The sequence below is a fragment of the Streptomyces sp. CNZ301 genome (assembly GCF_004217425.1).
The window spans coordinates 2408035-2523377 of the sequence record NZ_SHLG01000001.1; the positions used below are offsets into that span (position 1 = coordinate 2408035).

The 115343-nt window shown below is 70.4% G+C and carries 101 protein-coding genes, 3 tRNA genes and 2 pseudogenes (2 of these 106 only partly in view); 26 read left to right on the top strand and 80 right to left on the bottom strand.

Going from position 1 to position 115343, the window contains the following annotated elements:
- From EV375_RS10315 to EV375_RS10330, 4 genes are all read left to right on the top strand, one after another.
- Positions 1–1120, top strand: the 3' portion of a protein-coding gene (locus EV375_RS10315; protein ID WP_130299184.1) for a thiamine pyrophosphate-binding protein. It extends 536 nt beyond the left edge of the window; the window shows 1120 of its 1656 coding nt (coding positions 537–1656); its start codon lies beyond the left edge, outside the window; its stop codon occupies positions 1118–1120.
- Positions 1121–1349: 229 nt separating this feature from the next.
- Positions 1350–2219 carry an ATP-binding cassette domain-containing protein gene (locus tag EV375_RS10320; protein WP_130299185.1) on the top strand — a complete coding sequence of 290 codons (870 nt, stop codon included), beginning with the start codon at positions 1350–1352 and terminating at the stop codon, positions 2217–2219.
- A complete protein-coding gene (locus EV375_RS10325) occupies positions 2201–3478 on the top strand; it encodes an ADOP family protein (protein ID WP_130299186.1) in 1278 nt (425 codons plus the stop codon). Before EV375_RS10320 ends, EV375_RS10325 begins: the two co-directional genes overlap by 19 nt.
- A gap of 90 nt (positions 3479–3568) precedes the next feature.
- Positions 3569–4660, top strand: coding sequence for an SLOG cluster 4 domain-containing protein (locus EV375_RS10330; RefSeq protein ID WP_130299187.1), 1092 nt, complete (start codon positions 3569–3571; stop codon positions 4658–4660).
- On the opposite strand, the gene EV375_RS10335 is transcribed toward EV375_RS10330, so the two are convergent.
- The 10 genes from EV375_RS10335 to rpsB all read right to left on the bottom strand — a co-directional run bounded on the left by EV375_RS10335 (position 4650) and on the right by rpsB (position 16484).
- The gene (locus tag EV375_RS10335; RefSeq protein ID WP_130299188.1) at positions 4650–5786 is read right to left on the bottom strand and encodes an ABC transporter ATP-binding protein; all 1137 of its coding nucleotides are present in this window, start codon (positions 5784–5786) and stop codon (positions 4650–4652) included. The genes EV375_RS10330 and EV375_RS10335 overlap by 11 nt on opposite strands.
- Positions 5786–7429 carry an ABC transporter permease gene (locus EV375_RS10340; protein ID WP_130301744.1) on the bottom strand — a complete coding sequence of 548 codons (1644 nt, stop codon included), beginning with the start codon at positions 7427–7429 and terminating at the stop codon, positions 5786–5788. Before EV375_RS10340 ends, EV375_RS10335 begins: the two co-directional genes overlap by 1 nt.
- Positions 7430–7536: 107 nt before the next feature.
- Complete coding sequence (locus EV375_RS10345) at positions 7537–8613, bottom strand: thiamine ABC transporter substrate-binding protein (protein WP_130299189.1); 1077 nt, start codon at positions 8611–8613, stop codon at positions 7537–7539.
- Positions 8614–8919: 306 nt separating this feature from the next.
- Positions 8920–10056, bottom strand: coding sequence for a dual-specificity RNA methyltransferase RlmN (gene rlmN, locus EV375_RS10350; RefSeq protein ID WP_130299190.1), 1137 nt, complete (start codon positions 10054–10056; stop codon positions 8920–8922).
- A 590-nt stretch (positions 10057–10646) separates the two neighbouring features.
- Positions 10647–11153, bottom strand: a complete 507-nt coding sequence (locus tag EV375_RS10355; protein ID WP_130299191.1) for a GNAT family N-acetyltransferase — start codon at positions 11151–11153, stop codon at positions 10647–10649.
- Positions 11154–11646: 493 nt separating this feature from the next.
- Positions 11647–12768 carry a phosphatidate cytidylyltransferase gene (locus EV375_RS10360; protein WP_486588397.1) on the bottom strand — a complete coding sequence of 374 codons (1122 nt, stop codon included), beginning with the start codon at positions 12766–12768 and terminating at the stop codon, positions 11647–11649.
- 61 nt (positions 12769–12829) lie between these two features.
- Positions 12830–13387, bottom strand: coding sequence for a ribosome recycling factor (gene frr / locus EV375_RS10365; RefSeq protein ID WP_130301745.1), 558 nt, complete (start codon positions 13385–13387; stop codon positions 12830–12832).
- Positions 13388–13547: 160 nt separating this feature from the next.
- On the bottom strand, positions 13548–14318 hold the full coding sequence (gene pyrH / locus EV375_RS10370; protein WP_055486333.1) for a UMP kinase: 771 nt from the start codon (positions 14316–14318) through the stop codon (positions 13548–13550).
- A gap of 163 nt (positions 14319–14481) precedes the next feature.
- The gene (tsf, locus tag EV375_RS10375) at positions 14482–15318 is read right to left on the bottom strand and encodes a translation elongation factor Ts (RefSeq protein ID WP_130299193.1); all 837 of its coding nucleotides are present in this window, start codon (positions 15316–15318) and stop codon (positions 14482–14484) included.
- Between the two features lie 236 nt (positions 15319–15554).
- Positions 15555–16484, bottom strand: a complete 930-nt coding sequence (gene rpsB, locus EV375_RS10380; RefSeq protein WP_130299194.1) for a 30S ribosomal protein S2 — start codon at positions 16482–16484, stop codon at positions 15555–15557.
- Between the two features lie 380 nt (positions 16485–16864).
- Here rpsB and EV375_RS10385 point away from each other — a divergent pair, with 380 nt between their 5' ends.
- Complete coding sequence (locus tag EV375_RS10385; protein ID WP_130299195.1) at positions 16865–17998, top strand: M23 family metallopeptidase; 1134 nt, start codon at positions 16865–16867, stop codon at positions 17996–17998.
- A gap of 66 nt (positions 17999–18064) precedes the next feature.
- Here the strand turns inward: EV375_RS10385 and EV375_RS10390 are convergent, their stop codons facing one another.
- The 16 genes from EV375_RS10390 to EV375_RS10465 all read right to left on the bottom strand — a co-directional run bounded on the left by EV375_RS10390 (position 18065) and on the right by EV375_RS10465 (position 31152).
- Entirely contained in the window at positions 18065–18604 is a 540-nt protein-coding gene (locus tag EV375_RS10390; RefSeq protein ID WP_055486474.1) for a TetR/AcrR family transcriptional regulator, read from the bottom strand.
- 71 nt (positions 18605–18675) lie between these two features.
- Positions 18676–19524, bottom strand: coding sequence for an RNA polymerase sigma factor WhiG (whiG, locus tag EV375_RS10395; protein ID WP_130299196.1), 849 nt, complete (start codon positions 19522–19524; stop codon positions 18676–18678).
- A gap of 276 nt (positions 19525–19800) precedes the next feature.
- Entirely contained in the window at positions 19801–21015 is a 1215-nt protein-coding gene (gene dprA, locus EV375_RS10400) for a DNA-processing protein DprA (protein WP_130299197.1), read from the bottom strand.
- Entirely contained in the window at positions 21012–22661 is a 1650-nt protein-coding gene (locus tag EV375_RS10405; protein ID WP_130299198.1) for a YifB family Mg chelatase-like AAA ATPase, read from the bottom strand. The genes dprA and EV375_RS10405 overlap by 4 nt, the downstream gene beginning before the upstream one ends.
- A complete protein-coding gene (locus EV375_RS10410) occupies positions 22661–23044 on the bottom strand; it encodes a YraN family protein (protein WP_130299199.1) in 384 nt (127 codons plus the stop codon). Before EV375_RS10410 ends, EV375_RS10405 begins: the two co-directional genes overlap by 1 nt.
- A gap of 216 nt (positions 23045–23260) precedes the next feature.
- Positions 23261–23584 (bottom strand): DUF2469 domain-containing protein, encoded by a 324-nt coding sequence (locus EV375_RS10415; protein WP_055486339.1) that lies wholly within the window; start codon positions 23582–23584, stop codon positions 23261–23263.
- Positions 23585–23623: 39 nt separating this feature from the next.
- Positions 23624–24352, bottom strand: coding sequence for a signal peptidase I (lepB, locus tag EV375_RS10420; protein ID WP_130299200.1), 729 nt, complete (start codon positions 24350–24352; stop codon positions 23624–23626).
- A gap of 79 nt (positions 24353–24431) precedes the next feature.
- Positions 24432–25445, bottom strand: coding sequence for a signal peptidase I (gene lepB / locus EV375_RS10425; RefSeq protein WP_130299201.1), 1014 nt, complete (start codon positions 25443–25445; stop codon positions 24432–24434).
- Complete coding sequence (gene lepB / locus EV375_RS10430; RefSeq protein WP_130299202.1) at positions 25366–26820, bottom strand: signal peptidase I; 1455 nt, start codon at positions 26818–26820, stop codon at positions 25366–25368. Before lepB (EV375_RS10430) ends, lepB (EV375_RS10425) begins: the two co-directional genes overlap by 80 nt.
- On the bottom strand, positions 26813–27532 hold the full coding sequence (gene lepB, locus EV375_RS10435; protein ID WP_130299203.1) for a signal peptidase I: 720 nt from the start codon (positions 27530–27532) through the stop codon (positions 26813–26815). Before lepB (EV375_RS10435) ends, lepB (EV375_RS10430) begins: the two co-directional genes overlap by 8 nt.
- Positions 27533–27575: 43 nt before the next feature.
- On the bottom strand, positions 27576–27926 hold the full coding sequence (gene rplS / locus EV375_RS10440) for a 50S ribosomal protein L19 (RefSeq protein ID WP_055486343.1): 351 nt from the start codon (positions 27924–27926) through the stop codon (positions 27576–27578).
- A 131-nt stretch (positions 27927–28057) separates the two neighbouring features.
- A complete protein-coding gene (gene trmD, locus EV375_RS10445; protein WP_130299204.1) occupies positions 28058–28867 on the bottom strand; it encodes a tRNA (guanosine(37)-N1)-methyltransferase TrmD in 810 nt (269 codons plus the stop codon).
- Entirely contained in the window at positions 28864–29424 is a 561-nt protein-coding gene (gene rimM, locus EV375_RS10450) for a ribosome maturation factor RimM (protein WP_130299205.1), read from the bottom strand. The genes trmD and rimM overlap by 4 nt, the downstream gene beginning before the upstream one ends.
- Positions 29425–29574: 150 nt before the next feature.
- Positions 29575–29814 (bottom strand): RNA-binding protein, encoded by a 240-nt coding sequence (locus tag EV375_RS10455; RefSeq protein WP_028435408.1) that lies wholly within the window; start codon positions 29812–29814, stop codon positions 29575–29577.
- Positions 29815–29816: 2 nt separating this feature from the next.
- Entirely contained in the window at positions 29817–30260 is a 444-nt protein-coding gene (rpsP, locus tag EV375_RS10460; protein WP_130299206.1) for a 30S ribosomal protein S16, read from the bottom strand.
- A gap of 247 nt (positions 30261–30507) precedes the next feature.
- The gene (locus tag EV375_RS10465) at positions 30508–31152 is read right to left on the bottom strand and encodes a hypothetical protein (RefSeq protein ID WP_486588398.1); all 645 of its coding nucleotides are present in this window, start codon (positions 31150–31152) and stop codon (positions 30508–30510) included.
- A gap of 314 nt (positions 31153–31466) precedes the next feature.
- Here EV375_RS10465 and yhfZ point away from each other — a divergent pair, with 314 nt between their 5' ends.
- The 8 genes from yhfZ (at position 31467) to EV375_RS10505 (ending at position 39568) form a co-directional block, all read left to right on the top strand.
- A complete protein-coding gene (yhfZ, locus tag EV375_RS10470; RefSeq protein ID WP_486588399.1) occupies positions 31467–32408 on the top strand; it encodes a helix-turn-helix transcriptional regulator in 942 nt (313 codons plus the stop codon).
- A 234-nt stretch (positions 32409–32642) separates the two neighbouring features.
- Entirely contained in the window at positions 32643–33080 is a 438-nt protein-coding gene (locus EV375_RS10475; protein ID WP_130301747.1) for a PRD domain-containing protein, read from the top strand.
- The gene (locus tag EV375_RS10480) at positions 33077–33436 is read left to right on the top strand and encodes a DUF2620 domain-containing protein (protein WP_130299207.1); all 360 of its coding nucleotides are present in this window, start codon (positions 33077–33079) and stop codon (positions 33434–33436) included. The genes EV375_RS10475 and EV375_RS10480 overlap by 4 nt, the downstream gene beginning before the upstream one ends.
- A gap of 36 nt (positions 33437–33472) precedes the next feature.
- Positions 33473–34870, top strand: coding sequence for a YhfT family protein (locus tag EV375_RS10485; RefSeq protein WP_130301748.1), 1398 nt, complete (start codon positions 33473–33475; stop codon positions 34868–34870).
- A gap of 47 nt (positions 34871–34917) precedes the next feature.
- Positions 34918–35880: a phosphotriesterase family protein gene (locus EV375_RS10490; RefSeq protein ID WP_130299208.1), complete on the top strand. Its 963-nt coding sequence runs from the start codon at positions 34918–34920 to the stop codon at positions 35878–35880.
- 1 nt (position 35881) lies between these two features.
- On the top strand, positions 35882–37015 hold the full coding sequence (locus EV375_RS10495; protein WP_130299209.1) for an aminotransferase class V-fold PLP-dependent enzyme: 1134 nt from the start codon (positions 35882–35884) through the stop codon (positions 37013–37015).
- 106 nt (positions 37016–37121) lie between these two features.
- Positions 37122–38288, top strand: coding sequence for an alanine racemase (locus tag EV375_RS10500; RefSeq protein WP_130299210.1), 1167 nt, complete (start codon positions 37122–37124; stop codon positions 38286–38288).
- Positions 38285–39568: a phosphopentomutase gene (locus EV375_RS10505; protein ID WP_486588400.1), complete on the top strand. Its 1284-nt coding sequence runs from the start codon at positions 38285–38287 to the stop codon at positions 39566–39568. Before EV375_RS10500 ends, EV375_RS10505 begins: the two co-directional genes overlap by 4 nt.
- Before the next feature lie 115 nt (positions 39569–39683).
- On the opposite strand, the gene EV375_RS10510 is transcribed toward EV375_RS10505, so the two are convergent.
- The 7 genes and pseudogenes from EV375_RS10510 to EV375_RS10540 all read right to left on the bottom strand — a co-directional run bounded on the left by EV375_RS10510 (position 39684) and on the right by EV375_RS10540 (position 50043).
- The gene (locus tag EV375_RS10510) at positions 39684–41006 is read right to left on the bottom strand and encodes an HAD family hydrolase (RefSeq protein WP_130299211.1); all 1323 of its coding nucleotides are present in this window, start codon (positions 41004–41006) and stop codon (positions 39684–39686) included.
- Positions 41007–41339: 333 nt separating this feature from the next.
- Positions 41340–41858: pseudogene (locus tag EV375_RS10515) on the bottom strand (GNAT family N-acetyltransferase); the annotation flags it as partial.
- A gap of 20 nt (positions 41859–41878) precedes the next feature.
- Positions 41879–43432, bottom strand: a complete 1554-nt coding sequence (gene ffh / locus EV375_RS10520; protein WP_130299212.1) for a signal recognition particle protein — start codon at positions 43430–43432, stop codon at positions 41879–41881.
- A 132-nt stretch (positions 43433–43564) separates the two neighbouring features.
- Positions 43565–46312: a [protein-PII] uridylyltransferase gene (locus EV375_RS10525; RefSeq protein WP_130299213.1), complete on the bottom strand. Its 2748-nt coding sequence runs from the start codon at positions 46310–46312 to the stop codon at positions 43565–43567.
- A gap of 11 nt (positions 46313–46323) precedes the next feature.
- Positions 46324–46662: a P-II family nitrogen regulator gene (locus EV375_RS10530; RefSeq protein ID WP_028435395.1), complete on the bottom strand. Its 339-nt coding sequence runs from the start codon at positions 46660–46662 to the stop codon at positions 46324–46326.
- Positions 46659–47978, bottom strand: coding sequence for an ammonium transporter (locus EV375_RS10535; protein WP_130299214.1), 1320 nt, complete (start codon positions 47976–47978; stop codon positions 46659–46661). The genes EV375_RS10530 and EV375_RS10535 overlap by 4 nt, the downstream gene beginning before the upstream one ends.
- 469 nt (positions 47979–48447) lie before the next feature.
- The gene (locus EV375_RS10540; RefSeq protein WP_130299215.1) at positions 48448–50043 is read right to left on the bottom strand and encodes an NsdA family TPR-like regulatory protein; all 1596 of its coding nucleotides are present in this window, start codon (positions 50041–50043) and stop codon (positions 48448–48450) included.
- Positions 50044–50323: 280 nt separating this feature from the next.
- Between EV375_RS10540 and EV375_RS10545 the strand changes: the two genes are divergently transcribed.
- Positions 50324–51019, top strand: coding sequence for a bifunctional DNA primase/polymerase (locus tag EV375_RS10545; protein ID WP_130299216.1), 696 nt, complete (start codon positions 50324–50326; stop codon positions 51017–51019).
- Between the two features lie 110 nt (positions 51020–51129).
- On the opposite strand, the gene ftsY is transcribed toward EV375_RS10545, so the two are convergent.
- From ftsY to EV375_RS10570, 5 genes are all read right to left on the bottom strand, one after another.
- The gene (gene ftsY / locus EV375_RS10550) at positions 51130–52335 is read right to left on the bottom strand and encodes a signal recognition particle-docking protein FtsY (protein ID WP_130299217.1); all 1206 of its coding nucleotides are present in this window, start codon (positions 52333–52335) and stop codon (positions 51130–51132) included.
- 115 nt (positions 52336–52450) lie between these two features.
- Entirely contained in the window at positions 52451–53875 is a 1425-nt protein-coding gene (locus tag EV375_RS10555; RefSeq protein WP_130299218.1) for a sugar porter family MFS transporter, read from the bottom strand.
- A 245-nt stretch (positions 53876–54120) separates the two neighbouring features.
- On the bottom strand, positions 54121–57699 hold the full coding sequence (gene smc / locus EV375_RS10560; RefSeq protein ID WP_130299219.1) for a chromosome segregation protein SMC: 3579 nt from the start codon (positions 57697–57699) through the stop codon (positions 54121–54123).
- Between the two features lie 255 nt (positions 57700–57954).
- Positions 57955–58167 (bottom strand): hypothetical protein, encoded by a 213-nt coding sequence (locus tag EV375_RS10565; RefSeq protein ID WP_028435389.1) that lies wholly within the window; start codon positions 58165–58167, stop codon positions 57955–57957.
- Between the two features lie 303 nt (positions 58168–58470).
- Positions 58471–58734 carry an acylphosphatase gene (locus EV375_RS10570; RefSeq protein ID WP_207228048.1) on the bottom strand — a complete coding sequence of 88 codons (264 nt, stop codon included), beginning with the start codon at positions 58732–58734 and terminating at the stop codon, positions 58471–58473.
- A gap of 343 nt (positions 58735–59077) precedes the next feature.
- Here EV375_RS10570 and EV375_RS10575 point away from each other — a divergent pair, with 343 nt between their 5' ends.
- Positions 59078–59893 carry a CAP domain-containing protein gene (locus EV375_RS10575; protein WP_486588401.1) on the top strand — a complete coding sequence of 272 codons (816 nt, stop codon included), beginning with the start codon at positions 59078–59080 and terminating at the stop codon, positions 59891–59893.
- A gap of 68 nt (positions 59894–59961) precedes the next feature.
- Here the strand turns inward: EV375_RS10575 and mutM are convergent, their stop codons facing one another.
- From mutM to EV375_RS10620, 9 genes are all read right to left on the bottom strand, one after another.
- On the bottom strand, positions 59962–60879 hold the full coding sequence (gene mutM / locus EV375_RS10580) for a bifunctional DNA-formamidopyrimidine glycosylase/DNA-(apurinic or apyrimidinic site) lyase (protein WP_130299221.1): 918 nt from the start codon (positions 60877–60879) through the stop codon (positions 59962–59964).
- 76 nt (positions 60880–60955) lie between these two features.
- The gene (gene rnc, locus EV375_RS10585; protein ID WP_130299222.1) at positions 60956–61789 is read right to left on the bottom strand and encodes a ribonuclease III; all 834 of its coding nucleotides are present in this window, start codon (positions 61787–61789) and stop codon (positions 60956–60958) included.
- Between the two features lie 19 nt (positions 61790–61808).
- Positions 61809–61982 (bottom strand): 50S ribosomal protein L32, encoded by a 174-nt coding sequence (gene rpmF / locus EV375_RS10590; RefSeq protein ID WP_028433405.1) that lies wholly within the window; start codon positions 61980–61982, stop codon positions 61809–61811.
- A 2-nt stretch (positions 61983–61984) separates the two neighbouring features.
- A complete protein-coding gene (locus tag EV375_RS10595; protein WP_207228050.1) occupies positions 61985–62578 on the bottom strand; it encodes a DUF177 domain-containing protein in 594 nt (197 codons plus the stop codon).
- Positions 62579–62742: 164 nt separating this feature from the next.
- Positions 62743–63879, bottom strand: coding sequence for a F0F1 ATP synthase subunit B (locus EV375_RS10600; RefSeq protein WP_130299224.1), 1137 nt, complete (start codon positions 63877–63879; stop codon positions 62743–62745).
- 70 nt (positions 63880–63949) lie between these two features.
- A complete protein-coding gene (coaD, locus tag EV375_RS10605; RefSeq protein WP_207228052.1) occupies positions 63950–64429 on the bottom strand; it encodes a pantetheine-phosphate adenylyltransferase in 480 nt (159 codons plus the stop codon).
- 53 nt (positions 64430–64482) lie between these two features.
- Positions 64483–65085, bottom strand: a complete 603-nt coding sequence (rsmD, locus tag EV375_RS10610; protein ID WP_130299226.1) for a 16S rRNA (guanine(966)-N(2))-methyltransferase RsmD — start codon at positions 65083–65085, stop codon at positions 64483–64485.
- A gap of 121 nt (positions 65086–65206) precedes the next feature.
- Positions 65207–68386: a helicase-related protein gene (locus tag EV375_RS10615; RefSeq protein ID WP_486588402.1), complete on the bottom strand. Its 3180-nt coding sequence runs from the start codon at positions 68384–68386 to the stop codon at positions 65207–65209.
- Between the two features lie 192 nt (positions 68387–68578).
- Entirely contained in the window at positions 68579–70414 is a 1836-nt protein-coding gene (locus EV375_RS10620; RefSeq protein WP_130299228.1) for a DAK2 domain-containing protein, read from the bottom strand.
- Positions 70415–70833: 419 nt separating this feature from the next.
- Here EV375_RS10620 and rpmB point away from each other — a divergent pair, with 419 nt between their 5' ends.
- A complete protein-coding gene (rpmB, locus tag EV375_RS10625) occupies positions 70834–71019 on the top strand; it encodes a 50S ribosomal protein L28 (RefSeq protein ID WP_028435377.1) in 186 nt (61 codons plus the stop codon).
- A gap of 296 nt (positions 71020–71315) precedes the next feature.
- Here the strand turns inward: rpmB and thiD are convergent, their stop codons facing one another.
- Entirely contained in the window at positions 71316–72152 is an 837-nt protein-coding gene (thiD, locus tag EV375_RS10630; RefSeq protein ID WP_130299229.1) for a bifunctional hydroxymethylpyrimidine kinase/phosphomethylpyrimidine kinase, read from the bottom strand.
- Positions 72153–72244: 92 nt separating this feature from the next.
- A complete protein-coding gene (locus tag EV375_RS10635; RefSeq protein ID WP_130299230.1) occupies positions 72245–73261 on the bottom strand; it encodes a thiamine-phosphate kinase in 1017 nt (338 codons plus the stop codon).
- A gap of 176 nt (positions 73262–73437) precedes the next feature.
- Here EV375_RS10635 and EV375_RS10640 point away from each other — a divergent pair, with 176 nt between their 5' ends.
- Positions 73438–73671: an Lrp/AsnC ligand binding domain-containing protein gene (locus tag EV375_RS10640; RefSeq protein ID WP_130299231.1), complete on the top strand. Its 234-nt coding sequence runs from the start codon at positions 73438–73440 to the stop codon at positions 73669–73671.
- Between the two features lie 20 nt (positions 73672–73691).
- A complete protein-coding gene (locus EV375_RS10645) occupies positions 73692–74180 on the top strand; it encodes a DUF3515 domain-containing protein (RefSeq protein WP_130299232.1) in 489 nt (162 codons plus the stop codon).
- A 37-nt stretch (positions 74181–74217) separates the two neighbouring features.
- Here EV375_RS10645 and EV375_RS10650 read toward each other — a convergent pair whose 3' ends face one another.
- The 3 genes from EV375_RS10650 to EV375_RS10660 all read right to left on the bottom strand — a co-directional run bounded on the left by EV375_RS10650 (position 74218) and on the right by EV375_RS10660 (position 77356).
- Entirely contained in the window at positions 74218–75354 is a 1137-nt protein-coding gene (locus EV375_RS10650; protein ID WP_130299233.1) for a D-alanine--D-alanine ligase family protein, read from the bottom strand.
- 200 nt (positions 75355–75554) lie between these two features.
- A complete protein-coding gene (locus EV375_RS10655) occupies positions 75555–76556 on the bottom strand; it encodes an NAD(P)H-dependent glycerol-3-phosphate dehydrogenase (RefSeq protein ID WP_130299234.1) in 1002 nt (333 codons plus the stop codon).
- A complete protein-coding gene (locus EV375_RS10660; RefSeq protein ID WP_130301752.1) occupies positions 76553–77356 on the bottom strand; it encodes a lysophospholipid acyltransferase family protein in 804 nt (267 codons plus the stop codon). The genes EV375_RS10655 and EV375_RS10660 overlap by 4 nt, the downstream gene beginning before the upstream one ends.
- A 268-nt stretch (positions 77357–77624) precedes the next feature.
- Here EV375_RS10660 and cofC point away from each other — a divergent pair, with 268 nt between their 5' ends.
- The gene (gene cofC / locus EV375_RS10665; RefSeq protein ID WP_486588403.1) at positions 77625–78314 is read left to right on the top strand and encodes a glycosyltransferase family protein; all 690 of its coding nucleotides are present in this window, start codon (positions 77625–77627) and stop codon (positions 78312–78314) included.
- A gap of 357 nt (positions 78315–78671) precedes the next feature.
- On the top strand, positions 78672–78875 hold the full coding sequence (locus EV375_RS10670) for a hypothetical protein (RefSeq protein ID WP_055486376.1): 204 nt from the start codon (positions 78672–78674) through the stop codon (positions 78873–78875).
- Positions 78876–79091: 216 nt separating this feature from the next.
- Here the strand turns inward: EV375_RS10670 and EV375_RS10675 are convergent, their stop codons facing one another.
- The 4 genes from EV375_RS10675 to leuC all read right to left on the bottom strand — a co-directional run bounded on the left by EV375_RS10675 (position 79092) and on the right by leuC (position 82295).
- Positions 79092–79748, bottom strand: coding sequence for an HU family DNA-binding protein (locus EV375_RS10675; RefSeq protein WP_130299235.1), 657 nt, complete (start codon positions 79746–79748; stop codon positions 79092–79094).
- 125 nt (positions 79749–79873) lie between these two features.
- Positions 79874–80128 carry an SCO5555 family protein gene (locus EV375_RS10680; protein ID WP_028435369.1) on the bottom strand — a complete coding sequence of 85 codons (255 nt, stop codon included), beginning with the start codon at positions 80126–80128 and terminating at the stop codon, positions 79874–79876.
- 135 nt (positions 80129–80263) lie between these two features.
- Positions 80264–80857 (bottom strand): 3-isopropylmalate dehydratase small subunit, encoded by a 594-nt coding sequence (gene leuD / locus EV375_RS10685; RefSeq protein ID WP_130299236.1) that lies wholly within the window; start codon positions 80855–80857, stop codon positions 80264–80266.
- A gap of 13 nt (positions 80858–80870) precedes the next feature.
- On the bottom strand, positions 80871–82295 hold the full coding sequence (leuC, locus tag EV375_RS10690) for a 3-isopropylmalate dehydratase large subunit (RefSeq protein ID WP_130299237.1): 1425 nt from the start codon (positions 82293–82295) through the stop codon (positions 80871–80873).
- Between the two features lie 167 nt (positions 82296–82462).
- On the opposite strand from leuC, the gene ndgR reads away from it, so the two are divergent.
- A complete protein-coding gene (gene ndgR / locus EV375_RS10695) occupies positions 82463–83182 on the top strand; it encodes an IclR family transcriptional regulator NdgR (RefSeq protein WP_028435366.1) in 720 nt (239 codons plus the stop codon).
- Positions 83183–83255: 73 nt separating this feature from the next.
- Here the strand turns inward: ndgR and EV375_RS10700 are convergent, their stop codons facing one another.
- Entirely contained in the window at positions 83256–83753 is a 498-nt protein-coding gene (locus EV375_RS10700) for a DUF4188 domain-containing protein (protein ID WP_130299238.1), read from the bottom strand.
- Between the two features lie 109 nt (positions 83754–83862).
- On the opposite strand from EV375_RS10700, the gene EV375_RS10705 reads away from it, so the two are divergent.
- A complete protein-coding gene (locus EV375_RS10705) occupies positions 83863–84510 on the top strand; it encodes a MerR family transcriptional regulator (RefSeq protein WP_130299239.1) in 648 nt (215 codons plus the stop codon).
- Between the two features lie 68 nt (positions 84511–84578).
- On the opposite strand, the gene EV375_RS10710 is transcribed toward EV375_RS10705, so the two are convergent.
- The 8 genes from EV375_RS10710 to EV375_RS10745 all read right to left on the bottom strand — a co-directional run bounded on the left by EV375_RS10710 (position 84579) and on the right by EV375_RS10745 (position 92441).
- Positions 84579–84651, bottom strand: a tRNA-Glu gene (locus EV375_RS10710).
- A gap of 30 nt (positions 84652–84681) precedes the next feature.
- A tRNA-Glu gene (locus EV375_RS10715) sits at positions 84682–84754 on the bottom strand.
- Positions 84755–84802: 48 nt separating this feature from the next.
- Positions 84803–84874, bottom strand: a tRNA-Gln gene (locus EV375_RS10720).
- A 134-nt stretch (positions 84875–85008) separates the two neighbouring features.
- A complete protein-coding gene (locus tag EV375_RS10725; RefSeq protein ID WP_207228054.1) occupies positions 85009–88506 on the bottom strand; it encodes a DEAD/DEAH box helicase family protein in 3498 nt (1165 codons plus the stop codon).
- Positions 88507–88610: 104 nt separating this feature from the next.
- Positions 88611–89843: a restriction endonuclease subunit S gene (locus EV375_RS10730; protein ID WP_130299240.1), complete on the bottom strand. Its 1233-nt coding sequence runs from the start codon at positions 89841–89843 to the stop codon at positions 88611–88613.
- Complete coding sequence (locus EV375_RS10735; protein WP_130299241.1) at positions 89840–91354, bottom strand: HsdM family class I SAM-dependent methyltransferase; 1515 nt, start codon at positions 91352–91354, stop codon at positions 89840–89842. The genes EV375_RS10730 and EV375_RS10735 overlap by 4 nt, the downstream gene beginning before the upstream one ends.
- Positions 91355–91428: 74 nt before the next feature.
- The gene (locus tag EV375_RS10740) at positions 91429–91629 is read right to left on the bottom strand and encodes a DUF397 domain-containing protein (RefSeq protein ID WP_130299242.1); all 201 of its coding nucleotides are present in this window, start codon (positions 91627–91629) and stop codon (positions 91429–91431) included.
- Positions 91626–92441: a Scr1 family TA system antitoxin-like transcriptional regulator gene (locus EV375_RS10745; RefSeq protein ID WP_130299243.1), complete on the bottom strand. Its 816-nt coding sequence runs from the start codon at positions 92439–92441 to the stop codon at positions 91626–91628. The genes EV375_RS10740 and EV375_RS10745 overlap by 4 nt, the downstream gene beginning before the upstream one ends.
- Before the next feature lie 124 nt (positions 92442–92565).
- Here EV375_RS10745 and EV375_RS10750 point away from each other — a divergent pair, with 124 nt between their 5' ends.
- Positions 92566–93156, top strand: coding sequence for an ATP-binding protein (locus EV375_RS10750; protein WP_130299244.1), 591 nt, complete (start codon positions 92566–92568; stop codon positions 93154–93156).
- Positions 93157–93274: 118 nt separating this feature from the next.
- The gene (locus EV375_RS10755; RefSeq protein ID WP_130299245.1) at positions 93275–94198 is read left to right on the top strand and encodes a DUF3800 domain-containing protein; all 924 of its coding nucleotides are present in this window, start codon (positions 93275–93277) and stop codon (positions 94196–94198) included.
- 72 nt (positions 94199–94270) lie between these two features.
- Here EV375_RS10755 and EV375_RS10760 read toward each other — a convergent pair whose 3' ends face one another.
- From EV375_RS10760 to EV375_RS10810, 11 genes are all read right to left on the bottom strand, one after another.
- Entirely contained in the window at positions 94271–95170 is a 900-nt protein-coding gene (locus EV375_RS10760; RefSeq protein WP_130299246.1) for a helix-turn-helix domain-containing GNAT family N-acetyltransferase, read from the bottom strand.
- Positions 95171–95243: 73 nt separating this feature from the next.
- Entirely contained in the window at positions 95244–96821 is a 1578-nt protein-coding gene (gltX, locus tag EV375_RS10765) for a glutamate--tRNA ligase (protein WP_130299247.1), read from the bottom strand.
- Positions 96814–97596 carry a fumarylacetoacetate hydrolase family protein gene (locus EV375_RS10770; protein ID WP_130299248.1) on the bottom strand — a complete coding sequence of 261 codons (783 nt, stop codon included), beginning with the start codon at positions 97594–97596 and terminating at the stop codon, positions 96814–96816. Before EV375_RS10770 ends, gltX begins: the two co-directional genes overlap by 8 nt.
- 264 nt (positions 97597–97860) lie before the next feature.
- Positions 97861–98445 carry a GTP-binding protein gene (locus EV375_RS10775; protein ID WP_028435360.1) on the bottom strand — a complete coding sequence of 195 codons (585 nt, stop codon included), beginning with the start codon at positions 98443–98445 and terminating at the stop codon, positions 97861–97863.
- Positions 98426–99091 (bottom strand): DUF742 domain-containing protein, encoded by a 666-nt coding sequence (locus EV375_RS10780; protein WP_130299249.1) that lies wholly within the window; start codon positions 99089–99091, stop codon positions 98426–98428. The genes EV375_RS10775 and EV375_RS10780 overlap by 20 nt, the downstream gene beginning before the upstream one ends.
- Positions 99092–99227: 136 nt before the next feature.
- Positions 99228–99641, bottom strand: a complete 414-nt coding sequence (locus tag EV375_RS10785; protein WP_037975732.1) for a roadblock/LC7 domain-containing protein — start codon at positions 99639–99641, stop codon at positions 99228–99230.
- A 10-nt stretch (positions 99642–99651) separates the two neighbouring features.
- Positions 99652–102798 (bottom strand): nitrate- and nitrite sensing domain-containing protein, encoded by a 3147-nt coding sequence (locus EV375_RS10790; RefSeq protein ID WP_130299250.1) that lies wholly within the window; start codon positions 102796–102798, stop codon positions 99652–99654.
- A gap of 373 nt (positions 102799–103171) precedes the next feature.
- Positions 103172–103792, bottom strand: a complete 621-nt coding sequence (locus tag EV375_RS10795; RefSeq protein ID WP_425508060.1) for a GTP-binding protein — start codon at positions 103790–103792, stop codon at positions 103172–103174.
- Positions 103773–104183 carry a DUF742 domain-containing protein gene (locus EV375_RS10800; RefSeq protein WP_028435355.1) on the bottom strand — a complete coding sequence of 137 codons (411 nt, stop codon included), beginning with the start codon at positions 104181–104183 and terminating at the stop codon, positions 103773–103775. The genes EV375_RS10795 and EV375_RS10800 overlap by 20 nt, the downstream gene beginning before the upstream one ends.
- A gap of 73 nt (positions 104184–104256) precedes the next feature.
- Positions 104257–104670, bottom strand: a complete 414-nt coding sequence (locus EV375_RS10805; protein WP_028435354.1) for a roadblock/LC7 domain-containing protein — start codon at positions 104668–104670, stop codon at positions 104257–104259.
- A 9-nt stretch (positions 104671–104679) separates the two neighbouring features.
- The gene (locus EV375_RS10810) at positions 104680–108249 is read right to left on the bottom strand and encodes a nitrate- and nitrite sensing domain-containing protein (protein ID WP_130299251.1); all 3570 of its coding nucleotides are present in this window, start codon (positions 108247–108249) and stop codon (positions 104680–104682) included.
- A gap of 548 nt (positions 108250–108797) precedes the next feature.
- On the opposite strand from EV375_RS10810, the gene EV375_RS10815 reads away from it, so the two are divergent.
- Positions 108798–108980, top strand: a complete 183-nt coding sequence (locus EV375_RS10815) for a hypothetical protein (RefSeq protein ID WP_130299252.1) — start codon at positions 108798–108800, stop codon at positions 108978–108980.
- 183 nt (positions 108981–109163) lie between these two features.
- Here the strand turns inward: EV375_RS10815 and EV375_RS10820 are convergent, their stop codons facing one another.
- The 3 genes from EV375_RS10820 to EV375_RS10830 all read right to left on the bottom strand — a co-directional run bounded on the left by EV375_RS10820 (position 109164) and on the right by EV375_RS10830 (position 113703).
- Positions 109164–109388 (bottom strand): acyl-CoA carboxylase epsilon subunit, encoded by a 225-nt coding sequence (locus EV375_RS10820; RefSeq protein WP_130299253.1) that lies wholly within the window; start codon positions 109386–109388, stop codon positions 109164–109166.
- 15 nt (positions 109389–109403) lie between these two features.
- Positions 109404–111038 carry an acyl-CoA carboxylase subunit beta gene (locus EV375_RS10825; protein ID WP_130299254.1) on the bottom strand — a complete coding sequence of 545 codons (1635 nt, stop codon included), beginning with the start codon at positions 111036–111038 and terminating at the stop codon, positions 109404–109406.
- Positions 111039–111258: 220 nt separating this feature from the next.
- Positions 111259–113703, bottom strand: a complete 2445-nt coding sequence (locus EV375_RS10830) for a polysaccharide lyase 8 family protein (protein WP_486588722.1) — start codon at positions 113701–113703, stop codon at positions 111259–111261.
- A 93-nt stretch (positions 113704–113796) separates the two neighbouring features.
- Between EV375_RS10830 and EV375_RS10835 the strand changes: the two are divergent.
- A pseudogene (locus EV375_RS10835) lies at positions 113797–114225 on the top strand (cytochrome P450); the annotation flags it as partial.
- Positions 114226–114294: 69 nt separating this feature from the next.
- On the opposite strand, the gene cimA reads toward EV375_RS10835, so the two are convergent.
- Positions 114295–115343 carry the 3' portion of a citramalate synthase gene (cimA, locus tag EV375_RS10840; protein WP_130299257.1) on the bottom strand. Its footprint extends 553 nt past the window's final position, so the window shows 1049 of its 1602 coding nt (coding positions 554–1602); its start codon lies off the right edge, out of view; it ends in the stop codon at positions 114295–114297.

Genomic DNA, 115343 nt, shown 5'->3' on the forward strand with positions numbered 1-115343 from the left:
GCCGCCCCCGGAGTCGCTCGCCGCCCCCGGCGGCCCGGCACACCCGCGGCCCCTGCCCGCCCGTCCCGAACTGACCGCCCGGGCGGCCGCGTTGCTCGACGCGGCGGAACGGCCGGCGGTCCTCGCCGGCGGCGGTGTCGTACGGTCGGGCGCCCAGGCGCAACTGCTCAGCCTCGCCGAACGGCTGGACGCCCCCGTCGCCACGACCTTCGGCGGGAAGGGCGCCTTCCCCTGTGAGCACCGGCTCTCTCTCGGCTCCTGGCTCGAGGACCGGCACACCACCGACTTCCTTGCCGCAGCCGACGTCCTGCTCGTCGTCGGGTCCGGACTCGGCGAACTCTCCTCGAACTACCACACGTTCGCGCCTCGCGGCCGCGTCATCCACATCGAGGCGGACGTCGGCAAGCTGGAGGCCAACCACCCCGCGCTCGGCATCCACGCCGACGCCCGGGCGGCTCTGGAAGCGCTCGCCGGGGCCGTCGCATCCCGGCCCGCGGGCCATGCGGAACGTGAGGTCGCCGCGCTGCTGGACCGCGTACGGGACAGGATCGCCGCCCAGGGCCTCGACCTCGAACAGCAAGTGCTCGGCGCGGTCCGCGAAGCCCTCCCCGACACCTCCCCCAGCTTCTGGGACATGACGATCCTCGCCTACTGGGCATGGTCCGCGTTCGACCCCCGCGAAGGTGCCATGCACTCCGCGCAGGGTGCCGGCGGCCTCGGTTACGGCTTCCCCGCCGCGCTCGGAGCCGCCGCGGCCGACCCGGAGCGCCGCACCCCTGTCCTCGCCGTCTCGGGTGACGGCGGAGCGATGTACTCCATCGCCGAACTCGCCACCGCCCGCCAGTACGGCCTCCCCGTCACATGGCTCATCGTCGACGACGGCGGCTACGGAATCCTCCGCAGCTACATGACGGAGGCCTTCGGCGAGGCGACAGGCACCGAACTCGCCCGCCCCGACTTCGTGGCGCTCGCCGAGTCGTTCGGCGTTCCGGCGGTGCGCAGCTCCCCGGAGCGGCTGCGCGAGGACCTGTCGGCCGCACTCGCCGCTCCCGGACCGTCGGTGGTCCTCCTCCCCGCCGAACTGCGGATGTTCGCGCCCACGCACCTCGACGCACACTGACCGCCTTTCGCAGCCCGCAGCCCGCGCACCCTCCCGTACCGCTGCATGAGCGGGGCCATCTGCGGGGCCCGTTCGGTGGAATCTGCGCCGCGCCCCGGCGGATGACGCCGGATGGACGGTTGGCTGTCCTTACGGTTCCTGTGACCGATGGCCCCGGGCCCGCTTCACCCCTTCGTGGGACGGGGCCCGGCAGGGACCAGCAGAGCAGAGGTGAGTGGAGGTGCCCTCAGTGGCAGCACCCCCGGACAACGACGTGCTCTGGGCACGCGGACTGCATTACTCGTACGGCGGTTCACCCGCCCTGCAAGGCGTCTCGATCGGCGTCCGCGCCGGCGAGATCGTCTGCGTCACCGGACCTCGCGGCAGCGGCAAGACCACCCTGCTGAGCTGCCTGTCCGGTCAACTCACCCCGCACGACGGGGAGATCTGGTTCAACAGCGTGCCGGTGCACACGCTCTCGCGCACATCGCGCGAACGGCTCCGCCGCGACCGCTTCGGCTGGGTCGGCAGCGAGCCGCAGCTCATCCCGGAACTCACGGCGTGGGAGAACGCGGCGCTCCCGCTCATGCTGTGCGGAGCCGGTTCCCGCGCCGCCCGCAAGGCGGCCGTCGAATGGCTGGAGAGGCTCGACGTCGGTGACTGCGCGCGCAAGCGTCCCTCGGCGCTGCGGCAGTCGCAGCGCCAGCGCGTGGCGATCGCCCGCGCCCTCGCCCCCGCGCCCGCGATCGTCTTCGCCGACGAACCGACAGCTCCCCTGCACCAGACGGAACGGGCCCAAGTACTGCGCACGTTGACGACCGCCGCGCGCACGCACGACATCACGGTGGTGCTCACCACACACGACCCGGCGGTGATGCTGCCGAAGGTGACACCGGGAGACCCGGAGGCCGCGGACGCGGCGGGACCGACACTCGCGGACCGCAACCTCACGCTCGTCGACGGACGCCTGGGCGGCGACCTGATCTCCACGGGCCCCGGCGGCACGAACAGCGGCGGGGACGACGAGAACGACGGAGCCGGTGGCAAGGGCATGGCCACGGGCGAAGGCGACTCGGACGGCGAAGACTCCAAGGGTGCCGCGTGCTCGCTCTCCGTCTAGCCCGCGGTGGTCACCCCCTCACGCTGCTGCGCCGCCTCCTGGTGGCATGCGCCACGGCAGTCGTGGGCTTTCTGCTGCTGGCGGCGCTCAGTCATGCCCTCGCCCACCCGCAGCAGCCCGGTACCTCTCTCGTCCAGCTGGTGTGGTGCCTCGCGCCGCTCGCGGCGGCCGTGCAGTTCGCCGCGGCGGTCGCCCGCACGGACCCCGGTTCGCGCTCGCCCTCGGCCCTGGACGCGGCGGGCGTGGGCCCGGCCCGCATCCCTCTTCTCGCGGCCGCCTCGACGGCGATGTCGTCGCTGCTGGGCAGCGCAGTCGCGCTCGTGATCTATCTGCATCTGCGCGGCCAGCTGGCGTCGGTGCCCTTCGACGGCGCGGCCGTGAAACTCCTCGCCGCCGACCACCCGTTGCCGGTCGCCGCCACGCTGGTGCTGCTGTGCGTTCCGCCTCTGGTGGCCGCCGGCGCCGCCGCGCTCGCCACCCGGCCCGGGGCCCTCCCGGCCATGGCGGGCGCCGCGGCCGGTACCGGCGGCGGCACCCACGCACGTACCGCGGAGTCCGGCGCGCACGGCGACACGGCGGAAGCACCCCGCGCCCACCCGGCGGGCGACCGGGAGGCGCAGTCCTTCCGGGTGCTGCCGGGCGCGCTGCCCGCGTCCGTCACCCTGCCCTGGGGTGCCGCGTTCATCGCCGCGGGTCTCGCGACGGAGACGTACGCGAGCCGGTCGCCGAAGCCGCTGTCCCTCTCGGCGGTCCTGTCGAACAGCGCCCCCGGTGTTCTGGGCGGCTGGCTGCTCACCGTCCTCGGTCTCGTGCTGGCCGGCCCGGGACTCACCCAGCTGTGCGGGCGGCTCCTGGCGGTCGGCAGACCGGGCGCCGTACGGCTGCTGGCGGGGCGGGTGCTCCAGCAGGAGGCGGCGCGCATCGGCCGGCCGCTGGGTGTGCTGTGCGCGGTGGCGGCCGGCGGGCTGGCGGCGAGCGAACTGTACGGCGCGTCACCGCAGGACGGTGCCCGCATGTTCGGGCCGCTGACCCTGCTGGGCGCAGCGCTGGTGGTGCTCTGCGTGACGGCGAGCGCGCTGACGGCCGCGGCCGAGTCGCGAGCCGCCCGCAGGCCCGCGAACGAGGCCCTGGCAAGGCTCGGTGCTCCGCGCCGGCTGCTGCGGGGAGCGGCGGCGGTCCGTGCGGTCGTCGTGTGCGTGGTGTTCGGCGCCCTCACCTGGGCGGTGGGCCAACTCGCCGCGCTGCCGCTGACGTCCTGACGCAGGCGGATATCCGCCCGCGCCCTGAAAGGGCGGCCCCCTTCCGGCAAGCGGGGCCGCCCTCGTGCTGCGGGCGCATACGCTGACGGGATGCTGGACCACGAGATAGAGAGCCTCGAGGAGTTCGACGACGTCGTCGACGCGACCGGATCGCTCAGCGGATGGCGCCTGCAGTCCCTGGACCTGCGCGGGCGTGCCGGGGCGCTGGCGTCCGCGGAGACCGACGGCGCGGTCTTCCTGGGCTGTGCGATGACCGCCGAGTCGGTCGTGCGGGTGCAGGAGAACGGCGGGCTGGTGTTCCCGCCCGTGCCGAAGCTGCCGTTCAACCCCTACCGCGGGCGGCTCTACACCCCGGACGAGCTGTTCTCCGGCCTGGCCGAGGGGTACGAGCACACGCCGGACGCCGGCTCGTACGCCTGGTTCCAGCGGACGAAGAGCGACGGCGACGTCTTCTCCTCGATGCTGCGCGCCGTGCACGACGACGCGATCTCCGACGCACTCGACGAACAGCTCGTCGGAGCCCGCGTCGTGGGGGTCATGGGCGGTCACAAGCTGGCGCGCGGCAGCGCCGCGTACGCCGGGGCGGCGCGCCTGGGCAGGGCGCTGACCCGGGAGGGCCACACCGTGGCGACGGGTGGTGGCCCGGGCGCCATGGAGGCCGCGAACCTCGGTGCGTACGCGGCGCCTTTCGAGGACGGAATGCTGGACAAGGCGCTGGAGATGCTCTCGACGGCGCCGTCCTTCGAGGAGTCCGTGGGTGAGTGGGCCCGGGCCGCGTTCGCGGTCCGGGACGGCTGGCCGGGCGGCGGCGTTTCCGTGGGCATCCCGACGTGGTTCTACGGGCACGAGCCGCCCAACGCCTTTGCGCAGCACATCGCGAAGTACTTCGTCAACGCGGTGCGCGAGGACGGGCTGCTGGCACGCTCGAACGCCGGTGTGGTCTTCCTTCCGGGCGCGGCGGGGACCGTACAGGAGATCTTCGACAACGCGACGCCCAACTACTACCAGTCGCGCGGCACTCCGACCCCGATGGTGCTCGTCGACGAGGAGCACTGGACGCGTACGCTGCCGTGCTGGCCCCTGCTCGAGGCGCTCGCCCGTGAGCGGCCGATGGCGTCGCGGATCGCGCTGGCCGGCTCCGTCGAGGAAGTCCCGGAGACGCTCGCGCGGCTCAGGGGCTGACCGGCCGGCCGCTGCGCGAGTCCGCTCGGCCCCGAACCTCCGGCCCGGGGGCGGGCGTTGGCGCTCCGCCGTCGGCGCCGTCGCCGTTGCCGCCACAGGTGCCGAGCCGCACCACGTCGCGGCCGTCGAAGGTGACGCCGACCTCGGCCCCGGCCTCCGGTGCCTCGCGCAGCGGGCACGAGACCTCCAGACGCGGGCCGGTCTCCGGCTGGAGCAGCAGCGTGACATCGGCGGCGTCGCCACCGCGGAAAGTGCGGGCCTCGACGGTGCAGCGCAGCCCGTTCCGTGGTGCCGTCAGCCGGACACCCGCCGGGCGTACGAGGAGCTGGCACGCGCCGGTGCCCGTACCCTCCTCCACCGGGAGTTCGCCCCAGGGGGTGCGGGCCGTACCGTCACGCACCGTCGCGTCGACGACGTTGTCGAAGCCGAGGAAACGGGCGACGAACTCCGAAGCGGGACGCTGCCACACCTCCAGTGGCGTGCCCGTCTGGGCGATGCGCCCCTCGTTCATCACCACGACGCGGTCGGCCAGTACGAACGCCTCCCCCTGGTCGTGGGTGACGGCGAGGACGGTGGTGCGCAACTCGCGGAACAGCGACCGCAGTTCGACGACGAGGCGCTCCCGCAGCCCCCGGTCGAGCTGCCCCAGCGGCTCGTCCAGCATCAGCAGACGCGGCTGCGGCGCGAGGGCGCGGGCGAGTGCGACGCGTTGCTGTTCACCGCCGGAGAGGGAGGTGACCGTGCGCCGTTCCGCGCCGGGAAGACCGACGAGACCGAGGAGTTGCGCGACCCGCTCGTGCGCGTCGCGCCGCGCGGTGCCGCGCATGCGCAGACCGAAGGCGACGTTTCCACCGACGTCGCGCTGCGGGAAGAGCTGGTGGTCCTGGAACATCAGCCCGACGCCGCGCCGGTGCGGCGGCACACCGCGCTGGTCCCGGCCGGAGAGTTCGACCCTGCCCGCGTCCGGGGTGTGCAGCCCCGCTATGACGCGCAGAAGCGTCGACTTGCCGCTCCCACTGGGTCCCAGCACACACACCGTCTCGTGGTCGGCGACCTCCAGGTCCACACCGTCCAGGACGCGCTGTCCGGGACCGAAGCCGGCTGTCACACCGGTGAGCCGCAGCATCAGAACTCTCCCGAGGGGTGGGTGCGTATGCGTTCCAGCACGAGGAGCGTCGCCGCGCAAACGACCATCAGAACGGTGCTCATGGCCATCGCCTGCCCGTAGTTGAGCTCGCCGGCCCGGCCGAGGAAGCGGGCGACGGCGACGGGAAGCGTCGGGGCGTCGGGGCGGGCGATGAAGACCGTCGCGCCGAACTCGCCGAGCGAGACGGCGAAGGCGAATCCCGCCGCGACGAGCAGCGCGCGGCTCACCAGCGGCAGATCGACTTCGCGCCAGGCGCGCAGCGGCGAGGCACCGAGCACGGCCGCGGCCTCGCGCAGCCGGGCATCGATCGCGCGCAGCACCGGCAGCATCGTCCGGATGACGAACGGAACGCCGACGAGCGCCTGCGCGACGGGCACGATCATCCACGACGAGCGCAGATCCAGGGGCGGTTCGTCCAGTGCGACGAGGAAGCCGAAGCCGACGGTGACCGCGGAGGTGCCCAGCGGCAGCATCAGCATCGAGTCGAAGCCCCGCACCAGCCGGTCGACGGCCCCGCCGCTCCGGCCGCCGCCTCCGGTGCGTGCCGTCAGCGCCGCCGCTGCCGGCACACCGACCGCGAGGGCGATGAGCGTGGCCACGGCCGCGTACGCGAGGGAGTTGCCGATGGCGTCGACGGGCGGGACGGTGAACGTGGCGGTGCCCGAAACCTCGCCGAGCGCACGGTAGTTGGCCAGTCCGTAGCCGCCGGGTCCGTCGAAGGACCGGGCCGCCAGTACGGCGAGAGGCACGAGGATCAGCAGGCCCGTCACCGCCAGGACGGAGCCCAGCAGCGCCCACTGGGCGCGGCCGCGGGGACGGCGCGCGGACTCGGCGGCCGGGACCATGCTCAGCGCCGAGTGCCGCTTCCGCACGGTGCGGGCGTGCACGGCGAGCAGAGCGGTGACGGCCGCGAACTGGAGCAGCGTGAGCACGGCGGCGGTCGGCAGGTCGAGCAGCGCGGCGGTCTGCCGGTAGATCTCGACCTCCAGGGTGGCGTACCGCGGGCCGCCCAGCACCTGGATCACGCCGAACGAGGTGAAGGTGAAGAGGAAGACGATCAGCGCGGCCGCACCGACGGACGGCGCGAGCGCGGGCAGTGTCACGCGCCGCCACGCGGCGAAGCGGCTCGCGCCGAGCACGCGTGCCGCCTCCTCCTGGCGCGGGTCGAGTTGGGACCACAGCCCGCCCACCGTCCGTACGACGACCGCGTAGTTGATGAACACGTGCGCGAGCAGGATCGCCCAGACACTCGTGTCCAGACGCAGCCCCGCCCACTCGTCCAGGAGGCCGCCGCGCCCCAGCAGCGCCAGGAACGCCGAGCCCACAACCACCGTCGGCAGGACGAAGGGGACGGTGACGACGGCACGCAGCACCTGCTTCCCGGGGAAGTCGAACCGGGCGAAGACGTATGCGCACGGCAATGCGAGTGCCAGCGTGCACGCCGTCGACGCAGCGGCCTGCCACACCGTGAACCACAGCACCTGCAGCGTGTCCGGGTCCCCCAACACCTGTGCGAGCCGACCGAGTTGCCACGAGCCGGCCTCGGTGCGCAGTCCACGGCCGACGATCGCGGCAACGGGCCAGGCGAAGAAGAGCGCGAAGAAGGCGACGGGCAGCGCCATCAGCGCGAGGCGCGGCGCGGCACGGGCACCGGGCCCATGCCTGAGCAGAGCACGTGCGTGCGGTGCCGGTTGCGCGAACTCCTGCACCGGGCGGGCCCGTTCGCGCGTCACTTCACGACGAGCGACGTCCACGACTTGATCCAGCGCTCGCGGTGTTCGTCGATCCTCGCCGGGTCCATGGTGGCCGCGTCCCCGGTGCTCCGGCCGTACTTGGTGAACACCTCGGGCAACTCGGCGTCCTCACGGGCCGGGTTGACGAACATCTGCAGCGGCAGGTCCTCCTGGAAGGTCCTGCTGAGCATGTAGTCGAGCAGCGCCCTGCCGCCCTTGGCGTTGCGGGCGCCCTCCAGGAGCCCGGCGAACTCCGTCTGCTGGAAGCACGTCCGCTTCGCGATGCCCGTGGGGGCCTTCGCCGGGAGCGGCTTCTTGCCCAGCACCTCGGCGGGCGGGCTGGAGGCGTAGGAGACGACGAGGGGCCGGTCGCCCTTGCCCTTGCCGCCGGCCGAGCCGCTGAACCGCTCGTTGTACGCCTGCTCCCAGCCGTCGACGACTTCGACGCCGTTGGCGCGCAGCTTCTTCCAGTAGTCCTCCCAGCCGCTGTCCCCGTACTTGCCGACGGTGGCAAGCAAGAAGCCCAGCCCGGGCGAGGAGGTCGCGGCGTTCGGGGTGACGAGGAGGTTCTTGTACTCGGGGTCGGCGAGGTCGTCCAGCGACTCGGGCGGCGTCTGGTCCCGTTTCTCGAACCAGCTGCGGTCGTAGTTCACGCATATCTCACCGAAGTCGACGGGCGTGACGCGGTTCCGCTCCTTGTCGAGCTGCAGCTCCGCGGGTACGTGGCCGAGGCCGTCGGCCTTGTACGGCTCGAAGACCCCCTTGCCGAGGGCCCGGGAGAGAAGGGTGTTGTCGACGCCGAAGAAGACATCGCCCTGCGGATTGCCCTTGTTGAGGACCGCCTGGTTCACGGCGGCGCCGGCGTCACCGCCGCGCAGCACCTTCACCTTGTAGCCGGTCCGCTCCGTGAACTTCTTCAGCACCGGCTTGGAGACGGCGAAGGAGTCGTGCGTGACGAGGGTGACGGTCTTGTCGTCGCCGCCCTGTCCTGAACCGCCGCACGCGGTGAGCGCACCCGTGAGGACGAGGACGGACGCGGCGGCCGCGGCTGCGCGCAGCACATGCTTGTTCATAGGGATCATCGACTTCCTACCCGGCATGACCCGGGCGAGGTTCGAGGGTCTGCGGGCCGTACGCGCACCTGGCCGCGGGCGCCGCCCGGCGCCCCGCGGGGTGTACGTGCAACCGCACTCTCAGCGCTGTGTGCGCTCCCCTGTCGGTCTGTTGTCTGTTGTGCGGCCCCTCGTCGCTTGATGTGCCTGCGACAAGGCGCCCCGACGAAGATTACCAGCCACTCCCGCGTCGGCCCCGGCCCGCTCGCTCCGGTACGAAGAGCCCGGTACGGCCGGGCCGGCCCAAGTGCGCCGGGCGGCGCCGAGTCAGCGTTCCGTCGCCGCCAACTGCCCGCAGGCGCCGTCGATCTCCTGCCCGCGAGTGTCCCGCACGGTCACCGGCACGCCGTGTGCCTCCAGCGCCTGCACGAACGCGGCCTCGTCCTCGGGGCGGGACGCCGTCCACTTCGAACCCGGAGTCGGATTGAGCGGAATCAGATTGACGTGCACGGGCCTGCCCTTGAGCAGCCGCCCCAGCAGATCCGCCCGCCATGCCTGGTCGTTGATGTCCTTGATCAGCGCGTACTCGATGGAGACGCGGCGCGAGGACTTCGCCGCGTACTCCCATGCGGCGTCCAGCACCTCGCGCACCTTCCAGCGGGTGTTGACCGGGACGAGGGTGTCGCGCAGTTCGTCGTCCGGCGCGTGCAGCGACACGGCCAGACGGCACTTGAACCCCTCGTCGGCGAACCGGAGCATCGCCGGGACGAGCCCCACCGTCGAGACCGTGATCCCGCGCTGCGAGAGCCCCAGTCCGTCGGGCTCCGGGTCGGTCAGCCGCCGGATCGCACCCACGACGCGCTTGTAGTTGGCGAGCGGCTCGCCCATGCCCATGAAGACGATGTTCGACAGCCGCGCCGCACTTCCCACCGCGCCTTCGGCCTGGCCTCCGGCTCCCGGAACCTCGCCGTCGCGCAGGGCCCGTACACCGTCGACGATCTGGTGGACGATCTCGGCGGTCGACAGATTCCGGTCGAGCCCCGCCTGACCCGTCGCGCAGAACGGGCAGTTCATGCCACAGCCCGCCTGCGAACTGATGCACATCGTGACCCTGTCCGGGTAGCGCATCAGGACCGACTCCACGAGGGTGCCGTCGTGCAGCTTCCACAGCGTCTTACGGGTCATGCCCTCGTCGCAGCTGATGTGCCGCACCACGCTCATCAGGTCCGGCAGCAGCTCCGCGGCGAGCTTCTCGCGTGCCGCCGCGGGGATGTCCGTCCACTGCCCGGGGTCGTGCGCGAGCCGGGAGAAGTAGTGCTGCGACAGCTGCTTGGCCCGGAAGGGCTTCTCGCCCGCCCCGGCCACGGCCTCACGGCGCTCGGCGGGCGTGAGATCGGCAAGGTGCCGCGGCGGCCTGGCGGCCCCCCGCGGCGCGACGAAAGTCAGTTCTCCGGGCTTCGGCATAGCCGTACCAGTGTCGCAGACGGGTGAGGGTGGCCCGGGCCGGAGCGGGGTGGGGACGGTCACCATGCGGCGTCGGCTGTCAACGTCGGCCAACCTCGCACGGCCCCGAGACGGCCCAGCAAATTTGTTCCAGCCTGACCGACACGACTTCTAGCATGTGCCAGGACGACACGAGAAATGGCATCTGGGAGCAGATTTGAACGATAGGGAAAGCGAAGGAAGTGCTGAAGAATACGATGACATCCTTCCTCACTTCTGGGCCGAGGAGTATTTTTCCTGCCACTACGGCCGTATCGAGTTCCTCCTTTTCGAATCACGCCCGGCCGCTCTGGCATGACCAAGAGACAACATTTCTCAGAGTCTGGACAGTGAGATCTTTCAGCCAAGGAAAGAGCGACTGGAATCCCATAACGAGCCACCGGGATTTAAAGGTGAAATGAAGCTATAGCAGGCTTTGCGCTATGTCGGTGATATTGCCGCGATGCTCGAACACGCTGACGCCGAAGCGTCTTCACAATAGATGGCGGCTGTTCAGCGTTGCGCGCGTAGGCAGGTCGACCCGGGACCTCGGGGCTCGTGGTGCTCGATCCTCAGTTGATGGGCGCCGGGGCAGTGAAGGAGATCCAGACGTCGGGCGGCACTTGTGGCTTGTCCGGTACCGGTCGACGTTCCTCGGTCCACGTGTCACCGGCGACGTCCGTGGCGACGCGGCGCCAGAACTGAACTGCTGCTGTGTTGTTGTCCTGGAATGCGACTTCCCAGGGACCTGGGTGCTTGGACACCACCACTCGCATGGCGCTCAGCCCGATTCCTGATCTCCGTGCCCCGCGCACGACGAAGAAGGTGTTCAGCACGCGTGTGGGGCCGTTCAGGCTGCGGACGAATGCGAGTCCTACGGGGTGCTCTCCGCTGGTCAGTAAGTACGGTGCCCAGTCGTTGTCCGAGAGGGCTGTCTGGAGTCGGTCGCTGCGGAAGGTTCCGTCGGGGGCCGGCAGTGCGCCCCAGAACTCTGACATGTCGTGACGGAACATCAGCCACAGTCGCTCAATCACGGGCTTCTCGGCTTCGCTTGCCAGTTGCACGGATACGTCAGGCATCGGTCTCCCCCCGGTAGGCAGGTACGGTTCGCCGTAAGCCCCGCAACGTCGCGAGCCGGGTGATCTGCTCCAGATGCTCCGAGGTGCCGCGCACAACATCGATCCGCTCACCCTGCGGTGCCCTCGTCATACCGCTTTCTCCCCCTGCTCGTGCTGTCACGCACTGAGCCGCCCAACTTAGCGTGACCGCAACTGCCCTTCCAGTGCCCCGATTTGGGTTGCGGCGCCACTCGGGGAACCGGGCACCCCCGCGCACGGGCTCACCCCCCGGGCCCCCCAGGGGCGCGCGGCTGTCCGGGGGCCCACGGGTCGGCCAGTAGTTGCGAACCGTCCGCCGAGCGCCCCTCCCCCGCAGCGGACTCCGGTGGCCGACGCCTCCTCACGCTGACAGGGAGTGGCTCCCGGGCACGGGACGGAGGCAGGAGCCGGCCGCGGGGCCGGTAGTGGAAAGCGCGGCACGAGCGGGCTGCCGCATCCGGCGGCCCGTCCCGCGTCAGCCCCCGCCGACGAATGCGACGAGCAGGAGCCAGACGACCGGGGCCGTCGGGAGGAGCGAGTCGAGCCGGTCCATGATGCCGCCGTGCCCCGGGAGAAGTGTGCCCATGTCCTTGATGCCCAGGTCGCGCTTCATCATGGACTCGCCGAGGTCGCCCAAGGTGGCGGTGACCGCCACCGCCATGCCCAGCAGCAGGCCCTGCCACCAGAAACCGCCCTCTACCAGGAACTGCATGCACAGGGCCCCCGCCGCCATGCAGAAGGCGATGGCTCCGGCCAGACCCTCGCGCGTCTTGCCGGGGCTGATGCTCGGCGCAAGCTTGTGGGTACCGAAGCGCCAGCCCACGGCGTACGCACCGGTGTCGCTGACGACGGTCAGCAGCAGGAACGTCAGGACCCGCCACGGACCGTCGTCGGCGGCGAGCATGAGCGCGACGAACGTGGCGAGGAACGGTACGTAGAACGTGGCGAATACGGCCGCTGTGACGTCCCGCAGGTATTCGTCGGGCGACTCGGTCATCCGCCACACGAGCACGGCGAGAGCGGTCAGCGCCATGATCACCCACGCACCCTCGGGCCCGCGCAGATAGCCCGCGATCACCATGGCGGCGCCGCCCACGCCGAGCGGCACCAGCGGTGCCTGGATCTCCTTGCACTCGCTGAGCCGTGAGGTCAGCTCCCAAAGGCCGACGACGACGGCGACGACGATCACGCCGAGGAAGACCGGCTTGTAGAGGAAGAGGGAGGCGAGGATGACCGCGCCGAGTCCGACGCCCACTCCTATCGCGGCGCGAAGATCCCGTCCGGCTCGCTTCTTGCCGCCGAGCGGGGCGGGGCCGGGGTCGCCGGGGGCGGGCCGTCTGCCGCCGCCGCTGTCCCGGCTGCCGGCGCCGCCGGAGCCGTGGGAACCGCCTTGTCCGGGTCCGCTCTGGTCTCCGCCAGGGCCGCCCGGGTCGGACACGATGGGCATATGCCGAGTCTGCGGCACGGCACCGGTCCCGTGCGCGGGAGCTTCACCCGTGCCGGGCTGGAAGGCGCTCCCGGACACCGCGCCTCCCCGGGCGCGTGCGTCCGGGGGTCCGGTACGGGGCGGCGGGGCTCCCCACGTTGAGTCGTTCACAGATTGCAGCCTCAGACCTCGGACCTCGGACGGATCTCGGACAGTCCCGCGCGCGGGGACCTCAGACCTCGAGCAGCTCGGCTTCCTTGTGCTTGAGCAGCTCGTCGATCTGCCCCGTGTACTTCGACGTGGTGTCGTCGAGCTCCTTCTCGGCCCGGCGCCCCTCGTCCTCGCCCACGTCGCCGTCCTTGATGGCGGCCTCGAAGGTCTCCTTGGCCTTGCGGCGGACGCTGCGGATGGAGATCTTCGCGTCCTCGGCCTTGCCCTTGGCGACCTTGATGTACTCCCTGCGGCGCTCCTCGGTCAGCTCGGGGAACGTCACCCGGATGATATTGCCGTCGTTCGACGGGTTGACGCCCAGGTCGGAGTCGCGGATCGCCTGCTCGATGTTGCGCAGCGAGCTCTTGTCGAACGGCGTCACCACCGCCATCCGCGGCTCCGGAACCGAGAACGATGCCAGCTGGTTGATCGGCGTCATCGTGCCGTAGTACTCCGCCACGATCTTGTTGAACATCGCCGGGTGCGCACGGCCCGTGCGGATCGCGGCGAAGTCCTCTTTGGCGACCACGACCGCCTTCTCCATCTTCTCCTCGGCTTCGAGGAGGGTCTCTTCGATCACCACGTGCTCCTGGTTTCCTTGAATGAGCCTTGCGGATAAGCCCTGTTTCCTGCACGGTGTCCGACCGGCAGGCGGTTGTCCACCCCGTGTCGAGCCGTTCGTACGACGGCGAGTCACCCGGCGGGCACCGAGCGCACCGGCGCCTGCCGAAGGCCGAACGTCAGCCTCTCGTGCCCTGGTTGCTCACCAGGGTGCCGATCTTCTCACCCTTCACCGCTCGCGCGATATTGCCCTCCGCGAGCAACTCGAAGACCAGGATCGGCAGTTTGTTGTCCCTGCAGAGCGTGACGGCCGTGGCGTCGGCGACCTTCAGGTCGCGCGTGATGACCTCGCCGTACTCGAGGGCGTCGAACTTCACCGCGTCCGGGTTCTTGGCGGGGTCCGAGTCGTAGACGCCGTCCACACCGTTCTTGCCCATCAGCAGCGCTTCCGCGTGGATCTCCAGGGCGCGCTGCGCGGCAGTGGTGTCGGTGGAGAAGTACGGCATGCCCATACCGGCGCCGAAGATGACGACCCGGCCCTTCTCCAGGTGCCGCACCGCACGCAGCGGAATGTACGGCTCAGCGACCTGCCCCATGGTGATCGCCGTCTGGACGCGGGAGTCGATGCCCTCCTTCTCCAGGAAGTCCTGGAGGGCCAGGCAGTTCATGACGGTGCCGAGCATCCCCATGTAGTCGGAGCGCGCACGGTCCATTCCGCGCACCTGCAGCTGCGCACCGCGGAAGAAGTTGCCGCCGCCGATGACCACGGCCAGCTCCGCGCCGTCGCGGACGACGGACGCGATCTCGTGGGCCATCTTGTGCACGATGTCGGGATCGACGCCGAGCCCCCCGCCGCCGGCGAACGCCTCACCGGAGAGCTTGAGCAGGAAACGCTTGCGGCCGCTGCGGCTGCTCCTGCCTGTGTCGGATGTATCGCTGTCCTTGCTCATGAACTTCTCCTCGTGCACATACGAAGGAGGCCACTGCCGTCGGATCCTCGAAATCCCTGGTGCGGCAATGGCCTCCTCGTCACAACTGCCCTGTGCCCGACCTTAGCGGGCGCGTACCGCTCGCGTGCGTCACGCGTCGGCACGCTTGCACGGGGCCGGTACCTCAGGCGCCCACGCGGAAACGCGCGAAGTGCTTCAGCGAGACGCCCGCCTCTTCCAGGACCTTCTGGACGCTCTTCTTGTTGTCCTTGGCGAAGGGCTGGTCGAGCAGGGTGTTCTCCTTGAAGAAGCCCGTGACGCGACCCTCGACGATCTTGGGCAGCGCCTGCTCCGGCTTGCCCTCCTCGCGTGCGGTCTCCTCGGCGATGCGGCGCTCGTTCTCGACGGTCTCGGCCGGGATCTCGTCGCGGGTGAGGAACTTCGGCGCGAAGGCGGCGATGTGCTGCGCGACGTCCTTGGCGACCTCCGCGTTCTCCTTGTCCAGCTCGACGAGCACGCCGACCTGCGGGGGCAGGTCCGGGCTCGTGCGGTGCAGGTAGGAGGCGACGTAGGCGCCGGAGAACTGGGCGAAGCGGTCCAGGACGATCTTCTCGCCGAGGTTGGCGTTGGCCTCGTCCACGTACGCCTGGACGGTCTTGCCCGGCTCGATCTCCGAGGCGAGCAGCGCCGCGGTGTCGGCGGGGGAAGTGGCGGCGACGTGGCCTGCGATGGTGTCGGCGACGGCGAGGAACTTCTCACCCTTCGCGACGAAGTCCGTCTCGCACTTGAGCTCCACGAGCACGCCGGAGGCGTTGTCGTCGGCGATACGGGCGACCAGCGCGCCGTTCGAAGCGGTGCGGCTCTCGCGCTTGGCCACGCCCTTCTGCCCCTTGACGCGCAGAACCTCGACGGCCTTGTCGACGTCGCCCTCGGACTCCTCCAGGGCCTTCTTGCAGTCCATCATGCCGGCGCCGGTGAGCTCACGGAGCTTCTTGACGTCGGCGGCGGTGTAGTTCGCCATGCTTGGTTTCCTTCTGTGACCAGGCTCCGCCTCACGTCCGCGCTTCGGAGCGCGGGGGCGGAACTCGTCCTTCTTGAGGTCTCTTCGCGGCCGGTCCGGGGCGTCACCGGTCACCGTCGTGCGGTGCGGCGGAGTCGCGCGGTGAGTCTGCGTCTCTTCCCGGGGCGGCCGTGGCAATCGTCACCGGGGCGCGGCGGACGGCGGCGAAAAAGCCGTCCGCCGCACCCGAGTGGACGTCAGGCGTTCTCGGCGGTCTTCGGCTCGGAGGCGTCGGCCGGCTTCTCCTCGGCAGGCTTCTCCTCGGCCTTGGCCTCGGCAGGCTTCTCCTCGACCTTGGCCTCGGCGGCCTTCTCGTCTTCCTTCGCCTCGGTCTTGCCCGCGGCGCCCTCGCTCTTCTCGCCCTCCAGGAGCTCACGCTCCCACTCGGCGAGCGGCTCGGCGGACTTGTCGCCGCTCTTGGCGGCCTCGGCGGCGCCGGAGCGGGCGATGAGGCCCTCGGCCGCGGCGTCGGCGATCACGCGGGTGAGGAGCGTGACGGAGCGGATGGCGTCGTCGTTGCCCGGGATCTTGTAGTCGACCTCGTCCGGGTCGCAGTTGGTGTCCAGGATCGCGACGACGGGGATGTTGAGCTTCCGCGCCTCGCCTACCGCGATGTGCTCCTTCTTGGTGTCCACGATCCAGACGGCGCTGGGCACCTTCTGCATCTCGCGGATACCGCCGAGGGTCTTCTCCAGCTTCGCCTTCTCGCGGGAGAGGACGAGCAGCTCCTTCTTGGTGAGGCCGGAGGCGGCCACGTCCTCGAAGTCGATCTGCTCCAGCTCCTTGAGCCGCTGCAGACGCTTGTAGACGGTCGAGAAGTTGGTCAGCATGCCGCCGAGCCAGCGCTGGTTCACGTAGGGCATGCCCACGCGCGTGGCCTGCTCGGCGATGGCCTCCTGGGCCTGCTTCTTCGTGCCGACGAACATGATGGAGCCGCCGTGCGCGACGGTCTCCTTGACGAACTCGTAGGCGCGGTCGATGTACGACAGCGACTGGAGCAGGTCGATGATGTAAATGCCGTTGCGCTCGGTGAAGATGAAGCGCTTCATCTTCGGGTTCCAGCGGCGGGTCTGGTGCCCGAAGTGGACGCCGCTCTCCAGCAGCTCCCGCATCGTGACGACGGCCATGGCCGTTCTCCTTGTATTGCTCGGTTGTCGTCAGCGCTGGCCGGGTCGGCCATCGCTTGCCTGACGCCTCTGGCGCGCTGCCCGCGGGGCCTGTGGAGGGGCCCTCGTGGGACCGAGATGCGCGGCCACCGGGTGAGGGTGGCGAGGCGTGCGAAGTCAGCCCGGTGGCCCGGGCCGCACCAGCAGTGTACGGGACCTGAGAGGGGCACGGCTCCTCGCGGGGAGAATCCGGATTGCCGGACATGCCCCGCGGGCGCGCGCAAACCGCGGGAACTGCCGCGGCCGCGCGACGGACGGTGCGCGCAGGGCAGGCACCTGCGGCAGGCCCCGGGAGCCGGCACCTGCGGCAGGCCCCGGGAGCACGCCGTGAGCACCCTGTCATGCCGCGTGGGCGCACCGGTCGTGGACCGGCGCCGGTGCCCCCCACGGGTGATCGCGCTGTCCACAAGGGGCCGGTTCTCCACGGAAGTTCAGCAAGATCCCCGCGCCCGGCCGCCATACGGGACCGTGCGTGTACGGCGACCGACGAGGGGGTGCTGTCCGTGGTCCGGGGTGCGCGGGTCGGCCGGGGTGCGCGAGGTGGCACAGGCGTCCGAGCCGGCCGCGGTGCTGGAGCTGTGCTGCGCGGGGTGGTGCGTGTGCTGGCCTGCGCGGTGCTTTGTACCGCGGTCGCGCTGGTGCCGGCCGGTCCGAGGAGGGCACTGGCGCATGCGGAGGAACGACAGGGGCCGCTGTCCGGAGCGAGGGCGGGCTGGCGGGATGCGGTCCCCCGGGACCCCGGGGGTGGCGACGGAAGGGGATGGCCCGTGGCGGGGCGTGCCGGGCTGCCTCGGGTCGTCCGCGGCTGGAGGCCGCCGCCGAAGCCCTGGGCCGCCGGTCACCGTGGGGTCGATCTCGCAGCTCCCCGGGGCAGCCCGGTGCGTGCGGTCTCAGCGGGGCGGGTCTCGTTCGCGGGCAAGGTCGCCGGACGCGGGGTGGTCTCGGTGGAGCTGGCGGGCACGGGAGGCCCCCCGCTGCGCATGACGTACGAACCGGTCAAGCCGTCCGTCCACAGGGGCGACCGGGTGCGGGCCGGCCAGACCGTCGGCAAGGTGGCAGCCGGGCCCTTCCACTGCGACAGGGGCTGCCTGCACTGGGGCGCATTGCGGGGACGGCGCTATCTCGACCCTCTGTCGCTGCTGCGCGGCGGACCGTCGAGGCTGCTGCCGGTCTTCGGGGTGCCGGTACCCGGTCGCGCCCGCCACGTGGACCCCGGAGGCACAGCCGGCGCGGGGACAGGACCGGGGGCCAGCGCGGGGACCGCTGCCGGCAGGAGGGCGGACGCCGAGCGTCATCCGGTGGTGAACCGCGCTGCGGTGACGGACCCGGCCGTGCCTGGTGAGACGCGTCCGGACCTCGGCCGGCTGTCACTTGCTGCGGGGCTCGGTTGTGCCGCCTGCTGGGCGCGGAGGCGGCTGTCCTACGCACTCCGTTGTCCTCGAGCCGGGCGGTCCCCCGCAGGTGCCGCACCGTGACGGAGCGTGGCGGCACGCGGGAGGGCGGGGCGGAGCCCGGAGGCCGGGCGCGTCCGCCGCCGGGTGTCAGCTGCGCACGCCGCTGAGGGCCATGGAGACCGCCGCCTCCGTGATCTCTTCGGGGCTCTCCGCGGCGCCGAGTTCGATGCGCCGTACCGCCGCGTCGACGACACCTTGGAGCAGCATCGCCGCCAGGCGCGGCTGGTCGTGGCCCAGCGCCGCGAGGGCCTCGACGACCATGGCGACGAGCCCTCCGTGGGCCGCGCGGATCTTCTCGCGTGCTCCGGCGTCCAGCTCACCTGCGGAGATCGCCACGACCGCCCGGTGCCGCCCGTCTCCGACGAGCGCCAATTGCCGGCGGACGTAAGCTTCGATCTTCTCTTCCGGTGACTCGGCCTCGGCCATGGCCACCTCGACCTCGGCCGCCCACACGGGGAAGTCGACGGCGCAGAGTTCCTCGACGACCGCGCCGCGGGAACGGAAGTACTCATAGACCGATGAGCGCGCGAGGCCGGTGCGCTGTGCGAGGGCGGGGAAGGTCAGCGCGTCGGTGCCGCCTTCGGACAACAGTGCACGGGCAGCGTCGAGAAGGGCGGAGCGCTGCATGGTCCGGTGCTCGGCCACGGAGGCCGCTCGAATCCTTGGCACGCCCCCACCATACGGACGGAGGTACCGGTTCAGCGACCGACGTCGGCGAGCTTTGCCCGAAGCTGAAGGACGGACTTGGTGTGGATCTGGCTCACGCGGCTCTCGGTCACTCCGAGGACCTGGCCGATCTCCGCCAGTGTCAGGCCCTCGTAGTAGTAGAGGGTCACCACGGTCTTCTCCCTGTCCGGGAGGGTGTTGATCGCGCGAGCGAGCAGGCGCCTCAGCTCGCGGTCCTCGGCCACCTCGACGGGATTGTCCGCGGCGGTGTCTTCCAAGGTGTCCATGAGGCTGAGGCGGTCTCCGCCCTCGCCGCCCACGTGCAGCAGTTCCTCCAGCGCCACCACGTTGGCGAGGGACAACTGGCTGAAGACGCCGTGCAGTTCCTCCAGCGGGATGCCCATCTCCGCCGCGACCTCCGACTCGGAGGGGCTGCGCCGCAGCGTCGATTCCAGGGTGGCGTAGGCACGTTCGACTGCCCGTGCCTTCTGCCGCACGGACCGGGGAATCCAGTCCAGGGCCCGCAGTTCGTCGATCATCGCTCCGCGGATGCGTGTGATCGCGTACGTCTCGAACTTGATGGAGCGCTCCGGGTCGAACTTCTCGATGGCGTCGATGAGTCCGAAAACCCCTGAGGAGACGAAGTCGGCCTGTTCCACGTTGGGGGGCAGCCCGACGCTGACCCGCCCGGCGACGTACTTCACCAGGGGCGAGTAGTGCAGGATCAGCTGTTCCCGCAGCTGCTCGTCGCCCGTTGCCTTGTACGACCGCCACAGCTCGTCGAGCGCACTGTGACCGGCACCGAGTCCGGTGTACTCGGTGCCGGCGGGTGCCTCGGTGGCGGTGCCGGCGCGTTCAGGCCCGGGAGTGTGCTGGGGCATGCGTCGCCTTGAGCCGTTCTGCTGAGTAGTCGTCACGCGGCGGGAGCGTGTGCGTGACCGGGTGCCTCTTCCTTGGGAGGTGTGAGCGTAGCGTGACCGCAACGTCGCAATATGCGATGAGCTCCCGCTTCAGCATGCGCAGATACGTTCCGCTGCCCGCACACGGGAGTTACTGCCGTGGTAGCGCCCGGAACCGGCCTTCGGGGGTGGGCGGGACGCAACCAGAGCATGCGGATCACCCTTTCATTCGATAGCCGCAGGTCAAGGACCGGCTCATCACTCGATGGGGTGCCCGGCAGCGCTACGGGACGCCGCGGACCGGTTCAACTGCCAACCGGTGCCCAGGCGTTCGACGAAGCCGAGTGCGCACAGCTCCTGCAGTCTCGCCAGGGCAGCATCAGGGGTGATGCCGACGGCCTGCGCGAGCTGCGCGGACTGGGCGGCCCCGCGCGCGGGCAACGCGTCGAGCACCATTGCGGCCTCGCCTGGCAGCACGTCACGCGGCACCGTCGCACCTCGTCTCCGCGGGGCCAGCTCACCGATACTGCCCACCATTTCGATCACTTCTGCTGCGTCCGTGACCAGGTTCCCCTCCTCCCTCAGCAGTTCGTGCACCCCGGCGGAAAGCCCCGAGGTGACCGGCCCGGGCACACCCATGACGAACCGGCCCAGCCGTCGCGCGTGCCGTGCCGTAGACAACGAACCGCTGCGCAGCGCCGCTTCGACGACGACCGTGCCCCGTGTGAGTGCGGCGATCACCCGGTTACGGAGCACGAAGCGGCTCGGCGACGGATGATCCTTCGGAGGCAACTCGGCCAGCACCAGGCCCTGTTCACCGATGCGCGCGATCAACTCGGCGTGGCCCGGCGGATAGGCCACGTCCACCCCGCACGCCAGCACCCCGACGGTGGCGCCACCCGCCGCGAGGGCACCCCTGTGCGCGGCCCCGTCGATGCCGTACGCCGCGCCGGAGATCACAGTCCAGCCCCGTTCGGCGAGCCCCGCCCCGAGCACCGCCGCCACATGCACGCCGTACTCGGTGCAGGCACGGGCGCCGACGATCGCGACCGAGCGCAGCGCCCACAGCCGCAGACTGGGGGCACCGCGCACCCACAGCCCGATGGGCCTCGACACACCCAGGGCGTCGAGCTGACCGGGCCATTCGCTGTCTCCCGGGCAGATGAAGCGCCCACCGAGGGCCTCGACTGCCGCCAAGTCGGCTTCGGGACGGGCTCGTTCGGCGCGGGAGCGCAGTCCGGCCCAGCGACGCTCGTCGGCCCCCGGCATCGGACCGGAGTCGTCGCGAAGCGCACGCACCACCTCCTGCGCGCCGTAAGTCCTAAGCCAGCGCCCCGCCTTCTCGTCACCGGGCTCCGCGATCCTGGTCAGGGCGGCGCGCGCGAGACGCTCCTCCGGGCAGGGCTCGCAGCACTGCCCGGGATCCCCGGGAACCTTCCCGGTGGCGGTTCCGCCCTGCGCGTCGGTGGTCATGGCCGCCCCCCGGACGCGGAGGCCCCAGCCGGGGAAGGGGACGTGCCCCGTCGGATCCCTGTGCGGAGCTCGAGGGCCCAGTCGACGTCCTGGACCGTCGGACGGTCGTGCCCCGCCAGGTCGGCGACCGTCCAGGCGACGCGGAGCACTCTGTCCATCCCCCGGGCGGTGAGCAGCCCGTGTTCCATGTCCTCCTCCGCCCTGCCCAACGCTCCCGGTTCGGCGGGCCAGCGCGTACGCAGCTCGTGTCCGGGGACATCGCTGTTCGCCGACCACGGTGTCCCCATGTAGCGCGCGGCAGCGCGCTCCCGCGCAACCAGCACGCGCTCCGCCACCGCCGCGGTACTCTCCGACTTCCCGTGCAGGCCCGCCAGTTCGGAACGGGTGAGCGGCTTGACGTGGACCCTGAGGTCGACCCGGTCCATCAGCGGTCCCGAGAGCCGCGCCCGGTACCGCCGGACGGAGGCGGGGCGACATTCGCACTCGCCGCCCTTCATTCCGTAACGGCCGCACGGACAGGGGTTCGCGGCCAGGGCGAGCAGGAACCGAGCGGGCATCCGCATCATCCCGGAGGCTCGTGCGACCACGACCTGCCCCGACTCCAGCGGCTGCCGCATCGCGTCGAGGACGCGGCCGCTGCACTCGGCCGCCTCGTCCAGGAACAAGACCCCGTGATGCGCCATGGACACCGCTCCCGGACGTGGGAGGCCCGATCCGCCGCCGACCAGGGAGGCCATCGTCGCCGAGTGGTGAGGGGCACAGTAGGGCGGGCGTGTGACCAACGGCTGCCCCGGGGGCAGCACACCGGCCACCGAGTGAACGGCGGTCACCTCCAGCGACTGCTGCGACGTCAGCGGCGGCAGCAGCCCCGGGAGGCGCTCGGCCAGCATGGTCTTGCCGGCTCCGGGCGGGCCTTTGAAGAAGATGTGGTGACGACCAGCCGCCGCAACCTCCAGCGCTCGGCGCGCGGTGTGCTGGCCGGCGACGTCGGCCATGTCCAGGGGGCGCTCCGCTCTGCGCGCGGCACCGGGTGCCGCCCACCCCTGGCCGGGCAGCGACAGGACTGACAGGCTCCGGTCGCTGGCCGGCTCGTCCATGGGCAGTCCGTCGGGCGGCTCTTCCTCCGGAACGGGCTCGTCGTTGAGCAGCGCGATCAGCTGCCGGAGGCTGCGGACCCCCAGGACGCTCACATCCGGCACCAGCGACGCCTCGGGCACCGCCTCCTCCGGGACGACGACCTGCCGGTGTCCCGCGTCGGCCGCGGCCAGAACCGCCGGAAGCACTCCCCGCACGGGACGCACCCGCCCGTCGAGGCCCAGTTCGCCCAGCATCAGCAAGCCGGCGACGCTGCGGGGATCGATCCGCTCGGCCGCTCCCAGCACCGCACAGGCGACGCCCAGGTCGAACCCGCTGCCGCTCTTGGGCACGGAGGCCGGACTCAGCCCGACGGTGAGCTTCTTCTGGGGCCACTCGGCGCCCGCGTTGACCACCGCAGCGCGTACCCGGTCGCGGCTCTCGGTCAGGCTCTTGTCGGGCAGACCCACCAGCGTGAACGTCGCGACGCCCGGCTCCAGATCGGCCTGGATCTCGACGACGACGCCCTCCACGCCCACCAGCGCCACCGAGCACGTCCGGGCGAACCCCATCAGGCCACCCCCCGTGCGTGCTGGACCAGTGGTGCGCCCCGGTCCGGCAGCAGCACCCCGACGAGGTCGATCCGCACTCCGCCGTGGGGCGGCTGCCCGTACCGACTGAGCCAGCATTCGGTCAGCCAGCGCGAGGCCAGTCTGCGCAGCCGCGCCGACTTCGCGGGTGTGACCGCGGACATCGGATGCTCGAATGTCCCGCCCCGGCCCGCACGCCTGGTCTTGACCTCGCAGATCACCAGCGCGTCCCTGTCCCGTGCGACGATGTCGAGCTCGCCCTCGGCGCAGCGCCAGTTGCGCTCCAGAACCGCCATTCCCGCCTGACGCAGCCTCCGGGCCGCGACATCCTCCCCGTACCGACCGAGGGCTTTACGGGCGCTCATCCGCACCACCTCCGGTCACCGACTGTGACGGAGGGAGGGCGAGCCAGTTGATCAAGGTGCAGATCCGGGGACAACCGGTGGACTGTGGACAAAGCCGTCACTCTCACGGAGACGACGACGCCCCTGGAATCGGGCTCGGCGCGCGCGAAAGCGCGGTCCACCTGTGAACAAAGCCGGCATGGGTGACGGATGCGCGGGACAGGCGCTGGGAGGCGGTCAGCCCTTGAAACCGGAGTTCTCGGGCAGATCGAGATCGCTCTTGTTCAGCTCCTCGATGTTCACGTCCTTGAATGTCAGGACCCGCACCTGCTTGACGAACCGGGCGGGACGGTACATGTCCCACACCCATGCATCTGCCATGGAGACCTCGAAGAAGACCTCACCCTGAGCTGAGTGCACCTGCATCTCGTAGTCGTTGGTGAGGTAGAACCGCCGGTCCGTCTCGATCACGTACTTGAAAAGGCCGACGACGTCCCTGTACTCCCGGTAGAGCTTCAGCTCCATCTCGGTCTCGTACTTCTCGAGGTCCTCGGCGCTCATGGCATGTTCCCCTTCAGCCGTGCGTGCCCCCATTGTGCGTCAGCCGCGAGTGCCCCGTCCGGCCCGCCGCGCGATCGGGCCGTACGCTGCGCCGCCGAGGATCAGCGCCGCACCCGCGACAACGGCGACGATCAGCGGCTCGAGCGGACCCGGGTCCGACGTCCCGCCCGGCAGCGCCGAGAAGTCGCCGGGCCGCGCGAGCATCCCCAGACCGCTCATGGGCCAGGCGACGGCGTCCACCCGCGCCTTCACGGCGGATCGCGGAACCGCCCCGTGGTCGCCGTCCTCGAGGTGGACGCGGGAGTCGACCGACTCCATCCGGTGGTCGCCGAGCAGGAACAGCTTGCCGTCGGGCACCTTCGTCGCCTTGAAGGGGGGCTGGGAGTCGGCGCCGTTGCTCTTCAGATACGACTCCTGGAGGGTCTTCCCGTTGACCGAGAGCCGGCCCTGCTTGTCGCAGCACTCGACCTTGTCTCCGCCGGTGCCCACGACCCGCTTGACCATCGGGACCGAGCCCCACACCGAGTCCTGGAAGACGATGACGTCACCGCGGCGGACATCCTCACCGTCTATCCGCTCCGCGAGCACACGGTCACCGGCCTTGACTGTCGGGTCCATGGAATCCGTCGGCACCGTGTAGGGCTGGTACAGAACGGCACCCATCACGAAGGCCCCGAGGAAGAGCACGCAGCCGATCGCCACGGCGATCCCCGAGAGTGCCTGTCCGAAGCGCCCGCGACTTGCTCCAGTACGTCCAGACTTGGTCATCCCTGCACTCCCGGTCAGCTCGCCGCTTCGGTCTGCGCGCACCTTACCCGGGGTAGAGAGGCCTGAGTACGGGGGGAGGTCAGCGGTTGACGGAGCACTCGGCCGCCGCACGGGACGCCCGCCGCCTGCGCCGCCACAGGACGAGCGGCACCGCACCGGCGAGACCGGCGGCCGCGGGCGCCGCGTCCGCGGCCTTCGAGGCGAGGCCCTTCTGGTCGAAGGTGTCGGGCACCGGCAGCCCCGACCACCGCGTGACCGGCCAGGCCACCACGATGGCGCGTCCGACGACCCTGTCCGTGGGGATCATGCCGTTGTCCACCTTCCGGTGGAAGCGCGAGTCCAGGGAATCCTGACGGTGGTCGCCCATGACCCACATCTTGCCCACGGGCACCTCGACGGGGCCGAACGGCTTGTCGTCGCACGGGGTGTTCCCGGGGAAGAGATAGGGCTCCTCGAGCGCCTTGCCGTTGATCTCCACCGGGCCGCCGCGCTTGCACTCGACCCTGTCGCCGCCGACGGCGATGACGCGCTTGATCAGGTCCTGCTCGTCAGCGGAAGGCATGAGGCCGATGGCGCTCAGCACGGTCTGGACGGCACCGCCCACCCCGCTCGGCTGCGGCACCGGCGCCTCGTTCAGCCAGCCGCCCGGGTCGTGGAAGACGACGACCTCTCCCCGTTCCGGTTCCGAACCGAACCAGGGGGTGAGCTTGTCGACCAGCACCCTGTCCCCGACCTGCAGTGTGTTCTGCATCGAGTTCGACGGAATGGAGAACGCCTGGACGAGGAACGTCTTGATCAGCAGCGCAAGGATCAGGGCGATGCCGACGAGGATCGGCAACTCCTTGAAGAACGACCGCTGCTGCCTGTGGTGGCTGTCCGGCGTGTGATCACTTGTGGTGCCGTCTTCCGCACCCGTGCTCACGCTGATGTCACTGCCTTTCTCTGCGGTCGGCGGCGCATCCCGCGCCGCGCTCTGTGCCCCGGGCCCCGAAGCGGACACGGATGCGGATGCCTCAGGGCTTCTGGTCTCCGTGCCGCTCTCGCCCTCGTTCTCTCCGGAACCGGAACGAGCGCCGACCGCCAAGTCCCCCACAATCACTCCTCACGATCCACTGCCGCCTGTTCCACATCCGGGACAGGCCCACCACTCCCATAACGAGCGGGAGTTCCGCAGGGATCGGATATTGCGTCAGTCGGTTGTCACCCTCCCCGATCGGCGGAGCAGCAGCTGAACCGCCCGCGGCGCCGGGCACGGCGCTGAACGAGTCCGAGGCCTCCAGCTTGCCCCAGTGGGCGAACGGCCACGCGATCACAACCGCCCGGCCCTGCACCCGTCCCTCGGGGACGGTGCCGCCCTGCTCACGCAGATGGAACCTGGAGTCGGCGGAGTTGGCGCGGTGGTCGCCCATGACGAACACGCGGCCGACCGGCACTCTCACGTCGAACTTGATCTCCGAAGGCTTGTTGCCCGGATTGATGTACGGCTCCTCGATCGGCTTGCCGTTCACGGTCACTTTGCCTTGCGCGTTGCAGCACTTGACCTCGTCGCCGCCGACCGCGATGACACGTTTGATCAGGTCCTGCTCGTCGTCGGACGGAAGCAGACCGATGAAGGTCAGGAAGTCCTTGCCCTGCTTGATGACGACGGGGTCGTCCTTGCGCTTCTTCTCGCTCGCCGGGAGCCAGCCGCCGGGGTCCTCGAAGACGACGACGTCGCCGCGCTCCGCCTTCGTACCGAACCACGGCGTCAGCTTGTCGACCAGGACGCGGTCGCCGATGCGGATCGTCTGCTCCATGGAGCCGGAGGGAATCACGAACGCCTGGACCAGGAACGTCTTGAGGACCAGGGCGATGAACAAGGCGACACCGACGAGAATCGGTATCTCCTTCGTGACGGACAGACGTCTGCGCCGCTTGACGCGCTTTGCCGCACGCCGGCGCTCCGCCCTTCCGCCGCTCGGGCCGGGCGGAATGCCGAGTCTCTCGTCCCTGGACTCACGGCCGGGCAGATCCATCAGCCGCGCCGAGTAGGCGCTGAGCCGCATGGTCTCGTCCGAGCTCACCTGGGGCGGCGGGAACGGGCCGTTCGGCCCCGGGAACTTCGCCGGTGGCTGCGTGGGGCCGGGCGCCGTACCGGCGGGGACGCCATAGCGGTTGCCGCCGCCGTTCGAACGGGCCTGCGGGCTGCCGAAGTATTCGAACGGCTCGCTGTAGTCGTAGTTGCCGGAGTAGTAATCGGAGCCGTCGGGGCCGCCGTTGCGGCCGTTGAAACCCGGATCCGGCGCTCCCCCGTAGCCGTTACCCTGCCCGCCATAGCCGTTTGAGCTGCCGTACCCGTTGGAACTGCCGTAGCCGTTCTGACCGTTGGAGCCGTTGCGGCCCGGTCCGCTGTACGGATCGTCGTCGTAGTCGCTCGGTACGCCGTAGTCGTAGGGCCCGTTGCGGGAGGGACCCGCCCGGTCACTCATGGGCACCTCCCCCTCTGCCGTGGACCGCTCCCCAGCGTTCCATCGGCCATGCGATGCGGTCGGCCCGCCCGATCACGCGCTCCACGGGAACGGTGCCACCGCCGGCGTCACCGAGGTGGTCCCGCGAGTCGCTGGAGTCGGAGCGGTGATCTCCCATCACCCACAACCGCCCTTGCGGCACTTCGATATCGAACGGCACGGCTGACGGGTCGTCACCGTCATGCAGGTAGTCCTCGTCCAGCGGAACACCGTTCACCTCGATCCTTCCGCGCTCATCGCAGCACCGGACCCGATCCCCGCCGACGCCGATCACACGCTTGACGTAGTCCGTTTCGGACGGCCTGACCAGGCCGACCGCAGCACCGGCCTCTCGCAACAGGCCGGTCACCGGATTCCCGTCCGACTCCTCCTCGTCCCTGAACGAACCCCTGCCGTCAAAGACCACAACGTCTCCACGCCCCGGAGAGTTGCCGATCCGATAGGCAAGCTTGTTCACCAGTATCCGGTCACCGACCTCCAGCGTGGGGGTCATTGATGCAGAAGGGATCAAAAAAGGCTGCACCACGAACACGCTGACCAGCAAGGGCACGCTGAGCAGCGACGCAGCAACTGCGCACAAGCGAGCGGAGCGTGACCAGCCCCTCCGCGTCTGCCCGTCCGGGCCGGAGGAGCGGTCCCGCTCCGCTTCGTCGCACTGCGTCTCGCTGTCCATCGGGCCGAAAGCCTAGTCGCCCGCCGGACCTCGGACAGCTCGATCAGTTCTCGCGCTTCTCCTTGATCTTGGCGGCCTTGCCGCGGAGCTCGCGCAGGTAGTAAAGCTTCGCACGCCGCACGTCACCACGGGTGACGACCTCGATCTTCTCGACGATCGGGGTGTGGACCGGGAAGGTGCGCTCGACGCCGACACCGAAGCTGACCTTGCGGACGGTGAAGGTCTCGCGCACACCGCCGCCCTGGCGGCGGATGACGACGCCCTTGAACTGCTGGACACGCGAGCGGTTGCCCTCGATGACGCGCACGTGCACGTTGACCGTGTCGCCGGGGCGGAAGGCCGGAACGTTGTCGCGCAGCGAAGCCGCGTCGAGGTTTTCGAGAAGCTGAGACATGACCGTCTGCTTTCCTCGCTGATGCCACAGGTCATCAGCGGAATGATCGTGATGCTGACTGGAGAGCGCCGCTCCCGTGCGGGCGTCGGTCCCCCTGTGGCAGGGTCGCGCGCCGGGTACGGAGCAGCCGCCTATTCTTCCACGTGCTGCCCGGTCGGCCAAAATCGGCCGTCCGGGCCCTCGCTCCAGCCCAGACGCTCCAGCTCCGCACGGTCGTGCTTGTCGAGCGAGGCCGGTTCGCAACGGGCGATGAGATCGGGCCGGTTCGCGGCCGTGCGGGCGAGTGCCTGGTCCCTGCGCCAGCGGGCGATCCGGCCGTGGTGCCCGCTGAGCAGCACGTCCGGGATGCCACGGTCCCGCCACAGCGGTGGCTTCGTGTAGACCGGACCCTCCAGCAGATGGGCCATCGGCCCGGCCGCGAACGAGTCGTCCTGGTGGGACTCGGCGTTGCCGAGCACGCCGGGCAGCAGGCGTGCGACCGCCTCCACCATGACCAGGACGGGCGCTTCGCCGCCGGCCAGGACGTAGTCGCCGACGGAGACCTCGCGCACGTCCAGCCGCGAGGCGTACTCGTCGATGACCCGGCGGTCGATGCCCTCGTACCGGGCGGGCGTGAAGACGAGCCATGGTGCGGCGGACAGCTCCACGGCCAGCTTCTGGTCGAAGGGGCGGCCGCTGGGAGTCGGAACGACCAGCACGGGTGCCGGGTCGGCGTCACCGATGATCTCGTCGAGCGCCTCGCCCCACGGTTCCGGCTTCATGACCATGCCCGGCCCGCCCCCGTAGGGGGTGTCGTCGACGGTGTGGTGCCTGTCGTGCGTCCAGCGGCGCAGATCGTGCACGTGGACGTCGAGCAGGCCACGGGCCCGGGCCTTGCCGACGAGGGAGACGTTCAGCGGCTCCAGGTACTCCGGGAAGATGGTGACGACGTCGATCCTCACCGTCCGCCGTCCTCCCTCTCGCCCTGCGCCTTCCCGCTGCCGCCGCCGCGTTCCTCCAGCAGTCCCGGCGGCGGCTCGACGACGATCCGCTGCGCGTCGAGATCCACCTCGGGGACGATTTCGGTGACGAACGGGATCAGCGCCTCGCTGCCGTCCTCCCGCCTGACCACCAGAAGGTCCTGGCCCGGCGGGTGCGCGACCTCCTCGACCCGGCCGACGGGCGCACCGTCGCGGGTGACCACATCGAGGTCGACGAGCTGGTGGTCGTAGAACTCCTCCGGGTCGTCGGGCTGTTCGTCGGGGTCGACCTCGGCGATGAGGAGGGTGTTGCGCAGAGCCTCCGCCGCACCGCGGTCCTGGACTCCCTCGAACCGCAGCAGCAGCCGTCCGCTGTGCACACGGCCGCGCTCGATGATCAGCGGCTGGGGACGGGGCGGGTCGGTGGCGAGCACGGCGCCCGGAGCAAGCCTCGACTCCGGCTCGTCCGTGCGCACTTCGACGGTGACCTCGCCCTTGATGCCGTGGGCGCGGCCGATGCGTGCGACGACTAGCTGCACTGTGTTTCTCCGTGCTCGACCTGACTCGGCCTGATTCGGCCTGCTGCTGGCGCCCCGGTGCGGACCGTTGGCGCGGTACCCGGAAGCGAACACGGGCCGGGGCCGGCGAATGCCGTCCCCGGCCCGTGCCGGTGCTCTCTTGTGCGGGGGTCAGCGGACCTGGTCCACGTCGACGAGGTCGACGCGGACGCCACGACCGCCCAGTGCGCTCACGACCGTACGCAGAGCACGCGCCGTGCGGCCGCTGCGGCCGATCACCTTGCCGAGGTCGTCGGGATGCACCCGGACCTCGAGCACCCGCCCACGGCGCAAGGTGCGTGATTCGACCTGCACCTCGTCCGGATTGTCGACGATGCCCTTCACCAAGTGCTCGAGGGCCTCCTCGAGCATGATCAGGCCCCGGTCGACTCGTCGGAGGACTCGGCCTTGGCTGCCTCGTCCGCCTTCTTGTCGGCCTTCTTCGCCTTCTGGGTGATGGCCTCACCCTTGGGCTCGTTCGCGGACTCCTTCGCCGCGGCCTCGAAGAGGGCCTTCTTGTCGGGCTTCGGCTCGGCGACCTTCATCGGCTCCGGAGCCGGCAGGCCCTTGAACTTCTGCCAGTCACCGGTGACCTTGAGGATCGCCGCGACGGGCTCGGTCGGCTGCGCGCCGACGCCCAGCCAGTACTGGACGCGCTCGGAGTCGACCTCGATGCGCGAAGGGTTCTGCACCGGGTGGTAGAGGCCGATCTCCTCGATGGCACGGCCGTCACGGCGCGTACGGGAGTCGGCGACGATGATGCGGTAGTGCGGCGAGCGGATCTTTCCCAGTCGCTTCAGCTTGATCTTGACTGCCACTTCTGTGGTGTCTCCTGGTCTTGACGTGGGTGGACACAAACGGGTGGCCACGTGGGGTTGCGGTACCCGGAGGTCCGATGGACGCGTCAGTCGAAGGAGAGAGGGGTCCCGTGCGACTGTCGAGTACAGCGCACCATGATGCCACAGACGACGCGCCCGGCCGAACCCGCATCCGCGCCCGGCCGGACAGCGCAACTGCCGGGGCCGCGCTGCGAAGCCGCCCCGGCAGTCCTGCGTTCGCGGGGTGTCAGCCGACGGCGGCCACGGCCTCGACCCTCTCCACCCCGGCGTCCGAGGAGGCGGTGCGCTCCACCCCGGGGTCCGGGATACTGAAGGGCTTCCCGCACGCTCCGCACATGATCGGCGCCTGCGCCAGCACGGACGGGACCACGCGCACGTTCCGCCCGCAGTCGCAGACGGCCTTGACGCGCACGCCACCGCCGCTGGAGCCGTGACGGGCCGCCGGCCCGCGGAAGCTGCCGCCGCCGTCCGCCTCGGTCGCGGCGTCGTACGCCTTGAGCGCCCGCTGGAGACGCTCGATCGTGGGGCGGTAGCGACTTCTGGTCTCGGGAGTGGGCGTCACGAGCGAGAAGCCACTGCTCGCATGCGGCTCGTCGGGATGCGACAGCCCCAACTCCTCTGCTACGGCGAGGAATCTGCGGTTGTGGTAGCGACCGGCACGGGAGGTGTCTCTGATACCGCGCGCGGCGGCGATCCCGTGGACGGCCTCGTGCAGAAGCCTCTCGAAAGAGAGCCCGCCGCCGCATGCGGACGAGGACTCTCCGATCAGCGATTCGGGCGCGGCCAGGTCCGGCAGCTCGGGGTGGTGCCTCTGAATGTCCGCCCAGGCAGCTGCCAGCTCGGCGGCGAGAACTGGTGGTGTCGTGCTCACGTCGTGCTCAACGAGTCGGACCGCCTCAGTGTTCCGATTCCGGGACAACCTAAGTAATTTGCACGTACCGGTCAGTCGCGACGCTGTCGCTCCAGCCGGGGCGAGCACACAGAAGTACGGAGAACCCGCGCAGCCCGGCCATCCCGGACGTACCTCCGAGAGAGGCCCGTCGGGAGCGATCGGTACACCTCGGTGACCATACCGACATTCCCCTGAGCCTTGTGCACCGGGGTGGCCCCCGCGACCAGGGAGAGAGCAGAATCACGTACCGTCCCTCGTTGGCAATATCCAGGATTCTGGATATTATCCGCCGCATGATCAGTGGCGCCGACGAGCGTTTCCTCACGCGGAACGGCATGGCCGCACGTCAGCTGGCCGCGCTACTGCTGAACCACGAAGCGGACACGCGTCTTCCGCGGCTGCGCGACTTCGCCGGCGACCTGAAGGTGGGCAACGGGACGGTTCAGGCGGGGCTGCAACTCCTGGAGGAGGCAGGGGCGGTCGAGACGAAGGCCCGCGGCCATCTCGGCACGTTCCTCGTGCACGCCGACCGCGCCATACTGTGGCGGCTCGCCGGCCTGGGCACACTTCTCGCGGCGATGCCCCTGCCGTACTCCCACCGGTACGAGGGTCTGGCCACCGGACTCAGGGCCGCCTTCGAGCAGGCCGGAGCGCCCTTCGCCATCACCTTCATGCGAGGAGCCTCCACCCGGCTCGGCGCACTTCTGGAGGGCAAGGCCGATCTGGTCGTGCTCTCGCGCTTCGCCGCCGACCGCATCGTCGAGGACCACCCGGTGAAGCTGGTCGCCGACCTGGGGGCCGGGACGTATGTGGGATCCCACGGGCTGCTGCTGCGGCGCGGCACTCCCCTGGCGACCGAGGGACTGCGCGTCGCCGTCGACTCCTCGTCCGAGGATCTGCGGATGCTGGCGGCAAGGGTGTTCGCGGGGCGCGAGGACATCGAGTGGGTGGAGGCCTCCTACATGCAGCTGCGGGGGCTCTTCGCGCAGAGCCGGGCCGACGCCACCGTCTGGAACCTCGACGAGGTGAGCGATCACCTGGGCCCGGACGTCGAAGTCCTGCCGCTGGACGAGGAGATCACCAGTGAGCTCGCGTCGCGGAACTCCAGCGCCGCACTGATCGGACGGACCGGGGAGTCGTCCGCGCTCGACGCGGTACGGGCCTCACTGGACTTCGGGGTGGTCACCGACGTACAGGGCGAGGTTCTGCGGGGCGAACGCGTGCCGTTGTACTGACACTTCGAGCCTGCCTTCTCGCGGTTTCCCGTCGTCCCGCCTCCCGCCCGGCACGTGCTCTCCGTACCGGCGCCTTCCGTGCCGGCGCTCTCAGTACCGGGCTCTCTGCGTACCGGCTGACCGGCGCACACCGGAAAGAGAAAGAACGACGCCGGGTCTCCTCAAAAAGCAGAATCCTGATTATTGTCGTGGCCGCCGATCGTGCCGGCGGAGGGAAGCGTCATGGAGGAGAAGCTGGAGGAGAAGCTGGCTCTCCGGATCCAGTTGTTCCGGGAGACCGGTCAAGTGCGCGCGGAAGTCGCCGACTTCGTCGAGGGCGAACTGAGGGAACTGGACCGCGCGGGACTGCCCGTCTCCGAGGAGACCGCCGGCATGCTCACCAGCCATCTGATGATGGCCCTGAACCGGCTGATGAACGGTGAGTCCCTCGACGACCCCGCGGCCCGAGAGCACATGGCGGCCGAACTGGCCGACCGGCCCGAAGCCGTGCACCGGGCACGGCAGATCGCCGCACGGGCCGAGCACGACCTCGGCACGGCGGCTCTCCCCGCATCGGAGACGGCCTATCTGGCCATGCACCTGGCCGTGCTGACGGCCCGAAACCCGGCGGTGGCCGTGCGCGGAAGCGTGCCGGACACCACGTCCGCAGAGCAGAACGGAGGCCGGCCATGACGAAGATCCTCACCGGAGGGGTCGGCAAGGCCCAAGTCGCAGACACCCTGGGAGACCTGGGCATCGACGGTCTGGAGATCTCGGTCTCCAGCGACATGGACGCGGCGATGAAGCTGCGCATGGGGCAGGCCGACTACTACCTCGGCACCTGCCACACCGGCGCGGGGGCCTCCCTCGGGGTGCTTCTCGGAGTGCTGGGCAGCGGAACGTGCCACACCTTCGGGCGCGGCATCCCCAGCGCCGCGGAGGTGACCGCACTGCTCGAGGACGGAAAGAAGGTCTTCGGCTTCGGCATGGACCAGATCTCCGAGACCGCACCCGTCATCGCGCAGGCCATCGCCGCGCACAACCGCTGACCGCCGGACCCGAAGGAGCACCCCGTGAGCACCGTTCTGGCCGGCGCGCTGAGCGCGGGCGAACACAGCCTCGACTTCTCTCTCACGCAGAAGACGACCGTCATCCTCCTGTGCGCGCTGACAGCGCTCATATCCCACCTGGCGCTGGCCGTCTTCAACGACGGCGTACGTCCGTTCATGCTCGACTTCATCCAGGGACGCAGCACCCGCAGCGCCACCACGGCGGTCTCCTTCGGTCTCTCCGCCGGCTTCATCTTCGGTCTCGGTGCGCCGATGGCGCTGTCCACCGGAGTGCTCAACCCGTGGCTGCTCTTCCTCCCGACCGACGTGCTCGGGCTCCTGTCCCCGAAGAAGTGGCTCGCTCCCCTGCTGGGCGGCGCCTGGGGCGCACTCGTCGTCTTCGGACTCAACGGGGCCAACGACGTCGCGCACGATCTGCCCGTCGACTTCCTGACGGCGATGCAGCAGATGGCGACGCCGATCCTCTTCCTCTTCACGCTCTTTCCGGTGCTCGCGATCACCAGGCAGTTCGGCAAGCTCCGCGGCGGCATCGCGGGCGTCGTGGAACTCGCGCTGGTGATCCTCACGATGAAGCTGTGGCCCGACGTCTTCCCGGGCGCAGCCGCGATGGCGGTGGGCGTGGTCATGCTCATCGGGTTCGCGACCGCGAAGGACCTGCGGCAGCGGCGAGCGGACCGCGAGGAGAAGGCGGCCGAGGCGCAGAGCGGGGATCCGGCGGGCGGGGGCGGCTCGGCCGGACCGGACGCGGCAGTCACCGAGGCCGAGCTGGACGATCCGATGCGGTCGCTGTTCAGCGCGAGCGCCACCCGGCTGCGCAAGCATCTGCCGCTGTTCATGCTGCTGGGCGCGGGAGTCTGCCTCCTGGCGCAGATGCACGTGTTCGGCGGCGGGGAGGCGACGAGCTTCCTCATAGCCAAGGAGGACTACTCCGGCGCCGCGCAGGTGGACTTCTACCGCGTCTTCGGCTTCATACCGCTGATCGCCACCACCGCCCTCGCCTCCGGCGCGTACGCGATCGCCGGATTCACCTTCGTCTACCCCATCGGCTACCTGCTGCCGAGCCCGTGGCTGGCGCTGCTCGCCGGTGCGGCCGTCTTCGCGGTCGAGGTGCTCGCCCTCTCGTGGATCGGCAGGATGCTGGGCCGGCTGCCGTCCGTACGCGACTCCTCCGAACACCTGCGGAACGCGATCAGCGAGAGCCTGTGGCTGGCCATCCTGTTCGGCTCGCTGCTCGCGGCCAACACCATGGGCGGCGGGCTCGGCATCCTCATCGTGGGCGGCCTCTACCTGCTCAACGAGGCGACTGGTCGGGTCGTGGTTCGCATGGCGGCCGCACCGGCCGCCGTCCTGGTGGGCGGTGTGCTGCTCAATCTTCTGTACTGGCTGGACCTGTTCACCCCCGTCAAGGGCTGACGGGAACGGTCGTCCGGGCACCGGCCGGGAAGGCAGAAGCGAGCACCATGTACGAGCAGCGTTCCGTGCGGTCGCTCCGCACCGTCTCCGGGCCACTCGAAGCGGCGCGGGTGCGCGGGCCGGTCCTGGCGCACGAGCATCTGGCGCTGGACCTCGCCCGCGGAGGGGACCCCACGGCTGTGCTGGACGGCCGCCACCGCGAGGCCGTCACCGCCGAACTGGCGGCGCTGCGCGAGGAGTTCGGCCTCGGCCTCGTCGTCGAGCTGACGTGCCTGGGCATGGGCCGCGACGCCGCGGCGCTCGCCGCGATCTCGCGGGGGTCGGGCGTCGCCGTCGTCGCGGGCACGGGCTGGTACTACGAACGCTTCCACCCGGTGGAGGCCGCGGAAGCCGGAGCCGACGAGCTCGCCGGGAAGCTGGTCCGTGAGATCGAGGACGGCATCGGCGGTACGGGCGTGCGCCCCGGCGTCATCGGCGAGGCCGGCAGCCACGGTGACGTGCCCGGTGCACAGGAGGTCCGGACGCTGACCGCCGCCGCGCACGCCGCCAGGTCGACCGGGCTGTCACTCGCGACACACGCCCAGCTCGGACGGGGCGGCCCCGCACAGCTCCGACTGCTCACCGGGGCGGGCCTGGAGCCGCATCGCGTGAGCATCGGCCACCAGGACCTGACGGACGACTCGGGGGTCCACCGCGAACTGGCGGCGGAAGGCGCGTACGTCGCCTTCGACACCGTCGGCAAGGAGAACTACCGCAGCGACGGGGAACGGCTGCGCCTGCTGCTCGCGCTGCTGGAGGCCGGGCACGCCGACCGGGTCCTGCTCAGCTGCGACATCTCGCGGTACGGCTATCTCACGAGCGAAGGCGGCACCGGGTACGGCCACCTCTTCCGTTCCTTCCTTCCGCGCCTGCGTGCGGCCGGAGCCGACGACGCCCTGATCGATCTGCTGACCCGGAGGAACCCGCTGCGCTTCCTCACGGGCGGCACGCGCGACGACGAGGAGCTGTGAGATGAGCCCGCCACGACTTCCCACGACGTTTCCGCTGCCCACCGTGCCGCTGGAGGAGGCCGTGCAGGCGCAGTTCCGTCTGCTGGAGTGCACAGCGCGGCACTTCGAGGGCCCGCAGCTGTTCGAGGCGGACGCCGGTGTGGTGCCGGGGCCGGGCAGGCCGCGCACGACCGCCCGCGTGGAGGCGGTGCTGGCGGACTTCTTCGGCGCGGAGGCGGCGGCCCTCGTGCAGGGTGCGGGCACCGGCGCGATCCGCAGTGCCCTCGGCGCGGTGCTCGCCGCGGGCGACCCCCTGCTCATCCACCGCGCCCCCGTCTACCGCACCACGGCCGTGACGCTGCGCGGCCTGGGCGTACGCACCCACGAGGCCGACTTCAACGACCGGGCCTCCCTCGAATCCGCCCTGGCGAGCGGGGAGTTCCGCTATGCCTACGTCCAGCACTCCCGGCAGCGCCTCGGTGACTCCTACGAACCGCGGGAGGTGCTGGAGCTGTGCCGGACGGCCGGCGTCCGCACGGTCGTCGACGACAACTACACGGTCTTCCGGGTTCCGGTGAGCGGAACCGGGATGGGCGCGGAGGCCTCGTGCTTCTCGCTGTTCAAACTGCACGGCCCCGAAGGCGTGGGCGCCGTCGTCGGCTCCCGTCAGCTCGTCGGGCGGGTGCACGCGGACAACTACTCGGGCGGGGGCCAGGTCCAGGGGCATCAGGCGCTGGACGCGCTGCGCGCGCTCACGCACGTACCGGTGATGTGGGCCCTGCAGTCGCGGACCGGCACCGAGATCGCCGAACGGCTGGAGGCGGGCGAGGTTCCCGGAGTGGCGGAGGTGCGCCTCGCCAACGTGCAGGACCGCGCACTGGTGGTGCGCCTGGACCGGCCTCTGGCCCGCGAACTGCCCGCGTACGCGGCGCGGTACGGGGCCGCCCCGTACCCGGTCGGGGCCAACTCGCGTTACGAGGTGGCCCCGTTGTTCTACCGCGTGTCCGGCTCCTCCCTCGACGACGAACCCGCGCTGGCCGACTGGACGGTGCGGATCAACCCGATGCGGGCGGGGGCCGGTCTCGTCCTGGACATCCTCCGCCGCGCGCTGGAGGACATGTACGCCGCACACGGGACGGGAGCGGGAGGGACCTGACCCCCGGCCGACACCGATGCGTCCGCGACAGACCGCCCGCGCGGCCTCCGTCCGGACCGCGCGCAGACCACGGTCACCGCCGTCCAGCCGTCCCGAAGGGCCGATCTTGTTCCTCGACACCGTCCTCGCCCGCAACCCCGGTCTCGCGGACACGGCTGCCTCGCTGCACCGGGACGGCGCGATACCGCCGGACACCTACGTCGTCGACCGCGACGCCGTGGAACGCAACGCGGCGCTGCTCGCCGAGAGGGCCCAGGATCTGGGTCTGTCCCTGTGGTTCGTCGTGAAGCAGCTGGGCCGCAATCCGGAGCTGATCGCTGCCGTGGCCCGCCACCTTCCGCAGTCCGCCGCCATCGACGCGCCGGAGGCCCGTGCCCTGCACGCCGCCGGGGCCCGCCCGGGCAACATCGGTCACCTGGTGCAGATCCCGTGGCGTGCGCTTCCCGGGATGCTCGCCTGGCGCCCCGAGGCCGTCACCGTCTTCGACACGGACAACGCCCGCGCCGTGTCCGACGAGGCGAGGCGGCAGGGATTCGTGCAGGACGTGCTGCTGCGGCTCGCGGGCGCCCCCGGCTCGGTGTTTCCGGGCCAGGAGGGCGGTGTACCGCCCGACGGCGTGGACGCCTTCGCGGAGGAGGCGGAAGCGATGCCGGGCATACGCATCGCGGGCGTCACAGGCTTTCCGTGCCTGCTGTGCGATCCGTCGACCGGCGCACCGCGGCCGACGGAGACCTTCACGCTGCTGCTGGAGGCCCGCGCACTCCTGGAGAGACGGGGCCACCAGGGCCTCAAGCTCAGCGCACCGGGCGCCACTTCGGCCGCCGCGCTTCCGCTGCTCGCCCGGCTCGGCGCCACGCACGGCGAACCGGGCCACGCCCTGACCGGGACGACACCGCTGCACGCGCTCGACCCCGGCCAGCCGGAACGCCCCGGGTACGTCTACGTCACCGAAATCGCCCACACCCTCGCGGACGGCCGGCCCGCCCTCCTCGGAGGGGGCTTCTATCCCCGCGCCGGCATCAGGGACGCGCTGCTGCCGCGGACCGAGCTGCGGCTGCCCGTGCAAGAGATGCCGGCGGAGAACATCGACTACTACCGGCTCCTGGACCCTCCCCCGCCCGGCGCGGCACGGGTGACGGCGGGCGACACGGCTGTTCTTGCCTTCCGTACCCAGATGTTCGTCACCCGCAGCAGCGTCGCCGTCGTCGCGGGCCTCTCGTCGAGCGAACCGCGGCTGACCGGCCTGTACGACCCTCTGGGGCGGGCCCTGTGAGCGCCGCACGGCCCGGTTCGGGCGCGGCAGCGAGTACGGGGAGGACCGTCGTCGTGGTCCTGGACGGCCTCGGCATCGGTGCGATGCCCGACGCGGGTGCGCTGCGGCCGGGAGACGTCGACGCCGACACGCTCGGGCACCTCCTCGACCGTTACCGCGCCGAACACGGCCGGCACCTGCGGCTTCCCGCGCTGGAGGACCTCGGCCTCGGGCTGCTGCGTCCGCATCCGGCGCTCGCGGCCGGGACGGCGCTGCCCGTCGCAGCCGGGCGGGCCCGCCTCGGCTACGACGGCGCGGACACCTACGCCGGCCACCAGACCATGATGGGCGCCGACTTCAGCCGGGTCGCCGTGGCCCGACTCGCCCAGCACATCGCGGAAGTGACCGCGGTGCTCGAACAGGCCGGGTACGAGGCCGAGTCGCTCGGCGGGGAGCCCCTGCTCGTGGTCGAGGGCGACATCCTCGTGCACGACAACCTGGAGGCCGACCCCGGCATCAACTGGAACGTCTCCGCCCGCCTCGAGGACCAGCCGTTCGAGCGGATCCTCGCCGTCGCCCGTACGGTACGGGCGGCCGCGCCGGTCGCCCGGGTCATCGCGGTCGGCGGCCGTTCCGTGAACCCGCTGCCGGAGTTCGTACGGCACGGCGCCGGCGGCACCGTCGGCCTCGACACACCTGCGAGCGGCTTCTACCGCAACGGCGGCCTGCGGGTGCAGCACCTCGGCGCACCCGTGGATCACACCAGGCAGCTTCCGGAGCTGGCGGCGCGCGCCGGGGCGGAGGTCACCCTCGTCGGGAAGGCGGCGGACATCCTCGCCTGCGACAGCGCGGTACGCCGCCCTGCCGTACGGACCGGGGAAGTGCTGGCCCACACGCTCGCCGCCGCGCGAGCGCACCGCACCGGAGAAGCGGTGGGGGCGCCCGCTCTCGTGGTGGCGAACGTGCAGGAGACCGATCTGGCCGGGCACCAGCAGGACGCCGCGGGCTTCGCCGCGGTGCTGAGGGAGGCGGACGCCGGACTGGGCGCGCTGCTGCGGGAGTTGGACCGTCCCGGCGACCGGCTGATCGTCACCGCCGACCACGGCAACGACCCGTTGATCGGGCACGCCTTCCACACACGCGAGTTCGTGCCGGTGCTCGTCCACCGTCCGGGCTCCGGCGACGCGGGCCCCGTCCTGCTTCCGGATGCGGCGTCGCTTGCGGATGTCGGGGCCACGGCGGCCGGCTTCCTGGGCATCGGCCCGGACGGGCCGGACGGGGGATCGCCGCTGCCGGTCTGACGCATCCGGACGCACACCGTGGGGCACCGGAGCCGGCGCCCCACGGGCCTGGCGGTACGTCCGCGAAGGGGCGTGCGCCCGCGAGGTGTGTGCTCCCGTACCGGCACGGTCACGGTCAGCCGAAGACGCGGTCCCTGCGGTCGGGCACGACGCTGCCGTCGTAGCGGCGTACGGCCGTGAGCTCGCCGTTCTCGCTGTTGTACGCCGCGGTCGAGCACGGGTAGGGCTCCGGCCTCCGCGGAAGCGGCTCGATGAACATCGGGTTGACCATCCATCGGCCGTCCTCGTTGTCGTACGCCCGGCACATCACCTCGTTCTTGTTCCGGTTGAGGACGAGGTGCGCGCCGGTGGCGTCACGTACGAACGTGACGTCGGTGTCCGCGTCGCCGCTGCCGAGGGCGATGCGGTGCTCGCGGTCCTGCTGCTCCCAGGCCGCGCGGCCCTTCATCCCGTAGATGTCCTGGTTGATCCAGCAGCGCTTGCCGTCGATGTACGGGATGGTCCCGCCCCTGCTCGCGGGAGCGTCGCCGCATCCCTCGGTGCCCGTGGTGATGCGGCCGTCGCGCAGGACGCTGCGGATGGCGATCGTGTGCTCGGCGTCGATGCCCACGCCCTTGGACCAGGCCTCGGCCGCGTACTCGACTCCTGCGGAGACGATGTAGACGTCGAATCCCGCCCGCTGCAGGGTCCCGATGAGGTCCTTCTGCTGCGGGTAGTAGCGCACGTACGCGGGGACGGTGTGCGTGCCGACCTCCATCTCGCTGCCGACGGGGGCGGCGAGGCTCTTCTTGCGTCCCGCCTCGGCGTACCGCTTGACCTCCGCCGGAGTGTGTCCCGCGAACAGCTGCGCCACCCAGGCGTATTCGGGCACCGTGCGGCGGTGGTTCCACTTGCCCCCGAAGGCGGGACTGCCGTCCATGGTCCGGGCTTCCGTGCGGATCTCGAAGACCTCGTCGGTGCAGTCGTCGTCGGTGGACGTCGGCAGCGGCCGGCCCACGGGCACGGACCTTCCGCAGGCCTTGGTCAGGGCGCGCTCGGCGCTTGCCGTGAGCCACTTGCTGGTGTCGCCCCACCGGCGCGGCTGGAGGATCTTGTCGTGGTGGAGAGCCCAGGCGAGCGTGACGTCCGTGGTGTCGTTCTTGGTGACGGTGTTGTCCCAGTCGAAGGCCGCGACGGGGCGGGTCTTGTGGCCGCCCCTGCCGTTGTGACCGCACAGACCGCGCTCGTCGATCAGGCGCTGGAGCCGGGCGCGGTTGTGCCCGTACCACTCGAGCTTCTTCGACAGCTGCGGGCAGTGGCCGCCTGCGGCCGCCGTCCCGGCGGTGACAGTGCGGGCGGCGTCCGGCGAACCGGTCGACGCGGCGGCAGGGGCGGGAACCGAGGCCACGAGGGCGGCTGCGGCGAGGCTCAGTGCGGCCGGAACGGATCTGTTGCGCATAAGGCTCTCCGGTGTCGGAGGGGGCGGAAACGCCGCCGGGGCCGTGCCGGAAGGACACGACCCCAGTCGCATGTACCGTACATCTTCCTCCTGGCGGGGCGTCACATGCGCACCCGTGGAGGGCCCACGGAGTCCCGGCGGGCAGACCGGGCGGCCGGGGGAACCGCGCGGCCTGCCCCGCACGCCGACCCCGCCCCGCTCCCGGCGGAGCGTCAGATCCCGTCAGTGCTCGACGCTCATGCCCGCGCCCGGCCCGGGCTCCCGGCCCGCGTTCCGCGGCCGCGATCCGTTACCACCGCGTCTTTGTCCGCTGAGCCCCGCAGCGCGCGCCTCCGGCCACTCCTCGGCGGTGATGGCGAAGCGCTCGTGGTCGCGCCAGGCGTCGTTGAGGAAGAGCAGCCGGGGCGAGAACCCCTCGTGCCGGAACCCGAGCCGGCGCGCCATGGCGGTGGAGCGGTGGTTCTCCGGCTGGACGTTGATCTCCAGACGGTGCAGTCCGAGCCCCTGCGGGGCGCTCTCGAAACAAGTGTCGACGATGAGCCGCATCCCCTCGGTCATGCGGCCGGTACCCGCGTACGGCACGTAACTGTCGTAGCCGAGCGAGGCGTTGCAGAAACGGGCACGGACGATGTTCGCGACGTTGACGCGGCCGACCAGGCCGTCGTCCTCGCTGTCGAAGATCATGAAGCTGCGCAGCGCGGGGCCCTGACGCCGCAGGAGGTCGGGAAGACCTTCCGGCTCTACGGGATTCCACGGGCGGAGGTGGTCCGCCGAGCGGAGCACCGCCTCTCGGTAGACGGTCTCGTCGCGGGGCTGCGGGGGCCGGATGTATACGCGCATGAACGACATCATCCGCCCCCGCGCCCGATGGTTCACTTCGGGGGCAGCATGTCCTTGAACTCCTGCGGCAGTTCGAAGTCCTCGGGGCTCTGCCCCGCGCCCGTACCGCCGAACGCGCCGCCCTGACCTGCGGCCTTGCGCTGGGCCGCGGCCTGCTCCTCCTGCTTGCGCTTCATGGGGTTCCCGGACTGGCGCTTGCCCTTGGCCTTCTTCTGCTGCTTGGGCTTCTTCTTTCCCGCGCCACCCATGCCCGGCATACCGGGCATACCCGGCATTCCGCCCCCCTGTGCCATGCGGGACATCATCTTGCGGGCCTCGAAGAACCGCTCCACCAGGTTCTTCACAGCACTGACCTCGACGCCGGAGCCCCGCGCGATACGGGCCCGGCGTGAACCGTTGATCAGCGTCGGCTCCGCCCGCTCCCCCGGGGTCATCGACTTGATGATGGCGGCCGTGCGATCGACCTCGCGCTCGTCGAGATCGTTGATCTGCTCCTTCATCTGGCCCATGCCGGGCATCATCCCGAGCAGCTTCGAGAGGGAGCCCATCTTGCGGACCTGCTCCATCTGCGCCAGGAAGTCGTCGAGCGTGAACTCCTTGGGGCCCTTCTGCAGCTTTGCGGCCATCTTCTCGGCCTCTTGCTGGCTGAAGGTCTGCTCGGCCTTCTCGATGAGCGTGAGCACATCGCCCATGCCGAGGATGCGGGACGCCATGCGGTCCGGGTGGAACGCGTCGAAGTCGTCCAGCTTCTCGCCGTTGGAGGCGAACATGATCTGCTTGCCGGTCACCTGGGCGACCGAGAGAGCGGCACCGCCGCGTGCGTCACCGTCGAGCTTCGAGAGGACCACACCGTCGAAGCCGACACCGTCGCGGAAGGCCTCGGCCGTGGTGACCGCGTCCTGGCCGATCATCGCGTCGACGACGAAGAGGATCTCGTCGGGGCTGACCGCGTCGCGGATGTCCGCGGCCTGCCGCATCAGCTCCTCGTCGATGCCCAGGCGCCCCGCGGTGTCGACGACGACGACGTCGTGCTGCTTCTCCCGCGCGTGGGCCACGGAGTCCTCGGCGACCTTCACCGGGTCGCCGACGCCGTTGCCGGGCTCCGGCGCGAAGACGGCCACACCGGCCCGTTCGGCCACGACCGAGAGCTGGTTGACGGCGTTCGGACGCTGAAGGTCACACGCGACGAGCAGCGGCGCGTGCCCCTGCTGCTTGAGCCAGCGGCCCAGCTTGCCCGCCAGCGTCGTCTTGCCGGACCCCTGGAGGCCGGCGAGCATGATGACGGTCGGCGGGGTCTTCGCGTGCCGCAGGCGGCGGGTCTCACCACCGAGGATGCCGATGAGCTCCTCGTTGACGATCTTGATGACCTGCTGCGCGGGATTCAGCGCCTGGGAGACCTCGCTCCCGGCGGCACGCTCCTTGACCTGCTTGATGAAGGCACGCACGACGTGGAGCGCGACGTCCGCCTCCAGCAGGGCGATACGGATCTCACGCGCCGTGGCGTCGATGTCCGCCTCGGACAAGCGGCCCTTGCCCCGGAGGTTCTTGAAGGTCGCTGCGAGGCGATCGGAGAGAGTGTCGAACACGGCGTTCGCGGGTCCTTCGCGTCTGGGTACTGGGTCAGGTCGGCAGTCGGCCTCCAAGGGTATCCGTCCGCGAGGACTGCGGTCAGGTCCGGTGGGCGACCGGCTCCCGCCCGGGATCGCACGCCCGGCCGGCTACCCCGCCTCCTGCGGCGTGCGACCCAGCTCCCGTTCGAGGTCGCGCGCGAGGGCGACGGCGTCGGACGAGGCCAGCGGCGCACCGTCGGCGCCCGTCAGATAGAAGGCGTCGACGGCGTTGGCGCCGAGCGTGCTGACGTGCGCGCTGCGCACCAGAACGCCCGCTCCCTCCAGGGCACGCCCGATGCGGTACAGCAGACCGGGTGCGTCCTGTGCCCGCACCTCCAGGACGGTCGCGAGCTCCGAGCCGCCCGGCGCGACGGTTACCCGCGGCGGCGGAGCCAGTCCCGCGCGGCGCCTCCGCGGCCCTCGGTAGGCGGCCTCGCGCTCGGCGAGGCGGGCCGCGATGTCGAGAGAGCCGTCGAGGGCGCGCGCCAGATCCGCGCGCAGGCGCAGTGCGGGGGGCAGCGACCCGTACTCGGCGGCCACGCGCCACGACAGCAGCAGCACGGCCGCGGCCTCGTCGGGCTCGCCGGCGGCTCCGCCGGTCACCTGGCCGGGGAGCCGCATCACGCGCAGGTCCGCCGCCCGTACGGTCATCCGGTGCAGGGCGAGGACACCGGCGACGGCGGGCAGCACGCCCAGGGCGTACGCGCCGGTGCCGCCCGGAGCGCCCGGGGCTCCCGTGGCGCCGGGGGCCCCGGGGCCGGGTGCCGGGTAGTCGGGCGCAGGGTAGTCAGGCGCCGGACGCGGGGCCGGAACAGTGACCAGCAGTTCGACGCCGACTCTCCGGGCGCGGGACGCCTCCGCGTCGTCCTTGTCGTTCCGGCCGCCCCGGCGGTCTCCGTCGGAGGGGTCGCCCGGCGCCACCGCCGTCCCGCCCGTCGTACTGAGCGCGAGGGCGGGGCCCTGCCGGCGCCACGACTCCAGCGCGAGCCGTTCCGCCTCCGCGGACGGCACGAACGGTTCGGTGTGCTCCTCGACTGCCTCACCGGCGAGTACGCCGGCGACCCGCGAGACCAGGTCGGCGACGAGGGTGCCGCGCCATGCGGACCACGCGGCGGGGCCGGTCGCGAGCGCGTCGGCCTCCGTCAGCGCGTGCAGCAGTTCGAGGGTTCCGGTGCCGCCCACGACGTCGGCGACGGACCGGATCGTCGCCGGGTCGTCCAGGTCGCGGCGCGTCGCGGTCTCCACCAGCAGCAGATGGTGACGTACGAGCCGGGCGAGCACCTCCGCGTCCGGCGCGTCGAAGCCCATGCGGCCGGCCATGTCGTAGGCGATCGTCTCCCCGACGAGGGAGTGGTCGCCCGGCCAGCCCTTGCCGATGTCGTGCAGCAGAGCCGCGACCAGCAGCAGGTCCGGCCGCTGCACGTGGCGCGTCAGCGCGGAGGCCCGCACCGCGGTCTCCACCAGATGACGGTCGACGGTGAAGCGGTGCACCGGATTGCGCTGCGGACGGCAGCGCACCCGCTCCCAGTCGGGCAGCACACGCCCGATCAGGCCCTCGGCGTCCAGTGCCTCCCAGACGGGCACCGTCGCCTCGCCCGCGCCGAGCAGCGTGACGAACTCCTCGCGCGCCTCCGCGGGCCACGGCACCGGAAGATCCGGCGCCGCCGCCATCCTCCGCACCGAGGGCAGTGCCAGCGGCAGCTGCGCCTGTGCCGCTGCGGCGGCGGCCCGCAGCGGCAGCACGGGGTCACGGTCGGGCCGTGCCGTACGGGCGAGCGCCGCCTCCCCCTCGTGCTCGACGACGCCTTCGGCGAGCGGTGTGCGTTCCTGCGCGGTGCCGCGCCGGGCACCGCCGGAGCCACCGCCCGACGAGCCGCCCAGCAGTCCGCGCAGCCGGGAGGCGCGCCCGCCGCGGGAGTGGATCACGCGGCTCACCTCGCGCCACGTCACGTCCGCCGCATAGGCGATGGTGCGGGCCGACTCGTAGACCTGACGAAGCAGCGCGTCGGCGTCCGACAGCCCGAGCGCCGAGGCGACCTGGTCCTGGTCCTGGAGAGCGAGCCGGTCGGTGGAGCGGCCGGTCGAGAGGTGGAGCACGTCGCGCACGTCCAGCAGCGACTCGCGCGCCCTCGCCAGGCCCCCGCGCGGCGCGTCCGCCAGCCAGGACGCGGCCACCGCCCGCAGCGCCGTGGCGTCGCGGAGCCCCCCGCGGGCCTCCTTCAGGTCCGGCTCCAGCAGGAAGCGCAGCTCACCGTGGGTACGGGCCCGGTCCTCGGTCAGCTCCCGAAGCTCCGGGAGGCGCGCGGCGGCCTGCGCCCGCCACTGTGCGAGGAGCCCGGTGCGCATGTCGGAGGTGAGCGTCTCGTCGCCCGCGACGTGCCGCGCGTCCAGCAGGCCGAGCTGGACCTTCAGGTCGTCCGCGGCGGTGGCGCGGGCCTCCGCGGGGGTGCGTACGGAGTGGTCCAGGGCGATGCCGAGGTCCCACACCGGGTACCAGATGCGGTCCGCGATCCGCGCGATGCCGCCGGGCCCGGCGCCGCCGTCGTGGAGCAGCAGCAGGTCGAGGTCGCTGCGCGGTGACAGTTCGCCCCGCCCGTAGCCGCCGACGGCGACCAGCGCCACACCCGGACCGGGGTCCCCCAGCAGCCCTGCGAGCCAGTGGTCCGTCACACGCGCCAGTTCGGCACGGCGGGGCGCCCCCACCGCCGTGCCGTCCTCGCCGCGGAGGAGACGCAGCCGGGCAGCCGCGTAGCCGCCCTGCTCCGTCTCCGGCCCGGCTTCACGGGCCGGGTCCTCCGCCCCGGCTTCACGGGCCGTGTCCTCCGCCGTGCCGGGAGGCCCGCTGCGTCCGCCCATGTGAACCGTCACTAGAGGGCGTCGGGTCCGCGCTCGCCGGTGCGGACCCGCACGGCGGTCTCGACGGGCACCGTCCAGACCTTGCCGTCGCCGATCTTTCCGGTGCGGGCGGATTTGACCACGACCTCCAGGAGCTCCTCGGCGTCCCCGTCCTCGGCCAGGACCTCGATCCGTACCTTCGGCACGAGGTCGACGGTGTACTCGGCCCCCCGGTAGACCTCGGTGTGGCCGCGCTGGCGTCCGTAGCCGCTGGACTCGGTGACCGTCAGGCCCTGCACACCGAAGGCACGCAGCGCCTCCTTCACGTCCTCCAGCTGGTGCGGCTTGATGACCGCGGTGATGAGCTTCATGCGTCAACCTTCTTCTCGGAGATCCGGCCGGCCGTCTGCGACTCGTCGTGCTGGTCCTGGCCGTGCGCCGACGCGGCGGGACGGGCCGGGGACGTGACGGAGGACCCGGAGGTGGAGCCGCCGACGGCACTGAAGTCGTACGCGGTCTCGGCGTGGTAGGCGCGGTCCAGGCCGCTCGTCTCCTCCTCCTCGCTCGCGCGCATGCCCACGGTGACGTGGATCAGCTTGGCGATGATCCAGGAGACCACGAAGGAGTAGCCCATCACCGCGAAGGCCCCGGTGGCCTGCTTGCCGAACTGGGCGAGACCGGCGTCACCGCCGGTGGCCAGGAAGCCGACCATGAGCGTGCCGATGACGCCGCCCACGAGGTGCACGCCCACGACGTCCAGCGAGTCGTCGAAGCCCAGCTTGAACTTGAGGCTGACCGCCCAGGAGCAGACGAGACCGGCGACCAGACCGATGGCCAGCGCCCCGACGGCGTTGACGTTCGCACCGGACGGCGTGATCGCGACAAGTCCGGCGATGGCACCCGAGGCGGCACCGAGGGTGGTGAAGGCGCCGTGCCGGATTCGTTCGTAGACGAGCCAGCCCAGAACGGCCGCTCCCGTGGCGAGCTGCGTGTTCATGGCCATGATCGCGGCCGTGCCGTCCGCGGCGAGAGCCGAGCCCGCGTTGAAGCCGAACCAGCCGAACCACAGCAGAGCCGCTCCGAGCACCACCAGCGGCAGGCTGTGCGGACGCATCGGGTCCTTCTTGAAGCCGATGCGCTTTCCGACGACCAGTACGGCCGCGAGCGCACCGACACCGGCGTTGATGTGGACGGCGGTGCCACCGGCGAAGTCGATGACGCCGAGGTCGAAGAGCCAGCCGCCCTCGGCCCAGACCCAGTGCGCGACGGGGAAGTAGACGAGCGTCGCCCACAGCCCGATGAAGGCGGTCCAGGCGCCGAACTTCACGCGGTCGGCGAGGGCCCCGCTCATCAGGGCCGGGGTGAGGATCGCGAACATCATCTGGAAGAGCGCGAAGGCGAAGACCGGGATGCCGCCCTTCTCGGTCAGCGATCCGTCGGTGATGCCCTTGAACCCGGCGAAGTCGAAGTTGCCGATGACCCCGCCGGTGTCGGGGCCGAAGGCAAGGGAGTAGCCGTAGAGCACCCACAGGACGGTGATCACGCCCAGCGAGACGAAGGACATCATCAGCATGTTGAGCGCGCTCTTGACGCGGACCATGCCTCCGTAGAAGAAGGCGAGGCCCGGCGTCATCAGCATGACGAGGCATGCGCTGATCAGTACGAATGCGGTATCGGCGCCATTCAATGGACGTCTCCTCGAGGTACCGGCCGCATGGAACGGACGGGACGGGCGGAAGGCCGGGGGGTGTTCCAGTCACGTTCGCCGCGTTCCGTTTCCTTTGATGCCGTGCGTTGTTTCGCCGTGGTGACGATGCGCGCCGTGGTGTTACGTGCCGGTGAACCGCCCACGGGCGGGACGAGGAGATGCTTCGCACCGCGGACATGCAGAACCGGCCGCGACGCACCCTGTACGACATGGCGTCGGGGGGAGCCCTGTCTGCTGCCCGGGTGCGGCCGCGGCCGGTTGTCATGGGTCGGACGGATCAACTCGCCCGCAGGTTCCACAAGTTCGCCGATCCGCACATCCGCGCATTCGCGGACCGGGTGCGGTTCGTGCCGATCCGGGCCGGACCCCGGCGCGGTTCCGGATCAGGCCCGGGTGTGGTAGCCCGGTGTGCCGCGGGGCGGCACCATCGAATAAGGCGCCCCCGAGGTCATCCCGCCACCGCGCGCGCCTCGGTGTCGGGCAGCTCCTCGGCCAGCCGTTCGCCGAGGCGCACGACCTCCGCGACCCCGCCGAAGTCGCGCGCCGCCCACGCCGCGGTCCGGCGCAGCCTGTTGTTCACGCGCTCCGACCGCAGTCTCCGGGCGACGTCGATCGCCTCCCCGGCGCGGAAGGCACAGTGCTCCGGCTCCTTCTGGAGCAGATGCACGCTCGCCATGCCCAGCAGGTTCAGCGCGTAGGAGCGGCGGTGCCCCCCGCCCTCCGTCTCCTCCGCCTCACGTCTGAACAGCTCCACGGCCCGCTCCATCGCGGGCCGCGCCATCGACGCGTAAGTCGGGCTGCGCCCCGACGAGTAGGCCAGGTCGCGGTAGGAGTGCGCGGTCTCCGCGTTGAGTTCGGCCTCCGAGAAGAAGCGGATCCAGTCCGGGTCGCGGTCGGCGGGCCCGCTGTCCTCGAAGGTGTCCTCGGCCATGCGCACCGCACGCCGGCACTTGCCCGGCTGGCCCATGTTCGCGTACGCACGGGCCTCCATCGCGTGCAGCATCGCCTGCGTACGGGCGGTCGCTCCGTCACGGCTGCCGTACTGGGCGAGGTGGATCAGCTCCAACGCGTCGTCCGGGCGCCCCAGATGGATCATCTGCCGGCCCATCTTGCTCAGCACGTACGAGCCGAGCGGGCGGTCCCCCGCCTCCTTCGCGGCGTGCAGGGCGAGCACGAAGTACTTCTGCGCGGTGGGCTGCAGGCCCACGTCGTAGCTCATCCAGCCCGCCAGGGCGGCGAGTTCCGCCGTGACGCGGAAGAGGCGGCGGCCGACCGGCTCCGCGTGCTTCTCCTGCAGCAGGTCCGTGATCTCGTGCAGTTGCCCGACGACGGCCTTGCGGCGCAGCCCGCCGCCACACTGCGCGTCCCACTGCCGGAACATGACGGTGGTGTGCTCCAGGAGCTCTATCTCGGGCATCGACAGCTTCTCGCCCCGCCGCGCCGCGCCGCCCTTCACGGGCAGTGACAGCACCTGACCCTGACCGCCGCCGCTTCCGGATGCCGACGACGCCGCCCCGCTGCCGTGCGGGGAGGCCGCGGCAGCGGGGACGGCGCCGTCGGCACCCGCGTCCGGCATCGCCGGACCCGGTACCAGCCAGCGCTGCATCGGCTCGATCAGCGAAGGGCCGGCGGCCACCGACAGCGACGTCCCGAGGAACCCGCGCCGCCCCAGCATCAGGTCACTGCGCGTGAACTCGTTGATCATCGCCACCGTCTGCGGCCCGGCCCACGGCAGATCCACCCCGGAGGCGGCCGGCGACTGACGGACGGGCCGCAGCCCGAGGTCCTCGACCACGACGACGCAGCCGAAGCGCTCGGAGAACAGCTCGGAGAGGATGCGCGGGATCGGCTCGCGCGGCTGCTCCCCGTCCAGCCAGCGGCGTACGCGCGAGGTGTCGGTGCTGATGTGGTGCGCACCCAGCTGCCGGGCCCGGCGGTTGACCTGGCGCGCGAGCTCGCCCTTGGACCAGCCGCTGCGCAGGAACCACGAACTCAGCTGACTGTTGGGGAGCTTGTCGCCCTCACCAACCGGTAATGCCCCCATCAGGCTCCTCACCGCCCCCACGACACCATGCCTCCGGCATACCCACGGAGCGAAGCAACGCCGTCCGTGTGTACTGAAAGTAACCTCGCGATCACTCGCGAGGCGAGGCCGTTTGCACAATCGCCACCATTCGCCACCCCTTCGAATGAACCCCTCCGCTGCCGCACACGATTCACTTGACACATGACCCGGCCGACAGCTTTCGAGCGGTGTGCGTGTGCCCCGTCACTGTGCGCAGACCGCTCGTAACCATCGGCAGGCAGGACCCGTTGGAGGGAGCATGGGCTTCACGATCGGCGCCATCGGCGGTCTGGGCGGCATCCGCGACTTTCATCAACTGCGCCCCGGCGCGAGGCGACGCCACCGCGAGTGCGCCGCCACGACCGTGGCGGAGTACACCGGACTGTGGGGATGGTCAGTCGTCCCCGGCGCCCGCGCCGCGCGTGCCGCCGGAGGGCGCACCGAGTGTTCGTGCGGTGCCACCGTCTGCCCGGCTCCCGGGGCGCATCCGCTCGACGCGTCGCTGGAGGTGCCTGCGGGTGCGACGCTCGACGAGGCCGCCGAGACCTGGTCGCAGTGCCCGGGGGCCGCGCTGCTGCTGCCCACGGGCCGGCACTTCGACGTGATCGAGGTCGGCGAGTCCGCCGGCCGTCACGCCCTTGTGCGCCTGGAGCGAATGGGGCTGCCGCTGGGCCCCGTGGCGCTCGCGCCGCACGGACGCATGTGGTTCTTCGTCGCTCCCGGCGCCGCAGCCGAACTGCCCGAACTGCTCTACCGCATGGGGTGGGACGACGCCCGGCTCGACCTGCGCGGTCTCGGCGAGGGCGAGCACGTGACCGCACCGCCCTCGGACCTCGGCGGCCTCGGCCCCGTGCGCTGGCTGCGCCGGCCGGCGCTCGAAGGCGCGGGCCGGCCGCCGCAGGCCCGGCTGCTGCTGGGCACGCTCGCCTACGTCTGCCACCGCTCGGCGGCCTGAGGGCAGGTCCGGCCCAGGCGGCACAAGTGCGCCCCGTCCCATCTGCATCTGCACCAGGACGGGGCGCTCCGCTGTGCCGGCAACCGGCCGCGCCTACCGATGCCGCCGGTTCACTCCCCGCCGATCAACGCGTCGACGAAGGCCTCCGGCTCGAAGGGCGCCAGGTCATCCGCGCCCTCACCGAGGCCGATCAGCTTGACGGGCACGCCCAGTTCACGCTGGACCGCGACGACGATGCCGCCCTTGGCGGTGCCGTCCAGCTTGGTGAGCACGATGCCCGTGATGTCCACGACCTCGGCGAAGACCCTGGCCTGCACGAGCCCGTTCTGCCCGGTGGTGGCGTCGAGCACGAGCAGCACCTCGTCGACGGGGCCCTGCTTCTCCACGACGCGCTTGACCTTGCCCAGCTCGTCCATCAGTCCGGTCTTGGTGTGGAGCCGGCCCGCCGTGTCGACGAGCACCGCCTCGGCGCCCAGCTCGGTGCCCTCCTTGACCGCCTCGAAGGCGACGGATGCCGGGTCGCCGGCCTCCGGGCCGCGCACGGTGCGCGCACCGACGCGCTTCCCCCACGTCTCGAGCTGGTCGGCCGCGGCGGCACGGAAGGTGTCGGCCGCGCCGAGCACCACGGACTTGCCGTCCGCCACGAGCACCCGTGCGAGCTTTCCTGTGGTGGTCGTCTTGCCGGTGCCGTTCACGCCGACGACGAGCACGACACCCGGGCGGTCGACCGCTCCGCGGGTCTCGGTGTGGACGGTGCGGTCCATGTCGGGCCCCACCAGCGTGAGGAGTTCGTCGCGGAGCAGGCCGCGAAGCTCCTCGGTCGTGCGGGTGCCGAGGATCCGCACCCGCTCGCGGAGACGTTCGACCAGCTCCTGTGTGGGCGCGACTCCGACGTCGGCGGTCAGCAGCGTGTCCTCGATCTCCTCCCAGGTCGCATCGTCGAGATGCTCCCGCGAGAGCAGCGTGAGGAGCCCCTTGCCGAGGGCGTTCTGCGAGCGGGAGAGCCGGGAGCGCAGCCGCACGAGGCGTCCCGCAGTGGGCTCCGGAGTCTCGATGGCGGGCTCGGCGGGCGCCGGCGCGGCGGGCGCCTCGGTGCCGGCCGGGAGGCCGACCTCCTCGATCGTTCTGCGTGGCGCTTCGGCCGTCCCCGCGGCCTCGTCGCCGACGTGTGGTTCGGCGGGTGCGGTGGCCGTGGCCCGCGGCTCGGCGGGCTTCTCGGCGGCGGCGGTCTTCTTCTTACGTCCGCTGACGACGAGCCCGCTGATCACGGCCAGCAGGACCACGGCGATGACTGCAACAAGGATGACGATTTCCATAGCCCGTCCAGTATCCGCCACCGTCAACCATGCGCCCGCACGGCCTCGCGCACGCCGCCGCCCCGGTGTCGGACCGGGGCGGCGGCCGTGCAGAGGAGCGGGCGGCGGGGTTCGGTCAGCCCATCTCCTCCAACGCCTTGCCCTTCGGTTCCGGAACCCACTTGAGCAGGAACGGGATCGAGAGCAGGGCGAAGACCGTGTAGATCACGTACGTGCCGGACAGGTTCCACTCCGAGAGGCTCGGAAAGCTGGCGGTGATGACCCAGTTGGCGATCCACTGGGCGGCCGCCGCGACTCCGAGGCCGGCGGCGCGCAGCTTGTTGGGGAAGATCTCCCCGAGCAGCACCCACACCACGACGCCCCAGGAGAGCGCGAAGAAGAGCGTGAAGGTATGGGCGCCCACGAGGGCGACGGTGCCCTGTGCGTCCGGGAGCGAGACGTTCTCCCCCGATCCGCGGACGGCCGAGAAAGCCCAGGCCACGAGGGCCAGCGAGACGGCCATGCCGACCGAGCCGATGAGGCCGAGCGGCTTCCGGCCGATCTTGTCGACCAGCAGCATCGCGATGACGGTGCCGACGATGTTCACGATCGAGGTCGTGAAGGAGTAGAAGAACGAGCTCTCGGGATTGATCCCGACGGACTGCCACAGCGTCGAGGAGTAGTAGAAGACCACGTTGATGCCGACGAGCTGCTGGAAGACCGACAGCCCGATACCGACCCAGACGATGGGCAGGAAGCCGAAGCGCCCGCCGAGCAGGTCCTTGAACGTCGACTTGTGCTCGGTGCGCATGCCGTGCTCGATCTCGGCGAGCCGCGCGTCGATGCGGTCGTGCTCGCCCTCGACGCTGCTCAGCACCTCGCGAGCCCTGGTGTGCCGCCCGACGGAGATCAGGAAGCGCGGCGACTCGGGGATGACGAAGGAGAGCAGGAAATAGGCCACCGAGGGGACGACCATGATGCCGAGCATCCACTGCCACGCCTCCAGGCCCGCCAGCTTCCCGCGCTGGTCGCCGTCGGCGAGCGTGAGGATCGCGAAGTTGACCAGCTGGGAGACGGCGATGCCGGTGACGATCGCGGCCTGCTGGAAGGAGGCGAGGCGTCCGCGGTATTCCGGCGGGGAGACCTCGGCGATGTAGGCGGGCCCGATCACGGAGGCCATGCCGATGGCGACCCCGCCGAGCACGCGCCACAGCGCGAGGTCCCAGAGCGCGAAGGGCAGCGCCGACCCGACAGCGCTCACCGTGAAGATCACGGCGGCTATCTGCATCACCCTGATCCTGCCTATGCGGTCCGCGAGGCGGCCCGCGAGCGCCGCGCCTATCGCACTGCCGATGAGGGCGGCGGCGATGACCTGGGCAAGCATGGCCGAGCCGGCCCCGAACCTGCCGCGTACCGCCTCCACGGCTCCGTTGATCACGGAGCTGTCGTAGCCGAAGAGGAAGCCGCCCATGGCGGCAGCTGCTGCGATGAAGACGACACGTCCGAGCGGGGCGGTCTGTCCGCCCGCCGCCGGTGGCGCCGACTGTGATGTGCTCGTCAAGGTCTCTCCTGCGTGCCCGGCGCGCAGACCGGGTTCGGGACTTTGTCGCCTCCGAGGCGGGCACGCAGACTTCACGCAACACCGCTTGAAGGTAAAAGTGACGCTGCAGAGACTATGACTTTAAGTTTCGAAGTCAATAGGTCGAGTCTGATGGAATCGACGTTACGTCCGTCACTCAGAAGTTCAAGATGTGAAGAGAAGGTGCACCAGGACGCGTTGCAGCACCTGACGGAGCTGACTGAGGCTCAACTCAGCCGCTGGCTGATGACCTTCGTCACGCCGTCGCCCTGCATCGAGACGCCGTACAGCGCGTCGGCGACCTCCATCGTGCGCTTCTGGTGCGTGATCACGATGAGCTGGGAGCTGTCCTTGAGCTCCTCGATGAGGCCGATCAGCCGCTGGAGGTTGGTGTCGTCCAGCGCCGCCTCCACCTCGTCCATGACGTAGAAGGGGCTCGGCCGCGCCTTGAAGATCGACACCAGCAGCGCCACCGCCGTCAGCGACCGCTCGCCGCCGGAGAGCAGTGAGAGCCGCTTGACCTTCTTGCCGGGGGGCCGCGCCTCGACGTCGACGCCGGTACTGAGCATGTTGTCCGGATCTGTCAGCACCAGACGGCCCTCGCCGCCCGGGAAGAGCCTCGAGAAGACGCCCTCGAACTCCCGCGCCGTGTCGTAGTACGCCTCCGTGAAGACCTGTTCGACGCGCTCGTCGACCTCCTTCACCACCTGGAGCAGGTCCGCTCGGGTCTTCTTCAGGTCCTCGAGCTGCTCGCTCAGGAACTGGTGCCGCTCCTCCAGCGCCGCGTACTCCTCCAGCGCCAGCGGATTGATCTTCCCCAGCTTCTGGTATGCGCGCTCCGCGACCTTCAGCCGCTTCTCCTGCTCGGCCCGCACGAAGGGCACCGGCTTGTTACGGGGATGCTCCGGGTCCTCGGGGAGTTCCTCGCCTTCCGCGGGCGGGGACGGCGGCACGAGCTGGTCCGGGCCGTAGTCGCTGATCAGGCCCGCAGGCTCGACGCCCAGCTCCTCCAGCGCCTTCGTCTCCAACTGCTCGACCCGCATGCGCTTCTCGGCGCCCAGCACCTCACCGCGGTGCATCGAGTCGGTCAGCTTGTCCAGTTCGTCCTTCAGTTCACGGCCCGCGTTGCGCTCCGCGGCCAGGGCCCGCTCCCGCTCGCTCTTCGCCCGGCCGGCCGACTCGCGCTCCTCGGCCGCCCGGCTCAGGGACGCCTCGACGTGTGCCAGCAGCTGCCGGGCCCCGGATGCCACCGCCCCGGCGACCTCTGCCTCGTGCCGCATCCGCGCCCGCCGCCGCTCGGCACGTACGCGGGCCTCACGTTCCGCGCGGGCCGCGCGGTCGAGGGAATCCGCCCGCCCCGCGAGCGACTTGACGCGCTCCTCGTGCGTGCGCACTTGGAGCCGCGCCTCCATCTCCGTCTGCCGCGCGTTGGCACCGTCCGCCGAGAGCCGGTCCCGCAGGGAGGTGTCCGGCTCGACGTCCTCGCCCTGCTCGGCCTCCTCGGCGACGGCGAGCCGCTCCGCCAGCTCCTCGGCCTCCTCGTTCGCCTTGACGAGGGCCGCCTCGGCCTTCGCGACGGCCGAAGCGGTGCGTTCCGCCTCACCCGCCGCACCGCGGGCCTGACCCCCCAGCGTCCCGAGCCGTCCGGCGATCTGCGACTTCTCCTTGTCGGCCGCGCTCCGCCGCGACCCCAGCTCCTCGACCAGTGCCGCGCACTCCCGGCGCCGCACCTTCGCCCGCTCCTGCTCCTCGCTCAGCCCGGTGTGGCGGGCCGCCAGTTCCTCCAGCGCCGCCGCGGCCTCGTCGACGGCGGCCTGGGCCTCGAGAAGGCTGGGGGCACCGGCGGAGCCGCCGTGGGCGAAGTGGGCGCCGAGGACGTCGCCTTCGGCCGTCACGGCAACCGTGCCGGGCTGCTCGGCAACCGTCTGCTCAGCGTCCTCCAGCGTCCGTACGACCACCATGTCCCGCAGCAGCCTGTGCACTGCCGGCATCAGCTCGGCGGGAGCCCGTACCAGCTGCGCGGCAGGGGTCGGTCCGCCCTCGCGCTGCACGGCGGGCTCCGGCACCGCACCGGCGGCGGAGGCGGACGCTGAGCCCAGCAGCAGCGCCGCCCGGCCCGCGTCGTGCTTGCGCAGCAGCCGCAGCGCGTCAGCGGCGGTGGAGGTGTCGGCGACGGCGACCGCGTCGGCCGCGGCACCCAGAGCCGCGGCGACCGGCACCTCGAACCCCGGTGTGACGCTCAGCAGTTCGGCCGCCGGGCCCAGCAGCCCGGTCAGCGCGTCCGCGGCGGACAGCAGTGCACCGGTGCCGTCCTTGCGGCGCAGGCCGAGCGCGAGGGCGTCGTGCCGGGCGGAGGTGGCGGCACGTTCCCGTTCGACGGTCGTGACGGCGTCGCGGGCCGCGGAGAGCGCCGCTTCCGCGTCCGCGAGTTCACGCTTGGCGGCCTCGTGCTGGTCGGCCAGCTCGGTGTCGCCGGCGTCGAGCCCGTCGACCTCGGCCTGGAGGCTCTCGTACTCCTCCTGCGCGGCGGCGGCGCGCTCCTGTGCCTCGTCCCGTGCGGTCGTCAGCCGGTCGATCTCGGACTGCGCCGAGGAGGCCCGGCTGCGGGCCGCGTTCACCTGACCGTGCAGCCTCGCAAGGCCCTCGCGGCGGTCGGCGATGGCGCGGGCCGCGTCCTTGAGGCGGCGCTCCTCCTCGTGCAGCTGCCTCTCCAGCTCGGCCCGGTGCGAGACGGTGTCGTCCAGAGCCCGCTCGGCCGCCTCCAGAGCGGCCTCCAGCTCCGCCTCCTGCTCGCGGATGCGGGCCGCTTCCCGCTCCATGTCCTCCGGGTCACGGCCCCGGCGCTCCTCGACGGGCCCGGCCTCGGCATGCTGGACGCGCTGGTCGGCGAGCCCGATGGTGCCTCGCACCCGCTCGGCGAGTTGTGAGAGCTCGTACCAGGTCTGCTGGGCGCGCTCCAGCCGCGGTGTCAGCATCCGTACCTGCTGCTCCAGCTCGGCCTCGCGGCGCAGCGCTTCCTTCAGCCGTGACTCGACGGCGTCCTTGCGCTCCTTGAGCGCGGCCTCGTCGGCGATCTCCGATCTGAGCGCTTCCTTGAGGGTCACCAGGTCGTCCGCCAGCAACCGCAGCCGGGCGTCCCGCAGATCGGCCTGGATGACCTGCGCCTTGCGGGCCACGGCGGCCTGGCGTCCGAGCGGCTTGAGCTGGCGCCGCAGCTCGTCGGTCAGGTCCTGCACGCGCGCGAGGTTCGCCTGCATCGCGTCCAGCTTCCGCAGCGCCTTCTCCTTGCGCTTGCGGTGCTTGAGGACTCCCGCGGCCTCCTCGATGAAGGCGCGCCGACCGTTGGGGTCGGCGTGCAGTACGCCGTCGAGCTGGCCCTGGCCGACGATGACGTGCATCTCCCGGCCGATGCCGGAGTCCGACAGCAACTCCTGGACGTCCAGCAGCCGGCAGGTGTCCCCGTTGATCTGGTATTCGCTGCCGCCGTTGCGGAACATGATCCGCGTGATGGTGACCTCGGCGTAGTCGATGGGCAGCGCGCCGTCGGCGTTGTTGATGGTGAGGGAGACCTCGGCGCGGCCGAGCGGCGGCCGCCCGGTCGTACCGGCGAAGATGACGTCCTCCATCTTGCCGCCGCGCAACGACTTGGCGCCCTGCTCCCCCATCACCCACGACAGGGCGTCCACGACGTTGGACTTGCCGGAGCCGTTGGGACCTACGACGCACGTGATGCCGGGCTCGAAGCGCAGCGTCGTGGCGGAGGCGAAGGACTTGAATCCCCGCAGTGTCAGGCTCTTGAGGTGCACGCCGTCGGACTCTAGTCCACTCGGCGCCCCCGCCTGTCCGGGACTGCCACGGAGCGCGGCGAACTCCCGACGTTCCTTTCGGTTTCACCATGTGAGGCGTGGGGCACATCAGTCGGTAAGCGCAGCGCCCAACAGCCCACGCCACACGATGAGGTGGAGGAAGCACCACCGGGAAACAACGAAGGGACGCCGAAGCGTCCCTCGCGGATTTCATGAGCGGCAGGCTGCACGCCGGCCCGGCCCGGAGAAGTCAGGTCAGGTCAGCGCAGGCTCTGCCTGGTGTACGTCGATGTCGATGCCTTCGAGCATCGAGTCCTGATGCCGTGCGGCAGCCGACAGAGCGTCGTTCTCGGCCTGCATCCGTACGAGTTCGGATTCCAGGTCCTGGACACGCTGCTGCAGCCGTCGCATCTCGGCGAGGACTCGGGGGTCGGAGCCGCCGACGTAACCGAGAAGCGCCTTTGCCATGATCGATGGTCCTCCACACTGAGTGACCAACCCGAGTGGTGGCTGGTCGTGAGGGAAATTTCGCGCCCGCTGTACCACTTCTGAACTTGTTTTTCCGGATCAAACAGTCCGGTTGCGGGGGACTTCAAGCTTCTCACCAAAAGGTTTGACGGTCAACACGATCACGCCCCGCGGCCCTGGGCGGCCCTTGCTCGACGGCGTACATGCGCCGGAGGCGGCGGCCCGCGGGGGGCGTAATGATCACTCTCAACCACTCGTTGCGGCAGCTTTGCATGGTCAGACGGGAATGGCAACCGGTTTGGATCATCGAATGGCGAAGCCGGTGTAGCCGCCGCGCGGCCGGTCCCAGATCTCGGTGACACCGTCGACCTGCCCGGGCGTGTCGTCGGAGCGCAGCCATTCCAGCAGCGCTTCGCTCTCGGGCCGCCCTCCCTCGGCGACGACCTGGACCCGTCCGTCACCGAGGTTGACCACGAAGCCCTCGAGGCCTCCGATGCGCAGAGCGGCCGCGCGCGTGAACCAGCGGAAGCCGACGCCCTGGACCCGGCCCCGCACCCAGGCCGTCATGCGAACCCTTGTTACTGACGAGTCATTGTCATCCGGCTTCGTATTACCCGAAGTCATGGCCGCACGCTATCCGGACATTTCCTCGGTCGGCACATGCGCCCCGTCTGTCATGGCGTAAAGTCCCGCCCACCAAGCTTCACTCGATCGGATGAGGCTTCGAAAGCCGAACACGTGAGGACTTTCTGAGATGGGCCGTCACAGACGTGTCTCCCACGCTCCCGGACCGGTCGTCACTTACGACATGGGACCTCGCCAGCGCTCCTCGCACCGCAGGCCGGCCCCCCCGGTAGTACAGCGGGGCGGGCTCTCGGCACGGGCTGGGATTCTGGGAGCGTCAGCGGCGATGGCAATGGGTGCGGTGGCCGTCGCTTCCACAGTGCTTCCCAGCCCGGGAGGCGCTGCTGGTACGCAGTACAGCGATGTCCAGGCGGGTGGTCCTCCCGACCAGTCATCGAAGCCCAACGTGCCCGCGCCGGAAGGCGGTTCGGACCCGATCGGCGACGGCGGCCCCGAGGGCGGAAACGTGCCCCCGGACACCTCACGGCCCGGCGGCGGGAACCAGGACCCGGGCCAGACGCAGCCTTCCGAGCCGGGCGGCGGCAACGGCCAGGGCAGCGGCGAGACGGGCAACGGCGACGGCAACGGCGGCTCCAGCGGGAACGGCCAGGGCAACGGCAACAGCGGCGGCTCCAGCGGGAACGGCCAGGGCAACGGGAAGGGCCAGGGCAACAGCGGTGGCTCCGGCAACTCCGGCGGCGGGTCGTCCGGCGGCCTGAGCCAGACCGAGCAGGACGAGGCCCAGGTCCTGGCGCTGGTCAACGAAGAGCGCGAGGACGCGGGCTGCAAGCCGGTCAAGGCCAGCAGCAAACTCGCGGAGCTGGCCGGGGACTTCAGCCGCAGCATGGCGATCGAGGGCTTCTTCAGCCACCTCGGCCCCGACGGTTCGAGCCCCTGGGACCGCGCCGAGGAGCTCGGCATCCTGGACCTGGGCGGCGAGAACATCGCCCGCGGCCAGGAGAGCCCCGAGGACGTGGTCGCGGACTGGATGCGCAGCCCCTCGCACCGCGCGAACATCCTCAACTGCGAATACCGCACGATGGGCGTCGGCGAATACGTCGACGAAGACGGCCCCTGGTGGACGCAGGACTTCGGTTACTGAGCACCGCAGCACACTTGGGAGCCCCGACAGGTCATCGGCCTGTCGGGGCTCCGCCCTTGCCGGTCCGGTTACCGGGGATCGATCCGCTTCCCCGCGCGTCCCGGCGGCACGGGCACTGTGCGGCGCGGGCGAGGCGGAGGCTGGCACCTGGGGCAGTAGTAGCTGGAGCGGTTCATCCAGGGGCGGCGGCGCATGGATGTGCCGCAGCGCCGGCAGGGCTCGCCCTCACGCCCGTAGGCGTCGAGGGAGCGCTCGAAGTAGCCGGACTCCCCGTTGACGTTGACGTAGAGACTGTCGAAGCTCGTACCGCCGGCGGCGAGCGCCGCGTTCATGACGTCGCGGACGTGGCCCAGGAGCTCGGTGGTGCGGGGCCGCGTCAGCGAAGCCGTGGGCCGTTCGTAGTGGAGCCTGGCCCGCCACAGCGCCTCGTCGGCGTAGATGTTGCCCACCCCGCTGATCAGCGACTGGTCGAGCAGGGCCCGCTTGATCGTCGTACGGCGGCGGAGCAGGGCTCCGTGGAAGGCCTGCTCGTCGAAGAGCGGGTCGAGCGGGTCACGGGCGATGTGCGCGATCACGTCGGGCAGCGCGCCGGAGTCCGGGACGACGGACTCCGGATGCAGGGACAGGCCGCCGAAGGTCCGCTGGTCGACGAAGCGCAGCTCGCCCGCCTCCGGATTCTCGAAGGTGATGCGGATGCGCAGGTGCTTCTCGTCCGGTGCGTCGGAGGGCTGGATGAGGAGCTGTCCGCTCATGCCGAGGTGGGCGAGCACACAGACGCCGGGGTCCAGGGGCAGCCACAGATACTTGCCGCGGCGCCGGGCGGGCCCGAAGCGGTGTCCCCGCAGCCGGGCCGCGAAGTCCTCCGCGCCCGCCACGTGCCGCCGCACGGCCCGGGGGTGAAGCACCTCGACGCCTGTGATCGTCCGGCCGCTCGCCCAGCGCTCCAGGCCGCGGCGCACCACTTCGACCTCGGGCAGCTCGGGCACGCTTCTCCTCACATGGAACAGGGACGCGACGGCCCGCCCGGAACCCGCGAGGCGGGGCCGGGCCGGGCCGGTCTCGTCAGACGCCCTGGGACGGGGCCCTAGTGCCGGACGGGGTCTCCGGTCCGGAAGACGACGAGTCGTCGCCGGCCGTCGCCTCGCGGATCGCCCGCCAGGCCGTCTCCGCCGCCTGCTGTTCCGCTTCCTTCTTGCTGCGGCCGGTGCCGGTGCCGTACGCGACACCACCGACGCGGGCAGCAGCCGTGAAGATCTTCTCGTGGTCGGGGCCGGTCTCCGTGACCAGGTACTCCGGAACACCCAGCCCCTCGGCCGCGGTGAGCTCCTGGAGGCTGGTCTTCCAGTCCAGGCCGGCGCCGAGGTTCGAGGACTGCTCGATCAGCGGGTCGAAGAGCCGGTGGATGAGCTCACCCGCCGCCTCCAGGCCCTTGTCCAGGTAGACCGCGCCGATCACGGCCTCCAGGGTGTCGGCCAGGATGGAGGCCTTGTCGCGGCCGCCCGTGCCCTCCTCGCCCCGGCCGAGCCGGATGAAGGCCCCCAGCTCCAGCTCCCGGGCCACCTTGGCCAGGGCGCGGGAGTTGACCACGGCGGCGCGCAGCTTGGCGAGCTGGCCCTCCGGGAGGTCGGGGTGGAGGCGGTAGAGCGTGTCGGTGACGACCAGGCCGAGGACGGAGTCGCCGAGGAATTCGAGGCGTTCGTTGGTCGGCAGTCCGCCGTTCTCGTACGCGTAGGAGCGGTGGGTCAGCGCACGCACCAGAAGGGCGGGCTCGAGCCGGTACTCGAGCCGCCCTTCCAGAATCGCGTGGGACGAGGCCTCATCCACCAGATCCGCCGCTGCCGCCCGGTGCGTTCCTCCGCGGCGGTCAGCGCTTCCATGTGCCGGAGCGTCTGACATGGAGCCTGTCACCAGCCGATCAGACCTCGAGGACCTGTCGCTTGTTGTAGGTGCCGCAGTTCGGGCACGCGATGTGCTGCTGCTTGGGCTCCTGGCAGCGCTCGCACTTCACCAGGGTGGGGACCGCAGCCTTCCACTGCGACCGGCGGTGGCGCGTGTTGCTGCGCGACATCTTCCGCTTCGGAACAGCCACGGCTACTTCTCCTGTGAGTCATCCCCGGCTTCGCGGGGCGCGTCCGTCTCGCCGTCCTTCATGGTTTCGGCGAGTCCCTGCAGTGCCGCCCAACGGATGTCGACGGCGTCTTCGTGATCGTGTTCCGGGTCGTCCGCCAGACGCGCGCCGCACGTGGCGCACAGCCCGGGGCAGTCTTCCCGGCACACCGGCTGCAACGGCAGTGACAGCACCACCGCGTCCCGCAGCACGGGCTCGAGGTCGAAATAGTCGCCCTCGATGGAGAACGTGTCCTCCTCCTCGGCGTCGTCACCGGCATCCGCGCTGGGGCGGCTCCGGTCGTCGGCGTCGGGGTAGGAGAACAACTCCTGGAAATCCGCCTCGCATTCCTGCTCGAGCGGCTCCAGACACCTTACGCACTCCCCCTTGAGCGGTGCACGGGCGGTGCCCGTGACGAGCACCCCCTCCATGACCGACTCCAGACGGAGGTCAAGCTCGATCGTCGCGTCGTCAGGCACCCCGAGGACCTCTACGCCGAGGTCTCCGGGAGACTTCACCGTGCGGGACAGCTGCTTCATCGCGCCGGGCCGGCGCCCCAGCTCCCGTGTGTCGAACACGAGGGGGGCTCGGGGGTCGAGGCGGGCGTTCAGGGCTTCCTGCTTTCTACGGTGTGGCGCCGCCCGGCCGTTGACTCCGGGCAGCAGTCATCGCCATGTGCGCGTGACCGAAGAGCCAGGATACTGGACCGTCCCGCCTCCGCCCAATCGAGTCCCGGCCGGTATCAGCCACCCTGCCCGTAGCCCGGGCCGTGGCCGTGGCCGTGACGTGCCTCGTACTCGCGGACCTGGTCCAGGTCGATCATGCTCGTGTCGAAGAAGCTGGTCTCGTCGAGCTGGGGCTGCCCGCCCTGCATCTCCTGGTGGACCTGCGGGTGGCCGGAGTAGTGCTGGTTCTGGCTCTGGTCCTGGGGGAACTGGGCCTGCTGCGCGTAGTACGGGTCCTGCTGCTGTCCGTAGTACGCGTATTGCTGCTGGTAGGCGTAGGCGTCCTGGCCGCCGTAGTACGCATCCTGCTGCGCGTGCGCCGCATACGGATCGGCGGCGGCGACGGGCTGGTAGGCGGGCTGTGCGGGGGCGGCCGGAGCCGGGACGGCGGGCGCCGCAGGAGGCGTGGCCGCAGGCCGGGGCTCGCCGGCCGAGGCCAGGCCCGCCATGTAGTCGGCGTCGCTGGTGTGGATGTCCTGCCCGGCCGCGTCCTGCGCGGCCATGTGGGCACCGAGTTCGTCGGACGGACGGTGTCCCAGCAGCTTGGAGCGGCCCCTGCCGACCGCCTCCAGCGTCTTGGCGAGCACCGCAGAGACCGAACCGAGCCTGGCGTCCACGTAGTTGTCCGCGCTCTCCCGCAACTCCTGCGGGTCGGAGGAGCGTTCCGGGGCGTCCTCGGCGTACTCCTCGTTCCACTCTTCCGAACCGGGCCCGCTGCCCAGCAGCTTCTCGCGGCCGCGCTCGACGGAGCCGATGGTCTTGCTGAGCACGACCTCGAAGTTGGCGAGTTTGCTGTCGACGTAGTCGTCCGCCTCGGCTCGGATCTCCGCGGCCTCCTGCCGGGCCTGGGCCAGGACCTGTTCGGCCTCGGCCTGCGCCTGGCGGACGATCTCGGTGCCGGAGACCAGCGAGCCGCGCTCGGCGTGCCCGGACTCGATGATCCGCTGCGCCTCGGCCTGGGCCTCGGCGACCATCTGCTCGCGCCCCCCGAGCAGTTCCTCCGCCTGTGCGAGCGAGCCGGGCAGCGCCTGGCGCACTTCTTCGAGCATGGCGAGCAGTTCGGCCCGGTTCACCACGCAGGAGGCCGACATGGGCATCGCGCGAGCGCTGTCCACCGCCGTCACGATCTCGTCGAGTTTCTGCTGAACGTCCACGGAAGCGACTGTACGGCCAGTGGCACTCAACTCGACAGCCGAAGCCCCGACTCGGCCCCTTCCGGCACGCTCACGGCTTGGCGAGACGCGCCGCCAGAGCGCGCTGCACCGGCTCGGGCACCAGGTTGGAGACGTCGCCGCCCCAGGTGGCGACCTCCTTGACCAGGCTGGAGGAGAGGAAGCTGTAGGTGGGGTTGGTCGGTACGAAGAGCGTCTCGACGCCGGAGAGGCCGTTGTTCATCTGCGCCATCTGCAGCTCGTAGTCGAAGTCCGAGACCGCGCGCAGCCCCTTGACGATGGCGGGGATGTCGCGGTCCTTGCAGAAGTCGACGAGCAGTCCGTGGAAGGCCTCCACGCGCACGTTGCCGAAGGCGGCGGTCACTTCGTTGATGAGGCCGATGCGCTCGTCCACGGAGAACAGGCCCTGCTTCGACTTGTTGATCATCACGGCCACGTAGACCGAGTCGTAGAGCTTGGAGGCGCGGGCGATGATGTCGAGGTGTCCGTTGGTGATGGGGTCGAAGGATCCCGGACAGACTGCGCGACGCACTGGTGGTTCCTCGCTCTCCGGACGATGGGGGGTCTGTGGGCTGTCCGCGGAGTTCATGGTGTGGGGGTGTCTCCGCTCGCGGCGGCGCGACCGTACCAGAGCGTCCCTTCGCCGTAGCGCCTGGCCCGCAGGCCCACGAAGCCCCCGGGCCAGCGGAATTCGCCGCCACGCGTACTCCGCTCCACGGTGACGAGCGCGTCGTCGGTCAGCCAGGGCCCGGAGCGGAGTGTGAGCAGAATCTCGCGGACCTGCTCGTCCGTGACGGCGTACGGAGGGTCCAGGAAGATCACGTCGTAGGGGTCGTCGGGCGGTGAACCCGCGAGGGCCGCCTCGGCCTTGGCGTGGCGCACCTCGGCGCCGGGCAGCCCCAGCGCACGCACGTTCTGCCGGATGGTGCGGGCCGCGCGGGCGTCCGACTCGACGAGGAGCACGTGAGCGGCACCGCGCGAGAGCGCCTCGAGGCCCACCGCGCCGGAACCGCCGTACAGGTCGAGCACGCGTCTGCCGTGCCAGGCGGCGGTGCCCGAGCCGCCCAACTGGGCCTCCCAACTGGAGAACATGCCCTCGCGCGCACGGTCGGACGTGGGGCGCGTGCCCTGGCCCGGCGGCACGGTCAGCCGGCGGCCGCCGACGGCTCCTGCGATCACGCGGGTCATGGTGCGGGTGCCCTTCGTTCTCTCGTGCGGCCGGTACCGGCCCGGCGTCCGGCCGTCGGAACCGAGGATCCCACGGCGGCGGCCCGCACGCCCGTCCCGGGGCGGCGGCCGGCCGTCCCTGTCATCCCTTGTCGAGGAAGTCCTCGCGCTCCTCGTCCAGCAGGGCCGCCAGCGCGGTGCGCAGCTCCGGGAGCCGCTCCAGACCGGGGTCCTCCGCCACGACGGCGGTCGCCGCCCGACGTGCCGCCTCGATGATCTCCTCGTCCTCGATCACGGCGAGCATCCGCAGCGAGGTGCGGACGCCCGACTGCGCCTGCCCCAGCACGTCGCCCTCCCGGCGCTGTTCCAGGTCGACGCGGGAGAGCTCGAAGCCGTCCAGCGTGGCGGCGACCGCGTCCAGACGGGCACGGGCGGGACCCGCCTCCGGCGCCTCCGTGACCAGCAGGCACAGGCCGGCGGCGGAACCACGGCCGACGCGTCCGCGCAGCTGGTGGAGCTGGGAGACGCCGAAGCGGTCCGCGTCCATGATCACCATGACGGTGGCGTTCGGTACGTCCACGCCGACCTCGATGACGGTCGTCGCGACGAGGACGTCGACCTCTCCCTGAGCGAAGCGGCGCATGACGTCGTCCTTGACGTCCGGCTGCATCCGCCCGTGCAGCGCCTCCACGCGGAGCCCGGCCAGTGGTCCCTCGCGCAGCTGCGCCACGGTGTCGAGCACGGACAGCGGCGGGCGCCTGCTCTCATCCTCACCGTCGGCGGCCTCCTCCCCCTGCGCGGCTTCCTCCGCCGCCCTGTCGCGTCCCGCGGCCTTCCGCTTGCCGGACCTGCCCGCGGGCTTCCCGGCCTCTCCCTGCTCCTCCTCGTCGCCGATGCGCGGGCAGACCACGTACGTCTGGTGCCCGGCCTCCGTCTCCTCCCGTACGCGCTCCCACGTACGGGCCAGGAAGTGCGGCTTGTCCCTCGCGGGCACGACATGGCTGGCGATGGGTGAGCGTCCGGCCGGGAGCTGGTCCAGCACGGAGGTCTCCAGATCGCCGAAGACGGTCATGGCGACGGTGCGCGGGATGGGCGTCGCCGTCATCACCAGCAGGTGCGGCGGGTGAACTCCCTTGGAGCGCAGGGCGTCACGCTGCTCCACGCCGAAGCGGTGCTGCTCGTCGACGACGACGAGACCCAGGTCGTGGAAGCGGACCTTGTCCTCGATCAGCGCGTGCGTGCCGATGACGATCCCGGCTTCCCCTGTGGCCAGGTCCAGCAGAGCCCGGCGGCGGGCGGCGGCACCCATGGAACCGGTGAGCAGCACGACCTTCGTGGCGTTCGCCGCGCCGCCGAGCATGCCGCCCTCGGCGAGCTCGCCCATCAGGCCCGTCACGGAACGGTGATGCTGCTGCGCGAGGACCTCGGTGGGGGCGAGCAGCGCGGCCTGGCCGCCGCTGTCGACGACGGTCAGCATCGCGCGGGTGGCCACCATCGTGTTGTGCGTGACCGTGAAGTTGTCGGTGACGTAGGCGCTGTCGGGGTGGCGCACACTGATGCACTGGACCTGCTTGCGGCCCACGGGTTCGGCCTCACGTACGGACCGGCGCAGCGAGCGGTGCGCCCTCCCCCTCGCGGCGCCGCGGGCCTCCCCGACCTCCGAGCGGAACGGACCGTGTTCCGGCGGCAGCAGCACTGTGACGGCCGATTCCGCCGACGCCGGCTCGTCGTGCGGGGGCCTCTCCGGTGTGATGCGTGCGTGTCCGCCGAGGGAGCGTGCCAGCCACGCGACGTCCTCGGCGAGCGCCCGGGAGCGGAAGCGGAGGACGACGGCGTCCCCTTCCCCGGCCTGTTCCCCGGCCCCTTCCCCGGCCTGTTCCCCGTCCTGCTCCCCGGCCGGTACGGGCCCGCCCTCCCGGCCGTCGGCGCCCGCGTCGAGGATGCCCCGGAGCAGGGCCAGCCTGTTCTTGACCGAGTCCTCCATGCACGCGCGCGGAACGCGGCCGGCGACGCCGGGACGCCCCAGCTCGGTACCCGTCGCGTACGGGTCCGCCGCGCCCTCCGCGGGAGCGCCCAGATCCACCGGGACAGCCTGCGGCAGATACCACTTCGGCGAACCGGCGGGCGACGTCAGGTCGTTCCTGATCTCCCGGGTGGTCAGCACCCGCGGACACTCGCCCCGTTCCCACGCCTCTGCCGTGGCCACGAGCCACAGGTGTTCGTCGTCGCACTCGACGGTGCTTCCGTCGGAGAGCGTCAACCTCCATACCTCGCGCTCTCCTTGGGGAAAGATCCCCTCCACCGGCGCCGGTTCGCCGGAGGGCGTGATCACCTCGTCGCCGACGCCGATCTCCCCCATCTCGCGGAACCCGCCCGGCGTGAGCACGAGGGCGTCCAGCGGCTGCGCCTTGCCGGACCCCACTTCGCCCTGGAGGAGCCGGTGCATGGGGTGTTCGGTGGCCAGGTCGTCGAAGACTTCACGGCTGACGCTGCGCTGCCCGTCGGTGAGGGTGAAGGGCAGCTTGGCGTCGAAGGCGTCCAGCAGGCCGCCCTCGACGGGAACGCGTGCCACGGCGGGCAGTTGGGCGTCGGCAGCCCTCCGGCGGGCGAGGGCGACCTGGAGGATGAACGCCTCGTCCCACTTCAGCCTGTCGCGGGCCGCCGCCATGTCGGCCTTCGTGCGCGGCCGGTGCACCTTCTCGAACGCGTCGGGCAGCGGGATGAGGCGCCGCTCCTCGCGGATGGCGGACGGCAGCGGGTCGACGAGGCCGTCCCAGCCGGTGGCCTGCATGGAGGCGAGCACAGTGCCGACCGACTTGGCGATCTTCCAGGACGCCATCTGCGCCACGGCCGGATAGATCGGCATCAGCCTGTTGGCGAACGCGTCGACGTCCTCGCTGCCGCTTCCGGCGCCGAGCTTCTCGTACTGCGGATGCGCCAGCTGGAGACGGCCGTTGAAGACGCCGACCTTGCCCGCGAACATCGCCCGCGTGCCCGGCTGCAGGTCCTTCTGCGGCTGGTAGATGCCGCGACCGAAGAAGACCAGCTGCAACTGGCCGCTGCCGTCGGTGAGAACGACCTCGAGCCGCTGCCCCCGGCCGCGGTTGAAGGTGTGCACCTTGGACTTGGCGACCTGTGCGACGACGGTCACGTGCTCGTCCAGCGGCAGGTCCGACAGCCGAGTCAGCTGGCCGCGCTCCTCGTACCGCCGCGGGTAGTGGTGGAGGAGGTCCCCGACCGTGTTCAGGCCGAGATGTTCGGACAGGACCTTGGCGGTGCTGCCGCCCAGGTGCTTCTTCAGGGATTCGTCGAGCGCGGACACGCCCCCATTGCACACCATGACGGTGACAGGACCGGGGCAATGGACGAGGCCGGGGCGCGGTCAGCGTGCCGCGCGGCGGCGGGCCGGGACGGTGGTGCCCCGCCGGTCCGGCTCGTGGCCCGCGGTGCCGGCGGTGCGGGCGGTGCCGGCGGGAGGCCGACCGGGAGGGCCGACGGGGAGCCGGCCCGCTCCTCACTCGACGCCGATCAGCAGCAGCGAGGAGTGCTGCCGTCCTTCGTGCACCACCGTGTCCACGGCGAGATGACCGGAGCGCACCTGCTCCTCCAGCCGGTCCGCCAGCCCCCGCGGAGCGTGTTCGCCGACGATCAGGGTGACCAGCTCCCCGCCCGCGGCGAGCATCCGCTCCAGCACCTCCGCGGCCGCCTCGGCGGCGTCGCGGCCGATGACGACGACATCGTCCTCCACGAGACCGAGCACGTCACCGGCCTCGCAGACCCCGGCCATCGTCCAGAACGGGCGGTCTGCGACGGTCACTTGGCCGTAGCGGGTCGCTCCGGCGGCGTTGGTCATGGCGACGACGTCGTCGTCGAAGCGGCGCTCCGGATCGTGCACCGCCAGCGCGGCGATGCCCTGCACCTCGGCCCGGGTGGGAACGACCGAGACGCGCAGCTGCGGTGCGGCCGACCGCGTCCCGTCCGCGGCACGCGCGGCTGCGGCGTGCAGGTCGATGTCATTCGGCAGCAGCACGACCTCGGCCGCGCCGGTCTCGCGTACGGCGGCCGCCAGGGGCTCCCCGTCCGGGCTTCCGAGCGCTTCCTTCGCCCGCACGACGGTCGCGCCTGCGTCCTCGCAGAGCCCGGCCAGGCCGTCCCCCCGGACGACGGCGACGACGGCGCGGCCCCGCGGGGCCGAACTGCCGGTGACAGCACCGGATTCGGACTCGGCGCCGGAGTCGGCACCGGCCCCGGCACCGGCCCCGGTCCCGGCACCGGCCCCGGTCCCGGTCCCGGCGCCGGAGTCGCCTTCGGCGGCCCCCGGGGCGCAGGACCCGCCGTCCTCGCCCGCGGTGAGGCGGGTGATGCGGATGCGATGCGGGCGTCCCGCGCCGACGCCCGCCTCCACTGCGGCACCGGCGTCGTCGACGTGCACGTGCACGCTCCACAGCCCGTCCCCGCCGCCGACCACGAGCGAGTCTCCGAGCCCGTCGAGGCGTTCGCGCAGGGCGGCCACCGCGGCGTCGTCGGCGTCCAGGAGGTACATCACCTCGTACGCGCCGCCGCCTCCGTCGGGTGGGGCGGACCCCGCGGCCGAAGTGCCGCCGCCCGCCGGGGCGTTGGACGCGGTGTACGCCCGGCGCCTGCGCGAGGCGGCGTCCGGCTCCGGGTCCCGGAGGGCGTCGGCCAGCGCACCGAGTACCGCGACCAGGCCGCTGCCGCCGGCGTCCACGACTCCGGCGCGGCGCAGCACGTCGAGCTGCCCCGTGGTCTCCGACAGCGCCTCGCGGGAGCGTTCGTACGCGGCGCGGGCCACCTCCGCGGCACCCGCGCCGTGTTGGCCGGCCGCACGCGCCGCGGCGTCGGCCGCCGCCCGCGCGACGCTGAGCATCGTGCCCTCGACGGGGTGCGCGACGGCCTCGTACGCGGAGTCCGCCGCCCGCGCCAGCGCCTCGGCCAACAACCGTGCCTCCCCCGCGACTTCGGCCGCGACCTCCGCCGGGCCGTCGGCCGGACCGGAGGCGCCGGTGCCTCCGGACGCACCGGCGGCCCCGTACGCCTCCGCCATGCCGCGCAGCAACTGCGCCAGGATCGTGCCGGAGTTGCCGCACGCGCCGAGCAGCGCGCCCCGGGACAGGGCGCGGAGTGCGGGCGCGGCCGGGTCGCCGCCGTCCCATTCGGCGTCCAGGGCCTGCGCCGCGGCCTGCAGGGTCCGCCGCAGGTTCGTGCCGGTGTCGCCGTCCGCCACGGGAAAGACGTTGATCGCGTCGATCTCCTCGCAGGCCTCACCGACCGCCTCCAGCGCGAAGGCCGTCCATGCCCGTACCACCGTGGAGTCGAACGGCTGCGGCACGTGAGGACCTCCTCTGAAGACTGGAGACCGGAGCGGTCTCCCTGCGGTCTGTTCCGGTCTGCTTCCCGTATGCCCACACAACGCGGCGAGCTGCCGCGCACGGCCGGATCCGGCAAGGACGACGGGGTTCCGAAGGCTAGATCAGAGCACCGGCGGCGTGCGCAACGGAACCGGTCTGCGGGCGGAGGAGGGGAACGCCCGGCGGCGAGGCCCCTGATCCGTCGGCCGGTCCCGGGGGCCGGGCGTCCGCCCGGGCAGGCCTCACGGGCTGGTTTCGCCGTTCATGAGCAGGCGTTGTATGCTGCTCCGGTTGCCTGATGAGTATCGGGCGTCATGACCTCCCTGGCAGTGCCGGTCGATCACTGTGCCTGCGTCGCCGGGATTTTCCGTACATGCATCTGAAGTCTTTGGAGTGACCCGTGGCTGCCAACTGCGACGTCTGCGGCAAGGGGCCGGGCTTCGGCAACAGCATCTCCCACTCGCACCGCCGCACCCCGCGCCGCTGGAACCCGAACATCCAGCGCGTGCGTGCAGTGGTCAACGGGACGCCGAAGCGCCTCAACGCCTGCACCTCGTGCATCAAGGCCGGCAAGGTCTCGCGCTGACTCTCCCCCTGGGCCTGTAGGTACCCTCCCGCGCCGCCCGGCGCAGGGCAGGGCCCGGGTGGTGCTCCAGCAGTGCGGCCACCGAGCCGGTTGCTTTTCCGAAGCCGGTCCGTCGTGACGACGGACCGGCTTCTCGCATGCCGAGGGCTGCTCCGCACGAGCCGCAGACTCCGCACGAGCCGCCGGCACCGCACGATCCCCCGGCGCTCGACGAAGGGCCTGAGAGGCAGGGCCCCACGCCGCGTGACGGGGCGGACCACGCAGCCGGTCCCGTCGTCAGCTCTCCGCCGCCACGGTCAGCTCCCGCGCAGCCGCCAGCCGTGGTCCACGGGCCCCAGCCCCGCCCCGAGCGCGAACCCTGCCGCGATCGCGCCCGTGACGTACTCCTTGGCCTCCCTCGCCGCATCCGGCACTGTCAGACCGCGTGCCAGTCCCGCCGCGAGGGCGCTGGCGAGGGTGCACCCGGTGCCGTGGGTGTGGCGGTTGTCGTGGCGCGGAGCCCGCAGCCAGTGCTCCTCGTGGCCGTCGGTGAGCAGGTCGACGGCTTCCCCGCCGCCGGTGCCCGCCCCGTCACGGGCCAGGTGCCCGCCCTTGATCAGTGCCCAGCGCGGCCCGTACGACAGCACGGCTGCGGCCGCCTCGCGCAGCCCCGCTTCGTCCGTGACGCGCACGCCCGTCAGCTGTGCGACCTCGTCGAGGTTGGGGGTGGCCACGGTCGCGGCCGGCAGGAGCTTGGTGCGTACGGAATCCAGGGCCTCCTGCGCGAGCAGCGGGTCGCCGTGCTTGGAGACGCCGACAGGGTCGACGACGACCGGTTCGCCCAGTCCGGACAGCAGCCCGGCCACGGTCTCGACCAGTTCCGCCGAGGCGAGCATTCCGGTCTTCGCCGCCTGGACGCCGATGTCGTCCACGACGCTGCGGAACTGCGCACACACCGACTCGGCAGGCAGCTCCCAGTAGCCCTGCACGCCCACGGAGTTCTGCGCCGTCACGGCGGCGACGACGCTCATTCCGTGGGTCCCGAGAGCCAGCATCGTCTTGAGGTCGGCCTGGATGCCCGCGCCGCCTCCCGAGTCGGAACCGGCGATCGTCAGCACTCGGGGCGGCGCGGAGTGGGCGGTTGTCGTCTCCATGCGCACAAACGTAGCCGGACGTCCCGGACGGGCACGAGGGCCCGCGGCCACGGGCTCCCTGGCCGGCCCCGGCCCGCCGGCGCCCGCCCGTCTCAACTCCCGTCGCCGTCGCTCCCTGCGGCGAAGTGGTCCCAGCCGCCCGGCCGCTCCCACGGTGCACCGTCCACGGTCACACGGGGCTGCGTGCCGGGCGCGAGCACCCGGCCGATCTTGCGCCATCGCGCCGGAAGCTTCGCGGTGGAGGGGAACGTCGCCACGAGAGCGTGATCCTCGCCGCCGGTGAGCACCCAGTGCAGCGGATCGACACCCACCGCCTGACCGATGTCGGACATCTGCGCGGGCACGTCGAGGTCCGAGGAGCGCAGATCGATGCGGACCTTGCTGGACTCAGCGATGTGCCCGAGGTCGGCCACGAGACCGTCGCTGACGTCCGTCATCGCCGTGGCGCCGAGCTCCGCCGCAGCCGGCCCCGCGTGGTACGGCGGTTCGGGCCGCCGGTGCGCCTCGACGAAGGCGCGGGGCGAGCGGAACCCGCGCGAGAGCACGGCGTGGCCCGCCGCCGACCAGCCGAGCCAGCCCGTGACGGCCACGGTGTCGCCGGGGCGCGCCCCGGACCTGGTGACCGGCCTCCTGTTGCGCAGGTCGCCGAGGGCGGTGATGGAGACCGTGATCGTCGCGCCGCGAACGACGTCACCGCCCACAACGGCCGCTGAGGCGACCTGCGCCTCGTCACGGATGCCGTCCATGAGCTCCATGGGCCAGTTCGCGGGGAGTTCGGCGGGGACGACGAGACCGAGAAGCAGCGACGTCGGCACGGCCCCCATCGCCGCGATGTCGGCCAGGTTCTCAGCGGCGGCCTTGCGTCCCACGTCGTACGCCGTGGACCAGTCACGCCGGAAGTGCCGCCCCTCGAGGAGGATGTCGGTCGTCGCGACGACTCTGCGGTCGGGCGCGGAGACCACTGCCGCGTCGTCGCCCGGACCGATCTGCACGGCGGGCGTGGTGTTCAGCCGGGACGTCAACTCCCGGATCAGGCCGAACTCTCCGAGCTCCCCGACGGTGCCGGGCGTCCGCGGCCGACCCCCGCGGTACTCCCCGCTCAGATGCATCGCTGCGCCCTTTCGCCTGTCTCCCACTGCCCGGCCCACACCCGGCCGGTCTTCGGCTGCAGGAGCGTCAACCCGCTGTCACCGGCTGTGCTGGGGGTCTCCCGCGCGGTTGCGGCGACGCGGTACCGTGGCGATCCCGCTCCACCCATGATCCTCGTAGCCGCCCTGGAGGTTCCGTGGTACAGGCGTACATCCTGATCCAGACCGAGGTCGGCAAGGCATCGACCGTCGCCGAGGTCATCACGAAGCTTCCCGGGATTCTTCAGGCGGAGGACGTGACCGGCCCGTACGACGTCATCGTGCGCGCCCAGTCCGACTCCGTCGACGAGCTCGGACGCATGGTCGTGGCCAAGATCCAGCAAGTGGACGGCATCACCCGCACCCTGACCTGTCCGATCGTTCATCTCTAGCTCCCCCGTATGCTCGCCCGGTGAGCACTTCCCTCCGCCGGGCCTCCTGCGCCGCCACCGTAGCCGCCGCACTCGTGGCAGCCGCCGGCTGCACGGGCGGGGACGCGAGTGGCCCGACGCCGCCCAGCCCTTCCGGCAAGGCCGCCGAGACATGCCGGTCGCTGCACGACCGGCTGCCGAAGCGCGTGGACGGGCAGCAGCGGATCACGCTCGATCCCGCCTCGAAGTACACCGCGGCGTGGGGCGATCCGGCCATCGAGATGCGCTGTGGTGTGCCGCGCCCCGAGAAGCTCTCGCCCGGTAGTGAACATTACAACCCCACCGCGGAGGCGGCGGAAGTCAACGGCGTCTCCTGGCTGCTCGAACAGCGCGACGGCGGCTACCGCTTCACCACCACCGACCGTGCCGCGAACGTCGAGTTGAGCGTTCCTAAGGACTACGCACCGGAGATCAGCGCGCTGCCCGATCTCGCGAAGGCGATACGCGCATCGGTGCCGAAGCGCTCCTGACTGCCGCCGCCGCACGCCGGGCGCACTCTCCTGCCCGCTACCGCAGGCCCGTCTCGCGCCTCAGAGCCGCCTGGATGAGCCGGTCCACCAGCTCCGCGTAGCTCACGCCGCTCTTCTGCCACATCCGCGGGTACATGGAGATCGGCGTGAATCCCGGCATCGTGTTGATCTCGTTGATGACGAACTCGCCGCTGTCCGTGAGGAAGAAGTCCGCACGGACGAGCCCCTCGCAGGAGGTCGCCTCGAAGGCCAGAACCGCCAGTTCCTGAACGCGAGCGGTCTGCTCGGGTGTAAGGGGCGCGGGCACGATGCCCGAGGCGGAGTCGATGTACTTGGCCTCGAAGTCGTAGAAGTCGTGCGCGCTCACGGGCGGGATCTCGGCGGGGACGCTCGCCCTGGGGCCGTCCTCGAACTCCAGCACCCCGCACTCGATCTCGCGTCCGCTGAGCAGCGATTCGACGATCACCTTCGGGTCGTGACGCTGCGCCTCGGCCACGGCATCGTCCAGACCTCCGAGGTCGTCGACCTTCGTGATACCCATCGACGAGCCGCCCCGGGCCGGCTTCACGAACAGCGGCCAGCCGTGCTCGCCGGCCAGATCCACGATCCGCTTGCGGGCCGAGCCCGGGTCCGTCCGCCACTCGCGGGGACGGATCGTCACGTACGGGCCGACGGGGAGCCCGAAGGAGGCGAAGACTCGCTTCATGTACTCCTTGTCCATGCCGACCGCCGAGGCGAGCACGCCCGCACCGACGTAGGGCACCCCGGAGAGCTCCAGCAGCCCCTGGAGGGTGCCGTCCTCGCCGTAAGGGCCGTGCAGCACCGGGAAGACGACGTCGACCTCGCCCAGCGCCTTCGGTACGGAACCGGGCTCCTGGTACGTCACCTCGCGGTTGCCCGGTTCGACGGGCAGCAGGACGCCGCCGGGCTGTGCATCGGCCAGTTCCGCCACGCTGGGCAGCTTGCGGTTCTCGATCGCCATCCGCTCGGGCTCGTCGGCGGTCAGCGCCCAGTGGCCGTCGGAGGTGATGCCGATGGGCAGCACCTCGTACTTGTCGCGGTCGATCGCACCGAGGACGGCGCCCGCCGTGACGACGGAGATCGCGTGCTCGGAGCTGCGGCCGCCGAAGACGACGGCGACGCGGGGCTTGCGGGAGGGGCTCTGGCTGCTCATATCGCGTCGACTGTACCGCCTGGGCCCACACGCGTCAGGGTCCGCGCATCCGCGTCGTCACCGGCTCCGCGCACCGCGCAGGCAGTCGCGGACGCGGAGGCGGAAGATGAGCCCCCGCACCCCAACTGCCGGGCGCCCGCGGCGATTAAGGTCTCGCGGACCGCCGGCGGTGAGGGCGCGCAGCGGACGGCCCTTGCCCGTCAGACACGTTCCGCCTTGGCGCTGCGCGACATGAGTTCCTTCAGGGCCACCAGGGGCGGCTTGCCGTCGTGGACGATGCCGACCACGGTCTCGGTCAGGGGCATCTCCACGCCGTGCATACGGGCCAGTTCACGTACGGACTCGCACGATTTGACACCTTCCGCGGTCTGCCGTGTGACCGCGATCGTCTCCTCGAGCGTCATGCCGCGGCCCAGGTTGGTGCCGAACGTGTGGTTGCGGGAGAGCGGCGAGGAGCAGGTGGCCACCAGGTCGCCCATGCCCGCCAGGCCCGCGAAGGTGTGCGCGTCGGCGCCCATCGCCAGCCCGAGCCGTGTGGTTTCGGCAAGACCGCGGGTGATCAGTGAGGCCTTGGCGTTGTCACCGAGTTCCATGCCGTCGGCGATGCCGACCGCCAGCGCGATCACGTTCTTGACCGCTCCGCCGAGTTCACAGCCGACGACATCGGTGTTGGTGTACGGACGGAAGTACGGAGTGTGACAGGCGGCCTGCAGTCGCTGCGCCACGGAACCGTCCGTGCAGGCAACGACCGAGGCGGCCGGACGTCGCGCGGCGATCTCCTTCGCCAGGTTGGGCCCGGTCAGTACGGCCACCCGTGAGCGTTCGACCCCGGCGACCTCCTCGATGACCTCGCTCATCCGCTTCGCGGTGCGCAGTTCGACGCCCTTCATGAGGGAGACGAGCACCGTGTCCGTGTGCAGCAGCGGCGCCCAGCCGGCGAGGTTCCCGCGCAGCGTCTGGGACGGCACGGCGAGCACCGTGAACTCGGCGCCCTCCGCCGCCTCCGCCGGGTCCGTGGTGGCGCGCACCGACGCGGGAAGTTCGACGTCGGGAAGGTAGTCGGGGTTCACGCGACGGGTGTTGACCGCCTCGGCGAGCTCCGCTCTCCTCCCCCAGAGGGTCACCTCGCAGCCCGCGTCGGCGAGCACCATCGCGAAGGCGGTGCCCCAGGAACCGGTGCCGAATACGGCGGCTTTCGTCACGCGTTCTCTCCCCCGGCGCCGCCCGGGGACGCCGTGTCGTGCTGTGCCGGTTCTGCCTGCTTCTGCGGAACCTGGTCCTGCGGCTGTTGTTCGGTTGCGCGGTGGTCGTACCGCTCGGCGGGCGCGGGCTCGCCGCGGACGTCGGAAAGCAGTGCGGTGATCTCGCCCATGATGCGGTCCGTGACATCGCGCAGCACGGCGGCGGTCGGTTCCGCGTCGTAGAACTCCGAGAGATCGATGGGCGGTCCGGCCTGCACGATAAGGGTCTTGCGCGGAAAGAGCTTGATCTCGCCGCGCTTGGGATAGGGAGGCACGGCGAGATTCGCCCCCCACTGTGCAACGGGAATGACGGGTGCCCGCGTTTCCAGGGCCACGCGTGCGGCACCTGTCTTGCCCTTCATCGGCCACATGCCGGGAGCACGTGTGAGGGTGCCTTCCGGGTAGAACGCGACGCATTCGCCCTTGTTGATGGCGTCCACGGCCGCGCGGAAGGCCCCTATGGCGTCCTTGGACTCACGGAAGACGGGGATCTGACCCGTGCCGCGCATGGCCGCTCCCACGAATCCGCTCCTGAAGAGACTGACCTTCGCGAGAAACCTCGGGACCCTTCCGGTGTTGTACTGGAAGTGGGCATAGGAAAGCGGGTCCACGACAGAGTTGTGATTGACGACGGTGATAAAACCGCCCTTTTCCGGAATGTGTTCCATTCCGCGCCAGTCTCGCTTGAAGAACAACAAGAGCGGCGGTTTCAGCAAAACCGCGGCAAGGCGGTACCAGAAGCCGATTCTGCGGCGGGACACCCGGACACCATCTCCTCTTGCCTGTTCGAACAGCCACGTGGTCCCGGCGGGCGGCAGGGCACGGCCTGCCGCAGAGAACGGGCGCGGGACCCTCGGCACGGCGGGCGTGGGCCTGACCGGCGCGTCCGGCGTGCGTTCACCCCGGCGCGCGAGGGGCAAGTCTCACCCCGTTACCCCCGCCGTGTCGAGCGCACGGCCCGCCTGCTCTGCCCTGCCACGGTAGCCGGGCGCCTGACGGGCTCTTCGGGCGGCGGGTGAGAATGAAGGGGTGCAGCCACATGTGACGCCCGTCGCGTGGACCCTCGTGGTGCCGTTGAAGCCGCTGACACGGGCCAAGAGCAGGCTTGCCGCGACGGCGGGCGGCCCGGCGCGTGCCCGGCTCGCCCTGGCCTTCGCACAGGACACGGTGAGCGCGGCGCTGACGTGCGGGGCGGTGCGGGATGTGGCAGTTGTCACGGACGACCGCTGTGCGGCACGGGAACTGGCCGCGCTCGGCGCACGCATCGTGCCGGACGCTCCGTCCGCCGGCCTCAACCCCGCGCTGGCACACGGCGCCGCAGAAGTGCGCGCGCGGCGGCCCGACGCCCCTCTCGCGGCCCTGAACGCCGATCTGCCCGCGCTGCGGCCCGAAGAGCTCACCCGGGTCCTCACCTTCGCCGCGCGCTCGCCTCGCGCGTTCCTCGCCGATGCCGACGGTACGGGCACCACGCTGCTCTCGGCGCTTCCGGGCCATGCGCTCGGCCCGCACTTCGGCCCCGGCTCCCGTGCGCGGCACCGGGCTTCGGGAGCGCGGGAGATCGTTCTCGCGCATGTGGACAGCGTCCGCCGGGACGTGGACACGGCCGCCGACCTGGTGGCCGCCCGAGCGCTGGGAGTGGGCCCGTTCACGACGAGGGCCTGCCGCGAGCGGACCCCGTACGACGGCGCCGGAGCCGCGGCCGTCAACAGCGGTCCGTGACCCTCCAGACCCTGGCCGGCCGGTCTTCTCCGGCCCGCGACGACAGTTACGGCACCTCTCCCACTGGCTTCGCCGGGGTGGGGCCTCCCCGGCGAAGCCAGGGGAAGTGCCCCAGCGTTGCCGGAGTCGCCCGAGTACTCCCTCCCCTGGCTTCCCATGCGGGACCCCAGACTTCGCATGGGGAACCTCAGGCATCGAATCGGGAACCCCGGCCCTTCGGCGTGGAGGACCCCAGTACGAGGACGATCCTCCGCCTTGCGACGCGTCCCCTGGGCCTACCGGCCCGGGGATCCCCCACGCATCCGAGGCCGGGGTCTGATCTCGAAGATCGACCGGGCAGGACCTAGGCTTCGCTGCATGCAGGCCACTTCGTACACCTACGACCCCGTGACGCGCACGGGCAGCGTGCTGCTCGACGACGGAACGCCGCTCCCGTTCGACGCCGCCGCCTTCGACGCGGGGGGCCTGCGCCTGCTGAGGCCGGGCCAGCGCCTGCGCATCGAGGTCGAGGGCAGCGGGGACGACCGGAGAGTCACCTTCGTGACGCTCCAGACCCTTTGAGGGTTCGCGCGATCCGGCCGGCTTCCTCCGGGGAGGTACGGGGACTTCCCGGAGCCGGAGCGCCCTGGAGGCACGCGAACGCGGCACCCGCCGTGCCGGCGGAACGGGCCGGTCGGCTCCACAGGGCCAAGAGCCCCTGAAACGCCCGCCGGGCCGGACTCCCGGCGGGAGTCCGGCCCGGCGCTGCGGGGCGTGATCTGCGTAGGTACGAGCTGCTCAGCGCTTGCGTGCTGTGGCCCTCTTGGCGGTCGTCTTGCGCGCGGCGGTCCGGCGGCCGGGGGCCTTCCTCGCAGGTGCCTTCTTGGCGGTGGCCTTCTTGGCCGAGGACTTCTTGGCGGTGGTCTTCTTCGCCGCCGCCTTCTTGGCGGTGGTCTTCTTCGCCGCCGCCTTCTTGGCGGTGGTCTTCTTCGCCGCCGTCTTCTTCGCCGGCATCCGCTTCGCGGTCGTCCTGGCGGCGGTGGTCTTCTTGGCGGCCCCGCGCTTCGCGGTGGTCTTCTTCGCGCCGGCGCGCTTGGCCGCGGCCTTCTTCGCGGAAGTGCCGCCCATCAGGCTGCCCTTCGGGGCCTTCTTCACGGCGACGTCGTTCTTCGGAAGCTTCTTCGCCCCGCTGACCAGTTCCTTGAAGCCGGCACCGGCGCGGAAGCGCGGCACCGAGGTCTTCCGGACGCGGACGCGCTCGCCGGTCTGCGGGTTACGGGCGTATCTGGCGGGACGGTCCACCTTCTCGAAGGAGCCGAACCCGGTGACCGAGACCCGCTCCCCTGCCACAACGGAACGGACGATCGCGTCCAGAACGACATCGACCGCTTCCGAGGCCTGCTGCCGTCCACCGAGCTTGTCCTGGATTGCTTCGACGAGCTGCGCCTTGTTCACGTCTTCCCCTTCGGAACTATTGCAGGAACGAATGTGTTCAAGCTTTTTCGCACGCTAGGCAGATATATACCTCGAATCAAACATGAAACGGGCGAATCACCCTTGTGCCGCAACGAACTCGCCCTTCATCGAGTTCCGTCAGCGCGCTTGCCTGCCTGTTCCTCGGGGAAGCGTCCCTCGTCGATATCCGTCATGAGACGGTCCACGCGCCGCTCCGCGTCGGCGAGATCGTGCTTCGAGGCCGCGGTGATGACGAGCAGCTTTCGCTGCAGCGCCACCCGTACGCCCTCGGGGACTTGCAGTGTGCGCACTCGTGTGTGCGCCTCCTTCAAGCGGGCGGCGAGCCGGTCGTAGAGATCGAGTTGACCGTCGCGTTCCATGCACCGATTGTGCCATCTGCGGTGAGTTGTCGCATACCGTCTCCCCAACGCACTCGCGCCCCACGCGGCGGAGGCGTGGGGCGCGGGCGGTGATGCGGTTGTGGGCCATGCGGAGCGTGAGCGCTCAGATGCGCGTCACACCTGCTGCGTAAGGGGTTTGAACGAGGGGCGCCGCGATTCGTAGTCGGCGATGGCGCCCTCGTTCTTCAGGGTGAGGCTGATGTCGTCCAGACCTTCCAGCAGCCGCCACCTGGCGTTCTCGTCCAGCTCGAAGGCCGACTCGATGCCGGGCGCGATGATCTTGCGCTCGACGAGATCGACGGTGACCTCCGCCTGGGGGTCGGACTCGGCCAGCCGCCACAGCGCCTCGACGGTCTCGCGCGGCTGCACGACCGTGAGCAGGCCGTTCTTCAGGGAGTTGCCGCGGAAGATGTCCGCGAAGCGCGGCGAGACGACGACCTTGAAGCCGTAGTTCTGGAGCGCCCAGACGGCGTGCTCGCGGGAGGAGCCGGTGCCGAAGTCCTCACCGGCGACGAGCACCGTGCCGCCCTTGTACGCCTCCTGGTTGAGCACGAAGTCGTCCTGCTTGCGCCACGCCTCGAAGAGTCCGTCCTCGAAGCCGTCGCGGGTGACCTTCTTCAGCCAGTGCGCGGGGATGATCTGGTCGGTGTCGACGTTGCTGCGGCGCAGCGGTACGAGCCGCCCGGTGTGTGTCGTGAAGGCTTCCATGGTGATTTCCTCCTCAGACGCCGGCGGGCACTCGTACGTCGGTCAGGTCGGCGGGTGAGGCCAGGCGCCCCAGCACCGCCGTCGCCGCGGCGACCTGCGGCGAGACCAGGTGGGTGCGGCCGCCCTTGCCCTGCCTGCCTTCGAAGTTGCGGTTCGATGTGGACGCGGCGCGCTCACCCGGCTTGAGCTGGTCGGGGTTCATGCCCAGGCACATCGAGCAGCCCGCGTGCCGCCATTCGGCCCCGGCCGCCGTGAAGATCTTGTCCAGGCCCTCTTCGACGGCCTGGAGCGCGACGCGTACCGAGCCGGGCACGACCAGCATCCTGGTCCCGTCGGCGACCTGCCGCCCCTGGAGGACGGCCGCGGCCGAACGCAGGTCCTCGATACGGCCGTTGGTGCACGAGCCGACGAAGACGGTGTCCACGCCGACCTCGCGCAGCGGCTGCCCGGCAGTCAGCCCCATGTACTCCAGCGCCTTCTCGGCCGCCACCCTGGCACCCTCGTCCTCGAACGAGGCCGGGTCCGGCACGGAATCAGACAGCGGCGCGCCCTGGCCCGGGTTCGTTCCCCAGGTCACGAACGGGGCCAACTCCCCGCCCTCGATGACGACCTCGTGGTCGAAGACCGCGTCGTCGTCGGTGCGCAGCGTCTTCCAGTACTCGACGGCGGCGTCCCAGTCGGCGCCCTGCGGTGCGTGCTCCCGGCCCCGGACGTACTCGACGGTGGTGTCGTCGGGGGCGATCATTCCGGCGCGGGCGCCCGCCTCGATGGACATGTTGCAGATGGTCATCCGCGCTTCCATCGACAGCTTCTCGATGGCCTCGCCGCGGTATTCGATGACGTAGCCCTGGCCGCCGCCCGTGCCGATCCTGGCGATGATCGCGAGGATGAGGTCCTTCGCCGTGACGTCCTCGGGGAGTTCGCCGTTGACGGTGACCGCCATCGTGCGGAACGGCGCCATCGGCAGCGTCTGGGTCGCCAGCACGTGTTCGACCTGGCTGGTGCCGATACCGAAGGCGAGTGCGCCGAACGCGCCGTGCGTGGAGGTGTGCGAGTCGCCGCAGACCACGGTCGTTCCCGGCTGGGTCAGGCCGAGCTGCGGCCCGACCACGTGCACGACGCCCTGCTCGACGTCGCCCAGGGGGTGCAGCCGTACGCCGAAGTCCGCGCAGTTCTTGCGCAGCGTCTCCAGCTGCGTGCGTGAGACGGGGTCGGCGATGGGCTTGTCGATGTCGATGGTGGGGGTGTTGTGGTCCTCGGTCGCGATGGTGAGGTCGGTGCGGCGCACACGCCGGCCGTTCTTGCGAAGACCGTCGAAGGCCTGCGGGCTGGTCACCTCGTGCAGCAGGTGCAGGTCGATGAAGAGCAGGTCCGGCTCGCCTTCGGCGCGCGTGACGACGTGGTCGTCCCAGACTTTCTCCGCGAGTGTCCGTCCCATCGCTTTCCCTCCGGCCGGCCGCGTCGCCGGCCCACATGTCGAGATCCATTGGCTCACCACGGCCGCAGTGGTTCTGCCGGTCCTTGGTGTGCTGCGCCACTCCAGGGTGGCGGGTGGCGTCGGAAAAGGAACTTGCGTTTCATACTCTGAGACGCGAGTATCGACGCATGGACAACTCTAGTGGTGTCGGCGTTCTCGACAAGGCGGCCCTGGTACTGAGCGCCCTGGAGTCCGGTCCGGCCACCCTCGCCGGGCTGGTCGGGGCGACCGGCCTGGCCCGCCCGACGGCACACAGACTCGCGGTGGCCCTGGAGCACCACCGCCTGGTCGCCCGGGACATACAGGGGCGCTTCATCCTCGGCCCGCGCCTGGGCGAACTCGCCGCCGCGGCGGGCGAGGACCGCCTTCTCGCCTCCGCCGGGCCCGTACTCACGCACCTTCGCGACGTGACGGGCGAGAGCGCACAGCTCTACCGGCGTCAGGGAGACATGCGCATCTGCGTGGCGGCCGCCGAGCGGCTGTCCGGATTGCGGGACACGGTCCCGGTCGGCTCGACGCTGCCGATGAAGGCGGGTTCGGCGGCACAGATCCTGATGGCCTGGGAGGAGCCGGAGCGCCTGCACCGCGGCCTCCAGGGAGCACGCTTCACGGCGACAGCGCTCTCGGGCGTACGGCGCAGGGGCTGGGCACAGTCCGTGGGCGAACGCGAACCCGGCGTGGCCTCCGTCTCGGCGCCTGTGCGCGGTCCGTCCAACCGCGTCGTCGCCGCCGTCTCCGTTTCCGGGCCGATCGAGCGGCTGACCCGGCATCCCGGCCGCATGCACGCCCAGGCGATCGTCGACGCCGCGGCACGGCTGAGCGAGTCGCTGCGCAGGACGACGGGCTGAGCGGCGGCACTCGCACTCCGAGGCCGCACGCCCCCATGAACGGCAGACGCCGGTCACGCCCCGCCTGCCCGCGTCAGGCCTCGGCCCGGCCGGACGCCATCCGCTCCGCAGCGCGCTCACCGCGCCTGCCCACCGATTCGGTTCCATGTGCCGACCCGAGGCCGTAGGGCGGCATGTTCACGTACACCGACTCGTGACGTCCCGCGGGGACCGCGTACGTCTCGTGCCAGATCCCCACGGCGGCACCGCTGTTGCGGGCCCGGCGGTTGAACGCCGCCCACGCCGACCGGTGTTCCTTGTCCGCGGCCGAGGCGTATGCGAACAGCTTCTCCTCGGACTCCCAGTACTGCACCACGCTGAAGTCGCGCAGCCCGCCGAGCTGAACCCGGAAGCCCAGCAGGCCACTTGAGGGGTCCTTCGAGAGCTCCTTCAGCATCCGCGGCATCGCCGTGAACACGGGCGGCCAACTGCGCAGCGCCCGCAGCCTGTTGATCCGCATCCCGATCAGGAACACGACGACGTCGCCCCGGGCCGCGGCCGTCATCCGCCCCTCCGGCACCTTCCCTGCCATGGCACACACTCCCTCCGTTATTGGAGAGCTCCACTATCCACTATAGGATAGTGGAGCTCTCCAATCGGAAGCGCAAGCGTAAAAGGACAGCTCGACGGGACGGGACACGATGCGTCTGGCGGAACTGAGCGAACGCAGCGGCATCAGCACCGCGACGGTCAAGTACTACCTGCGCGAGGGGCTGCTTCCGCCGGGCCGCCGCGTCTCGGCGACGCACGCCGAGTACGAGGAGTCCCACCTGCGCCGACTCGGCCTCATCCGCGCCCTCACCCAGGTCGGCCGGCTCCCCGTGGCGACGGCCCGTGAGGTGCTGGCGTGCGTCGACGACACCTCCCTGGACCAGCACAGCCGCATCGGGGCCGCCGTGCGGGCCCTCCCCCACGGGGACCGGCCCGCGGCGGACGACCCGGAGGCCGACGGCGCGGAGCGCACCGCCCGGGCTCTGCTCGAGGACCTCGACTGGGAGTTCTCGCAGTCCGCCGGGCCCGCTTCCCCCGCGTACCGGATGCTGGTCGGCGCGATCGCAGCGCTGCGGCGCCTCGGCTACCCGTGCGGGCCGGAGAACCTGCTGCCGTACGCACGGGCAGCCGCGCAGGTGGCCAAGAGTGACCTGGATCTCGTGGCCGGCATCGACCACGCGGAGGAGCAGATCGAGGCCGCCGTGGCCTGCACCGTGCTCTACGAGCCGGTGCTGCTCAGCCTGCGGCGGCTCGCGGAGGCGGAGGAGTCCAACAGGCGCTTCAGCGAAGAGGGTTGAAGGCGCTGGAAACGAAGATCGGGAACGAAAGAAGCCCTCCGCTTCCCGCGGAGGGCTTCTTGATCGAGTACCCCCGACCGGATTCGAACCGGCGCTACCGCCTTGAGAGGGCGGCGTGCTAGGCCGCTACACAACGGGGGCTCCTGCTCGGCCGGTGTTTCCACCGACCCGTACCCCCGACCGGATTCGAACCGGCGCTACCGCCTTGAGAGGGCGGCGTGCTAGGCCGCTACACAACGGGGGCCTCGATCTTGTGAATTGCGCCTGTGAAGTGCGCCGATGCAAGATCGCGCTGGGCTACCAGGACTCGAACCTAGACTAACTGAACCAGAATCAGTCGTGCTGCCAATTACACCATAGCCCACCAAAACACAATCCCCTGGCGGGGATTTTGTCCGGGTGGCCGCCTTCCGGTCGGGCCTCGCGGCCTCGCCCCGTTCGGCGACAGGAAGAACAGTACCCGATCGACGACAGCGCTCCAAAACGGGTTCCGTGCAGTCAGGCGGCCAGCGCGGGAGGCACCGCGCGCCGGCGCAGCTCCTTGAAGACAACCGCCAGATCGTCGATTTCCCCGTCGCTGAAGTGGCCGTCCACCGCCCCGTGATCCTTGAACGGCTGCTCGTAGAGATCCCGGAGATGGATCACACCGTTGTGCACCACGTACTCGATGATCATCTTCACGAAGTGCAGCTGCCTCGAGGTGAGTGCGTACTGTGCCTGGAACTCCGCGAACGCGTCCTGAGCGGCGGCGCGATCGAGCCCCCGCAGGCCTCGCACGAAGAGCCCGAGATCACGCTGGCCGAGATGCTCCAGATCCTCCGGGGAGGCGACGCCCTCCGCCAGGAACACGGTCTCCAGATCGCTCAGGTCCTCCTCGGTGATCTGCTCGTTCGTGTACAGCTTGCGCACCGCCGGAACGTCCTCGTGACGTGCCAGGTACGCACGGGCCCGCTGACGGAAACGCTGCTCGTCTGTGCCTTGTGGGACGCCCTTCAGCTCCACCTCGGCGAGCGCACCCAGCTCGTCCTCGAAATCCGTGTAGACGATGTTTCGCTTGGCCCGCTCGTCCACCAGTCGCACCAGGCCACGCATCCGGCGTCGCATGTGGTCGACCATCGGGACCGTGACGTCCTGCCACCACTCCTCCCCCGCCACGGATTCCAGCAGCTCGGCCTGCTCGCGGACGACGGGGATGTTGGTCTTGCCCAGAAGGTCATGCGCGATCTCGCGCACCTTCGTGCGCAGGCGCCCGTAGGAGCCGCCGCCCTCCAGTGCCGCAAGTTCGAGGGAGTAAGCGGTGAGGTCGAAGCGCTTGGCGTCCTCGTCGGTGTCCTCGCCTTCGGGCCGGTATTCGCTCGGCAGCTTCAGCAGCTTCTCGCTGATCTCCGCGGCCTTCTCCTCGTCCAACCGGTGCCAGCTGGTGAAATCGCTGTAGATCTCCACCTCCCGGCGGTGCGGACGCACCAGGAAGTTGCCGGTGTTCATCGCGGCCACCGTGTCGCGTAGTCGCCGGGCGGTGGACCAGCGCAGCGCCGACTCGGTCGACGGCTCCGGAGCCTTTCCCGCATCCTGTGCGGGGTCCGGCGGCTGCCGGCGGTCCAGTGCACGCACGAGTTCCAACTGGCGTTGCAGGACACGCTCGGTGAGGCTGGGCGCCTGGCGTCCGGGGTCCCTCCCCAGCTCCGCGTTGAAGAACTCGACGTTGCCGCACAGGTCGAAGACGTAGAAGTTCTCCTTGTGCCCACCGGGGCCGAAGATGTTCTCCCGCAGGCGGGTGCCGCGGCCGATCATCTGCCAGAACTTCGTGGGCGAGTAGACCGGTTTGAAGAAGACGAGGTTCAGCACCTCGGGCACATCGATGCCGGTGTCCAGCATGTCGACTGAGATCGCGATGTCCGGGGCCTTCTCCGGGGCGGAGAAGTCGTCGATCAGCTGCTGGGCCTTCTTCTCGCGGTAGGTGATCACGCGGGCGTCATGGCCTGCTCCCTGCGGGTAGTGGAGGTTGTACTGATCCTCGATGGCGCGCGCGTGATCGTTGTTCTTGGCGAAGATGATGGTCTTGCCGATCCGGTCGCCGGCCTCGACACGGTGGCCCAGGGTCATCAGGACTTCCAGTGCCTGGTCGATCGTCGGCTTGTTGAAGAGATACGTGTTGATCTCGTCAGGGGTGACCTCGGTGGGTATCTGGCCGTCCTCGGTCCACTCAAGGTTCTCCCAGGCTTCCTTCTGCTCCTGGCTGAGCTCGTCGTACCTCAGTCCCCTGGTGAGGATCTTCAGGGGGACGTCGACCGCCTTCGGAGGCACGAGGAAGCCGTCCTCCACGGCTTCGTCCAGGCTGTAGGAGTCCGTGGGGACGCCGTCCTCCAGCTGGAAGAGGCGGTAGGTGCTCCGGTCGATGCCGTTCTTGGGGGTGGCGGTGAGGCCGAGCAGCAGCGAGTCGAAGTACTCGAAGAGTTCGCCGTACTTGTCGTAGACCGAGCGGTGAGCCTCGTCGATGACGATCAGGTCGAAGAAGCCGGGGCCGAAGCGGCGGCGGCCGTCCTCCGTCAGCTCGTCGATGCGGTTCATCATCGTCGGATAGGTCGAGACGAAGACGCGGCCCTCCGTCTGCCTCTCGGTGAGCAGATTGACGGTGGGCGTGTGCTCCAGATGCTTCTTGAACGCGTTGACGGCCTGGGTGACCAGGGCCTGCCGGTCGGCGAGGAACAGAACACGACGTGCCCAGTTCGCCTTCTGGAGCAGGTCGATGAGGGCGACGGTCGTACGGGTCTTGCCCGTGCCGGTGGCCATCACCAGCAGAGCGCGCCGCTGCTTGTCCCGGTCGAAGGTCTCACCGACCCGCTGGATCGCATGCCGCTGGTAGTTGCGGTCGGCGATCTTCGGGTTCACGTTCTTAGCCATCAGCGCACGACGGCCGGCCCGCTGCCTGATCAGCCAGTGCAGCTCGTCCTTGGTACGGAATCCCTGGACCTGGCGAGGTGGGTAGCCGTTCTCATCGTCCCAGATGTAGGTCTCGTAGCCGTTGGTGTAGAAGATGACGGGGCGCAGGCCGTACTTCTGCTGTACGGCGTCCGCGTAACGCCTCGCCTGCTCCCGGCCCTCGTACGCGTCGACCTTGGCCCGCTTGGCCTCGACCACGGCGAGGGGCTTGTCGTCGTCGCCCCAGAGCACGTAGTCGATGCGGCCCTTGCCGGAGGGGGTGTCCAGCCCGGTGATCTCGAACTCGCGGTCCCGGTCGTCCGTCAGATCCCAGCCCGCCTCCTTGAGGAGGGCGTCGATGAACAGGTCGCGGGTGGCGGCTTCGTCGTAATCGTGCTGGTCGGTGCGCGCCTGGTTGTGGGCCTTCGCGGCGGCGACTTTGGCGCGGAGTTCGACGACTTCTGCTTCGAGTGCTTCGCCCTTCGCGCGGGCCGCGGCAAGCGCTTTGGACAGGGCCTCGCGCTCTGTCTTGTCCTTCTTGTCCTTGTCCAGGAGCTCGGCGCGCTTCAGCTTGCGGACCTCGGCAGGTACGGGGCGCCGGATTCGTCCACTGTCGAACTGGGTTCCTGGAGGCGGGAGTTCATCGGGCGAATCGGTGTACGTTCGCGCGAGCCAGTACATGACCTGGAAGAGTTCAGCGACGATCTTGACGGCCGTCCTGGAGGCGAACTCCCCGGGCTTGTGCACGGCGTTGTTGCCCTGCTTGCGGATCAGGTCCATCTTCGTGCGCAGGCCGGGGCCGACGAGATTCACCAGGGTCGGCTCGTGGATCATGCCGTTCAGGTCGTTGCTGTGCGGCTCGCGCAGGGAGGCGTCGGCCCGGTACATCCACCGGAGCGTGAACTCCAGAGTGCGGCGAGCGTAGAAGCAGGACGTACGGGGGTCGGCGTACGCGAGCCGCTCGGCGTGTTCCGCCTCGGCGTACAGGTCGGGCCACTCCTGCTCGACGAACGCGAAGTTACTCGGGGGGCGACCCGATCCGTGGTTGCCGTTCGCGTCGCCGCTGCCCGTCATCATTCCGCGCGTCCCCCTTCCGTGGCTCCGGCCCTTCGTGCGACTCCTGGCGGTAAGGGGATGAGGCTCAAGTACCGGCTCACGGCCAGGAGTTGGTGTGCTGTGAGCTAGGCCGCCTGATCCTGCCAGAGGGTGCCGTTGAACGCACGCTGCTGGAGGGACGTGAAGAGCTCGTCGAGGGCGGCGAGGTGGGCTACATGTTGTTGACGACGCTCCTTCAGCGCTGCCATCTTGGCAACAAATCGCTCTTGCAATTCAATTGGCGGGATGGGGAGTCGCACAGAGCTGAGTCCTTTGATGTTCAGGTTGTATTGGCCAGCAGACGTCTTGCACAGCTTACGTAGGGCAGCCCGGCCAGCATCACTACACATGTACGCGTGTACGAATTCAGGACGCAACACACTCTTGGGAAGACGAGCCCGAATCAGGTACGAGGCGAAGACAACATGGCGTTGTTCAAACCTTGCGGCGAAGTGATCTCCCTGGAAAACCGCGCAACGGCCAACATAATTTGGGTTGCCATTTGACCGCACAAACAACAAGTCCCCCTCGTCGAGGCGCAAACGCCTCGCCTCAGCTTCCGACAACGAGACGGTCTTGAGGTTTTCGAGATCGAGGACACCATTCACAACGTTGGGGATACGCAGGACAACTAGACCTTCATTGGTTGACTTCTGCGAAGTTCCGTAACTGAATTCGTCCACATAGTCCCCAAAATTTCCTGCAGGCCACCCGCCATAGCCGAGATGGTCGGTGCAGAAGTCCTGAGCGAAGAGAGACTGAGCGAGGTCGTCGAGGAGGGCGATGGCCTCGCGTCGCTTGGCGCGCAGGGCATCGACCTGGTCGAGGGCGGCGGCAATGCGTTCCTGCTCCCCGAGTGACGGCAAAGGCAGCACAAGTGGAATGAGGTCTTTCTTGTTCAATTGGGGGACGGAACTCCCGCTGACAACCTGTTCCAGGTCGAAAGAGAGGAACCACTGGTACAGGTAGTTGACGTCAATTAGTCCATAGCGAGGGCGCACCGCCATCAAATTCGGATCCAGAACGGTAGGACGCTTCACGACCCGCTTCTTGTTAGTCGCGATGGCGCCACCCCGCTTCGGGAGGATGACGGCACCCCCGGGACATGTCGCAGATGCCTGGCCGGGCTTTGCACTCCATCGCTGAGTGGCAAGGAGTTCCTGCTCGTTTCCGGCGAGGTTCATATCGGAGACACGCGCCAGAAGGTATCCACCCTGCTGCCCTGCCCAGTCTTCCCCTTCCGGCAAGGAACTGCCAGCATAAAAATCGGCAACATCGCCGAGCTGAGCGTAGGCCGTCTCGTGGGGCAGTTCGGTCACAGCATTCCCTTCAGCTCCGCCGTTCCTTTGGCGATCTCCGCGTCCAGCCGTTCCAAGTCGGCGATGATGTCTAGCGGAGCCCGGGTTTCGATCTCCTCTTGGATGATCTCCTTGTAGCGGTTCAGGCTCAGGTCGTAGTCCTGGCCTGCAATGTCCGCCTTCGGGACGAAGAAGCTCTGTTCTGTGCGCTCTCGCTTCAGTTCGTCGCCGTCGCGATCACGCCAACAGGCAAGTACGTCGGGGAGGTTGTTCTTCTCGTGCTCAGCCTCTTCCAGGGACTCCAACGGCCGGGCGCCCAGCTTCGCCTCGGGAAGCAAGGGGTTGCGCTTGTCGTCAAGGCTCAGGCCGTCCGCGCGTACGTCGTAGAACCAGACGTTGTCTGTGCCGCCCGAGTCGGTGCGGGTGAAGACGAGGATCGCCGTCGAGACTCCGGCGTACGGCTTGAAGACGCCGCTCGGCAGCTTCACTACCGCTTCCAGCTTCTGTTCCTCGACCAACTGCCGGCGCAGCTCCTTGTGCGCCTTGGACGAGCCGAACAGCACACCGTCCGGGACGATGACCGCCGCGCGCCCGCCCGGCTTCAACAGGCGCAGGAACAGGGCCAGAAAGAGGAGTTCGGTCTTCTTCGTCTTGACGACCTTGAGGAGGTCCTTCGACGTCGTCTCGTAGTCCAGGCTGCCGGCGAAGGGAGGGTTCGCGAGGATCAACGAGTAACTGTCCTGCTCTTCGCCCGCGCTCTCGGAGAGCGAGTCGCGATAGCGGATGTCCGGCTGTTCCACGCCGTGCAACAGCATGTTCATCGAGCCGATGCGGAGCATCGTCGAGTCGAAGTCGAAGCCGTGGAACATGCTGTTGTTGAAATGACGGCGCTGCTCCGCGTCGTAGAGCGCGCTGTCGTGCTCACGAGCCACATACTCGGCGCTGCCGACCAGGAAGCCTCCCGTGCCACATGCCGGGTCGCAGATCTCGTCGCCCGGGCTGGGCTCCATCATCTCGACCATGAGCTGGATGATGTGCCGGGGCGTTCGGAACTGCCCGTTCTGTCCGGCGGATGCGATCTTGCTGAGCATGTACTCGTAGAGATCGCCGTTGGTGTCCTTGTCCTGCATCGGGATGTCCTCCAGCAGAAGGACTACCTTGGACAGCAGGTTGGGGGTCGGGATCGTGAAGCGGGCGTCCCGCATGTGGTCCGAGTACGTGGAGCCCTCGGCACCTAGACCGCGAAGGTACGGGAAGACGCCCGTCGCGACCAGGTCGTACATGACTTGAGGGTCACGGTCTTTGAAGTTCTGCCAGCGCAGGTCTTGTTGGTCAGCCGTGAAGAACGGATTGGGATCCGTCTCGCCCAGGCGGGCCTGCTTCTTGTCCTTGACTGTCTGCAACTCGTCCAACCGGCGGACGAAGAGCAGGTATGTGATCTGCTCCATCACCTCCAGCGGGTTGGAGATGCCGCCCGACCAGAACGCGTCCCAGACGCGGTCCACCTTGCTCTTCAGTTCACCCGTAATCACGGAGCGATCCTACTGGTCTTGCGTCCAGTGAGCGGTCAGGGCGCGGCAACTGGACAGCCGGTGGGTGCAGTTGGCTACACGACATCCGCAGGCGGATCGCTGATCCGAAGGCTGCCGAGAAACCGGTGCCAGGAAGCGGACGGAATGTTCAACACGGGCCCGTCACCGCGCTTCGAATCACGCACATACACAAGCGCAGGATCAGCAGCCACCTCTACGCAGTCACCACCGCCGGAGTCGCTGTAACTGCTCTTGCGCCACTTCAACTCGCTCATAGCTCTCCCGCCAACTCCCTGATGAGACTGAGGGATTCCTCCGGTCGGAGGGCTTGCCGACCGATCATGGCACAGCGTCGCGCCAGCGTACCGACCTCATCCGGCTTGGACACGAGGGTGCTCCGGTCGTTGCCCTCCATGTATACAAGCCGCTCGTTCTCGGGTGTTTCAACCAACTTCATCGGACCACGCAAACCCGCGTGCGCTCCCCGCTCTGTCGGCATCACCTGAAGGGTCACGCTCGGCCGCTCAGCGCAGGCCAACAGGTGCTCATACTGAGCCTTCATGGTGCTCTGGTCACCGACCCGCCGCCGCACCGCACCCTCTTCGAGAACGATGTCGACGACACACACCGGCTTCCTTGTCAGCAGGGCCGCACGTTCCAATCGCGCGACAGTGAGTTGCTCAAGCTCCTCGTCGTCCAGCGGCGGGAACCCGCATCGCAGCACCTCACGCGCGTACGCCTCCGTCTGGAGCAGACCGTCGATGACCTGCGTGCACCACGACATAACGCTCAACGCTTCCTGCTCAAGCCGCACAAAGCCCTGGAAGTACTCCGGGTAGCGCTCCAGGCGCAGGTACTTGCTCGCGGCCCGGATGACGCCCCCGGCGTCCAGCGCCTTCTCCGCTGCCTCCACGAACTCGTCCGTTGCCGGCTTCGCGCCCGTCTCCACCGCGCTCACCGCTGCGCCCGTGTAGTTCATGCGCGCGCCCAGGTCGTTCTGGGACAGCCCAGCCGAAATGCGCAGCAGGCGGAGGATCTCCGCGAAGTACTGCGCGGACGGGGAGGTTGCCTTCTTGTGCTGCGTCATCGTCGGTCCACCGCTCCTCAACTCGCCTCAACGCTCTGCAACGTCGATCGCCCCAAGGTCGCCGCCCACCGCTGTCGACATGGGATCACTACCGAACGTAATCAGCTGTGACGATCCTGGTCACATGAATCAGGAAAGTCATGAGAACGCTCCCGCCCTCTCCTCGCTCGTCTGGTGGCGGAGGTTCCCCTCCGTCCCGCGGAGCGTCACGCTCGCCCGGAGAGCAGTCGCGGAGGGCCTGCGGGACTGGGGCATGGCGGACGGCGGCTCGCAGGATGTGGCGCTCGTCGTCTCCGAGCTGGTGACGAACGCCGTGCGGCACGGTCTCGTTCCCGGCCGGCTGGTCGAAGTGCGGCTGGAGTACGACTTGGAGAAGGCCGTGACCGTGGAGGTCTTCGACGCGGGCGATCGCCGCCCACCCGCGGCTGCTCTGCAACTCCCGTTCGCGAGTGGGCCGACCGCCCTGGCCGAGTCCGGCCGCGGGCTGGCACTGGTCGCCGAGTTCGCGGCGGAGTGGGGCGTGCGGGACCGGGGTGTCGGTAAGACGGTGTGGGCGCGCCTGCTGGTGGGGCGTGTGCGAAGGCATGAGCAATCCGGCGCAAAGGCGGCACCGCTTGGGTGCGACAGCCGCTCGGCACGCGCCCCCGGAGCTTCTTCGCGCCCCGCACGGAGCGGCAGTGACCTGGTGTCAACCGAGGGTGACCTCTCGGCTTGACCCGTGCCGACCCCGGTGGCAACATCGCCATCAGCAACCAAAGAAACCGTGCATATGACTGCACAGACCCTGTGGCCGCCTCCGGGCGGCCACAGACGTTTTCGGGGGAGCGCACCGCGTGCACTTGTGCTATATCGACGAAGCCGGCAACGGGCAGACCCTCGACCCCGCGAGGCCGGATGCGCCGCCCGTACTTGTGGTCGGCGGCTTCACCGTTCCCCGGTCCCAGGTCAAGGCGCTCACATGGGACTTCCTCAGGGTCAAGAAGCACTACCGGCCACAGCTTCAGCGCGCCACGTTTCTCTCCGAGGTGATCCAGCACGAGGTCAAGGGCTCGGACGTGCGGAAGAACATCCGTGTGGGCAACCACAGTTGGCGTCGCGCGGCCTTCGACCTCCTCGGTTCACTGTTGGAGGTGTTGGAGCAGCATGATGCGCGCGTCCTGGCCAGGGTGTGGGTGAAGGAGGAGGGGCGTGCTTTCGACGAAACGGGTGTGTACAGCTCTTCCGTCAGTGCGCTGACAGAGACGTTCCAAGCGCAGCTCGCTCACGAGCATTCGCGCGGGATGATGGTCCTCGACAGCCGCACGAAGTCGAAGAACGCACCGAACGTGCACTGCGTGACCACGCGCAAGTACCGTGCGGGCGGCGATGGTTACCGCGGGATCATCGAGTCTCCGGTCTTCGGCCACAGCGACACGCACACGCTGCTTCAGCTCGCCGATCTGGTGGTGTCGTCGCTGCTGTTCCCGATCGCGTGTCACGCCTACACCAGCGATCTCACGTGGAACGTGCACTGTGACGACGCCTACGCAGGGCTGCGGGCAGACTTTGGCGACCGCCTTCGCAAGCTCCAGTTCCGGTACCGGGACCCGGTGGGGAAATGGCGTGGCGGGATCGTGGTCTCGGACCGGCGTTCGGCGCAGTCCTCCAGCGCGATGTTCGGGCCGGGGAAGAGCGCGGCACGGCCTCTCGTGCCGCAGCAGCTGCGCCCTGGGGCAGATGTGCGCAATGCTCCCCAGGATCCGGCAGGACCGGGCTGAGACTCGGGAGGCCTGCGGGGCCGCCGCCTCACAGCCGGGTTCAGACGGGTCCGAACCGGGCCCCAGGGGCGTTCACTCCGGACGCGGTGCGGCGACGCTCTTCTCGAACCAGTGGTGCGCGTACGGCTCGTCGTTGAAGGCAGGGACCTCGTCGAAGCCGAAGGAGCGGTACAGGCCGATCGCGGCGGTCAGCGCCTTGTTGGTGTCCAGGCGCAGCGTGGCGGAGCCGTGCCGCGCGGCGCGCGCCTCCAGCTCGGTCAGGAAGCGGCGGGCCAGGCCGAGACCGCGGGCCCGGGGGGCGACCCACATGCGCTTGATCTCGGCCGGCGCACCGGCGGGAAGCTTCAGGCCGGCGCAGCCGACGGGCTCGCCCTGGAGCCGGGCGACGAGGAACAGGCCGCTCGGGGGCCGGAGTTCACCGGCGTCGGGCAGCAGGCTCCGTGCCGGGTCGAAGCCGGTGTCGAAGCGTTCCTGGAGCTCCGTGAAGTAGGCCCGCAGGCAGTGCTGGGCGTCGGGGTGGTCCGGGTCGACGGTGTCCAGGGTGACCGTTCCGGCGGTCAGCAGCCGGTCGACCTCGGCCATGGCCTCGACCAGGCGTGCACGCTGCGCGCTGTTGAGCGGCTCCAGCATGGAGCCGGCCAGTTCGTCGCTGCGGCCGTCCAGCACGGCGCGTTCCGCGCGGCCGGTGTCGGTGAGCCGGACGGTGCGCACCCGCCTGTCCCGGGGCTGCGGCTCCACCGTCACCAGCCCGGCGGCCTCCAGGGAGCGCAGGAGCCGGCTGATGTAGCCGGAGTCGAGGCCGAGGCGTTCGCGAAGCCGCCGTACGTCCTGCCCCTTCTCGCCGATCTCCCAGAGCAGCCGGGCCTCGCCGACGGGCCTGTCGCGGCCCAGGTAGTGGTCGCAGAGCACGCCCACGCGCTCGGTCACTGTGCGGTTGAACCGCCGCACCTGGTCGATCTGCACATCAGCCATTCTCTGACTCTAGTCAGAGAATGACTTCCGGGCCAGGGGCGGCGGTCCGTCGTCACACATCGGATCGCGGGGTTCAGCCCTCCTGCCGGGCCGCCACCTTCTCCAGCGCCGCGTCCACGCGGGCCAGCGTGCGCTCGCGGCCCAGGACTTCGAGCGACTCGAAGAGCGGCAGGCCCACCGTGCGGCCCGTGACCGCGACGCGCACCGGAGCCTGGGCCTTGCCGAGCTTGAGGCCGTGCTCCTCGCCCGCCGCCAGCACCGCGTCCTTGAGGGCCTCGGCCTTCCAGTCGGCGCCGGCGAGCTTGGTGCGGGCGGTGCGCAGCACGTCCTCGGCGCCCGGCTTCATCGCCTTCGTCCAGGACGCCTCGTCCCAGGCGGGCTCGTCCAGGAAGAGGAAGTCGACGTTGGCGGTGATGTCGGAGAGGACCGTCAGCCGCGTCTGCGCGAGGGGGGCCAGCTCCTCGAAGGCGGCCCTGTCGAACGACTCCTCGCGCCACGGAGCGTACGGGGCGTGCAGCCAGGGCTCGCAGGCCGCGACGAAGTCCCCGGGCGGCATCTCACGCAGGTGCGTGGCGTTGATGGCCTCGCACTTCTTCAGGTCGAAGCGGGCCGGGTTGGCGTTGACGTCGGAGATCTCGAATGCGGCGATCATCTCGTCGAGCGAGAAGATGTCGCGGTCCTCGGCGATCGACCAGCCCAGCAGCGCAAGGTAATTGAGCAGCCCCTGGGGCAGGAACCCGCGCTCGCGGTAGAGGTTGAGGGAGGCCTGCGGGTCGCGCTTGGAGAGCTTCTTGTTGCCCTCGCCCATCACGTACGGGAGATGACCGAAGGCCGGAATCGTGCCGGCGCCGACGCCGAGCTGCGCCAGGGCCCGGTAGAGGGCGATCTGGCGCGGGGTGGAGGAGAGCAGGTCCTCGCCGCGCAGCACGTGCGTGATCTCCATCAGCGCGTCGTCGACGGGGTTGACCAGCGTGTAGAGCGGCGCTCCGTTGGCGCGCACGATGCCGTAGTCCGTGACGTTCTCGGGCGAGAACGTCAGCTCTCCGCGGACCAGGTCGGTGAACGTGATCGGCTCGTCCGGCATGCGGAAGCGGACGATGTGCGTGCGTCCTTCGGCCTCGTACGCGGCGATCTGCTCCGCGGTCAGTTCGCGGCACTTGCCGTCGTAGCCGGAGGGCCTGCCGGCCTTGCGGGCGGCCTCACGGCGCACCTCCAGCTCCTCGGCGGTGCAGTAGCAGGGGTAGGCGAAGCCCTCCTCCTGGAGCCTGGCCGCGATGTCGGCGTAGATCTCGGTGCGCTGCGACTGGCGGTAGGGGCCGTGCGGGCCTCCCCCTGGGCCTGCGGCCCGGGCGGTACCCCCAGGGCCGCCGGAGGCGGCGTCGAACGCCGTGGGTCCCTCGTCCCAGTCGAGGCCGAGCCAGCGCATGGAGTCCAGCAGTTGCTCGTAGGACTCCTCCGTGTCGCGGGCGGCGTCGGTGTCCTCGATGCGGAAGACGAGCGTGCCGCCGTGGTGCCGGGCGAACGCCCAGTTGAACAGGGCGGTCCGGATGAGGCCGACGTGGGGGTTGCCCGTCGGTGAGGGGCAGAACCGTACGCGTACGTCCTTCGTGACGGCCGTGGACGGGGATGCGGGCGCGGTCGCCTCAGTCACGCTTGACCACCTTGTTGGTGAGAGTGCCGATGCCTTCGATGGTGACGGCGACCTCGTCGCCGACGACGAGCGGGCCGACGCCCGCCGGGGTTCCGGTGAGGATGACGTCACCCGGCAGCAGCGTCATGGCCTCCGTGATGTGGACGACCAGGTCCTCGACAGAGCGGACCATCTCGCTCGTGCGCCCGAGCTGGCGCTGCTCGCCGTTGACTGTGCACATCACGCCGAGGTCGGAGGCGTCCAGCTCGGTTTCGACCCACGGGCCGAGCGGACAGGAGGTGTCGAAGCCCTTGGCCCGGGCCCACTGCGACTCGGCGCGCTGGACGTCGCGGGCGGTGATGTCGTTGCCGCAGGTGTAGCCGAGGATCACGTCCTTGACGCGCTCACGGGGCACGTCTTTGCACAACCGGCCGATGACGACGGCCAGTTCGGCCTCGTAGTGCACCTCGGACGAGAAGGAGGGATAGGTCACCGGGTCGTGCGGGCCGCACACGGATGTGGACGGCTTGAAGAAGACGACCGGAGAGTCGGGGACCTCGTTGCCCAACTCCTTGGCGTGCTCGGCGTAGTTGCGGCCGATGGCGACGACCTTGTTGGGCAGCACGGGCGGCAGCAGCCGGACCTTGTCCAGGGGGATCTTCTGGCCCGAGCGCTCGAACTCCGCGAAGGGGTGGCCCTTGATGATGTCGAGTACGGGGCCGCCTTCGGTCTGCGCGTCCCCTTCCACGACACCGAAGGCGACGTTGCCGTCGAGGGAGAATCTTGCGATGCGCACGGGTTCGGGCTGCCCTTCAGACGTGGCCGGACGGGGTGACGACGCTCCAGCGTATTCCACGCGGCCGGGTGGGCCGCGCCCCCACCCTCCCCGCCGCCGCTTCGCCGGCCCGTGCGCGGCCGCGCACGGGCACCGTCACGCGCGACCGGTGCGCGTGCGGTCCTGGCGGCCGGGGATACGTGCGCGACGGTGCAGACGACGAGAGCCGGACCACAGGTCCGGCTCTTCGTCGTTCGGAGCGGCCTCCCGGCCGCACCCGGGCGCCTAACGCAGGCGCGCCATCAGCGCGTGCTCGACCAGCGTGATCAGCGCGCTCTTCGCGTCCGCGCGGTGACGGGCGTCCGTGGTGATGATCGGGGCGTCGGGCCCGATCTGCAGGGCCTCGCGCACCTCCTCCGGCGTGTAGGGCTGATGCCCGTCGAAGCCGTTCAGCGCGATCACGAACGGAAGGCCGGAGTTCTCGAAGTAGTCCACGGCGGGAAAGCAGTCCGCGAGACGGCGCGTGTCGACGAGGACGACGGCACCGATTGCACCGCGCACCAGGTCGTCCCACATGAACCAGAAGCGGTCCTGCCCGGGTGTACCGAAGAGGTACAGGATCAGGTCCTGGTCCAGGGTGATGCGGCCGAAGTCCATGGCCACCGTGGTGGTGGTCTTGTCCGCGGTGTGCGACAGGTCGTCGATACCCGCCGACGCCGAAGTCATCACGGCCTCGGTGCGCAGCGGATTGATCTCCGACACGGCACCGACGAACGTCGTCTTGCCCACACCGAATCCGCCAGCAACCACGATCTTCGCGGAAGTGGTGGAACGGGCAGCAGCGCCGCCGCTAGAGCTTCCGAAGTCCACTGAGCACCCTTTCGAGCAGTGTCACGTCTGGCTGGCCGTCGGAGTTGGTGTCGTCGCCGCCCGGCTGGTGGATGGCGACAAGACCCGCTTCGGCCAGGTCGGCGACGAGGATACGGGCGACGCCGAGGGGAATGGTGAGAAGTGCGGAGATCTCAGCTACCGATTTGATCTCGTAGCACAGGCGGCAGATCCGCTGGTGCTCGGGCAACTGCCCCTGCAGCCTGGCGGGTTCGGCCGAGGTGTGCACCAGCGCCTCGATGGCGAGCTGGTAGCGGGGACGGGTCCGTCCACCCGTCATGGCGTACGGGCGCACCAGCGGCTGCTGCTCACTGCGGCCACCCTGGTAGGCCTGGTCCTTGCGCGGCTGCGGCTGCACCGGCTGGATGCGGGGCGGCGGCGCCTGTTCGAACTGGCGCCGCTCGAATTCGCGGTCGTAGCGCGACGAGTCGTACGCCCCGTCCTCGTACCGCGAGGTCTGGCGGCGCCGCGGACCCGGCGGTTGCTGGGCCGGCCCCTGCGTCTCGTCGCCGGGCTGCCCGCCGGCGGCATGCCTGCTGGGTGCGGAGGGGAAGTTGAAGCGCTTGAGGCGCTCGTTCTCACCATGACCGCTGCCGTACGAGGACGGACCGCCTGGGGGCAATGTCATGTTTCCTCCTCCGACTCACGGATGTGCGGGCCACACATTGTTCCGTCCTGCTTCAGCACCACCTTCAGCGGCACCGCACTCAACGCACCTTATGGCGCCTGGGCGCAACGCGCACTGCCTGTCTGCCGGTTGGGAACTAGTTCAGCAGGCTTCCTTGCAGTTCAGCGCGGAGGTCGGGTGTGAGAACCGTGCCTGCGCGGTCGACGAGAAGTGCCATTTCGTAGCCGACAAGTCCGATGTCGGCCTCGGGATGTGCGAGAACCGCGAGCGCCGAGCCGTCGGAAATGGACATGATGAAGAGAAATCCTCGCTCCATCTCCACAACCGTCTGGTTAACGCTGCCGCCCTCGAAGATGCGGGAGGCTCCGGCGGTGAGTGAGGTAAGCCCGGACGCGACCGCCGCCAACTGATCGGCGCGGTCACGCGGGAAGCCCTCGGACATCGCGAGCAGAAGTCCGTCCGCAGAGACCACCACTGTGTGGGAAACACCCGGGGTGCTGTCCACGAAGTTGGTGATCAACCAGTTCAGGTTCTGCGCCGCCTGGCTCATCGGGCTCACACTAACGCTCCTGATCGTAGGTGCTGCCGGGGCCGAAGCCCTGTTGGTCATTCCGGGAGGCATCACCCGCGCCGCGCCCTCGGCGTACGCCGCGGTGGAGGTTGCTCAGCCTGCCGCGGACGTCCTCGGGTGCGCGGGAGACCATGGGACCTCCCTGCGGGTTCGCATCGGCGGTGCCCGCGACCAGGTTGGCCCTGGGCACCCGCCGGGGAAGGCCGGATGCGGTGAGACCACTGGACTGCGGGTCACGCAGCCGGCCTGCCCGGCTCCAGCGCTCGTCGTTGGCGTTGCGCCAATCCTCGGAAGGTTCCGGTTGAGGCTGGTGCTGCTGGTGTTGCTCTTCCGGTCCCGCCTCTTGCCGTGATCGCCCCGCCTCCCGGCGCGGCAAGCCTGCGCCGGTTGTGGTGCGATAACTGCTCGGGGCAGGGCCCGGACGGTCGAAGCCTACGCGGTCCCGGCCATTCTCGTGAACGCCCGAACGTGATTCCGCTTCCGCTCCCTGGGAAGGGTAGGCGGTGCCCCGGGGCGGCAACTGCTCGGGTCCACCGGCCAGTTGGGGCCCGTCCGTCGGCCGTGACTCGTCGAACGGCGACGGCGACTGTGAGAAGAACCCGGAGCCCCCTCCGCGCTGCTCCCACTCACGAGGCCGCTCCAGGGGCTCCTGAGGGGCCTGCCACTGCTCCCCCGCCTCCTGGCGGTGCTCACGCGGCTCCTGCCACTGCTGGGGCGCCGGCCCCTGCGGCGGCTGCTCCTGCTGCTCCCGGAAGTTCTGCGGCTGCGGTGTCTCCTCGCGCGGACCCTCCCACTCCGGGGCGCCCTGGCGGTTCTCCAGCGCCTTGCGGCGCCCGTCCCGCAGCGGCGCGTTTGCGTCCCGGTCCAGGGGACCGAGCGAGGAGAGGTCGTCGGGCACCTTGTAGCGGCCGTCGTCGAAGCCGAGTTCCCCCGCGGCGCGGGAGGAGGGCAGCCCGCGCCCGTCCGGCCCGGAACCGGGCGGAGAGGGCTGTTCCGGCATGATCCGGGAGACCGTGAAGTCCTCGTAGCCCTCTTCCTCGCCGCCGCCTCCGCGTGTGATGGCTTCGGGCAGCATCACCAGGCACGTCGTGCCCAGCTGCTCACCCGAGGGCCGGAGCTGGACGCGGATGCCGTGCCGGTCGGCGAGGCGGCCGACCACGAACAGGCCCATGCGGCGGGCGAGGCTGGCGTCCACGGTGGGCGGATTGGCCAGCTTGTGATTGATCTCCGCGAAGTCCTCCCCGGTCAGGCCCACTCCCTTGTCGTGGATCTCGACCACGACGCGGTCGTCGGGCAGCCGCGTCGCGTTGACGTCGACCCTCGTCTGCGGCGAGGAGAACGACGTGGCGTTCTCCAGCAGCTCGGCGAGAAGGTGCACGAGGTCGTTCACGACCTGGCCGTGGATCTCGATCTCGGGGATGCCGGAGAGCTCGATGCGCTCGTAGTGCTCCACCTCGGACGAGGCTGCGCGCAGGATGTCCACGAGCGGCACCGGCTCGTTCCAGCTGCGGCCGGGCTCCTCACCGGCGAGGACGAGGAGGTTCTCACCGTTGCGCCGCATGCGGGTCGCGAGGTGGTCCAGGCGGAAGAGGCTCTCCAGCTGGTCCGGGTCGGCCTCGTTGTTCTCCAGGTCGGAGATCAGGCCGAGTTGGCGTTCGATGAGGCCCTGGTTGCGGCTGGAGAGGTTGGTGAAGATCGCATTGACGTTGCCGCGCAGCAGTGCCTGTTCGGCGGCGAGGCGCACCGCCTCGCGGTGCACCTGGTCGAAGGCGCGGGCGACTTCGCCGATCTCGTCGGTGCTGTCGATCGGGATGGGCTCGACGCGGGTGTCGACGCGGCCGGGGTCCGTCCGCGAGAGCTGGTCGACGAGCATCGGCAGCCGCTGCTGGGCGACGTCGAAGGCGGCGTTGCGCAGATTGCCCATGCTGCGGCTCATCGAGCGGGCCATCATGCCGGCCAGGAAGAACGCGACCAGCAGCGCGACCAGCACGATCACCGCGTTGACCAGGGCGTCGCGAGCGGCGTCGTCGGAGATCTGGCGGGTCTCGCCCACGGCGCGCTCCGTCAGCTCCTTCTCGACGGCGCGGTAGGCGTCGAACTTGGCGGTGGTCGTCGCGAACCAGCTCTCCGGGGTGACGCCCTTGGACGCCAGAGCCCGCTTGCCGGCGCCCGAGACGATCATCGGGATCGCCTTCTGCGTCGACGGCGGCGGCACGAAGTCCCTGCCGGCGGCGATCGCCTTGGCCCGGGCCTCGGCCACGCGCTCCTTGCCCTTCGCGGAGGCCTTGGCGGTCTCCCGCTTCAGGAGGTCCACGTCCTCGGGGCGGCCGCCGCCGACGTACTCCTCCATGGCGATCCGCTCCAGGTAGGCGTACGAAGTCAGGCCCGTGTACTGCCGCTTCACGTCCGCCTTGCCGGGACCGGGCCGCACCAGCAGGTGCATGCCTATGGAGCGCTCCAGGGACTGGGCGGCCTTGCCCAGCGAGACGGAGTAGACGGTACGGCCGTAGGAGGTGATGTTGCCGGTGCCGAAGCCGAGTTCGTTGGCGAACTCCATCAGCGGGTGCTGGACGGCGACGTAGCCCTCCTCGGTCTCCACGCCGCCCAGCCGCTCGCTGTAGGCGGCGGTACGCAGCGCGCCCAGCTTGGGCTCCACCTTGCGGAAGACGGCGAGACGGCGCTCGAGGCCGGGCTTGTCGGGCATCCGGGACGCGGCCTGGTCGAAGTCCTTCTTGGCACGGTCGGTGACCGTGCGGGCCCGCTCCACTGCCGGATCGTTACGCCGCCCCGCGAGCAGGGGTTCGGCGGTGCGGTCGCGCTCGTCGATGAGGGCGTTGCCGTACGTGGCGGCGGCTCGCACGAGTTCGGCCGTGCGCTCGGCGTCCCTCGCCTCGTTCCAGGTGTCCACGGAGTCGCTCACGCGGAAGCCGCCGAAGACGAGGCCGACGAGTACGGGGATCAGGAGGATGGCGTACAGCCTCGTCCTCACGCGCCAGTTGCGCACGGCCAGGCGGCTGCCCGAACGGCCCGTACCGCCGGGAAGGCCGGATGTCACCGAACTCCGCGACGGCGGGGTGAAGTTACCCCTGGACCCCTCCCGGGTTCCGGTCGCAGCGCCCGTCTTGCTTCGCCTCACGCGACTCCTCACCTCTTGACCCTCGGTGTCCGTGTCCGACGTCCATGGGTCGGCGACGTGCCAACTCGTTACTGCTGAGTTCAGCGCATTTCAGCACGTCAGGGCCGAGTCCACCAAACACCTGCGCGGGGGCCCCGGCGAGAGTCAACAGGCCCCGCAAACCGGGCACATGGGGGCAAGGAGGGCAAATGGACCGGATTTTGTGAGCAGAGTGAAGCCTTGCGCTCGCCAGCCGTGTTCACGGCGGCGTAATTCACTGTCGAAACGTTATGAACATGAAGGAGTTCATGGCGAACAACACAGCCGGGCGGAGGAGCCCCTGCCCGGCTGTGTGATCAACTCGCCGTACCACGCGTCGAGTTGACTGCGCGTCTCACTTCAGCCGGGCGAGCAGGGCGTGCTCGACCAGCGTGATCAGGGCACTCTTCGCCTCGGCACGGTGCCTGGCGTCGGTGACGATGATGGGAGCGTCCGGGCCGATCTGCAGGGCCTCGCGGACCTCTTCGGGTGTGTAGGGCTGATGCCCGTCGAAACCGTTCAGCGCGATGATGAACGGCAGGCCCGAGTTCTCGAAGTAGTCCACTGCCGGGAAGCAGTCCGCCAGGCGGCGGGTGTCCACCAGGACGACCGCGCCGATCGCGCCGCGGACCAAGTCGTCCCACATGAACCAGAAACGATCCTGCCCGGGCGTACCGAAGAGGTACAGGATCAGGTCGTCGTCGAGCGTGATGCGGCCGAAGTCCATGGCCACCGTTGTGGTGGTCTTGCCTCCGGTGTGGGTCAGATCGTCGATCCCGGCGGACGCGGACGTCATGACCGCTTCGGTACGGAGGGGATTGATCTCGGAGACCGCGCCCACGAAAGTCGTCTTGCCCACGCCGAAGCCGCCGGCCACCACGATCTTCGCGGAGGTCGTCGAACGGCCGGGCGTCGGGGCTCCGGCTCCGTAACCCACCATCTGGCCCGTCTGCGGGCTAGAGCTTGCGAAGTCCACTGAGCACCCTTTCGAGCAACGTCACATCTGGCGCGCCGCCGGGCTCGGAGCCACCGCCGGGCTGGTGGATGGCCACCATTCCGGCCTCGGCGAGATCGGCGACCAGGATCCGGGCCACACCCAGCGGTATCGCCAGCAGGGCCGATACCTCCGCGACCGACTTGACCTCCCGGCACAGATGACAGATGCGCTGGTGTTCCGGGAGAAGACCCTGAAGCTGAACCGGGTCGGCGCTCGTGCTCACCAGCGCTTCGATGGCGAGCTGATAGCGCGGCCGGGTTCGGCCGCCCGTCATCGCATAAGGGCGCACCAGCGGCTGGTCGCCCTCACCTCCGTACGGTGCGTGCTGGTATGGGGCACCGTACGGGCCGGGCGAGGCTGGCGGGGTCATGGCTCCTCCGGGGAAGGCATGAGATCGGGGTCGACTAACGGTCTGAGGTGGCTCATGTCGGGAGGCTTTCGGATCAGTTGAGGATGCTCCCCTGCAGTTCTGCGCGCACGTCAGGGGTGAGGACGGTTCCTGCGCGGTCCACGAGCAGTGCCATCTCGTATCCGATGAGACCGATGTCAGCCTCAGGATGGGCGAGGACCGCCAGGGACGAGCCGTCGGAGATGGACATGATGAAGAGGAAGCCTCGTTCCATCTCCACCACGGTCTGGTTGACGGGGCCTCCCTCGAAGATGCGGGAGGCACCCGCGGTAAGTGAGGTCAGCCCGGACGCGACCGCCGCCAACTGATCGGCGCGGTCGCGCGGGAATCCCTCGGACATGGCCAGAAGGAGGCCGTCCGCGGAGACCACCACCGTGTGCGACACACCTGGGGTGTTGTCCACGAAGTTGGTGATCAACCAGTTCAGATTCTGCGCCGCCTGGCTCATCGGACTCAACTAACGCTCCTGCTGGTAATGGGGGCCTGTGCCGCGGCCGTTCGTTGTACCGGCTTGTCGGCCCTGCTGGATGCCGCGACGGAGGTTCGTCAGCCTGCCGCGGACGTCATCGGGTGCACGCGAGACCTGCGGTCCTGCTTGTGCGGAGGACTGCTGCTGTGCGGTACCCGCGACCAGGTTGGCGCGGGGCACGCGACGCGGCAGACCGGAAGTGGTCACTCCGCCCGCTGCGGGCTGGCGCACCTGCTCCGCGCGGCGCCAGCGCTCGTCGTTGGGCGAAGCGCCCCAGTGGGCACCGGAGTCGGCCGCGTGGTGAACACCGGCGGAGTGCGACGAGTTCGCCGCCGCTCCCTCGGAGCCACGGGCCGCGTGCCGCTGCGGCACCGGCGGCACGGCCGAAGCCGGCTGCCCTGGCCGCGGAACGGGCGCGTGCTGGGACGAGGACCGCTCTGGCTGCGCCGGGGGTTCGGATGGCTCCCGCTGCGGCGGAGGCGGCGAGGACGCGGCACGGAACCAGTTGGACTCGATCGACTCGAAGATCGGCGTCGGGGCGTCGGCCGCGGCCGGCGGCACCGAAGGTATGCCGAAGTCCGGGTCGTACGAGGGGTCCTGGTCGCCCAGCGACTGCTCGCGTCCGGGAGCGGCACCCTGGCCGCCGCTGGACGCGCTGGTGTAGCCGGGGCGGGCGAACTCGCCGGTCTCGCTGGACTCGGACTCGTCGTGACCGCGGGGGCCGTCCTCGGCGGGGCCGGAGGCCGTCGCCCAGCTCGGACGCTGCTGGCTCCAGTCGTCCGGGCGCATGAACTGTGAGGTGTCGCTCGGGCCGCCGGGCTGCGGACGCTCGAACTCACCGGTGTCGGACGGGGACTGCGGGCGCTGGAACTCACCCGTGTCGGACGGGGACTGCGGACGCTGGAACTCACCCGTGTCCGAGGGGGACTGCGGCATGGCGTACTCGCCGCTGGGCTGGTTCTCACGCTCCCAGGGGCCGCCCCAGCCGTCGCGGGGCCGCTCGAACTCGGCGGGCTCCGGGCCTCCCTGGCCACTGTCGCTGCCCGCACCTCCCGGCAGCGCTCCGGCCGGGCCGGGCCGCTGCGGAAGCGGGGGCACCTGGCGGTTCGGCGGGCCCTGGGCGTCCTGGCCCCTGCCGGGACCACTGCTGCCGGGACCGCTGCCGAAGAGGTTGGTCGTCGGAGGGCCGCTGTCGCCCTGGCCGCTGCCCGCGCCCACCGGGACGTCCGAACCGGGCAGTGCGGGACGGGACTCGCCGCCGCCCACCTGACGCGCGGGGGGACCGCCGAGCTTGGCCGGGCCGGCACCGCCGGGGCCGGCGCCCGGCCCGCGCTGCAGCGCCGCGGCGAGCCCCGAGCCCTTGGGCACGCTCGGGCCGTTGCCGCCGGGACCGCCCGCGCCCGCCGGCTTGCCCTTGGACTGCGGGCCCTGGGCGCCGCCCTGGGCCACGTCGACGGGAAGCATGACGAGGGCGGTCGTACCGCCGGAGTCGGACGGGCGCAGCTGGATGCGTATGCCGTGCCGCAGAGAGAGGCGGCCGACCACGAAGAGACCCATGCGGCGCGAGACCGAGACATCGACGGTCGGCGGGCTGGCGAGCCGCTCGTTGATCGCCGAGAGGTCCTCCGGGGAGAGGCCGATGCCGGTGTCGTGTATCTCCACCAGCACACGCCCGTCGGGCAGTGCGTGACCGGTGACCTTGACCTTCGTCTGCGGCGAGGAGAACGACGTGGCGTTCTCCAGCAGCTCGGCGAGGAGGTGCACGAGGTCGTTGACGACCCGGCCCGCAACCTCGGTGGCCGGAACGGAGTTCAGTTCGATCCGCTCGTACTGCTCCACCTCGGAGGCCGCTGCGCGCAGCACGTCGACGAGCGGGACGGGCCTGGTCCAGCGGCGGCCCGGCTCCTCGCCCGCGAGGACGAGGAGGTTCTCACCGTTGCGCCGCATGCGGGTCGCGAGGTGGTCCAGCTTGAAGAGCGAGGAGAGCTGGTCCGGGTCGGCCTCGCGGGACTCCAGCTCGGATATGAGGGAGAGCTGACGCTGGATGAGGCCCTGGCTGCGCCGGCAGAGGTTGGTGAACATCGCGTTGACGTTGCCCCGCAGCAGGGCCTGCTCGCCGGCGAGCCGGACGGCCTCCCGGTGGACGTCGTCGAACGCGGAGGCCACCTTGCCGATCTCGTCCCGGCTGTGGACACCGACCGACTCGACGGAGGTGTCCACATCCTGCGGCTCGGACTCGGACATCTGGCGGACCAGCTCCGGCAGCCGCTTGCGGGCGACGTCCTGGGCCGTGTCCTGGAGGCGGCGCAGCGAGCGCACCATGGAGCGGGCGACGACGAACGCTCCGACGAGGGAGATGCCGAGGACCAGAAGGATCACGGCACCGTTGAGGAACGCCTCGCGCTGGGCGGAGGCACGCAGCTCGCGGGCCTGCTGCTCCATCTGCGAGAGCAGCGTCGACTCGATCTTCCCCATCTCGTCGATCTTCGAGCGGTCCTGGTCGTACCAGTCGGGGTACGAGCGGTTCTCGCTCTTGATGCCGTCGGGGTTGTTCAGCACGCGGTCGCGGTACTTGTCCGCCAGCGTGATGTTCACGACGCCGCCGTCGAGCGGCTTGGTCAGCGCGGAGGCGCGCTCCTCGCCGTAGATCTGGTTGAAGCTGCCGAGCGAGGCGCTCTCGCTCTCGGCGGCCGTCTTCGCGTAGAGCCGGTCGCTCTCGGAGAGTTCGGGGCCGCCCTTGCGGGCGAGGCCGGCGGAGATGATCGCCCGCTGGATGGAGGCGTACTCCTTGGCGGTGGAGAACGACGAGAGAGCACGCGTGCTCTGGATCATCTCGGAGTTGTTCGTCGCCTGCGCCATGTCCTGTGACAGGGCGAGCAGCGAGTCGATGAGCTGGTTGTAGCTGTTGACCGTCTGCGAGACCGACGCCGGGTTGTCGTACGCCCGCTCGCGGATGTTCTTGATCGCCGTCAGCTGCCTGGTGATGTCCAGAACGGTGGACTGGACGCCCGCCATCACCCTGTCACTGCCGTCGATGTCGGCGGTGGCTTCCTTGAACGCCTGGAAGGACTGGTCCGTCTTCTCCCGGGGGCCGACAACGGTGTCGTCCTTGGAGTCCCCGGTGGCGATCAGCGGGCCGGCAGAGCGGTCGCGCTCCTCCTGGAGGGCCGAGGCGAGCTCCGTCGCCTGCTCGGTCATCTCCGTGAGCAGCTTCATGTTGTCGAGCTGGTCGACGTTCCCGAGGGAATCCTGAATCCGCAGGGCACCCAGGGTCGTTGCAGCGACCACGGGCAGCGCGAGGAGCGACACCAGGCGCGTGCTGATCCGCCAGTTGCGCAGGGCGGCTCGCGAACCCGGCCCGGGAGGCGTCCTCAGCCGCTGCTCGTCGCTCTTGTCGCTTTTGACGGCCGGACGGTTGGCCGCCCCGCCGTCCTCGTCGTGCACCGCGGCCGTCGGACCGCTCTGCTGGGCGCGCTGGGGTGAGGATCCGCGGTCCGTCATTCCGCGCGGCTCCGGATCCCCCGCAGCGCTGCCATCCCTCTTGAAACGTCCCTGCACTAGCGTCGCAACCTCTGGACCAGGCGCCCCTCCGCTTGGGACGGCGGGACGGTATCGAGTCGTGGGGGTCCCAAGGCCCCCCTGGCGGTCGTGATTTGACCGGCGCGCGTCCCCTGACCGCCGCGCGGCGCTGCTCTGCGCCCCTGCGCGCCGGTTGTTTCCCGCAGCGGTCCGTGGAATTCCAGCACAGTGCCGGATCTCCAACAAGGGCTGTGGAAAACCCGCCGGGTGCGGTGACGCTCCGCCAATATTCCGTCACTTCCTGTGCGACACACTTTCCGCGATTCCGGACTTTTCAGCGCGGGATTGCGGACCCCTCCCGCCCCAGCACTATCAGACCCGGAGGCGGAACCTCACGTCTGGCCCCGATGTCCGGTTCGGCGCTCACGACACCTCATCACGTAAGTCCCTTTTGCTCACGCTCCGGTGAGCAAACTCACACGCTCCGCGTCGTCCGCGTCACGTAACGAAATGAAAATGGGTCCTAGCCTGTTTACAGAACACGGCGGAACGACAAGTCAATTGGAAAGTGCGAGGTACGGTCGAGCGTGAAGACCACCCTTATCATGCGCAGCACAGCCAACCCGCGCCGCACCACCCTGGCCCACCTCCAGGACGCGGACGAGTTGACCACGAGGGCCGTCGCCGAAGAGGCCGGGGACCTCGACAACCTGGAGGCGCAGACCGCGAATCCGGCGCGCACCGTGCTCGAGGACGCACCCGCAGGCTGAACAACGGCCCCATGGCACAGAAGGACGGCCTCCCGTGAACTCGCCGGGAGGCCGTCCTTCGCTGTTCGGGTCTCACTGTTCGGGTCTCGCTGTTCGCAACTTCGCCGGGCTGTCCGCCGGAGTCCGGCCCGGCGGGCCGGACTCCGCTCGTGCCTCGGCGAGTTGCGCCTCGGCCGGTGCGCCTCAGCCCTGCCAGCTGTGCGGCGCGCGGAAGCCGCGGGCGCGCTCCAGGCGCCTCCAGCCGGCCTTGCCGCTCCCCGCGGCACGAGAGCCCGGGATCTGGGCGTGCCGGGCGGAGGCGGCCGCGCGGGCGAGCAACAGCGCCGTGACAGCGGCGAGTTCCTCCTCGCTGGCCTCGCCCTTCTCCACGCGGACGAGACGGCTGACAGTTGTGTCGGTCGGGTTCATCGAAGTATTCATCCCTTACTGAGGGGGGTTTCCGTGCTTGCGTGAGGGCAGATCGGCGTGCTTGCTGCGCAGCATCTGCAGGGAGCGGACGAGGACTTCGCGGGTCTCGGCCGGATCGATGACGTCGTCGACGAGGCCGCGTTCGGCCGCGTAGTACGGATGCATCAGCTCGGCCTTGTACTCCTTGACCATCCGCGCCCGCATCGCCTCGGGGTCGTCAGCGCCGTTGATCTCCCGGCGGAAGATCACGTTGGCCGCGCCCTCGGCGCCCATGACCGCGATCTCGTTCGTCGGCCAGGCAAAGGTCAGGTCGGCGCCGATGGACTGCGAGTCCATGACGATGTACGCGCCGCCGTAGGCCTTGCGCAGCACCACGGAGATCCGCGGCACCGTCGCGTTGCAGTACGCGTACAGCAGCTTCGCCCCGTGGCGGATGATTCCGCCGTGCTCCTGGTCGACTCCGGGCAGGAAGCCCGGGACGTCCAGCAGTGTGACGATGGGGATGTTGAACGCGTCGCACATCTGCACGAAGCGGGCGCCCTTCTCCGACGCCTCGATGTCCAGGACCCCGGCCAGCGACTGGGGCTGGTTGGCGATGATGCCGACGACCTGGCCGTCCATCCTGGCCAGGCAGACGATCAGGTTCGTCGCCCACCGCTCATGGATCTCCAACAGGTCCCCGTCGTCGACGAGTTCCTCGATGACCTTGCGCATGTCGTACGGGCGGTTCCCGTCCGCAGGCACCAGATCGAGCAGCACCTCGCCGCGCCGGTCCACCGGGTCGGAGCTCTCCTCGGCCGGAGGGTTCTCGCGGTTGTTGCTCGGCAGCATCGACAGCAGGTACCGCACCTCTTCCAGGCACGTCTGCTCGTCGTCGTAGGCGAAGTGCGCGACGCCCGAGGTCGCGGCGTGCACGTCCGCGCCGCCCAGTCCGTTCTGCGAGACGTTCGCGCCGGTCACGGCCTGCACCACGTCCGGGCCGGTGATGAACATCTGCGAGGTGTCGCGGACCATGAAGACGAAGTCCGTCAGCGCCGGCGAGTACGCCGCACCACCCGCACACGGGCCGAGCATCACCGAGATCTGCGGAATGACGCCCGACGCGCGGGTGTTGCGCTGGAAGATCCCGCCATACCCGGCGAGCGCCGAGACGCCCTCCTGGATACGCGCGCCCGCACCGTCGTTGAGAGAGATCAGCGGCGCACCCGCCGAGATCGCCATATCCATGATCTTGTGGATCTTCGTGGCGTGCGCCTCCCCCAACGCACCCCCGAAGATGCGGAAGTCGTGCGCGTAGACGAACACCGTCCGGCCGTGCACCAGCCCCCACCCGGTCACGACGCCGTCGGTGTAGGGCTTCTTCTCCTCCAGCCCGAAACCCGTGGCACGGTGCCGCCGCAGCGGCTCCACCTCACGGAACGTCCCCTCGTCCAGCAGCAGTTCGATGCGCTCCCGGACGGTCAGCTTCCCCTTCGCGTGCTGAGCCTGCGTCGCCCGCTCACTGGGCCCCTGCAACGCACGCTCCCGCAGAGCACGCAGCTCCGCCACACGCCCGCGCGCGTCCGGCGCCCCGGTGGCTGCGGCTTCGGACGCGGCTGCGGTCTCCGCGGCCTGCGGCGTCTGCTGCGACGACTGGGTCTGATCGGTCATGTATAGACCCTACGAAACGGCAGGGCCGTTCATCCTCGTCAGATTCAGACAGTGTCCGAGCGTGATTCATGGTCGCGCTGGACAGAACGGCGCCCGAGCTCGCCTCCGGGGCAGGGATGTCTCTCACGCGGCCCGCCCCGGGCTGTGGGGTTCCCACAGCGCGGTGACGGTGCCCTGTCAAGTTGGCGCGGGCCGTCCGGTCCAGCCGCACAACCGCAGCTCAAGGCACCCGCACCGCACAGCTCACGCTCGTACCACCCGTCCCCGGTGTCACGCGCAGCCGCAGCGAGCGCCCCGTGCCGAGCACCTCGACACCGTCGGACGCCGACAGCACCTCGCCCACCGGTCGGTGCCACGTCACCTCGAACGGCTCGCCGGTCCTTGGAGGTTCTGCCACGTGGACGGTGGCGGTGCGCCGTCCGCCGCCGCGGGCAGCGCGCACCAGGACGCTGGACGGTGCGCCCGAGGTGAGCCGGCCCGCCGATCCCGCGGTCCAGAAGTTCGCGGCGCTCAGGCCCAGGTGCCGGACGCTGACGGCCTGCACTGCCGCGGTGTTGGCGTCGACGACGACCCGCCGCCGGTCCGCTGCGCGCGCGGCGACACGCTCCGCGCCCGCGCCGGGCATCAGCACGTAGACGTAGCCGGCGTCGTCGGGGTCGCTGCCGTGACTGGTCCACAACGTCACATAGCGGCGGGTCACGGGATCGGGGACGCTGCCCTCGTTGATGTCGGACCACGCGCCCGTGCGTTCCTCGCACAGCACCCGCAGCCGTGTGCCGCCCGGCCAGACCCAGCCGCCGTGGCCCTCCAGATGAGCCCAGCCGGCGCGTGAGGCGGTCCGCGGCCGCCCGGCGCCGTCCGTGCCCGTGTCCCACCTCCGTCCGTCCACGGTGAGGGCCACGGCGCCGGCGGACCTTCCGGGGGCTCCCAGGTTGCGGTTGTCGAAGACGGTCTCCACCTCCGTGCCGTCCTCGCAGGTGATGCCCGCGCCGAGGCAGACGATCTCGTCGTCGAGGCAGAACCAGGACTTGCGAGCGGTCAGGGTGCTCTCCAGTCCCCTCACATGCTGGCCGACGGCGGCGAATTCGCCGTCGGTGACGCCGCCGGCCCACCGGGCGTCCGGCTTGGGCTCCCCCCACTCCCCTCCTGCCTTGTCGGGGAGGCGCTTGGTGGAGACGGTCGTGCCGGGCAGGCGGTACCAGTCGACGGTCGGCCAGAAGTCGTCCGCGTACTGGTTCAGCGTTCCGGACGGTCCCCACCAGGAGAGCATCCCCGCGCCGGTGTGCCAGCCGCGTGGATTCTCGCCGTTGCCCGCCTCGTAGTAGGCGATGCGGTCGGACGCCATGGCGACGTTCACGCACCAGCCGGCACGGCGGTGCACCGCTCGGGCCATGGCCGGAAACAACCGGTGCTCCACGGGTTCCGGCGCCGTCTCCCCGTCCTCGTCCACGACCGCGTGCAGCCGCGCGAGGTCCGCCACGTCGAACTGCGGGTCGGTGAGCACCGGCAGCGCGGTGTCCCGCTCGGTCCAGCCGCGCACCATGGCGTTCCAGCGCCTGCGCCGGGCCTCGTCCGCTCCCCCGCCCAACAGGGCGACAGCGGCGATGAGTTGATGCCCGCGCGTGTGGTCGCTCTGCCGTATCCGCCTGGTGTCGTTCCTGAGGATGCCGCGCGATATGGCCCTGCCGCTGACGCTGTCCATCATGAGCCCGTCGTGCAGCAGCGGCGCGTAGGCGTTGTCCACGCTGTCCAGGATGATCCGGCGGGCCGGGTCGGTGACCTCCCAACTCGTGCCGTCCAGCAGGGTGAAGAGCCTGCCCAGGCCGTCGAGCAGCACATAGCCGTACGTGCCCGAGTAGGCCACCCATGTGTGCTGGATGAAGGAGCCGTCCGCGTAGAGCCCGTCCCCCTCGGTGACGTACGGGAAGACGGGAGAGAGGGAGGCCGTCGCCAGAGTGATCTTGCCGGGGGCCTCACCGAGGATGCCGCGCACTGCGTAGACGCGGCAGAAGTCGACGCGGTTGGCGCCGGTGGAACGGCCCGTGTACTCGTCGAAGACGGACTCGGGCAGGAAGTGGTCGACGGCTGCGAGGTATTGGCCGCGCTGCTCGGCCGCGAGCTCGTCGTAGAGCATCGCGACGATGTCCAGCAGCAGGCGCGGGCTGCCGATCTGCCACTCCCACCAGTTGCCGTACGGCTCGGTGCCGGCGTGATAGACGCGCTCGTGCACATGGGCCAGTCCGGTCCGCACGGCGTCGAGCAGCCGTGGGTCGCCGGTGCGGCCCGTGCCGGGCTGGACGTAGCCCTCGGTCATCGTCGCGAGCCGCTGGTAGGACTGCGTGATCCCGGACGGCGGGTCGAAGGGGTACTCGGGGAAGAGGGAGTCGTCGGCCGGCTGCATCTGCTCCAGCAGCGCACCGGCCTGTTCACCGGTCTCCGCCAGCCTCGACGCGTACGGCTCGACCCCGGGATCGAAGCCGTGGCCGAGCCGCAGGCGCAGCCAGCGCTCGCGCAGCGCGCCGAAGTCGTCGGCGGCCGGTTCCTGTTGACGCCTCGCACGGGCGAGCGCGGCGGCCGGAGGCGCCGTCGGCGGTGTCACTGTGAGGGCGGTTGCTGCTGTTGCGGCGGAGGCGGCCAGAAAGGTGCGTCTGGGCCAGATCGGAATGGACGGCACGGCTGTACCCCTCTCGAAGTGGCTTAGACCTCTCGGGTCCCCCGTCGGTTTAGCAGCCGCCGGGTCAACCGGCAATGGGACAGGGGGCGTTCACGGTGCAAGCGCGTTCAGCGGGGCTTGGCCTCAAATCCTCTTGTGCCGCGGGGCCGCAGAGCGGACTCTTCATCCCGTCCGCGTTCCCCGCAGCAGTCCGAGAGGCGCGGCACGGTCATCCCCCGCGGGACACCGGTGCTCGCCGGGTACACGGCCGCCGGACGCGATCCCCGCACCTACGGGCCGGAAGCCGGCCACTTCGACGTCACGCGCCCGCCGGACCAGCACCTCTCCTTCGGTCACGGCCCGCACTACTGCCTCGGCGCGCCACTCGCCCGCATGGAGGCGGCCGTCGCGCTCGAAGCGCTCTTCGACCGCCATCCGGGCCTCGAACTGTCCGTGCCCGACGAGGAGTTGCAGCCGAGGCCGAGCTTCGTCGGCAACAGCACCCTGGTGCTGCCGGTACGCGTGAACGGCTGAGCAGCCGACCGGCTGAGCCAGGGCCGGAACGGAGGAGTCGCCGCCGGGCGGCCCCGGCCAGGACGTCACTCACTCGTGCGGTTCGACGCCCGCCCGCAGCAGCCCGTACGTGTAGGCGTCGTCCAGGGCCTGCCACGACGCTGCGATGATGTTGTCCGCCACGCCCACCGTCGACCACTCCGCGCCGCCGTCGCTCATGGAGACCAGCACTCGCGTCGTGGAGTCGGTGCCGTGCCCGCCCTCGAGGATGCGGACCTTGTAGTCGACGAGGGAGAGCCGGGCAAGCTCCGGGTGCAGCCGCTCCAGCCCGCTGCGCAACGCCCGGTCCAGGGCGTTGACCGGCCCGTTGCCCTCACCGGTGGCGACGATGCGCTCGCCCTTCGCCCACAGCTTGACCGTGGCCTCGTTGGCCTGGTCGCCGTCGGGGCGCTGTTCGACGATGCTCCGCCAGGACTCCAGGCGGAAGAAGCGCCGGGGCCGGCCGTGCACCTCGTCCCGCAGCAGGAGCTCGAACGAGGCGTCCGCCGCCTCGTAGGTGAAGCCCTTCAGCTCCTGCTCCTTGACGCGCTCCACGATCCGGCCCACCAGATCCCGGTCGCCCTCCAGGTCGTAGCCGAGCTCCCTGCCCTTCAGCTCGACCGAGGCGCGTCCGGCCATGTCGGACACGAGCATCCGCATGGAGTTGCCGACGAGTTCCGGCTCGATGTGCTGGTACAGATCCGGATCGACCTTGATCGCGGAGGCGTGCAGTCCGGCCTTGTGCGCGAAGGCGGAGGTGCCGACGTACGGCTGATGCGTGGAGGGCACGAGGTTGACGACCTCGGCGATGGCGTGCGAGATGCGGGTCATCTCCTCGAGCGCGCCCTCGGGCAGCACCTGCTTGCCGTACTTGAGCTGGAGCGCCGCCGTGACGGGGAAGAGGTTGGCGTTGCCGACGCGCTCGCCGTAGCCGTTGGCTGTGCACTGCACGTGGCTGGCGCCCGCGTCCACCGCGGCGAGGGTGTTGGCGACGGCGCAGCCGGTGTCGTCCTGCGCGTGGATGCCCAGGCGGGCGCCGGTGTCGGCCAGGACGGTGCGTACGACGGCATGGACCTGCGCGGGGAGCATCCCGCCGTTGG

What these genes read in the sequence shown, in the direction of transcription:
- EV375_RS10760 (WP_130299246.1), bottom strand. Translation starts at nt 95,170, where the DNA reads ATGGCTGATGTGCAGATCGACCAGGTGCGGCGGTTCAACCGCACAGTG.
- EV375_RS10530 (WP_028435395.1), bottom strand. Translation starts at nt 46,662, where the DNA reads ATGAAGCTCATCACCGCGGTCATCAAGCCGCACCAGCTGGAGGACGTG.
- EV375_RS10780 (WP_130299249.1), bottom strand. Translation starts at nt 99,091, where the DNA reads ATGACATTGCCCCCAGGCGGTCCGTCCTCGTACGGCAGCGGTCATGGT.
- EV375_RS10390 (WP_055486474.1), bottom strand. Translation starts at nt 18,604, where the DNA reads ATGCAGCGCTCCGCCCTTCTCGACGCTGCCCGTGCACTGTTGTCCGAA.
- EV375_RS10385 (WP_130299195.1), top strand. Translation starts at nt 16,865, where the DNA reads ATGCCGCGTGGGCGCACCGGTCGTGGACCGGCGCCGGTGCCCCCCACG.
- pyrH (WP_055486333.1), bottom strand. Translation starts at nt 14,318, where the DNA reads ATGAGCAAGGACAGCGATACATCCGACACAGGCAGGAGCAGCCGCAGC.
- whiG (WP_130299196.1), bottom strand. Translation starts at nt 19,524, where the DNA reads ATGCCCCAGCACACTCCCGGGCCTGAACGCGCCGGCACCGCCACCGAG.
- EV375_RS10455 (WP_028435408.1), bottom strand. Translation starts at nt 29,814, where the DNA reads ATGCTCGAGGAGGCCCTCGAGCACTTGGTGAAGGGCATCGTCGACAAT.
- EV375_RS10785 (WP_037975732.1), bottom strand. Translation starts at nt 99,641, where the DNA reads ATGAGCCAGGCGGCGCAGAACCTGAACTGGTTGATCACCAACTTCGTG.
- EV375_RS10650 (WP_130299233.1), bottom strand. Translation starts at nt 75,354, where the DNA reads ATGAGCAGCCAGAGCCCCTCCCGCAAGCCCCGCGTCGCCGTCGTCTTC.
- thiD (WP_130299229.1), bottom strand. Translation starts at nt 72,152, where the DNA reads ATGGAGACGACAACCGCCCACTCCGCGCCGCCCCGAGTGCTGACGATC.
- yhfZ (WP_486588399.1), top strand. Translation starts at nt 31,467, where the DNA reads ATGATCAGTGGCGCCGACGAGCGTTTCCTCACGCGGAACGGCATGGCC.
- EV375_RS10800 (WP_028435355.1), bottom strand. Translation starts at nt 104,183, where the DNA reads ATGACCCCGCCAGCCTCGCCCGGCCCGTACGGTGCCCCATACCAGCAC.
- EV375_RS10820 (WP_130299253.1), bottom strand. Translation starts at nt 109,388, where the DNA reads ATGAACCCGACCGACACAACTGTCAGCCGTCTCGTCCGCGTGGAGAAG.
- EV375_RS10330 (WP_130299187.1), top strand. Translation starts at nt 3,569, where the DNA reads ATGCTGGACCACGAGATAGAGAGCCTCGAGGAGTTCGACGACGTCGTC.
- EV375_RS10570 (WP_207228048.1), bottom strand. Translation starts at nt 58,734, where the DNA reads ATGACGGCCTGGGTGCGGGGCCGGGTCCAGGGCGTCGGCTTCCGCTGG.
- EV375_RS10525 (WP_130299213.1), bottom strand. Translation starts at nt 46,312, where the DNA reads ATGGGCGGACGCAGCGGGCCTCCCGGCACGGCGGAGGACACGGCCCGT.
- EV375_RS10680 (WP_028435369.1), bottom strand. Translation starts at nt 80,128, where the DNA reads ATGGAACGCGACGGTCAACTCGATCTCTACGACCGGCTCGCCGCCCGC.
- EV375_RS10565 (WP_028435389.1), bottom strand. Translation starts at nt 58,167, where the DNA reads ATGGCAAAGGCGCTTCTCGGTTACGTCGGCGGCTCCGACCCCCGAGTC.
- EV375_RS10510 (WP_130299211.1), bottom strand. Translation starts at nt 41,006, where the DNA reads ATGCGCAACAGATCCGTTCCGGCCGCACTGAGCCTCGCCGCAGCCGCC.
- rplS (WP_055486343.1), bottom strand. Translation starts at nt 27,926, where the DNA reads ATGTCTCAGCTTCTCGAAAACCTCGACGCGGCTTCGCTGCGCGACAAC.
- EV375_RS10340 (WP_130301744.1), bottom strand. Translation starts at nt 7,429, where the DNA reads ATGGCGCTGCCCGTCGCCTTCTTCGCGCTCTTCTTCGCCTGGCCCGTT.
- EV375_RS10575 (WP_486588401.1), top strand. Translation starts at nt 59,078, where the DNA reads ATGGCAATGGGTGCGGTGGCCGTCGCTTCCACAGTGCTTCCCAGCCCG.
- lepB (WP_130299202.1), bottom strand. Translation starts at nt 26,820, where the DNA reads ATGAGTGACCGGGCGGGTCCCTCCCGCAACGGGCCCTACGACTACGGC.
- dprA (WP_130299197.1), bottom strand. Translation starts at nt 21,015, where the DNA reads ATGACCACCGACGCGCAGGGCGGAACCGCCACCGGGAAGGTTCCCGGG.
- EV375_RS10700 (WP_130299238.1), bottom strand. Translation starts at nt 83,753, where the DNA reads ATGGCAGGGAAGGTGCCGGAGGGGCGGATGACGGCCGCGGCCCGGGGC.
- EV375_RS10805 (WP_028435354.1), bottom strand. Translation starts at nt 104,670, where the DNA reads ATGAGCCAGGCGGCGCAGAATCTGAACTGGTTGATCACCAACTTCGTG.
- lepB (WP_130299203.1), bottom strand. Translation starts at nt 27,532, where the DNA reads ATGGACAGCGAGACGCAGTGCGACGAAGCGGAGCGGGACCGCTCCTCC.
- rpsB (WP_130299194.1), bottom strand. Translation starts at nt 16,484, where the DNA reads ATGGCCGTCGTCACGATGCGGGAGCTGCTGGAGAGCGGCGTCCACTTC.
- ndgR (WP_028435366.1), top strand. Translation starts at nt 82,463, where the DNA reads ATGGACAACTCTAGTGGTGTCGGCGTTCTCGACAAGGCGGCCCTGGTA.
- EV375_RS10345 (WP_130299189.1), bottom strand. Translation starts at nt 8,613, where the DNA reads ATGAACAAGCATGTGCTGCGCGCAGCCGCGGCCGCCGCGTCCGTCCTC.
- EV375_RS10480 (WP_130299207.1), top strand. Translation starts at nt 33,077, where the DNA reads ATGACGAAGATCCTCACCGGAGGGGTCGGCAAGGCCCAAGTCGCAGAC.
- EV375_RS10410 (WP_130299199.1), bottom strand. Translation starts at nt 23,044, where the DNA reads ATGAGCGCCCGTAAAGCCCTCGGTCGGTACGGGGAGGATGTCGCGGCC.
- leuC (WP_130299237.1), bottom strand. Translation starts at nt 82,295, where the DNA reads ATGGGACGGACACTCGCGGAGAAAGTCTGGGACGACCACGTCGTCACG.
- EV375_RS10490 (WP_130299208.1), top strand. Translation starts at nt 34,918, where the DNA reads ATGTACGAGCAGCGTTCCGTGCGGTCGCTCCGCACCGTCTCCGGGCCA.
- ftsY (WP_130299217.1), bottom strand. Translation starts at nt 52,335, where the DNA reads ATGGAAATCGTCATCCTTGTTGCAGTCATCGCCGTGGTCCTGCTGGCC.
- EV375_RS10670 (WP_055486376.1), top strand. Translation starts at nt 78,672, where the DNA reads ATGCAGGCCACTTCGTACACCTACGACCCCGTGACGCGCACGGGCAGC.
- EV375_RS10415 (WP_055486339.1), bottom strand. Translation starts at nt 23,584, where the DNA reads ATGAGCGCCGAGGACCTCGAGAAGTACGAGACCGAGATGGAGCTGAAG.
- rsmD (WP_130299226.1), bottom strand. Translation starts at nt 65,085, where the DNA reads ATGACCCGCGTGATCGCAGGAGCCGTCGGCGGCCGCCGGCTGACCGTG.
- EV375_RS10495 (WP_130299209.1), top strand. Translation starts at nt 35,882, where the DNA reads ATGAGCCCGCCACGACTTCCCACGACGTTTCCGCTGCCCACCGTGCCG.
- EV375_RS10725 (WP_207228054.1), bottom strand. Translation starts at nt 88,506, where the DNA reads ATGATGACGGGCAGCGGCGACGCGAACGGCAACCACGGATCGGGTCGC.
- EV375_RS10705 (WP_130299239.1), top strand. Translation starts at nt 83,863, where the DNA reads ATGCGTCTGGCGGAACTGAGCGAACGCAGCGGCATCAGCACCGCGACG.
- rnc (WP_130299222.1), bottom strand. Translation starts at nt 61,789, where the DNA reads ATGTCAGACGCTCCGGCACATGGAAGCGCTGACCGCCGCGGAGGAACG.
- leuD (WP_130299236.1), bottom strand. Translation starts at nt 80,857, where the DNA reads ATGGAAGCCTTCACGACACACACCGGGCGGCTCGTACCGCTGCGCCGC.
- EV375_RS10540 (WP_130299215.1), bottom strand. Translation starts at nt 50,043, where the DNA reads ATGGGGGCATTACCGGTTGGTGAGGGCGACAAGCTCCCCAACAGTCAG.
- tsf (WP_130299193.1), bottom strand. Translation starts at nt 15,318, where the DNA reads ATGGCGAACTACACCGCCGCCGACGTCAAGAAGCTCCGTGAGCTCACC.
- EV375_RS10635 (WP_130299230.1), bottom strand. Translation starts at nt 73,261, where the DNA reads ATGCATCTGAGCGGGGAGTACCGCGGGGGTCGGCCGCGGACGCCCGGC.
- EV375_RS10335 (WP_130299188.1), bottom strand. Translation starts at nt 5,786, where the DNA reads ATGCTGCGGCTCACCGGTGTGACAGCCGGCTTCGGTCCCGGACAGCGC.
- EV375_RS10825 (WP_130299254.1), bottom strand. Translation starts at nt 111,038, where the DNA reads ATGACCGATCAGACCCAGTCGTCGCAGCAGACGCCGCAGGCCGCGGAG.
- EV375_RS10745 (WP_130299243.1), bottom strand. Translation starts at nt 92,441, where the DNA reads ATGACGCAGCACAAGAAGGCAACCTCCCCGTCCGCGCAGTACTTCGCG.
- lepB (WP_130299200.1), bottom strand. Translation starts at nt 24,352, where the DNA reads ATGACCAAGTCTGGACGTACTGGAGCAAGTCGCGGGCGCTTCGGACAG.
- EV375_RS10750 (WP_130299244.1), top strand. Translation starts at nt 92,566, where the DNA reads ATGAATCAGGAAAGTCATGAGAACGCTCCCGCCCTCTCCTCGCTCGTC.
- EV375_RS10405 (WP_130299198.1), bottom strand. Translation starts at nt 22,661, where the DNA reads ATGGGGTTCGCCCGGACGTGCTCGGTGGCGCTGGTGGGCGTGGAGGGC.
- EV375_RS10545 (WP_130299216.1), top strand. Translation starts at nt 50,324, where the DNA reads ATGGGCTTCACGATCGGCGCCATCGGCGGTCTGGGCGGCATCCGCGAC.
- rlmN (WP_130299190.1), bottom strand. Translation starts at nt 10,056, where the DNA reads ATGCCGAAGCCCGGAGAACTGACTTTCGTCGCGCCGCGGGGGGCCGCC.
- EV375_RS10740 (WP_130299242.1), bottom strand. Translation starts at nt 91,629, where the DNA reads ATGAGCGAGTTGAAGTGGCGCAAGAGCAGTTACAGCGACTCCGGCGGT.
- EV375_RS10355 (WP_130299191.1), bottom strand. Translation starts at nt 11,153, where the DNA reads ATGCCTGACGTATCCGTGCAACTGGCAAGCGAAGCCGAGAAGCCCGTG.